Origin of the sequence: Paenibacillus sp. FSL M7-1414 (assembly GCF_038003195.1) — a bacterium.
GTDB lineage: Bacteria > Bacillota > Bacilli > Paenibacillales > Paenibacillaceae > Paenibacillus > Paenibacillus amylolyticus.
Window position 1 is genome coordinate 5248104 of the sequence record NZ_JBBOOS010000001.1, and the last position, 115343, is coordinate 5363446.

General features: G+C 46.4%; 93 protein-coding genes, 1 pseudogene and 2 riboswitches (1 of these 96 only partly in view). Of the genes and pseudogenes, 22 read left to right on the forward strand and 72 right to left on the reverse strand.

The genetic code is table 11. The annotated features are described in order from the left end of the window. Positions 1-128 precede the first annotated feature (128 nt). The 10 genes from MHH92_RS22790 to MHH92_RS22835 form a co-directional block, all read right to left on the reverse strand. Positions 129-1073 carry a GNAT family N-acetyltransferase gene (locus tag MHH92_RS22790; protein WP_340906477.1) on the reverse strand — a complete coding sequence of 315 codons (945 nt, stop codon included), beginning with the start codon at positions 1071-1073 and terminating at the stop codon, positions 129-131. Positions 1074-1111: 38 nt separating this feature from the next. Continuing rightward, complete coding sequence (locus tag MHH92_RS22795) at positions 1112-1348, reverse strand: hypothetical protein (protein ID WP_340906479.1); 237 nt, start codon at positions 1346-1348, stop codon at positions 1112-1114. Continuing rightward, positions 1345-1974: a hypothetical protein gene (locus tag MHH92_RS22800; RefSeq protein ID WP_340906480.1), complete on the reverse strand. Its 630-nt coding sequence runs from the start codon at positions 1972-1974 to the stop codon at positions 1345-1347. The genes MHH92_RS22795 and MHH92_RS22800 overlap by 4 nt, the downstream gene beginning before the upstream one ends. Before the next feature lie 39 nt (positions 1975-2013). Then, positions 2014-2715 (reverse strand): DUF1361 domain-containing protein, encoded by a 702-nt coding sequence (locus tag MHH92_RS22805; protein ID WP_340906482.1) that lies wholly within the window; start codon positions 2713-2715, stop codon positions 2014-2016. A gap of 41 nt (positions 2716-2756) precedes the next feature. After that, complete coding sequence (locus MHH92_RS22810) at positions 2757-3185, reverse strand: GNAT family N-acetyltransferase (RefSeq protein WP_340906483.1); 429 nt, start codon at positions 3183-3185, stop codon at positions 2757-2759. A gap of 17 nt (positions 3186-3202) precedes the next feature. Then, positions 3203-3652, reverse strand: coding sequence for a GNAT family N-acetyltransferase (locus MHH92_RS22815; RefSeq protein ID WP_340907756.1), 450 nt, complete (start codon positions 3650-3652; stop codon positions 3203-3205). Between the two features lie 32 nt (positions 3653-3684). After that, positions 3685-4095, reverse strand: a complete 411-nt coding sequence (locus MHH92_RS22820; RefSeq protein ID WP_340906486.1) for a GNAT family N-acetyltransferase — start codon at positions 4093-4095, stop codon at positions 3685-3687. Between the two features lie 128 nt (positions 4096-4223). Beyond that, positions 4224-5450: an amidohydrolase gene (locus tag MHH92_RS22825; RefSeq protein ID WP_340907758.1), complete on the reverse strand. Its 1227-nt coding sequence runs from the start codon at positions 5448-5450 to the stop codon at positions 4224-4226. A 220-nt stretch (positions 5451-5670) separates the two neighbouring features. Continuing rightward, positions 5671-6225: a methylated-DNA--[protein]-cysteine S-methyltransferase gene (locus tag MHH92_RS22830; RefSeq protein ID WP_047844000.1), complete on the reverse strand. Its 555-nt coding sequence runs from the start codon at positions 6223-6225 to the stop codon at positions 5671-5673. A gap of 42 nt (positions 6226-6267) precedes the next feature. Then, on the reverse strand, positions 6268-6972 hold the full coding sequence (locus tag MHH92_RS22835; protein WP_340906489.1) for a DNA alkylation repair protein: 705 nt from the start codon (positions 6970-6972) through the stop codon (positions 6268-6270). Positions 6973-7162: 190 nt separating this feature from the next. Here MHH92_RS22835 and mgtE point away from each other — a divergent pair, with 190 nt between their 5' ends. After that, positions 7163-8533, forward strand: coding sequence for a magnesium transporter (mgtE, locus tag MHH92_RS22840; protein WP_047844002.1), 1371 nt, complete (start codon positions 7163-7165; stop codon positions 8531-8533). A gap of 69 nt (positions 8534-8602) precedes the next feature. On the opposite strand, the gene mmsB is transcribed toward mgtE, so the two are convergent. The 6 genes from mmsB to MHH92_RS22870 all read right to left on the reverse strand — a co-directional run bounded on the left by mmsB (position 8603) and on the right by MHH92_RS22870 (position 16999). Continuing rightward, entirely contained in the window at positions 8603-9766 is a 1164-nt protein-coding gene (gene mmsB, locus MHH92_RS22845) for a multiple monosaccharide ABC transporter permease (protein ID WP_036674453.1), read from the reverse strand. After that, the gene (gene mmsA / locus MHH92_RS22850) at positions 9735-11300 is read right to left on the reverse strand and encodes a multiple monosaccharide ABC transporter ATP-binding protein (RefSeq protein WP_340906496.1); all 1566 of its coding nucleotides are present in this window, start codon (positions 11298-11300) and stop codon (positions 9735-9737) included. Before mmsA ends, mmsB begins: the two co-directional genes overlap by 32 nt. A 21-nt stretch (positions 11301-11321) precedes the next feature. After that, on the reverse strand, positions 11322-12407 hold the full coding sequence (gene chvE, locus MHH92_RS22855; protein ID WP_036674459.1) for a multiple monosaccharide ABC transporter substrate-binding protein: 1086 nt from the start codon (positions 12405-12407) through the stop codon (positions 11322-11324). 317 nt (positions 12408-12724) lie between these two features. Further along, a complete protein-coding gene (locus MHH92_RS22860) occupies positions 12725-14023 on the reverse strand; it encodes a response regulator transcription factor (protein WP_445744714.1) in 1299 nt (432 codons plus the stop codon). An 8-nt stretch (positions 14024-14031) separates the two neighbouring features. Continuing rightward, positions 14032-15900 carry a cache domain-containing sensor histidine kinase gene (locus MHH92_RS22865; protein ID WP_340907762.1) on the reverse strand — a complete coding sequence of 623 codons (1869 nt, stop codon included), beginning with the start codon at positions 15898-15900 and terminating at the stop codon, positions 14032-14034. Between the two features lie 91 nt (positions 15901-15991). Further along, positions 15992-16999 (reverse strand): substrate-binding domain-containing protein, encoded by a 1008-nt coding sequence (locus MHH92_RS22870; protein ID WP_100529115.1) that lies wholly within the window; start codon positions 16997-16999, stop codon positions 15992-15994. 206 nt (positions 17000-17205) lie between these two features. Between MHH92_RS22870 and MHH92_RS22875 the strand changes: the two genes are divergently transcribed. Beyond that, positions 17206-17787 carry a LysE family translocator gene (locus MHH92_RS22875; RefSeq protein ID WP_036617102.1) on the forward strand — a complete coding sequence of 194 codons (582 nt, stop codon included), beginning with the start codon at positions 17206-17208 and terminating at the stop codon, positions 17785-17787. 19 nt (positions 17788-17806) lie between these two features. After that, entirely contained in the window at positions 17807-18583 is a 777-nt protein-coding gene (locus MHH92_RS22880; RefSeq protein WP_036617099.1) for an AraC family transcriptional regulator, read from the forward strand. 173 nt (positions 18584-18756) lie between these two features. Here MHH92_RS22880 and MHH92_RS22885 read toward each other — a convergent pair whose 3' ends face one another. Then, positions 18757-19329, reverse strand: coding sequence for a hypothetical protein (locus tag MHH92_RS22885; RefSeq protein WP_340906501.1), 573 nt, complete (start codon positions 19327-19329; stop codon positions 18757-18759). A gap of 169 nt (positions 19330-19498) precedes the next feature. Here MHH92_RS22885 and MHH92_RS22890 point away from each other — a divergent pair, with 169 nt between their 5' ends. Continuing rightward, on the forward strand, positions 19499-20167 hold the full coding sequence (locus MHH92_RS22890; RefSeq protein WP_340906503.1) for a phosphatase PAP2 family protein: 669 nt from the start codon (positions 19499-19501) through the stop codon (positions 20165-20167). Positions 20168-20332: 165 nt separating this feature from the next. Here MHH92_RS22890 and MHH92_RS22895 read toward each other — a convergent pair whose 3' ends face one another. Continuing rightward, the gene (locus tag MHH92_RS22895; RefSeq protein ID WP_047844010.1) at positions 20333-21766 is read right to left on the reverse strand and encodes a glycoside hydrolase family 1 protein; all 1434 of its coding nucleotides are present in this window, start codon (positions 21764-21766) and stop codon (positions 20333-20335) included. A gap of 88 nt (positions 21767-21854) precedes the next feature. On the opposite strand from MHH92_RS22895, the gene MHH92_RS22900 reads away from it, so the two are divergent. Further along, positions 21855-22796, forward strand: coding sequence for a helix-turn-helix transcriptional regulator (locus MHH92_RS22900; protein WP_340906505.1), 942 nt, complete (start codon positions 21855-21857; stop codon positions 22794-22796). Positions 22797-22869: 73 nt separating this feature from the next. Next, complete coding sequence (locus MHH92_RS22905; RefSeq protein WP_340906507.1) at positions 22870-23685, forward strand: class I SAM-dependent methyltransferase; 816 nt, start codon at positions 22870-22872, stop codon at positions 23683-23685. Between the two features lie 98 nt (positions 23686-23783). On the opposite strand, the gene MHH92_RS22910 is transcribed toward MHH92_RS22905, so the two are convergent. The 3 genes from MHH92_RS22910 to MHH92_RS22920 all read right to left on the reverse strand — a co-directional run bounded on the left by MHH92_RS22910 (position 23784) and on the right by MHH92_RS22920 (position 26857). Then, the gene (locus MHH92_RS22910; protein WP_340907764.1) at positions 23784-24578 is read right to left on the reverse strand and encodes a hypothetical protein; all 795 of its coding nucleotides are present in this window, start codon (positions 24576-24578) and stop codon (positions 23784-23786) included. A 123-nt stretch (positions 24579-24701) separates the two neighbouring features. Next, positions 24702-25118 carry a hypothetical protein gene (locus MHH92_RS22915; protein ID WP_340906510.1) on the reverse strand — a complete coding sequence of 139 codons (417 nt, stop codon included), beginning with the start codon at positions 25116-25118 and terminating at the stop codon, positions 24702-24704. 458 nt (positions 25119-25576) lie between these two features. Further along, positions 25577-26857 (reverse strand): XRE family transcriptional regulator, encoded by a 1281-nt coding sequence (locus MHH92_RS22920; RefSeq protein ID WP_340906512.1) that lies wholly within the window; start codon positions 26855-26857, stop codon positions 25577-25579. A 203-nt stretch (positions 26858-27060) separates the two neighbouring features. On the opposite strand from MHH92_RS22920, the gene fabV reads away from it, so the two are divergent. Next, positions 27061-28254 carry an enoyl-ACP reductase FabV gene (gene fabV, locus MHH92_RS22925; RefSeq protein ID WP_340906514.1) on the forward strand — a complete coding sequence of 398 codons (1194 nt, stop codon included), beginning with the start codon at positions 27061-27063 and terminating at the stop codon, positions 28252-28254. Between the two features lie 194 nt (positions 28255-28448). On the opposite strand, the gene MHH92_RS22930 is transcribed toward fabV, so the two are convergent. The 3 genes from MHH92_RS22930 to MHH92_RS22940 form a co-directional block, all read right to left on the reverse strand. Next, positions 28449-29696: a DNA glycosylase AlkZ-like family protein gene (locus MHH92_RS22930; protein WP_340906517.1), complete on the reverse strand. Its 1248-nt coding sequence runs from the start codon at positions 29694-29696 to the stop codon at positions 28449-28451. A gap of 49 nt (positions 29697-29745) precedes the next feature. Beyond that, on the reverse strand, positions 29746-29973 hold the full coding sequence (locus MHH92_RS22935) for a hypothetical protein (protein WP_340906518.1): 228 nt from the start codon (positions 29971-29973) through the stop codon (positions 29746-29748). Between the two features lie 220 nt (positions 29974-30193). Then, positions 30194-31312 (reverse strand): NADH-dependent flavin oxidoreductase, encoded by a 1119-nt coding sequence (locus MHH92_RS22940; RefSeq protein ID WP_340906520.1) that lies wholly within the window; start codon positions 31310-31312, stop codon positions 30194-30196. Positions 31313-31535: 223 nt separating this feature from the next. On the opposite strand from MHH92_RS22940, the gene MHH92_RS22945 reads away from it, so the two are divergent. Continuing rightward, entirely contained in the window at positions 31536-32003 is a 468-nt protein-coding gene (locus tag MHH92_RS22945) for a MerR family transcriptional regulator (RefSeq protein ID WP_340906522.1), read from the forward strand. Between the two features lie 157 nt (positions 32004-32160). Here the strand turns inward: MHH92_RS22945 and MHH92_RS22950 are convergent, their stop codons facing one another. Next, the gene (locus MHH92_RS22950; RefSeq protein ID WP_340906525.1) at positions 32161-32757 is read right to left on the reverse strand and encodes a restriction endonuclease; all 597 of its coding nucleotides are present in this window, start codon (positions 32755-32757) and stop codon (positions 32161-32163) included. A 262-nt stretch (positions 32758-33019) separates the two neighbouring features. On the opposite strand from MHH92_RS22950, the gene MHH92_RS22955 reads away from it, so the two are divergent. Together MHH92_RS22955 and MHH92_RS22960 are read left to right on the forward strand one after the other, a co-directional pair. Further along, on the forward strand, positions 33020-34288 hold the full coding sequence (locus MHH92_RS22955) for a hypothetical protein (RefSeq protein ID WP_340906527.1): 1269 nt from the start codon (positions 33020-33022) through the stop codon (positions 34286-34288). A gap of 353 nt (positions 34289-34641) precedes the next feature. Next, complete coding sequence (locus tag MHH92_RS22960) at positions 34642-35454, forward strand: putative RNA methyltransferase (protein ID WP_340907766.1); 813 nt, start codon at positions 34642-34644, stop codon at positions 35452-35454. Between the two features lie 89 nt (positions 35455-35543). Here the strand turns inward: MHH92_RS22960 and msrA are convergent, their stop codons facing one another. The 6 genes from msrA to MHH92_RS22990 all read right to left on the reverse strand — a co-directional run bounded on the left by msrA (position 35544) and on the right by MHH92_RS22990 (position 41679). Then, a complete protein-coding gene (msrA, locus tag MHH92_RS22965) occupies positions 35544-36059 on the reverse strand; it encodes a peptide-methionine (S)-S-oxide reductase MsrA (RefSeq protein ID WP_340906529.1) in 516 nt (171 codons plus the stop codon). Between the two features lie 375 nt (positions 36060-36434). Further along, entirely contained in the window at positions 36435-36692 is a 258-nt protein-coding gene (locus tag MHH92_RS22970; protein ID WP_017686880.1) for a GlsB/YeaQ/YmgE family stress response membrane protein, read from the reverse strand. A 309-nt stretch (positions 36693-37001) separates the two neighbouring features. After that, positions 37002-38306, reverse strand: coding sequence for an ATP-binding protein (locus tag MHH92_RS22975; RefSeq protein ID WP_340906546.1), 1305 nt, complete (start codon positions 38304-38306; stop codon positions 37002-37004). Next, positions 38306-39769, reverse strand: a complete 1464-nt coding sequence (locus tag MHH92_RS22980; RefSeq protein ID WP_076212337.1) for an RtcB family protein — start codon at positions 39767-39769, stop codon at positions 38306-38308. Before MHH92_RS22980 ends, MHH92_RS22975 begins: the two co-directional genes overlap by 1 nt. A 502-nt stretch (positions 39770-40271) precedes the next feature. Next, positions 40272-41090, reverse strand: coding sequence for a TerC family protein (locus MHH92_RS22985; protein WP_036617064.1), 819 nt, complete (start codon positions 41088-41090; stop codon positions 40272-40274). A 277-nt stretch (positions 41091-41367) separates the two neighbouring features. After that, entirely contained in the window at positions 41368-41679 is a 312-nt protein-coding gene (locus MHH92_RS22990; protein ID WP_036617062.1) for a DUF3817 domain-containing protein, read from the reverse strand. 215 nt (positions 41680-41894) lie between these two features. Between MHH92_RS22990 and MHH92_RS22995 the strand changes: the two genes are divergently transcribed. Continuing rightward, complete coding sequence (locus tag MHH92_RS22995) at positions 41895-42998, forward strand: glycosyltransferase family 4 protein (protein WP_036617060.1); 1104 nt, start codon at positions 41895-41897, stop codon at positions 42996-42998. 20 nt (positions 42999-43018) lie between these two features. On the opposite strand, the gene MHH92_RS23000 is transcribed toward MHH92_RS22995, so the two are convergent. From MHH92_RS23000 to MHH92_RS23065, 14 genes are all read right to left on the reverse strand, one after another. After that, positions 43019-43381: an HIRAN domain-containing protein gene (locus MHH92_RS23000; RefSeq protein WP_237176987.1), complete on the reverse strand. Its 363-nt coding sequence runs from the start codon at positions 43379-43381 to the stop codon at positions 43019-43021. A gap of 43 nt (positions 43382-43424) precedes the next feature. Then, positions 43425-44396: a helix-turn-helix transcriptional regulator gene (locus MHH92_RS23005; protein ID WP_047844031.1), complete on the reverse strand. Its 972-nt coding sequence runs from the start codon at positions 44394-44396 to the stop codon at positions 43425-43427. 272 nt (positions 44397-44668) lie between these two features. Continuing rightward, on the reverse strand, positions 44669-45190 hold the full coding sequence (locus MHH92_RS23010) for a hypothetical protein (protein WP_340906553.1): 522 nt from the start codon (positions 45188-45190) through the stop codon (positions 44669-44671). 166 nt (positions 45191-45356) lie between these two features. After that, on the reverse strand, positions 45357-45986 hold the full coding sequence (locus MHH92_RS23015) for a 50S ribosomal protein L25 (RefSeq protein WP_036617054.1): 630 nt from the start codon (positions 45984-45986) through the stop codon (positions 45357-45359). Positions 45987-46266: 280 nt separating this feature from the next. Beyond that, positions 46267-49143: a type I pullulanase gene (gene pulA / locus MHH92_RS23020; protein ID WP_340906555.1), complete on the reverse strand. Its 2877-nt coding sequence runs from the start codon at positions 49141-49143 to the stop codon at positions 46267-46269. 485 nt (positions 49144-49628) lie between these two features. Further along, complete coding sequence (gene pulA, locus MHH92_RS23025; RefSeq protein ID WP_340906557.1) at positions 49629-51677, reverse strand: type I pullulanase; 2049 nt, start codon at positions 51675-51677, stop codon at positions 49629-49631. A gap of 171 nt (positions 51678-51848) precedes the next feature. Further along, positions 51849-55142 (reverse strand): DUF5704 domain-containing protein, encoded by a 3294-nt coding sequence (locus tag MHH92_RS23030; RefSeq protein WP_340906559.1) that lies wholly within the window; start codon positions 55140-55142, stop codon positions 51849-51851. A 396-nt stretch (positions 55143-55538) separates the two neighbouring features. Continuing rightward, positions 55539-56816 (reverse strand): S-layer homology domain-containing protein, encoded by a 1278-nt coding sequence (locus MHH92_RS23035; protein WP_445744683.1) that lies wholly within the window; start codon positions 56814-56816, stop codon positions 55539-55541. Between the two features lie 335 nt (positions 56817-57151). Continuing rightward, on the reverse strand, positions 57152-58663 hold the full coding sequence (locus MHH92_RS23040; RefSeq protein WP_051447457.1) for an extracellular solute-binding protein: 1512 nt from the start codon (positions 58661-58663) through the stop codon (positions 57152-57154). A 219-nt stretch (positions 58664-58882) separates the two neighbouring features. Further along, entirely contained in the window at positions 58883-59995 is a 1113-nt protein-coding gene (locus MHH92_RS23045) for a glycoside hydrolase family 88/105 protein (RefSeq protein WP_340906565.1), read from the reverse strand. Between the two features lie 24 nt (positions 59996-60019). Next, positions 60020-61519, reverse strand: a complete 1500-nt coding sequence (locus MHH92_RS23050; protein WP_340906568.1) for an extracellular solute-binding protein — start codon at positions 61517-61519, stop codon at positions 60020-60022. 61 nt (positions 61520-61580) lie between these two features. Then, the gene (locus MHH92_RS23055; protein ID WP_036617041.1) at positions 61581-62453 is read right to left on the reverse strand and encodes a carbohydrate ABC transporter permease; all 873 of its coding nucleotides are present in this window, start codon (positions 62451-62453) and stop codon (positions 61581-61583) included. 45 nt (positions 62454-62498) lie between these two features. Continuing rightward, positions 62499-63452 (reverse strand): ABC transporter permease, encoded by a 954-nt coding sequence (locus tag MHH92_RS23060; RefSeq protein ID WP_017686861.1) that lies wholly within the window; start codon positions 63450-63452, stop codon positions 62499-62501. A gap of 282 nt (positions 63453-63734) precedes the next feature. Further along, positions 63735-66071 (reverse strand): AraC family transcriptional regulator, encoded by a 2337-nt coding sequence (locus MHH92_RS23065; protein ID WP_253502768.1) that lies wholly within the window; start codon positions 66069-66071, stop codon positions 63735-63737. A gap of 527 nt (positions 66072-66598) precedes the next feature. On the opposite strand from MHH92_RS23065, the gene MHH92_RS23070 reads away from it, so the two are divergent. Both MHH92_RS23070 and MHH92_RS23075 read left to right on the forward strand, forming a co-directional pair. After that, a complete protein-coding gene (locus MHH92_RS23070) occupies positions 66599-68602 on the forward strand; it encodes an endonuclease MutS2 (RefSeq protein WP_340906578.1) in 2004 nt (667 codons plus the stop codon). 138 nt (positions 68603-68740) lie between these two features. Next, on the forward strand, positions 68741-68992 hold the full coding sequence (locus MHH92_RS23075) for a cysteine-rich CWC family protein (protein WP_282320446.1): 252 nt from the start codon (positions 68741-68743) through the stop codon (positions 68990-68992). A gap of 60 nt (positions 68993-69052) precedes the next feature. On the opposite strand, the gene MHH92_RS23080 is transcribed toward MHH92_RS23075, so the two are convergent. The 5 genes from MHH92_RS23080 to gcvH all read right to left on the reverse strand — a co-directional run bounded on the left by MHH92_RS23080 (position 69053) and on the right by gcvH (position 75033). Next, on the reverse strand, positions 69053-70198 hold the full coding sequence (locus tag MHH92_RS23080) for a mannitol-1-phosphate 5-dehydrogenase (protein ID WP_340906581.1): 1146 nt from the start codon (positions 70196-70198) through the stop codon (positions 69053-69055). Beyond that, the gene (locus tag MHH92_RS23085; protein WP_017686856.1) at positions 70195-70629 is read right to left on the reverse strand and encodes a PTS sugar transporter subunit IIA; all 435 of its coding nucleotides are present in this window, start codon (positions 70627-70629) and stop codon (positions 70195-70197) included. The genes MHH92_RS23080 and MHH92_RS23085 overlap by 4 nt, the downstream gene beginning before the upstream one ends. Beyond that, positions 70626-72728, reverse strand: coding sequence for a BglG family transcription antiterminator (locus MHH92_RS23090; RefSeq protein ID WP_340906584.1), 2103 nt, complete (start codon positions 72726-72728; stop codon positions 70626-70628). Before MHH92_RS23090 ends, MHH92_RS23085 begins: the two co-directional genes overlap by 4 nt. 38 nt (positions 72729-72766) lie before the next feature. Then, positions 72767-74221, reverse strand: a complete 1455-nt coding sequence (locus MHH92_RS23095; RefSeq protein WP_340906586.1) for a PTS mannitol transporter subunit IICB — start codon at positions 74219-74221, stop codon at positions 72767-72769. Positions 74222-74640: 419 nt separating this feature from the next. Next, positions 74641-75033 carry a glycine cleavage system protein GcvH gene (gene gcvH, locus MHH92_RS23100; RefSeq protein ID WP_047844042.1) on the reverse strand — a complete coding sequence of 131 codons (393 nt, stop codon included), beginning with the start codon at positions 75031-75033 and terminating at the stop codon, positions 74641-74643. Positions 75034-75376: 343 nt separating this feature from the next. Next, positions 75377-75499, forward strand: a riboswitch (glycine riboswitch). Between the two features lie 3 nt (positions 75500-75502). Next, positions 75503-75603, forward strand: a riboswitch (glycine riboswitch). A gap of 216 nt (positions 75604-75819) precedes the next feature. Between gcvH and gcvT the strand changes: the two genes are divergently transcribed. The 3 genes from gcvT to gcvPB all read left to right on the forward strand — a co-directional run bounded on the left by gcvT (position 75820) and on the right by gcvPB (position 79879). Next, complete coding sequence (gene gcvT / locus MHH92_RS23105) at positions 75820-76956, forward strand: glycine cleavage system aminomethyltransferase GcvT (protein WP_036617019.1); 1137 nt, start codon at positions 75820-75822, stop codon at positions 76954-76956. Further along, positions 76953-78308, forward strand: coding sequence for an aminomethyl-transferring glycine dehydrogenase subunit GcvPA (gcvPA, locus tag MHH92_RS23110; protein ID WP_340387306.1), 1356 nt, complete (start codon positions 76953-76955; stop codon positions 78306-78308). The genes gcvT and gcvPA overlap by 4 nt, the downstream gene beginning before the upstream one ends. 131 nt (positions 78309-78439) lie before the next feature. Continuing rightward, on the forward strand, positions 78440-79879 hold the full coding sequence (gene gcvPB, locus MHH92_RS23115) for an aminomethyl-transferring glycine dehydrogenase subunit GcvPB (RefSeq protein WP_074097008.1): 1440 nt from the start codon (positions 78440-78442) through the stop codon (positions 79877-79879). 237 nt (positions 79880-80116) lie between these two features. On the opposite strand, the gene ptsP is transcribed toward gcvPB, so the two are convergent. The 8 genes from ptsP to MHH92_RS23155 form a co-directional block, all read right to left on the reverse strand. Next, on the reverse strand, positions 80117-81829 hold the full coding sequence (gene ptsP, locus MHH92_RS23120; protein WP_047844045.1) for a phosphoenolpyruvate--protein phosphotransferase: 1713 nt from the start codon (positions 81827-81829) through the stop codon (positions 80117-80119). Further along, positions 81822-82097, reverse strand: a complete 276-nt coding sequence (locus tag MHH92_RS23125) for an HPr family phosphocarrier protein (RefSeq protein ID WP_036617010.1) — start codon at positions 82095-82097, stop codon at positions 81822-81824. The genes ptsP and MHH92_RS23125 overlap by 8 nt, the downstream gene beginning before the upstream one ends. A 77-nt stretch (positions 82098-82174) precedes the next feature. Next, complete coding sequence (gene ptsG, locus MHH92_RS23130; protein WP_036617007.1) at positions 82175-84226, reverse strand: glucose-specific PTS transporter subunit IIBC; 2052 nt, start codon at positions 84224-84226, stop codon at positions 82175-82177. 287 nt (positions 84227-84513) lie between these two features. Continuing rightward, a complete protein-coding gene (glcT, locus tag MHH92_RS23135; protein WP_047844046.1) occupies positions 84514-85368 on the reverse strand; it encodes a glucose PTS transporter transcription antiterminator GlcT in 855 nt (284 codons plus the stop codon). Positions 85369-85508: 140 nt separating this feature from the next. Further along, complete coding sequence (locus MHH92_RS23140; RefSeq protein ID WP_047844047.1) at positions 85509-87059, reverse strand: flotillin family protein; 1551 nt, start codon at positions 87057-87059, stop codon at positions 85509-85511. A 63-nt stretch (positions 87060-87122) separates the two neighbouring features. After that, positions 87123-87659 carry a hypothetical protein gene (locus tag MHH92_RS23145; RefSeq protein ID WP_017686844.1) on the reverse strand — a complete coding sequence of 179 codons (537 nt, stop codon included), beginning with the start codon at positions 87657-87659 and terminating at the stop codon, positions 87123-87125. 278 nt (positions 87660-87937) lie between these two features. Then, positions 87938-89101: an iron-containing alcohol dehydrogenase gene (locus MHH92_RS23150; RefSeq protein ID WP_100529081.1), complete on the reverse strand. Its 1164-nt coding sequence runs from the start codon at positions 89099-89101 to the stop codon at positions 87938-87940. Positions 89102-89193: 92 nt separating this feature from the next. Beyond that, positions 89194-89781 carry an MSMEG_1061 family FMN-dependent PPOX-type flavoprotein gene (locus MHH92_RS23155; RefSeq protein ID WP_340906616.1) on the reverse strand — a complete coding sequence of 196 codons (588 nt, stop codon included), beginning with the start codon at positions 89779-89781 and terminating at the stop codon, positions 89194-89196. 236 nt (positions 89782-90017) lie between these two features. Here MHH92_RS23155 and MHH92_RS23160 point away from each other — a divergent pair, with 236 nt between their 5' ends. Beyond that, the gene (locus MHH92_RS23160) at positions 90018-92042 is read left to right on the forward strand and encodes a leucine-rich repeat protein (RefSeq protein WP_340906619.1); all 2025 of its coding nucleotides are present in this window, start codon (positions 90018-90020) and stop codon (positions 92040-92042) included. A gap of 62 nt (positions 92043-92104) precedes the next feature. On the opposite strand, the gene MHH92_RS23165 is transcribed toward MHH92_RS23160, so the two are convergent. Genes MHH92_RS23165 through MHH92_RS23175 form a run of 3 tightly spaced genes read right to left on the reverse strand, consistent with a single transcriptional unit; the run spans position 92105 to position 95890 of the window. Next, on the reverse strand, positions 92105-93703 hold the full coding sequence (locus MHH92_RS23165) for a UDP-glucose--hexose-1-phosphate uridylyltransferase (RefSeq protein ID WP_340906621.1): 1599 nt from the start codon (positions 93701-93703) through the stop codon (positions 92105-92107). A gap of 14 nt (positions 93704-93717) precedes the next feature. Next, entirely contained in the window at positions 93718-94707 is a 990-nt protein-coding gene (gene galE / locus MHH92_RS23170) for a UDP-glucose 4-epimerase GalE (protein ID WP_017686840.1), read from the reverse strand. A 1-nt stretch (position 94708) separates the two neighbouring features. Continuing rightward, positions 94709-95890, reverse strand: coding sequence for a galactokinase (locus tag MHH92_RS23175; protein WP_340906624.1), 1182 nt, complete (start codon positions 95888-95890; stop codon positions 94709-94711). 153 nt (positions 95891-96043) lie between these two features. On the opposite strand from MHH92_RS23175, the gene MHH92_RS23180 reads away from it, so the two are divergent. After that, positions 96044-97018 (forward strand): AraC family transcriptional regulator, encoded by a 975-nt coding sequence (locus MHH92_RS23180; protein WP_340906625.1) that lies wholly within the window; start codon positions 96044-96046, stop codon positions 97016-97018. An 81-nt stretch (positions 97019-97099) separates the two neighbouring features. On the opposite strand, the gene mgrA is transcribed toward MHH92_RS23180, so the two are convergent. The 6 genes from mgrA to MHH92_RS23210 all read right to left on the reverse strand — a co-directional run bounded on the left by mgrA (position 97100) and on the right by MHH92_RS23210 (position 102383). Further along, positions 97100-98107, reverse strand: coding sequence for an L-glyceraldehyde 3-phosphate reductase (gene mgrA, locus MHH92_RS23185; RefSeq protein WP_036616991.1), 1008 nt, complete (start codon positions 98105-98107; stop codon positions 97100-97102). A 78-nt stretch (positions 98108-98185) separates the two neighbouring features. Then, a complete protein-coding gene (locus MHH92_RS23190) occupies positions 98186-98926 on the reverse strand; it encodes an NAD-dependent protein deacylase (RefSeq protein ID WP_338706879.1) in 741 nt (246 codons plus the stop codon). A gap of 42 nt (positions 98927-98968) precedes the next feature. Further along, positions 98969-99736, reverse strand: coding sequence for an HAD family hydrolase (locus MHH92_RS23195; protein ID WP_340387318.1), 768 nt, complete (start codon positions 99734-99736; stop codon positions 98969-98971). Positions 99737-99805: 69 nt separating this feature from the next. After that, positions 99806-100570, reverse strand: a complete 765-nt coding sequence (locus MHH92_RS23200) for an alpha/beta fold hydrolase (RefSeq protein ID WP_340906631.1) — start codon at positions 100568-100570, stop codon at positions 99806-99808. Between the two features lie 93 nt (positions 100571-100663). Continuing rightward, positions 100664-101329 (reverse strand): bifunctional 2-keto-4-hydroxyglutarate aldolase/2-keto-3-deoxy-6-phosphogluconate aldolase, encoded by a 666-nt coding sequence (locus MHH92_RS23205; RefSeq protein ID WP_017686833.1) that lies wholly within the window; start codon positions 101327-101329, stop codon positions 100664-100666. 88 nt (positions 101330-101417) lie between these two features. Then, the gene (locus tag MHH92_RS23210) at positions 101418-102383 is read right to left on the reverse strand and encodes a sugar kinase (RefSeq protein ID WP_339178769.1); all 966 of its coding nucleotides are present in this window, start codon (positions 102381-102383) and stop codon (positions 101418-101420) included. A 222-nt stretch (positions 102384-102605) separates the two neighbouring features. On the opposite strand from MHH92_RS23210, the gene MHH92_RS23215 reads away from it, so the two are divergent. The 3 genes and pseudogenes from MHH92_RS23215 (at position 102606) to ilvD (ending at position 106015) form a co-directional block, all read left to right on the forward strand. Then, a complete protein-coding gene (locus MHH92_RS23215) occupies positions 102606-103646 on the forward strand; it encodes an acyltransferase family protein (RefSeq protein WP_340906635.1) in 1041 nt (346 codons plus the stop codon). 123 nt (positions 103647-103769) lie between these two features. Next, a pseudogene (locus MHH92_RS23220) lies at positions 103770-104012 on the forward strand (KGG domain-containing protein); the annotation flags it as partial. Between the two features lie 317 nt (positions 104013-104329). Next, the gene (ilvD, locus tag MHH92_RS23225; protein ID WP_036616973.1) at positions 104330-106015 is read left to right on the forward strand and encodes a dihydroxy-acid dehydratase; all 1686 of its coding nucleotides are present in this window, start codon (positions 104330-104332) and stop codon (positions 106013-106015) included. Between the two features lie 85 nt (positions 106016-106100). On the opposite strand, the gene MHH92_RS23230 is transcribed toward ilvD, so the two are convergent. Further along, the gene (locus tag MHH92_RS23230; protein WP_340906637.1) at positions 106101-107504 is read right to left on the reverse strand and encodes a polysaccharide deacetylase family protein; all 1404 of its coding nucleotides are present in this window, start codon (positions 107502-107504) and stop codon (positions 106101-106103) included. 174 nt (positions 107505-107678) lie between these two features. On the opposite strand from MHH92_RS23230, the gene MHH92_RS23235 reads away from it, so the two are divergent. Further along, the gene (locus tag MHH92_RS23235; RefSeq protein ID WP_340906639.1) at positions 107679-108875 is read left to right on the forward strand and encodes an AI-2E family transporter; all 1197 of its coding nucleotides are present in this window, start codon (positions 107679-107681) and stop codon (positions 108873-108875) included. Here MHH92_RS23235 and MHH92_RS23240 read toward each other — a convergent pair. From MHH92_RS23240 to MHH92_RS23255, 4 genes are all read right to left on the reverse strand, one after another. After that, the gene (locus MHH92_RS23240) at positions 108854-110665 is read right to left on the reverse strand and encodes a peptidoglycan D,D-transpeptidase FtsI family protein (protein WP_340906643.1); all 1812 of its coding nucleotides are present in this window, start codon (positions 110663-110665) and stop codon (positions 108854-108856) included. The genes MHH92_RS23235 and MHH92_RS23240 overlap by 22 nt on opposite strands. 122 nt (positions 110666-110787) lie before the next feature. Beyond that, positions 110788-113076 (reverse strand): methyl-accepting chemotaxis protein, encoded by a 2289-nt coding sequence (locus tag MHH92_RS23245; RefSeq protein ID WP_445744684.1) that lies wholly within the window; start codon positions 113074-113076, stop codon positions 110788-110790. Positions 113077-113310: 234 nt separating this feature from the next. Then, positions 113311-114639, reverse strand: coding sequence for a peptidase U32 family protein (locus MHH92_RS23250; RefSeq protein ID WP_100529071.1), 1329 nt, complete (start codon positions 114637-114639; stop codon positions 113311-113313). A gap of 17 nt (positions 114640-114656) precedes the next feature. After that, a protein-coding gene (locus tag MHH92_RS23255; RefSeq protein WP_222215759.1) for a peptidase U32 family protein crosses the window boundary here: on the reverse strand, positions 114657-115343 show its 3' portion. The gene runs 243 nt beyond the window's last position; the window shows 687 of its 930 coding nt (coding positions 244-930); the start codon falls outside the window, past its right edge — the gene reads right to left on this strand; it ends in the stop codon at positions 114657-114659.

The window sequence follows — 115343 nt, forward strand, 5'->3', positions numbered from 1 at the left end:
AAAGTTCATAGGGAAGAAAAGGTTGAATAACTCTTTTCAATAATCAAACCACCCTCTGGAATCAATATCAACCAATACCGCTTGAAGCGCAGGAACATTCCCATGAATATCGGTTAAGATGGCAACCTTCATTGTGATTCATCCTCAGGAATATACATCGTCTGAATCTCCTGCACACCCGGAATAAAGCCCAGATTCAGATACACGGACTCCGCATCATTTCCTTGCATCACATACAATCGTAGAACGGGATACTTACCTTTAAGTTCATTTAATGCTCTCTGTAACATCAGTGTAGCAAGCCCTCTTCCTCTATATGCCGGACGAACACCTATGCTATATACAGCAGCCTGATTATCTTGCAAGCACAAGCGACAATTTGCAATAAGCTGTCCCGTTTCCTTGTCATATACAAGCGTGGACGCTTCGGTCAGAATTTCATTGGTATAATTAGGGTCATCACTTGGTATAAAATCTGCAAGAGTGGTATGTTTTCTTCGTGTAGCTTCAAGACTTCCTGCAAAACTCTCTAGGTCACATTGAGCAATTTCATCTTCATTCACATATTTTCTATTGCCGGTTTCACTTTCAATAATCTCTGGACTTTTCACGGTTACCCTGCTGTCCCATTCGATTTCAAAGTGATCTGTAGGCCGCTGCATCCAGCGACATTTAAACTCCACTGGCCAGAATCCAGCTCTTGCATATAGATCAACTTGGTCTGGAAGAATCTCAAAGGTCAGAATACGTTTGGTGCGATCCGACCACTGTAATAATTTATGCTTCAGAAGCTTCAATACCTCAAAGCACTGCTGGAAAGGCGGGACAAAAAACAAATGATACATCCGGTTAGGCTCCATTCTCACGCCACCTATTTTGCTTTCCCCCTTGTAAATCCAGTACGCACTGATCTTGGAAGAACTGAACTCTTCTTCCCTGAAAAATCCGACATAACGCATATCATAATAAACCGTGCAATATAATCCCCATTCAGCAAAATCAGCTTTGCGAATCGAATATTCATCCGACAGATTATATTGAAGAATATCTGTAGACCACTCAGTTAAACCCATACGTAATTCCTCCTCAGTTTTAATTAAATGGCAAGCAATCAAATCATTTTTCTATACGCCACCCCGTGAACATCAAAATACCAATTTCCCGTTAATTCTTCTCTGTGGATTACATCCGCATTGGTCAGCAAATGGTACGCACCTTCGAGAATTTCCGCCCGATCAGGCTGATCGGTTTCCAATATCAGTTGGTCGATCAATTGCCGCGCGATTCTTTGGTACATATCCATCACAGCCAATAATTCTTCCGTGTTTTCCTGGGTTATCGCCTTCATACCTTCATATCCTTATCCGGGTAGCCAATTTCTTCAATTTCACCTTCGATATCACTTAATTTCAGTTCATCATTTAATTGCTGTAGTAAGACCTCATCGATCGGCTTCATATCAAATACCTGTTCAACCAGTTTGATATCCAACGCTATCTCGTAGTAATCCTGTGCCCAAACATGATAATATTTCGCGCCGCCTACCAAAATCTCTAACAGTTCGTATTCATGATCCCCAAGCTCCGTGCCCGCAGACCACCCTTCCTGATCCGCCACACTCCAGATACAGAACGTCGTCTGATCCATTACAAATGCCGGCTCTACCACAAAAGTATTAAATGCTTCTGGAACGCTTTTTACCACCTCACTTCTATCAACCTTATGCTGAAGTGCATACTCTTTATCAAAGCCTTTAATAATCAGCCCATTCGGACTGAATATTGCAAAATAATGATCTCCTTGCCCATCTCTCATGGATGCCATTTGCTCATTCGTGTCCCACTGGGAATTATACGAGTAATACCTGTACTCCCATTCCGGCATCAAAATGGCATCCAGCATAGCTGCTGCCTTTAGAATCTGTTTGCATTCACTAATGTGAGGAAGTTTATCGATAAAATTAAGATTACCCATCGTGTGATATTGCCTCCTTCACCCTTTCAAATGGAATAATTAGTTGCCCGACCTTGCTGTTAGCAAAGATAAAATAACGTATCCAAAAAGTTGAACCGCAAATACAATGACAACAAACTCAACCATTATGCTGTTCGCTGCATTAAAATCATTCACAAGATCCACAAAGATCTTCCCAGGTCGGGATAATACATCCCACGAATTCCACCGATTAAATCTACCAATGTAAACCCCTATACTGCTCAATAGCAAAATAACACCGACAACCATCATGCTAATGTACTTATTTATTATTTTGCTTAACATGCCGTGGATTTGAATGATTGAACAAGTCGAGAGCAGCAATCCGATGATCGCTACGGAAAACGTCAGAGTGAGTCCATACCAAAAATCAATTTTAACCCAAAATCTAACCTCCCCTTGAGCATCAAAATATCTGAATGAATGCAGAATCTCCGTAAAAAGGTAGGCCGCATTGGGCAGAAAAAAGAGCCATACTCCACACATCAGCCCCATACATATCATGCTCGTTGTGGTTAATTTCTTATTAAATATGTATCTAATGCAGGATGAGATGATGAAGGGTACCCATGCCAGGAACATATCCCAACTTAAAAATCGATACATATTCGTATCTGATTGGGCACGTAAATACATCACAACACCTAGACAACAAAGAGTAGCCACGAGCAAGGTAACGATGAGTCGGACATCTTGAACCGGATGTTTGTTATCTTTCATTTCTTTGCTTCTACTTCCTTTTCCTTGATGAATGTTATAAGTTATAAATACTTTTTAAACGCCTTGCTGGATTCTCCGTTGTACCCCAATTTCGTATAAAAGTGATGTGCTTCGTTTCTGGATGATCCGCTCGTAAGAAACACCTTCACACAATTTTTCTGCACACATACATGCTCTATATGTTTCATCAATTCAGATCCATATCCCTTGCTCTGCACATGTTCCGTAATGATAACCCGCTCAACTACGCCGAATGGTCTATTTTCCACCAAAGCATCCAGACAAATATGTAAATGAGCCGTGCCAATTACCTGATCACCCATTTCATACACAAACAAGAAACTGTTTGGGTTATTCCGAACCTCTTCAATCCGTTCTGCCAGTACTTTTGTGTTTGAGTTGTTTGGCAATAATTCTGTATACAGTCTTTCAATAACCTCTGCATCCCTAGCTTCTGCCTCTCTTATCATCAAGCTTCCCCTCCCTGTTACCTCACTTGATAACTTAAAATGATATCACCGTTGTCCTCGAATTCACCCGTGTCCTGAAATCCGCAACGTTTGTACAGCGCATTTGCCGCAATGTTATGTGGAACATGGGATACCCTGATTTGCTGGCAGTCACTTCTCTCTTGCAACATATGAATCACTTCTTGAATGGCAAGTTTGCCGTAACCCCTCCCCTGGTACTTCTCATCAATCATGAAGCGCAGAATCCAGTAATACCCATCATTGTAGATCTCGTTATCAAATAAAATAAAACCGACCATCTGATCCTCTGCCAAAATGCCGTATGGCTTGGACGTAATTTCCTTCGTTGCATGCATCAATGAATCCGCATTGCTAGCGACCAAATCCAACTGATCTTCCCGTGGTTTAAGGTGGATGCACTCAAGTTCATTTTCTTTGGTTATAGGTTGTAACGTCACTTGCTCCATACCCACACTCCTCTCTCCTTGCAGCTAACTCACTAGATTTTCTTGATCAATATAATCTCCAAAGGTTGTGTATCCAGCAACAGAGCCCCTGCATCAACATACCCCAGCTTTCGATAGAAATGTTGGGCATGTTCGTCTGATTGTGTTGAAGTCATCACTGTATCAAAGCCTTGTTGCTTCATTAAACTTTCCCAGTGATGCACGACTTTTTTGCCATACCCGCCGTTTCGATAGGGTTCATCAATCCAGATCATATTCATAAAGGGAAGGTTGTCCCAAAAGTAACCGTACCTCATCCATCCAACTCTTGATCCCTCGTCCTCGTCCCATAGGATGAATATTTCTTTCTCACTAATCTTCGTTTTCACAAGTGGCTGATGGATATGCCGATCTCTTTCAATGATATAGTCATAGTCAGCTTCCGTTGCATATTCAATCTTCATTCGTAGTGCTCCCTTCATTAACTACGTACATCATAACCCAAAATGTGGTATATGCGAACAGTTCTTTCCTCTTTTTCTCCCATGCCAAAAAACCACGGTTTCCCGTGGCTGCACCCGCTCTATTTTCCTCAATCCGCTGTTGATCCGCTGACCAATTGCCCCTTGTACCATACAGCCTGCCGCGCAGATCGCCGCGCAACAGCTTCCGCTGAACAACTCGCATGCACCAATACAAAACTCGCGGAGTCGCCTACCTTCGGCCAGACCTGTTCCCCTTGTGAATCCAGCGGTGTAATACCGCCTGTTACGAATGCCAAAGATTGAGACAAAGACAATTCGTCACTATATCCGTACAGTTCTGCGAATCGTCCCGCTTTCTCAAGCAGATCCCCATTGCCAAAAGGAGACCAGTGATCCGTCAGGCTGTCTGTGGCCAGCTTCACGTTCACGCCCATACGGTGGAGCATGGGAAGAGGCATCATCGTTCTGCCAATGGGCACCGTGGAAGCAATGCTCATCCCGAGCGAGGCCATTCGCTGCGCCATATCTTCCGCTTCCTGCTGCTCTGCGCGGGCGAACCAGAACGCATGACTCACCGTAACTTTGCCCTGAAGCCCTGCCGCTTCGGTCAGATTTGCGAGTTCCAGCAACGTTTGTTTCCCGGCCTGCCCGCCATCATGCAGATGAATATCGATGCCCGCCTGGTGCTGAACAGCCAGTTCAACCATGGCGTTCAATGATTTCTCGATCTGTTCATCCACCGTATGAGGATCAAGTCCGCCTACATGTGTTGCACCTTCCTTCATCGCTTGGCCCATAAGCTCCACTGAATGGGAACGAAGCAGTCCATGCTGCGGGAAAGCCACGATCTCCGAAGAGATTTTGCCCGAAAATGATTCCAGAGCCTGCCGCGTCGCTTCCAGTCTTTTCAAGCCACTGACGGGTTCAATATTGCAATGACTACGCACATGAGTGGAGCCGTGCCCCTGAATCAAGGTCAGAATACTCTCCGCTTGACGTTTCGCATCTGGTAGCAGCTTGGGTAACAGAACCTTCTCTTCTTCAATACGTTCGAAAATACTGGAGATACGTTTAACGGCTGTCCACGGCCCATCGTAGTAGGTTTTATCCAGATGAATATGTGCCTCCTCGAACGAAGGCAACAGCAGAAGTCCCTTGCCATCTACTTGTGGTAGATCGTTAGATAGCGGGTTGTTTCCTTCCACAATCTCTGCGATCACTCCATCTTTAATCCGCAGATTAGCGGGGCTTGTCCGTGTCCCCGTCACCTGTTCTCCCTCCCGAACATAACCCCGCTCCACAGTCACGTTTGTTAACCAATAAGCCTGCTTCATCATGTCATCCCTCTTTTCTTACCCGGCATTACGTCCCCCGGATACAGATTGATCTATGATCCATGGTACCATACGGTTTCACCGGGCAAAAATACGTAAAACGTTGGTGTTCCATATGCGGAACGTTTGCATTACCCTACCTTAATACATGCAAAAAAACAGACACACTGAAGTGCCTGCCCTGTCCATATCACCTTAATCTTCTATGTTCCCTCTTCAATTAAAAATGAAACCGCGCATGCCCTCCATCGGTCACACCTTCAATCCGTTCGATATCCAGCAGTCTGCGCTTCATCTCCAAACCTCCGCGGAACCCTGTCAGCTTGCGATTAGCCCCGATAATGCGGTGGCATGGTAGCAGAACCGGAATCGGATTAGCCCCATTTGCAGCCCCAACTGCTCGCACAGCTGAAGGTCTTCCAATCGCAGCAGCTATATCACCATAGGTCCGGATTTCACCATAAGGCACACGCCCTAGCTCTCTCCATACCTCCTGTTGGAAGTTCGTTCCGATCAAGTCCAGTGGGATAGCATCTGTATAAGCCATGGGTTCTCCTGCAAAATAGGACTGCAACCAATCCATCATACCTGTTTGTTTCAGAGCATCCTCGTTCTCTTCCAGTTCCACGCCAGGTGCAACTTTCTGTATCCAGCCGTTCCAATCTTCCAATGTTTCGTTTGGCATGACCACTCGGCACAATCCCTGTTCCGTAGCGAGCAGCACCCATGGACGACCGTCCAACTGCATCGTGGTGTACATCAACTTTTTTCTCATTCGTTTATCGCCCTCTCCCCGGTGGAATGCTTAATGCTAGAACTAGGAGGTAATCTGCTTCTTCACCTTACGTTTCATACTGCGGATCATTTGCTTGCTCTCTGGATCCACGCGATAAGATTCCGTGATTTTCTGAAGTGCCTTATTATACGTAAAATCGTCCAGGGTATTATGGTTCAGATAACGCATAGTCACCTCAGGTTGTTTCACATAAGCCATTGAGATGGCCCAAGCCACTGCCATTTTCACATAATACGCCTCGTGCCTAATCTGATCCAATGCGGATAGAACCTGATCGATATATCGCTCATTCAGATAAAAATTCAACAGCATTACCACACCAAACCGGATTTCATATTCCTGATCAGATCTCAGATACGGTTGCAAGAACGCCCACATGGGCTCCGAATGGACCTTCGTATATTTCAGTCCCGCACAGAAGCTGTCACACACCGACCAGTTGTCAATCTTCGGTACAAATGTTTCAATAGCCTTTAACAGCTCGTCCAGATCAGCCTGTACATGTCCAATGACCATCGCTTGCAACATCACTTCTTCAAAATATTCATCCTCTGCCGTTTCCAGATACGTGCGCCAGTCCCCGGCGGCAAGTTGCTTGGCAATTTTTCGTAAGGCTGGCAACCTTACACCAAGTACATTCGTGATGTTGGGAATATGTGCGGCCGAGAATTTTTGATACTCCGGCTCAACCATGCTGAGCAATTGTGTTCTGATATCTACTTCCACTAGCGCATGTCCTCCTCGTCTGTTGCTGTACAACAAGTATATCCTTGAAGCGGCTGTTTGTAAGCCCATATCGAATAGGTGAGCAAGATTACAATATTATTTTTGGCGCTCCCTTTTTCCCTTCGTTGTTTGACTTTCAACCCATTCCGTTTAAAAATATGAAGTTGACCATTCAGAAAGGAGTGTCGATATGAACAGACCTCATACCAAGAAAGATTTCTCCGTGGAGGAGATCACCGAACAACTCGTGCAACATGTACAATCCCGGAACCTTCCCGATTTCTATAAATTGGTGAAAGAACTGCATCCCTACGACCTCTCACTTGTATATAAAAAGTTCCCTGAAGCAGAAACCAATCGGTTTCTGCTCCTGTTCAAACCTGATGCTCTGGCGGATCTCGCCGAGACCTTGAAGCTACACGAACAGATTCAACTGTTTGAACGACTTGGGCCGGAACGAACACTTGAAGTCATGCAGCAGATGGACAAAAGTGATCTGATTCGGTTCATGCACGATTTGCCCGCCAAACGCAGAGAAGAATTGCTGTCCAATATGAATCTGGATCACTCTGCCATTATCCGATCCGTGCTTAATTACCCGCCGGAAACGGCAGGACGCATCATGACAGATCAATATCGGACCCTGCTCGCTCATGAGACAGCCAAGGAAGCCTTACGACAATCACAAGGTACCATGCATATCTCAGCCTCCAGTTATCTCTATGTAACCGATAATGAAGGCAAACTGGTCGGTGTCGTGAGTTATCGATCCCTTGCCTTGGCTGACGATAAGACCCAGGTTGAAGAACTGATGACCCGGCGGGTGATCCATGCAACGGTAGATATGGACCAGGAAGAAGCAGCACAGCTTCTACAGCGTTATGAGTTTATTGCACTTCCGGTGGTGGATGAAAATCACAGGTTATGCGGTATCATTCAGATGGATGATGTCATCGATATTATTATGGATGAAGCCAGTGAAGATTTGGCCAAGATGGGGGGCGGTAGCAAGGATATCGACTTTGATACCAAACCACTCGTGGCCGTCAGACGCAGGCTTCCCTGGCTCATCTTGCTTCTATTGATTGGTCTAATCTCGGGAAGTATTGTGGATTTCTTTGAGGATACACTCAATCAGGTTGTGGCATTGGCATTTTTCATGCCGATGATCGCAGGTATGACCGGTAACACAGGAACGCAGTCTCTGGCTGTTGTGGTACGCGGACTGATCGGACGCAAACTCGACAAAGCCACCGTACTCGCACTGATTGGTCGGGAGATCAAGGTAGGCATAATGATTGGCTTGGTATGTGGATTGCTGATTACTGTCATCGCTTATTTCTGGCAAGGGGACTGGCTGCTGGGTGCCATTATTGGGGTATCTCTGTTCCTCACTCTTGTCATTGGTACACTGACCGGTACATGCATCCCGCTTCTGCTTAGTCGTTTCAAAGTCGACCCGGCTGTTGCCTCTGGCCCGTTAATCACCACATTGAATGATATCTTGTCCCTGTTTATCTATTTTGGCATCGCCACACGTTTCCTCGATGCCTTAATGTAAATAAGTTGGGCATACAGCAAAACAGACCTGATCCTGAGATCAAGGTCTGTTTTTTCATTTTACCAAGTGTTACGCTGATCTTTTATTTTTATTATAGATATCAAACGCTACAGCGAGCAGTAGTACCAATCCCTTAATCCCCTGCTGCCAGTCAATACCGAGACCAATCAGGGACATCCCGTTATTCAGCACACCCATAACCAAACCACCGATGATGGCACCAAATACCGTACCTATGCCCCCTGAAGCGGAAGCACCACCGATGAAGCAGGCCGCAATGGCATCCAGCTCGAAGTTGGTACCTGCTCTTGGCGTAGCCGCATTCAGACGTGCGGCGAAGATCAACCCGGATACCGCGGCAAGTGTACCCATGTTCACGAAAACCCAGAAGGTTACCTTTTTTGTTTTGACCCCAGACAGACCTGCGGCCTTCTCATTACCTCCAAGCGCATACACATGCCGTCCCATGACAGTACGATTCATAACGAAGGAGTACACAACGATCAGGACAAACAGCAGGACCAGGATATTCGGAATACCTGCATAACTTGCGAGTACAAACGTAAACAGATTTGTCACAACAGCCACCACAATCAACTTGAGCAAAAACAGTCCCTGTGACACGACCTCAAATCCATATTTTCGCTGGGAACGGCGTTCCCGCAGTTCATTGACAATGTACCAAACGGTGAGCACAAGACCCACAATGATAGATACCAGACCAAAACCTGAGAATTGAATGTCCGCCAGAAAGCCCGAACTTATTTTCTGGAATCCACCCGGGAAAGGAGAGATCGATTGCCCCTCCAGCACGATCATCGTCAAGCCTCGGAACAGCAGCATACCTGCCAGCGTCACGATAAATGCTGGAATCCGCACATAGGCGATCCAGAAGCCTTGCCATGCACCGATCAAAGCACCAACCAGCAAGGAAGCGATGACTGCAAGCCAAGCCGGAAGCTGCCAATCAACCATCATAATTGCGGCAACGGCACCAACAAAGGCTGCAATGGAACCAACAGACAGGTCAATATGCCCGGTAATGATGACCAGCACCATTCCGATCGCCAGCACCAGAATGTAACTGTTCTGCAAAATCAAATTTGTAATATTAATCGGCTTGAGCAACAGCCCGCCTGTAAGTACCTCGAACAAAAGCATAATCACTACCAGGGCAATAATCATGCCGTATTGACGGATATTATTTTTGAACAGCTTTGTTATCATTTCCATGCTTGCCGCCTCCAGACTTGGTCATATATCTCATCAACGTTTCCTGCGATGCTTGCTCCCGGCTGACTTCACCGGTGATTCGTCCGGCATTCATCACATAGATCCGGTCACACAGGCCAAGAACCTCCGGAAGCTCGGATGAGATTACCAGTACACCCTTGCCTTCAGCAGCAAGCCGATGAATGATCGTATAGATTTCGAATTTCGCTCCCACATCAATACCGCGGGTAGGTTCATCCAGGATAAGAATATCTGGTCCGGCAAAAATCCATTTGCTGAGCACCACTTTTTGCTGGTTGCCTCCACTCAGATTACCGGTCTTCTGCAAAATGCTTGGTGCTTTGATGTTCATGCTTTTCTTCATCTTTTCCGCTACCAGTACTTCTTCACGCTCGTTCACTACCGCGTTTCGCGTCAGCTTGCTCAGACCCGTCAAGGAAATATTGCGCTTGATGTCATCCATCAGAATGAGTCCGTATTCCTTGCGGTCTTCTGTCACATAAGCAAACCCATTCTGAATGGCCTCCGTGACGGTATTGTTGTGGATCGGTTTACCATTCTTAATGAGTTGCCCCGAAATATTCCGGCCATAGGATTTGCCAAAGATACTCATGGCAAGCTCGGTACGCCCAGCGCCCATCAGCCCGGCAATCCCTACAATTTCACCACGTCTGATATTCATATCGATCTGATCCAGTACTTTCCGCTCGGCATGATGTTCGTGATATACCGTCCAGTCTTTTACCTCTAGGATAACTTCACCAATGGTGGCATGACGCTCCGGATAACGGCTGGTGAGATCACGTCCTACCATTCCGCTAATAATCCGGTCCTCCGTCACTTTTTCCTTCTTCATATCCAACGTCTCAATTGTCTTGCCATCCCGTAAAATAGTCACCGAATCGGAAACCTTGGATACCTCATTCAGCTTGTGTGAGATCAGGATACAGGCGATGCCCTGTTTCTTGAATTCCAGCATCAATTGCAGCAGATTTTCACTGTCGTCCTCGTTCAGCGCAGCGGTTGGCTCATCCAAAATAAGCAGCCGCACCTTTTTGGAGAGCGCTTTCGCAATTTCGACCAGTTGCTGCTTGCCTACCCCGATGCTGGATACCAGCGTGTTTGGATTTTCGCTCAGTCCCACCTTCGAGAGCAGTTCTCGTGTACCTACAAAAGTTTCCTTCCAGTTGACAATTCCTCTGCTCGCACGCTCGTTGCCCAGATATATATTTTCCGCGATTGAAAGGTAGGGAATAAGGGCCAACTCCTGATGGATAATGACGATTCCCAGATCCTCGCTCTGCTTAATATCCTTGAACTCACAATTTTTGCCCTGAAATAAAATGTCGCCTTCATACGTGCCATGTGGATATACACCACTCAGTACCTTCATCAACGTAGATTTACCTGCGCCATTTTCACCACATATGGAATGAATTTCGCCTTCACGGACTTTCAGATTGACATTTTCCAGCGCTTTGACGCCAGGAAAGGTTTTGGTGATGTTTTTCATTTCCAGAATGATTCCGGCCATGGGATGTGCTCCTTTCATTTATTATTTCAGTCCGATTTCTTCCTTCGTGTAATACTGTGTACCAACGATATCCTGCTCCACATTTGTACGGTCCACCGAGATGGGATCCAAGAGATACGCCGGAACAACCTCAATTCCATTGTTATATGATGTTTTATCATTAACTTCCGCCTGTTTTCCTTGCAAAATACTATTGGCCATCTCTACCGTCTTCTCCGCTAGCTTCCGTGTATCCTTGAACACCGTCTGCGTCTGTTCCCCGGCCACAATGGACTTGATCGAGGCAAGTTCGGCATCCTGTCCTGTAATAACGGGCAGCGGTTTGTTCGAAGTACCGTAACCAATCCCTTTCAAGGATGAGATGATACCAATACTGATTCCATCATAAGGAGATAATACTGCATCCAGATTATCACCCGAGTAATAGGCACTCAGCAGGTTATCCATCCGTGACTGGGCCAATGCACCGTCCCAGCGCAAGGTTGCAATCTGGGCCATCGTCATCTGCTTGCTGCGTACCACCAGTTTGCCTGAATCGATGTACGGCTTCAGCACAGACATCGCACCGTCGAAGAAGAAATAGGCGTTATTATCATCAGGAGAGCCACCAAACAGCTCAATGTTATAAGGTCCTTTTCCATCCTTGAGTCCAAGCTTTTGTTCGATGTAGGAGGCTTGAAGCACACCCACCTTAAAATTGTCGAACGTGGCGTAATAGGTTAAGTATGGCGTATTGCGAATGAGCCGATCATACGAGATCACTTGTATCCCTTCGTCATGCGCTTTCTTGATTACATCCGTTAATGTGTTGCCATCCACGGACGCGATGACCATCACATCCACACCTTTGGTGATCATGTTTTCAATCTGTGAAATCTGATTCTCGACCACATCCTCAGCATACTGAAGATCGGTTTTGTACCCCTGCTCCTGGAACAGACGGACCATGTTCTCCCCGTCTCCCACCCATCGTTCTGATGATTTGGTCGGCATCGATATACCGACATATCCCTTTTCTTTACTGCCTGGGCCACTCTCTGCCAGATTGCAGGCCGAGAGCATCAAGGTCATCACCAGAAGCCAGATGAGCATTGCTCCTTTTTTCATATGAAGTTCCCCTTTCCTCACGTCATACGGTTCTGAATGAGTCATAAGATAACGCTTACAATGCATGTAGTCCATCCTGTTGCTTGGTGTTCCTGTCTGAGACCAATGGTAGCATTCGAGAAGCCGTAAGGTCTTTGCACGTTTTGAACCTTTTTTATAAAAATTTAACTTTTGATGGAAACACTTAAAGTACAAGTGTGACCCATGAGATACCATTCCAGAGTCAAAAAAAGGACATGCTCCACTTCGCTTCACACGAAGTAGAACACATCCATCTCATTTATCACATGTCTAAGTGAACAACTGTAATACGATATTTAATTCGCAGAAGGATGATAAGCCGTCCCCCCGTTCTTTCGATACTGCACTGGTGAAATGCCCATTGTTTTCTTAAATGCAGTGCTGAAATAATGTTGGGTATCATAACCTACACGCTCAGCTATGGTGTGGATCGGCAGTGTTGTTGAGTCTAATAACTGTATAGCCTTGCGAATGCGAGCATGCGTGACAAGCGTGACAAAGGAATCATTCAGCTCTTTCTTCAGCACACGACTAAGATATACGGCAGATACTTGTAGACGGGAAGCAAGCGATTCCAGGGTCAGTTCCCGCTCGGCATATTCTTCGTGAATAAGCTGTCTTGCCCGGCGAACCAGAGGCGACAACTGCACTTCCCCGAATACCCTTTCACGGCAAAGACGGTACGTATCTGGCGTTTCTTCCAGTGTCCCTGCATGTGTCTCCACATGAGCATGAATGGCAATATTCAGGCAAGAACTAATCTGCTGTTCCAGAAGGGATTCTATTTCTTCTGGGGCTTCCTGCCACAGACACATGCCGATCAAGCCGCTTACGTCCCGAAACAGGACATGTGGCACGTCCCCCAGCAGTTCACTAATTATATTTTCCACTGCAAACAGAAATAACTGACGATCATTCTCTCTCAGTATCGTCTGACGAGCTTCAGCGGCAGGCCAGCGTACGACCCCGATCTGCACAGGTGGGACGGCGGGCAGCCGTAAAAACACAAGTTGCTCCGTCAGATCCCTCCCTTCAGCCTGCCCCTCCAGCCACTCCAGCATAAATCGCTGGCGAAGCAACGGGATATTACGTTCAATCTGATGAGCTGCCTGTTGTACATATGCCGTCCTCTGGTGCTCTTCAGTAAGTCGCTGATGCAATCGCTCAAGTGCAGCATATAATTGTTCTGCTTGCACAGGTTTCAAAATGTAATCCTCTACGCCAAGACGAACCGCCTCCTGCGCATATGCAAATTCATCATGTCCCGAGATGATCAGGTAACGACAGCCCGGGCACTTCTGCTGAAGGGCACGGATTAGTTCGATTCCGTTCAGGAATGGCATATTCATATCAACGAGAACAATATCCACACCCAAGTCAGCCGCCCGTTCCAGCGCTTCCTCGCCATCTTCCGCTTCACCAACAACCTCCATCCCGAGAGTTATCCAGTCAATGGCATCCCGAATCCCCTCACGAATGATCGGTTCATCATCAGCGATGAGCACGCGGTATTTCTTCGCCACATCGCTATCCGGCGTAATCTCCATTACTGTAGTCAATGCGGATGTCTCATCTGTTTCAGTGGAAGTTGTCACGGCCGATTTCATGAATTTTCCCATTCACTCTCCTGCCTCTCTTCGTTATTGAATTGCTTGGTTGGTGGGAGCTCTCGCATCAACGGATGAATGATGGTCACACTCGTTCCTTCACCTTCCTGGCTCTCCAGCACAATACCGTATTCATCGCCAAAGGACAGCCGGAGACGGGCCTGCACATTCAACATTCCATAACTTTTGCCTGTCATCCCAGGCGAAGACGCTTCCAAACTTGCCAACGGAGCTTCGAGCAACTGCTGCATCTCGGCAAGCCGTTCGATGGACATGCCTGCTCCATTATCATGAATGGTCAGCAGCAGTCTGTTATGTTCCAATCTGGCCTCCACCCGAATGTGTCCCGGCCCACGCCTGCCCTTGATTCCATGATAGATTGCATTCTCTATCAGGGGCTGAAGCAGCAGCTTTAACACCAAAAGGTCCCGCAGTTCCTCTGGAATATTCAATGTATACTGAAGACGATCGCGGTATCGTGTCTGCTGAATTTGCAGATAACTGGTCATATGCTCAATCTCGGAATGCAGCGGAATGTAATCCCGTCCTTTACTAAGCCCTATGCGAAATAATCGAGATAACGCACCAACCATGCCGGATACATCTTCTGCACCCTCTTTGCGTGCCATCCAATGAATCGTATCCAAGGTATTGTACAAAAAGTGTGGTTTGATATGCTCCTGCAAACTTCGCATTTCAGCGTCGCGCTTCTGCCGCTCCCGCAATTCATTTAGTGATATCAGTTGTCGAATCTGTGCCAGCATTCGGTTATAACTGTTGCCAAGCATGCCAATCTCATCAGCGCGATCGCTCCAGCGGCCTGGTCTGAGATTGCCAGTCTCCGCCCTTCGCATGTAGGACATGAGTCGGAAAATGGGCTGAGCAATAGAACGGGAGAACCATAAAGAGGCGCTCAGGCCAAACAAACAAACCACAAATACAAAGCTAACCACGTAAAACTGGATTTGGCGTACTTCGGATATCGAGTCTCTTGTGGGAAATACCCCTACCGTTCTCCAACCCGTAAAGGTAGACGACTGATACATGAATAATAACGTTCCACCTTCTGTATCGGCGGTAAACGTTCCACTCTCACCGGAGGGGAACCAGTCTGTGGGAATGTGTTCTATTAGCGGATGCTCCGGCTTGTATACACTTTGACCTTCTGCATCCGTCACCATCACATAACCGGATTTCCCCAAGGTTACATTACGGGCAGCCTGAGAGACGGACCTAAGTTTAAGATCAATCATAATAACGCCCCGCACACGTCCTGACGCTTCATCCGTTATGGAACGCGCAACCGATACAATCTCATCATCCTTGTACCGTACATGTGTCGTGAGATTACGCTCTTTCGGCTGACCCAACACCATGAAGATGCCCGGATTGGCCGAAGCTTTTTGATACCAATTTTCCTGAATCAGGCTCTGTTCCGCTCGGGGATACATCTCGTTGCTAATATAGTCACCACTTGCATTGACGAGAACAATCCCGGCGATTTCAGGATACAATGTTGTGAATCCCTGCAAGGTTTGTTTGATGCCATATAACCGATTTTGCTCCGTTTCGGCATTGGTGTCCATGTTCATCGGTTCGATACCTGCTTCATCATTCAGTGGCATTTTGTCGTTCATAAAAGCATCAATATCCGGGTCAAATGCAATCAGATAGGTCATATTCTGCAAATTCTCCATTTTGCTGTTCAGAGCTTCATTCACTTTGCCAATCAGTTGCATGGTATGCCCTTCAACCTGTCGTTCAACAACCCGCTCCACCGTCCAGTTTACAAGCAACCCAAGCCCTACGGAAGGCACAATGGCGAATAACAGAAAAAGCAACATCAGCTGGTACCGAAGGGGCATATTACGCAAGCGTAAACGCCGAATCCCGTTCCTGAAAGTGGAGAGAATTGCTCTCCTACTCCAAGGCCTTGGACTCTTGAAATACTCCTTGTTATTTGGCATAGTAATCATCCACATCCGAGCGTGTCACCACAGAGATCCCTGTGTCCACCATCACGGGAAGCGGTGCATTTTCACCGGATGAGGATGGGGCAGGAACCGTTAACTGGTGATGCAGATGGAACAGATATTGGAGTGACCAATATCCCATATTCCAGGTTCCCTGTGCAATTGTAGCTGAGATCGTACCGTTCTTGATCATATCCAATGTAGTCTTATTTGTATCAAACGAAATAATCTGCAATGGATGTCTGTCCCCGAGAGTTTGAACAGCTTCCCCCGCTCCTGCCCCTCCGGTAGCTTCAGTCACAAAAATTCCCGCCAGCTCGGGATGTTCCTTCATCATTCTGATTGTTTCGTCTCTGGATACCATCGCATCACCGTGTCCGTCTGCAACTTCAACAATCTGCATGGAAGGGTATCTCTCCTTGATCGTATCGCGGAAACCCTTCGTTCGCTCTTCATGATTTTGTTGCCCAGGCAAGGTTAATACCGCGACCTCTCCCTCACGACCCAGCAGTTCAGCCATTTTATCGGCAGCCATTACACCCGACTTGTAATTATCTGTCCCAAGAAAAGAATAGGCCTGGCTATCGGGTGCATCCGCGTCAAATAATACAACAGGGATATCTGCGTCGATTGCCTTGTTAATCGCTGGAACTAACGATTGAGGATCGATTGCAGATATAGCAATGCCTGCGGGTTTACGAGCGATAGCCTGCTCGATCACCATGGTCTGCTCCTTCGCATCATACCGGGTAGCCCCGCGATATTCTACGGTCACGCCGAGTGCATCCGCGGCATCCTCGAAACCTTTGAGCGGGCTCTTCCAATACTCCAGCCCGGACTGGAATGTAATCATGATATACGTCTCTCCGATATCACCGCGCAGCCCCCGGTCCTCCCAAGAACTGTTTACCTGACTGGTGTATTCAAACCTCAATACATACAACGCAAATGCTGAGATTAGCAAAATGTAAACAAGTAGCATTTTTTTCATTCCGTTCACTTCCTCAAGTCGTCTGATCACCTTGTACATCGTCTAAATTGTAAACGCAATCATTCAAAAAGAAAACCACCCCTTATCTTTTAAAAGCAAGCTCCTGTTGCTAACCGTGTACCTGCTGCAATAATGTACTATATGGTTTCTCCCTTTGGACGTATGATCATGAAACTAAACTACAACCAGAGGAGAGCATCATCCTTATGAATCTTGCATCTTTTTTAATCTACTGCATCGTCGTAACATTTACCCCCGGCCCCAGCAATATCGTAATTCTTTCTTCTACACAGATCGTTGGCGCACGAAAAACAATGCGTTATGTCTGGGGAGCTACGTTGGCATTTGGTCTGCTGCTTACCGCTTCAGCTTTTCTTAATCAGCTTCTTGCGGGAGTGTTACCCGGAATTCTGAAGGTGATGCAGATTGTCGGCGGCCTGTACATGGTGTATCTGGCGTACCAGATCTACAAGATGGGTACCACCGAGGATGCACCGAAACAAGTTACCGGATTCTGGAACGGTTTCATCATGCAATTTGTGAACCCAAAGGTGGTCTTGTTTACTTTCACTGTCATTCCAAGTTATGTATTGCCCTTTTATCAAAGTTCATTCTCATCGTTTCTGTTCGTGGTGCTCATTACATTCATTGGATTTCTGGCCTATTCCAGTTGGGTTGTTTTTGGCACGGTTTTCAGAACGTTGCTGAATCGCCACCAAAAATTACTGAGTATTCTCATGGCACTTTTTTTGTTATACTCAGCCATTATAGTATCCGGATTGATCTAAAGCTTGGGAGGTGTGCTGCATGGAACGGTTTAACTATAAAAAGTCGCAAGACGTGCTGGCACTATCCGCCAGCTTTACTGATTTTGCATACAAAAAACATTGCCATGAAGAGTATGCGGTTGGCGTAACCCTGCGTGGCATTCAACAATATAACCTGGACGGACAATATCAGGCGTCTCACCAAAATGGTGTCATGTTGTTTAACCGTGAACAGTCCCATGATGGAAGCTCCTATGATAAGGCTGGCATTGACTATGTGATGCTGTATTTGAAGCCGGAATTGGTAGAGGAGATTATCGGCAAAAAGGAATTGCGTTTTGGAAGTCCCATCGTCTATGATCCCGAGCTTGCACGTAAGATCCTGATGCTGAACGATGCCGTTCAACTCAGACAGAACGAAGCCGAGTGCAGCGAACGGGTCTTCGATCTGGTTCACCTGCTGGCTCAGAAGGAAATGGACACCAAGCTCTGGTTGCCTCAGGACAACCTGGTCCGCAAAGCCAAGGAAATCATGTTTTGCAGCACTGAAGATGTGCTCAAGCTGGACAACCTGAGCTCCGAATTTGGCATGTCCAAGTTTCAATTTATCCGTGAATTCAAAGCACAAGCAGGCATATCCCCCTACCAGTTTTTCTTAAACTGCAAAGTAGAGCGTGCCCGTCAATCCATCGAAATGCAGAAGGACGTCTATGCTGCTGTTGCCGATTGCGGATTCGTCGATCTGACCCATCTGAATCGACATTTCAAACGGGTATTTGGTGTCACAGCTTATGAATACATGTTGCAGCTGAACTAGTTCCATCGGATCGATAATCTCGACTCCAATTGGATACAATTTTGACGCCACTCCTGAAAATCCCCGTATGAAACGCGGATGTACCTCAACGTTCTTACGGGGATTGACTTGTTTTTCAATCATACAAACCTTTTGTTATACAATCCAACTTTCAATTTTCATCAGACCTGCAATCAGATTCTTTTCTTTCGTTTCCATATCCACACGATTGCCAACGCTGCCAATAAAATGACTCCACCATATAATATGAGTTGGATATATTCACTTCTCCCATCGGTGGTTTCTCCAAAATCTTCTTTACTTACAAGCTTGCCCGCACCCAGCAATTTCAGATCGTCTCCGGCTTGTTCAATTGGAACATTGCGACTGCACAGATTCGTATGAAGCTTATGATCCACTTCATATTGATAAGCATAGATCAGGTAGGATTGATTCTTTTCAAATTGAATGCCACAGGAGTCAGACCCTCCGTCACTCGCGAGGATTTTCATCTTTTTGGCATTAACCCCCTTCCATGCAGTACCTACATCAAAGGTATACTCTCTTAATAAACCATCATGCTTCGACTGTTGAGAATTGCCTTTATTCACCACTTCTCCCGTAAATACTGCTGCGTAGGTCTTCAATCTCTCTTGAACATCATTCTCGACACAACTGCAAGCATACACTCTCTCTCCGGGAAATAGAGCTAACCCAGACGTAACCAACAGTAAGATCAACATGCACATCTCCAAACGTCGTTTCATTCCGACCGCTCCCCTCCTACATTCTCTGCTTGAATAAGCGTTGTTAAGGTTACATATTTTTATTGCTGCTATATTTATTGTAAAATTATAGCACAATACAAATATCGTTATGTCCGACACACGCAAGGACACAACATACGAAATCAACCATCACGGAGGAACTCAACATTTGATACACAACTGGAAAAAGAATATCTCATTCCCGCTGCTCGTTGCGGCGTTGTGCATGATCGCCTTTATAAGCATCGCCTTGTCCATCAGCGACAACCAGATTCATCGATTTGATGATACCTTAATCGGCTGGATTCAGGGGTTGGAATCCCCTGGTATGACACAATTCATGCACCTTTTCACCTGGATCGGCAGCGAAATGCCAGTGGTCTTCATTACCATCATCGCCATGATTGTGTTATACGTTTGCCTGCGACACAAACGCGAACTGCTCTTCCTGGCTTGTGTGATCGCAGGTTCAACCCTGTTAAATGCATTGCTCAAGCTGGTATTCCAGCGTGCCAGACCTACCATTAACCGGATTATCGAAGTGAGCGGCTATAGCTTCCCCAGTGGGCATTCTATGGCAGCATTTAGCCTGTACGGTGGACTGGCCTTTCTAATCTGGAAACATGTACCCACCGTCACCGGACGTGTGCTGATGATTGTTGCCAGCGCCATATTTATACTGACCATTGGTATAAGTCGTATCTACTTGGGGGTGCATTATCCAAGTGATATCGTAGGCGGATACTTCTTGAGTGGTTGCTGGCTGTCCACATGCATATGGTTTTATCGGCGGCATTTGGAGCGCATGTCCCAACTGCAAAGCAGAAGGCTGGCCTAGGCGGCCCGCTATGGAACTACACAAAGAAATACCCGGCTTTCCTTAACTGAAGGATAGCCGGGTATTTTTTATATTCATATATAGTAGTCCTGAACTCGTTCAGGACTACATGGACCGCTTGTCCCATTTAAGGGAACAGGCGGGTCTAGTTATTTTTAAGCCAATTTATAACTCTTCACCATTGGATTCAATGACTTTTTTGTACCAGTGGAAACTCTTCTTCGGTGTTCTGCTCAAGTCTCCGTTACCGTCGTTGTCCTTGTTGACATGAATGAAGCCATAACGCTTCTTCATCTCTCCAGTGGATGCACTAACCAGGTCGATACATCCCCACATGGTGTAGGCAATCAGATCTACGCCGTCAGCTACCGCTTCTTTCATCTGTTCGATGTGACCTTTCAGATAATCAATGCGATAGTCATCCTGAATGGAGCCGTCTTCCTCGACCACATCGACAGCACCCAAGCCATTCTCAACCACCATCAGTGGAATCTGATAACGATCATACAGATGATTCAGCGTGTAACGCAGTCCTTTTGGATCGATCTGCCAACCCCAGTCGGAAGCTTCGAGATATGGATTTTTGATACCGCCCAGCAGATTACCTTCTGCTCTCTCGAGGGACTCATCCGCACTTTCAACCAAAGACATGTAATAACTGAAGGAATAGAAGTCTACGCAGCCTTCACGCAAAGTCTGCTCGTCTCCCGGTTGCATCTCGATCTGGATACCTTCTTCGGCGAAGAAACGTTTGGCGAAACCAGGATACGCTCCACGAACCTGTACATCACCGCAGATCATATTAGAGATTTGGTCTTTCTTCTGTGCAAGCAACATGTCGTCCGGGTTACATGTGTTTGGATAGGTTGTCATGAATGCAACCATACAGCCAATTTTGAAATCAGGGTTGATCTCATGTCCCAGCTTCACTGCTTTGGCACTCGCAACGAATTGGTGATGTAATGCCTGGAAACGAGTCTGTGGATCATCCACTCCGTCGACCAGCGTCTCTTTGCCTTCAAACAGAATACCTGCAGCCATATATGCACCCATCGGCATCGTCAGACAGTTAATTTCGTTGAACGTCAGCCAGTATTTGACCTGATCCTTGTAACGGTTGAAGAGGGTTGTACAATAACGGATATAACAGTCGATGACTTCACGGGAAGCCCAGCCGTTATACTTCTGTGTCAGACCGAATGGCGTTTCATAATGGGAGATCGTTACGAGCGGCTCAATATTGTACTTTTTCAACTCGGCAAAAACATTGTCGTAGAACTGCAATCCCTCTTCGTTTGGCTCCAGATCATAACCGTTTGGATAGATCCGGGACCAGTTGATGGACATGCGGAACATTTTGAAGCCCATCTCTGCCATCATGGCAATATCTTCTTTGTAATGTCCATAAAAATCAACCGCTTCATGGCTCGGATAATACGTGCCCTCTTCCAATACAGGCGTAATCCGGCGTGGGGTCGTGTGGGTTCCCCCTGTCATCATGTCAGACGTGCTCGGCCCTTTGCCACCTTGATTCCATCCACCCTCGAATTGATTGGCAGCCGTAGCGCCACCCCAGTAAAATCCCTCTTTCATTGTCATGATCAGTTCCTCCTTCATATCTCAACAAGACTATATAACCAGTGTACCATCCATACCCTGACACCTATTGTCATGGTATAATCAGAGCATGGAAAATAACCGACTATTTCGAATGTTGCTTTTGTTATTGGAGAAAAAGAAAGCCACTGCACCCGAACTCGCCCGTATGTTCGAGATTTCGGTACGTACGGTGTACCGCGATATCGACCGGCTGAGCGCTGCGGGCATTCCCGTCTATACGACGACCGGCAAGCATGGCGGTATTCATCTTATGGACAACTATGTCATGGACAAGTCCCTGTTGTCTGAAGAAGACCAGAATGAAATTTTGATGGGACTATACAGCATCAGTGCGATCCCCCATCTTAACAGTGCCCATATGCTGCAACGGTTAACCGCCCTTTTTGATCACAAGCTGGATTGGATCGAATTCAATTTCTCGCCATGGGGCAGTATTCCTCTGCAAGAGAGAGAACTGTTCAATCAGGTGAAACAAGCCATATTAACGAATCAATTGATTACGTTTCATTATGTTAATTCGGATGGCGAGAAAAGCATGCCGACTGTGGAGCCACAGAAACTTATATTCAAAAACAGTACGTGGTACTTCAAAGGATATATCCATGATGACCCTGATCGGAAAGAATTCGAGACATTTAAGATGAAACGGATCACCCAGTTGACTTTTTTGGCGAGAAAACACGATCACTCTGTTACTGCCGGATCAAACGACCCTGAATCAGAAGCAGCTCCTATCCTGACTCCTCTTACACTCTCGTTCTCCAGCAATATTGCATACCGAGTGTATGATTTTTTCGAACCCTCCCTCATTAAAAAAGAGCCTGATGGCAGGCTCCGTGTTTCTCTCGAACTGAATGTAGGGGAATGGCTCTACTCCTTCCTGCTGTCGTTTGGTTCCGAGCTGACCGTAATCGAGCCTGTTCATGTTGGACAGGAATTGCTCAGACGTCATATCAAAGCCGTTGAACATTTGCAGAACGTCATGAACAAACTTCCCAACAATGAATGATATAATATAGACCTATACAACATTTGATCACCGCTGACTCTCCGTCATCCATCTGACCAAAGGAGGTTTATCCATGCAAGACATTAGACGCAACAATGTGGAACGTTTCAGAGGTTTTGGTACGTTATACGATCAGAACCGACCAGCTGCTCCCACTGAGGTGGTGGATATTCTAACGACATATCTTGGCAGCACACCGCGTATGGTCGCAGATATAGGCTGTGGCACCGGCTTATCCTCGTGGATCTGGCTTAATGAAGCTGAACGTATCATCGGCTTTGAACCCAGCGATGACATGAGGTCTGTAGCTGAATCCAAGTGGGAATCTGCCGGGAAGCCGGATAACCTGCGGTTTGTGTCCGGCTTGTCTCACGACCTCGGACTACCAGATGGCAGTGTGGATGTGCTGACCTGCTCGCAATCGTTTCACTGGATGGAGCCGCAACCCACACTACGCGAGTTTGCACGTGTACTGCGTACAGGGGGCATATTTGCAGCCTACGATTGCGACTGGCCGCCAATGATAGACTGGCAGTTAGAACAAGCCTATCTGCAGCTGAATAAGGAAGCAGATCAACGAGCAGCCAGTCTGGCTCCCCAGAATAGTCAGGCACACAAATGGAGCAAGGATGGGCATTTGCAGCAGATTCAGCAGTCTGGGCTGTTCCGATATGTTCGGGAAATCGTATTTCATCACCACGAGACATTCACAGCCGATCGATATGTCAATCTCGCCCTGAGCCAAGGCGGCCTGCAAACGGCGTTGAAGCTCGGAGCGGATGATCTATTAACAGCTGCTGAGGAGTTTAGAGCGCTGGCTAATCGTGTATTTGATGGAGAATCCAGAAAAATACTCTTTTCTTATCGCATGCGCCTTGGTATTGTTTAAAAACCGTCCGTTGCTTGCATCTCTCATACATACCAAAATGAAAAGGAGGTCCTACACGTCATAAACATGACCTGTAGGACCTCCTTTTGTCTACATCCTCAAGAGGAGAATAAGTCACTTAATTGTCGCTCCTGTACATTCAATGCCAACACCAATTTTGTTGGGTCTTGTCTTGAATAGATGATATTAATGATATGACCTTGCTGCACCTGGGGCAGCGCAGATGACAAAATTTCTTTTTGCGTTGTCACATTGAAGGTTTCACCGTTCGTCTTTGTTATACTGAGTTTGAGCTGAAGCTTGATCTTATTACTGCCTCCACTCCCAAGTGGAGTGACATCAAGGATCTTGGCCATCGCTTTTTCCCCTGTTCTTGCAATATCCATCATTTCAGGTGATACCCCTTGCTGTACCATCTTTTCATCCAGCAATTGCTGCATATCTTCCTGTGATAATTGCCCCTTCAGATCAAACCCTACCTTGCGCTCATCCTTCACGGAGACCACTAACGGAATGAAACTGCCCGGCTGAAACTGTGCCATGGAGGTCAGCGGAATGACGGCTTTCATCTCGGTATCGTATTTCTCGCGCCCCTTACGCGACACCGTCAGACCCAATCGAACCTCCGGCTGTTCATTAATATACGTCCCCGTCTGTTGTATAGTCTTAATGACCCCAACTGCTGGTAAACCCGTCTTCACTCGACCTACGCCAAAAATATTGCTCAAAATCGCAGGAACAAAGATCAGTGCAAACCCGGCAAAAATCGCCGGAGTGTACCACCATGCCTGCATAATCATAAACGGATCATTCCACAGCTGCTGTGCCAGAAATGGGGAGAACCCTACCCCGAATACAGTTAATACGCCAATGAATCTCAGAAATCCCACCATATGATCCACCCTCTCTTAATCCTTCTCTTAATATCTCTATCAACACCTCGAATAATATATCTATTATTCGTTGTTATACGCATTATTCAAATAGAGTATCACTGTGCTATAACCAAATACCTTCTAGATGGACATTAGCCCCATGTAGATCAACTCGGACGGATTTGCTGGATTTTGACCTAGTCCAACTCGATCACCTATTCGTGGAATCTGCATTTTGGACACCAGTGTCTCTAATGTTCGCTGATACTGGTTGCCATTCGTTTCTGTCACATCCAATACAAGCACAACAATCGGATCAAAGTTGATCAGTTTGCCTGTATCGGTGATTGTCACCACCGTAGCCGTAGCTGTTAAAGGCAGAGAACCACTTGCCGCCAACTGTGCCTGTTTTGCCGAATCCAGACTTTGGTTGATAGCATCCCGATGTTCCTTTGATACAAAACCTTTCATCATCATGCCAGTGAGTCCTTTATTCATCATTTTATCCGCTTTAGCAATCGTATCTTCCTGTTTGTTCTTTTTACCGAACCATCCCATATCAAGCACCTCATTTGTTTTATTTGTTTTTAGAAGTTGTTCAAAAAGTCCACTTTTGATTACGAATCATGCCTAGCGGCATCATCAGCATCGAATATGAAATTCAGCCGAAATGTCCGTTGCTCACGTAGGTCTCCTACGCTCCGCTACTCCATTTCTAGCTTCATTCCATCTTCTCGGTACTGAAAACCAGACTTTTTGAACACGTATTTATAATTAAATTATAAACACCGCGGCTTGTCCTTGAATACCCTTCTGGCGGTATACAAAAAAAACGAAAAATCCGGTATTTGAATGACCGGATAATCGTTTCTTTGGTAAAGTCTTATACTTATTTCACAAAAAAAGATCTGCTTAACCGATCTTCATTTCATGATTGGCAGCTATATTTTGTGGAAAATACGTAGGCAGTAGACAAAATAATGCCTCACTTAGGAAGTTTCATGCTCTTTTCCGCTCTACTTTTTGCGTAACAGATACACCAGCTTCCGATAATACATCGCCGCTTCCTTGTATTTCCGCTGATCCTCGGATACTACGGCCATCCCCTCATATAACGGTTCAAGCCGCATGACATGCTGCGCAGATTCGAAATAAGGCAGACACGCAAGTGCCCGATCCATGAAAACTTCGCGATCTCCATGCGCAAGAGCCAGATGGCTCTGGTAAAAGGTTGCACTCATCTGCTGGTCCTGTGTTGTTGCACATTTTAAGAGTTGATCTACACTCTGCGCGAGCACGCCCCAGTTCTTCCGTGCCAGAGCCACTTCGCATCGATACACACTGACGAGCGGCTGCATCGCGAGCTGAGTTTCTTCCGTTTCCTGCTGCAATAACGATTCAAATCGTTCAATCTCCGTCTGTGCCTGATCCAGTTCACCTGTCATCGTTAGCATGACAATCCGATTGTTGACAATCGCCGTCACCAGATCTCCCTGATTGCCGGCATACACGAGATTTGCCTCCGCCATGGTTAATGCAGAGAGTGCCTCCTGAACCAGCCCCATCGCAAAACAATATCCACTATATGCCACATATAACCCGGACAACCGATGAAACATCCGCTGATCATAGACATGACGCATCGTAAGCTCGAATACCTGTTTTGCCTCTTCATACTGTTTGACCTGGATGTAGGCTTCCATCTTGATATTTTGCACAGACAACCAGAATTCACTGCCAGGAAGCGCCAGCTCACTGAGCCTGGTTGCATGAGTTAGTACATCCACAAAAGCCATTTTGGAGCGATAATATTGTATTTTATAGAATAAAAGTGCCTTGACTAACGGACGTGGCAGATCAATATCGTCTGGACGACCGTATTTCTCCAGGTAAAAATTGAGGTAGGACGTATGTATATACTCATGAGCGGTTGCATCATTTAATTGCTGATAATAGACCGCCTTCATCAAGGCCGTTGTCAGCTCGACGGTCAGCGTGTCATCCCGATCTGCCAGTGCATGCACCGTATCTTCGGATATCGCCGACGCTGGAACAGACATTTGTTCGAAGATAGCCTCTGCCCGTTCGAGTGTTTCCTCGTCCTGAGCCGCAGCCTGTAGAATATAGGAAGGGGATACCCCAAGACGCCCGGCGATGGCTTCTGCCAAGTCCTCAGGTAGCGGATAACGATCCGCCAGGATATTGGCAAAGTGGGCCTGCGTGACCAGACCTTCCACAAGGTCTTTACGGGAGATTTGTTTTCTTTTGCTTAGCAGTTCAATGCGTTCCTTCAGCATGGTATCCCTGTCCTTTCTATCCTAACAAGCGAGTACATTCTATTCACATCATCGCAAAATTAGTGATATAACGCCACCCTTCAAGTGAAATCAAACGAAACGGTTTCCGTTTCCGAGGTAATTGTTTTACAATAAGAAAGTATGTGTAAGAGCATTTTATCGAAATGCTGAAACATGAGCTGAATATGAAAGGATGCAAATAAATGATTATTAAACCAAGAACACGTGGTTTTATTTGTACCACTTCCCATCCTGTAGGTTGCGCTGCGCAAGTGCAGGAACAGATTGATTATGTGAAATCCCAGCCTGAGCTGAAAGGACCGCGTAATGTGCTCGTGATCGGTGCTTCCACTGGATACGGTCTGGCGTCACGCGTTGTTTCTGCCTTTGGAGCTGGAGCGAATACAGTCGGCATTTATCGTCCAAGCAGTTCCACAGAGAAACGCACGGCTTCTGCAGGCTGGTACAATTCCGCTGCATTCGAAAAAGCCGCGGAGGAAGCAGGCCTGAAATCGTACAGCGTTACAGGTGATGCATTTGCAAACGAAACACGAGACAAAGCCGTTGAACTGATTCGCAGTGAACTCGGTCAAGTCGATCTGGTTGTATACAGCGTAGCCTCGGCACGCCGTACCGATCCGAACACGGGTGAAGTATTTAACTCTGTGCTGAAGCCTATCGGACAATCCTACACGAACAAAACGGTGAACTTCCACACAGGCGAAATTAGCTCCGTTACCCTTGAACCGGCAAACGAAGAGGAAATTCGTCAGACGGTAACCGTTATGGGTGGAGACGATTGGGAACTATGGATGGATGCCCTGCAACAAGGCGGCGTGCTTGCCGATGATGCAACAACGATCGCTTTCTCCTACATCGGTCCTGAACTTACGCATGCCATTTATCGTGATGGTTCCATCGGTCAAGCCAAGAATCATCTGGAAGCGACTGCACACAAGCTGAATGATCGTTTGAGTGCCAAAGGTGGACGTGCGTACTTAACTGTAGCCAAGGCGCTGGTGACTCAATCCAGTTCTGCGATTCCAGTCGTGCCGCTGTACATCTCAGCATTGTACAAAGTCATGAAAGAAAAAGGCTTGCATGAAGGATGCATCGAGCAATTGCAACGTCTGTTCGCTGATCGCTTGTATGCGGGAGGAAAAGTTCCAACCGATGCCGAAGGCCGTATTCGCATTGACGATTGGGAGATGAGAGCTGACGTTCAGGAAGAAGTGGCGAAGCTCTGGAATGAGTTGACCACAGAGAACATCTACGATCTGTCTGATCTGGAAGGTTACCGTCGCGAATTCTTCCAGCTGTTTGGTTTTGAAACCGATGGTGTGGATTATGAAGCAGATGTTGATCCCAACGTTGAAATGCCTCATCTGGTGAACTAAAGAAGTTTTGGCGTGGACGTGAACCTAGGTTTTTGTTTTCGTTAGCACTTCTGATGTAATGCTAGAGATATGATATTAAAATCAAATGAAGAAGGAGGGGCCCTCTGGCTCCTCCTTCTTTGTCCTTTTTAGATCCTTTACCCCCTCAACAATTCCAATTTCCGTGTCCATACACTCTTTCATGTATCCCCTAATCAAATCGATTTAAGCAGCTTTTTCAGCTCTTTTGGTACCGTCTTCTCGATAGTAATGGAACGTGCTCCATGCATGGACGCAAAGAATTGAAGCCCCTCCCGAAAATCCGTAATCCATTCTTCCACAGGTGGAGCAGTCTCCTCCATCGATAAAAAACGAACGGTAAGTACTCCAGTTTTGCGATCAAGTCGTGGGTCCATACGTCCAATTAACCGATCACCGTGAAGAATAGGCATGGCATAATAACCGTAGGTTCTTTTCACCTCTGGCGTATAAATCTCCCATTTATAATGAAAATCAAATAAATCAACAATACGTTCTCTTCTCCATAACAGATTGTCCAGCGGCGGCAGGAAACGTACCGGGCCAGACGGATCATAGTGTGGCTCTTCCCTTTCCATGCGTAGCAGCAAATCCTCATCTTCAGCACGAATATAATAAGGCGTGGCCACGTCCTCCACCTTAAGTGGGATCATTCGCCCATCTGACACACGGGCAGCAATATCGGCGCGTCGTTCAGCCGCTGTAGATTTTAACCAACCCAGACGGGGATCACGGGCATCTACGACACGATACGCATGAATGTATTTATCCAGCAGAGCCTGTCTCTGGGCCAACACATCGATGTCTTCTTTTATCGGAAGTCCCTGTTGTTGCAACTCAGATTCGGTAATATGAAAATAACGTTCATTCCCCTGCCTCGCCACCACACGAATCACAGCGGAGTCCAACAGCAGATTCAGAGCAAGTGTGGTATCCTTTGTCTTTGGCACATCCGCACTGTCCCAATAACCACTTACCCTTTCAACAGCACGAAAAGCTCTTGAAGGCAAAGGACCCTCTTCCTTCAAACGCTGTAACACATGCTGCACTGTTTTCTCCAGACCTTGCAAGGACGGAGCCAGACGCTCCCTTAATTGGGCACGCACAGGTTCAAAGAGAGCATAATCCTCGATTGGAATGACACAGGCAGCATTTGCAAAATATTCAAACACCTTGTGATCACTCAGCAGTGTATTTAAGCTGTCAGCAGTATAACCAGGGTCACGAGCCCCCAGCACCAAATGCTGGTTTCCAGTTACAGCAGCCACAGGATCGATCTGCACGCAACCAAGGGAGCGAATTAAACTCAAAACTTGGTCGGGTCCCGAAGGTAAGGAAACTGCGGGCCAACGTCCCAGTAAAGCTTGCGTTTGCAGCAAAAAACGCCGAACGATTTTTTTATTCATGTGCAGCGCTGTTGTCATATGTATAGGTTCTTCCCTTCATTTAGTGTACAAAATTCTATCGTCTTACTTACCCAGCAATCCGCGCCTCACAGACAAAATAAAAAGAAGCACCACCATCCTGGATGATCTGCTTCTTGTGTTTGACCTTTTGCAATTTTTTCTGCTTCGTAGGCATGAGCCGTACATGCTGGGATAACGCACCATAATCTCCGTTAACTCTTCGGCTCTGTTCCGAGCACCATTGACCTGACCGCTCTGCTTTACGTAATGCTTTTTGTGTTTGTGTACGTGCCATAATGGATCACACACTCCTTTGGTTGATATACACTCAATATATCATGTGCAGCTACGCAAGTGAAGGTGAAGCTTTTTTGTTGAAGCGGATAAATAAACTATGTCCCATTTTCCTCAAGAAGAGTGAATAAAACCTGTTGTAATATATAAATTAATACAAAAGTTCTTGAAATCAAAAAAGGCCGCTATTATTAGCGTCCTTTTTTGATCTTTCATCTTCTTTATTGTTCAACTTTAAACCATGGACCTGCATTTTGTATGACACCCCATAGTTTCGCTGGCAACACAAGATCTCTAACGTTAGATGATTTAATCACGTTTTGGATTTCCGCCTCCCTTCCTTGTTGAACTTTTTCAACCCACGCTGGATCGGAGATTAATACACGTCCAATTACCGCTAAAGAGAGTCCTCTCTCCATACTTTCAGAGACATCCTCTGGGCTTTCCAAGGAACCCGCTGCAATTACAAAAATCCGATTGTTGGCATGTTCAACAATCAGCTCAAGATACGTTTTTTTGTTATCTTGGTTATATTTTGGTTTTGACGTAAGGGCTTGTACCAAGGAACCATGAACATAATCAACATTTTCTTCAATCAGTTTATCAATCAGTGCGTAAGTATCTTTCATTCTAAGGGCATCTTGTTGATGTTCCTCTGGGGAAATGCGGTAACCTAAAATAAATGGTTTTGTCGAATATCTCTCAATAGCTTTTTTCACCTCTCGAATAACAGCTATTGGAAAACTCAGACGTTTTTCCAGTGATCCCCCCCATTGGTCTTGACGTTTGTTGAAGAATGGAGATAAAAAGCTTTGAAGTAAAAAACCGTGGGCTCCATGGAGTTCAACACCGTCAAAACCAGCTTCAATTGCACGTCTTGTAGTTTCACCGAACGCATGTATAATTTCCAGAATTTCTTCATGTGTGAGTTCTCTAGGGGATACTGCTTCAGTCAGAGCAACACCGCTCGGACTTACCACGTCACCATTAGGAACTAATTCAGCAATCGCTTTATCTCCAGCATGGAACAATTGAAGAATTGCTGGAGCTCCCCCACTCTTAGCAACATCTGCCAATTTTTTTAGACTAGGGATAAATGAATCATTATATGCGGCGAATTCATGTGTAAATCCAATCCCATTGGGTAGGACATGAGTACAGCCCGTGATAACTAAACCTACACCATTCACTCTTTTTTTATAATATGCAACTTCCTCATCGGAAATCGTGTAATCATCATTACTTGACCATGTCGTCATCGGAGACATAACCACTCTATTCTTTAAGGTAATCCCTTTATTGAATGTAAAAGGTTCAAACAAGTTATTAAATTTACTCATTGTACGTTCTCCTTTGTATTTTGATTTCTAAGTGCTTATTTATGGAACAGATGAAGGTGACCTTATCTCATCCATCCCAATCACAAGTTCTACACAAGAATATCAGGTTAACCTAAGGGGAAGTAAAGTAGGAATTGATACGTAATTTCAAACGATTTTCTTTTAATAATCCTATATGTGATAGAATAACAGTTACAGTAACTGTAACTATGGAGGCGATCAGATGTTTTTTTCAATGAAATATGTGGTGGAGAATTATAATATAACTGCAAAGACACTTCGATTTTATGAAGAACAAGGGATATTACCAAATATTTCGCGCGATGAAAAAGGGAATAGAGTTTATACCGAACAACAAATCGATTGGATTTCTTTTATTCTTTGTCTCAAAGAAACAGGAATGCCGCTTTCTAAAATTAAAGACTACAAGGAATCTTATGAGATGGGGAACTCCACCTATTCAGAAAGAGAGGAAATGTTAAAGAAACATAAAATTGAATTACAAAAGAAAATCGAAGAGAGTTTGAAACATATGGAAGAAATAAATTATAAATTAGCTATGTATGAACTTCAAAAAGATGAGGTTAGGAAAAATCCTAACCACAATTTTAAATGTCACGGTCTTGAGGTGAACATTGTCGATACCCGGGGAGGTGAATCAAATATTCGGAATGCTACAACCAACAGATGAACAAACGGAGCTTTGAAATATCTATCCAGAAAAATAACCAATCGCCTATATTACCTAGCGATTGGTTATAATTGTTTTTAAAACGTAAACCTGACTACATTACTACTTTCGATTATATTTAAAAAATCTACATTAAAGCACAATAACACAATGCAACCTAGCGGGATTGCCGCTTTCGCCGGGACTGCCACGTCTCGATTGGTTCGTGATCATCTTCTTCGATCAGTTCCAATGCTTCTTCCACTCTTCTGGCTTTGAATAACAGAATTAATTCCATCAGGTCTTCCCGGTCCAGCAGCTTCACTCCATTAACCGCTGCAAGCGTCCGACAGGCTTCGGTGTAACGAGTGGACGTTAATACAATGGACCGGTCGGCTTCATAATAACGCATCGATGTATATATCTCCTGCACAGCACTCAACCCTACGGGATGGTTCGCACCATATCGCTTCGCTTGTATCACACTTCGTCTGCCGAGTCTATCAACAAACACCAGATCTGCCCCAAAATCCCGGCTGCTTGTTGTCTTATGCACCTCATCGTAACCGAGCTCTTCGAATAAATGATAGAGATATAATTCAAATTCCGAACCATCCTCCATCTTGTCGATGTCCTTTATTGTGATCTTACGAGGATTGGCTTCACTTCGGATCCGCTGCCCGCGCCCGATAACTCGCCGAATAATCCAGGCCAGCAGCAACAATATGATGATACATCCAATGACCCATAGGGTCACATTTTCACTCCAGTTCATAGCTATTCTCCTTGTTTCATTTCCTATGTTCTATCCAACCTCTTACACAGATATGGCTTGTCACCGCACTAAATATATCAAACTTCTACCTTCATCGAAAGAAGATGAATTCCCTGTAACCGTTATACTTCACCAAACATAGTCATTTCGACAGACCACTGATAAAAGGTTACAGTGCGTTCGGTTGAATTCAGCTTGACTTTAATGGTAAAATTCAACAATCGGTTCTATTTTGAACCGAAGAAGAAAGGTGGTTTATCACTTGCATACATTGACCAAACACAAGTCCAAAACATGGGCTGCCCTCATTCTCAGCGGCATGCTCCTCTTCACCATGAATACAACAGGTTACGCCGCTGCTTCAACCGAATCCATGCCCAAACCGGCGTGGACGTCATCTTCCCTGATGTTATCTGAGGTTAATACAGAGAAAGATGTCCTGATCAAGGGAATCCATGCCGTGCCATCCAAAAATCTTGTATATGTACATGCCTCCCAGCCCGTGACCAAAACAAGCAGCAAAACAACACTCGACTGGCAATTGGACTCTCTCCAAGCATTCGATGTTACGACTGGACAATTGAAGTGGAATACGATATTCCATGAGAAAAGTGGTCCTTATACCACCTACTCTGATTCGGTATATGCCAGCAACGGTACGGCTTATGTGTATATGGAATATTCAGACAAAACCAAAAAATTGTACTCATTCAATACATCCGGAAAAACCAACTGGGTCAAAACGGTGAATTCACCTGCAAGCATATCCCTATTGGATAACGATACGCTGATGGTTGCTTCAAGTCAGGGCATGCAATCAAATGGTTCGGTTCGCTCCGCCATCTCGTTATATGACAAAAAGGGTAAGCTGATTACTGAAAAGACCATCAACGGTAACGTGCTTAAGGCTGACCATGGTCGAATTGTAGTGGATGCCAGTAAACAAACCAAGGTAGGCAACTTCTGGCAGCAAGCTGCTAATCCCAAATTAGAGATCTATGATCGTACGTTGAATCGTCTGTCCTTCTACCAATTCCCTGCCAATGCAAATACATTAGGAGATGGAGGCGGTGAATCGCTGGCCATTCTCGACGATGGTTCCATCATTATGCGCGCCAATTTTGAGAACACCGGTAACCGACTGATGGGCTTTGGCATCGATGGCAAGCTTGCTTGGGGACGTGCCATTGCTGGTGATGCCTACATTCAGACGGCTGGCAACGGTTATACAGTCTTTACAGGGCAGAAGCTGGAACTGTACACGATGAAAGGCAAAGTGACTGAGCGTACGTTCAAGGACGCACAGCCTGCATTGATGCATGTCGACCAGACACAGGATGGTCAGTATCAGCTTGATTTTTCCAAAACAGGATACATTCTTGATCCTCAGACGCTGGAAGATGTGCACATCTTCACGACCAGTGCCTCAGTTCCTTCATTAGAAGGGGTCTCAACCTATGTCGATGATGTCATCTATTCCTTGAACGATGAGACATTGTCCAAATATGTATTAAAGGCTGCTGCAAAATAATGAACGGAGCGCTTCTGTATGACCGTCTAAACGGTTTACAGGGCGCTCTTTTATTTCACATTCGCCTGGCTCCCCTTATTTGTCATTTCTTCTCATCCTGTTATACTAGTAACGTTCTCTTGCTTCACCCTAATCTTGATAGGCAAAAGGGGCTTAACCTTCCTATGATTATTCAGTTCATTCGATACAGATAACTTGGGGCATAGCCATAAACCTCTTTTTTTGAATTTCGTGCAGAGGTTTATTTGTTGTGCCCTTTTCTTCAGTTATCCAAATCTGAATGAATGGGGTGTTATTCCATGTCAGTCCATCGCAGAGAACGTAGCGCTGCGCTTATTAATCCATACATCCATATGTTGAACTGTCCCATCTGTCATAGCCCTATGGCAACCATTAACTCAGGGAGCATTCAATGTGTGTCCAGGCATAGCTTTGATTTTGCAAGACAAGGCTATATCAATTTCATGACACGTTTTTTCAAGGGCAACTATGACAAACGTTTATTTACAGCCAAAAGGAATATCTTATCGGGAACCGGTATTTATGCTCCTTTGACCGAAGTACTACGCAGGTGGATCGCACGTTATTCCGTTGACATCAACTATCCCGTGCATATTCTGGATGCAGGCACAGGAGAGGGAACATTTCTGCAGCAGATTACGCAGAATACTCCAGCCGTTGGCTGGGGCATCGATATTGCCAAAGAAGGCATTGCCATGGCTTCCTCTGCCTACAACCAGCAAATCTGGTTTGTCGGCGATCTGGCATGCAGTCCGTTTGCAGAAGGTCAGCTGGACATCATCCTGAATATATTTTCTCCTTCCAACTATGAAGAGTTTGGACGAATTCTGAAGGATGGGGGATGGATCATCAAAGTCATCCCCCGTGAACAATATTTAATTGAACTGAGAGAAATGCTGTTCCTGAATCGACCTGATCGAGCAGACGGCCGGGAACTTACGCTGGACCGATTCCGCAAACATCATCATCTCATCGCCAGCATTCCGCTGACCTACACGATGCCCGTCACCGAAAACATGCTGGATTCACTCGTTCATATGACACCACTTTCCTGGCATCAGTCGGGATCATCCCTGGCGAGCATTCAAGCCTCCTTGTCGAAGATTACCATTGACGTAGAAATACTGGTGGGAACAATCAGATAACCATTATGGCTGATTTTAGCCGCCATACAGCCAAGAAGCCGGGCGAGTTCCAACTGGAACTTTCCCGGCTTTTCATGTGACCTGATGCATTATTTCCAGTTCTGCTCGATAAATTCGTCCCGTCCGGATAACGCACGGTCTTCCTTATAATGTTTTTCGTTTTTCTTGTGGTAATCCTGATGATAGTCTTCAGCCGGATAGAATATAGCTGCATCCCGAATTTCCGTAACAATCGGTTGATTGAATCGTCCGCTGGCTGCCAGTTCCTGTTTGGACTGTTCAGCAAGCTCACGTTGACGTTCATTATGCACAAAGATTGCCGTACGATACTGTGTCCCCCGATCCTGGAACTGACCTCCGTCATCCGTCGGATCAATCTGCGGCCAGTATAGCTCCAGCAGTCGTTCATAAGGGAATACATTTGGATCAAATGTAATTTCAACCACTTCGACATGACCAGTCTCCCCGGTTTTGACCTGCTCATATGTTGGATTCTCGACGTGACCGCCAGCATAACCCGATATAATGCCATGAATGCCCGGTTGTTCTTCAAACGGTGTAACCATACACCAGAAACATCCACCGGCGAATGTAGCTTTTTCCATTCCGTTCATCCCCTCTTATCTAAACTACCTTTTACACTTACTACTCCGATGACAGAACAACCTTCTGATCGCTGTTATCCCCAGATTTTTTATAATTGCTTTACAAGGAGAAAATCTGGTGTTAAAGGCGAGTGTATGCTTTCGAAGCAGCTTTCTTACAGAAAGCTTTTAGCTCCGCTTCTTCAGGTTATTTCTGTCCTCTACGTTCTCGTGTAAATGTTTAGTCCAATTTATATAGATAGCTTAATACGCTTATCTTTATATATTTTAAAACAACAAGAGGTTGATTGAAAGCCATGGTTATGGCTCTCAATCAACCTCTTCATTGGTAAAACATTTGGCTGACAACTAATTCAAGAAATTATCTTAATTAAGTTACCCGCGACTACGTCCCATCGAACGGAAGATCAAGCTTACGATGGCTACAAGAACGATCGCACCGATCAATGCAGGTACAATGTAGAATCCGCCCATCTCAGGACCCATATCGCCCAAGATTACTCCACCTAACCATCCACCGATAAAACCAGCAATGATGTTACCAATAACACCACCTGGAATGTCACGACCAACGATCAAACCTGCCAACCATCCAATGATACCACCGATAATTAATGACCATAACCAACCCATATCATTCACCTCTAATTAAAGTTTTTGTTGTTGTCTGTCTACTATTAACCGCTACAGAAGCATTTAAACAATTGGCATAAAAATTTTTGCATATTACCTTTTGTCCCCATGCATCTTTCTCTGCAAAACAAGCCTTAGTCAGGTATGGAAACAGATCGCGTTACTTTCCGGCATCTCACCAGCTCAGGGCTGCGTTATGTACCTCCCGAAAGTCATTGTATGTTAGAGCAGACAAGGTTAGTATCACCAATTGAGGTAGGATTATTTATAAAATTGCGTCATATTATAAGATTGATGGGTTAGGTCTGATCAATAAAAGCCTGCACGGCCCTTACCTGGCTGCGCCAGCCAAGTATGTTTGTGGCTCTTGTCCAGCTCGCCACGCATCGACTGAATGACTTTCACAATGTCTGTCTGTCCATTCTGATGCCATTCCAGCGCAGCACTCACATACAACTCACCTAGCTGTGCAAGAGAAAACGTGTCGGTCAAACGAGCTGCTTCTATCGTGCCTTCTTCACCCGCGAAAACGGTGAAGCCTCGTTGGCGCAAGTATTGCAAGCGCAGCGCTTCATCTGGCAACGGAATTTCATAAGCCCGGTCAAACCGTCCAGCACGGTTCATGAGGCCAGGATCTATTTTCTCGGGATAATTCGTTGTTCCAATCAGGAAAATGCCTTCTTTTGACGTAGCTCCATCCAGTGTATTCAGGAAAAAGGAACGGACTTCATCCGGCATCGAATCGATGTCCTCAATGATCAGTACCATCGGTGCCAACCGCTTGGCAGCCTCGAACACTTCACGCACTGATTCACTGTTGGTATACTCCGTAATCTGCCAATACGCAGCAGGGCCCGGGATACTTCCGGCAATGGATTTCACCAACGTGGTCTTACCATTCCCCGGATGCCCATACAATAAAATGCCCCGTTTGTACGGGATATCATAATCTCTGTAAAAAGAACGATCCGCTTCGAAAAACTGATCCAGCGAGCGGAAGATATCCTGCTTGATCTGTGCCGAAAGAACAACATCCTCTCTTCCCACGGAGCGAGTGATGGATTCCACATGGCGATCGCTGCCATTCCGGGCATCGGTGTAGACTGTTACTTTTTTCATATTTTGCTGACGTTCCCGTTCCCGGACACTTCCCAGAAATTGCTTCATCTCCTCATCGCCGACGGCAAAGACAAAGTCTTCACTGTAGATCCCGTTCTCTCGGAAAAATGGAACCCGCACAAGTGCTACGCCCCATTTCGGATAAGCAAATACGTTATTGCGAATGGAGTAATGCACACCATAAGTGGGTATATCTCCATCATCGTCGTAATGCAAGGTCTGAAGCTCCAGATCTTCGAATATACGGGCTACCAACTCCACTTCGTCACTGCCATTTTGCAGATCTTCCCGGAGTAACTCCCAGTATTCATTGTTCGGGTCAGAACTGGCATAAAGCTTGTACTCAACTCCATAGCGCTGAAGGAGCGCCTCACTGATTCCACGAATCAGCCTTGAATAGATGGCGTACCCTTCCACTCGAATTCGGGTATCATGTTGTTCGTCATAGGTATAGATCGCCTGGGTTGGATCTGTTTGTTTTTCGTTTATTGTCATTATTTCGCTCCCTTTACCGCTACAAGCGGTTTGCATTTGGCTACAACTTGAGCCAGGCCTGCGCCGGTAACACTGTCTATAATTTCATCTACATTTTTATAAGCCTGAGGTGATTCATCAATAATGGATTCAAGTGAGCGTTGGTTTACCACGATCTCATCTTCTGTACCCACACCCAGTGCCGTAGCAAAATCTTCCACGCTAATCAATCGTTTTGTTGCCGTCCGTGAACGGATGCGACCCGCACCGTGACATATTGAATAATAATTATCAGCACCCTGCGGCTGACCTACCATGATATATGAAGCAGTTCCCATGGAACCGGGAATAAGCGCCGGATGCCCTGTTGCCAGATAAGGCTTTGGATTGTCCGGATGACCTGCCGGCAACGCACGAGTCGCCCCTTTGCGATGTACAAAAACGGAACCTTGGTCTGCGTGAGATTCCTCCCAGGCATAGTTGTGCATCAGATCGTATAACGTACGAAATTCACATTTGGAGCCAAACACATCCCGGAATGCTTCGCGAATAGCATACGCAATCAGATGACGATTGACAACAGCGTAATTCAATGCAGAATACATCATGTTCACATAATGACGACCTTCCGCATGCTCCAGTGGAGCAAATACCAGTCTGGGATCGGATGTACCCAGGTTAAGCCGCTGCATGACTTTGGCAATCGCTGACGAACTCGTCTGACTTACATAACCACCCCACGCACGAGAGCCGGAATGAATCATGACCACGACCTGTCCATCATACAATCCCCAAGCTTCGGCGATTTCACGATTCTCTTCAGCGATCTCAATCGCCTGGATCTCGGCAAAATGATTCCCCCCACCCAGTGTTCCGAGCTGACGATGCGAACGATGCCATGTCATATCAGGAACGTGGTTTAACACATCCTCATCGTAACTGAACTTGCTGCTTTCCACATGTGTCATCGCGGTTGATTTTTTCGGTGTATAGCTGTCTGGAATATACTTTTTGGGTAAACCATGCAGTCCTTTACGAACAATATGCTCCAGTCTGATATCCGAGTAATGACCTCGCTGGTTCGCCTCCATCGGCAATACTTTCTCAATGGCCTTGACGAGTTTGCGGCGGAGCTTGATGTCTTTCAATTCGTCCTTGTGCAAGTTTGTCATATGCACTCGCATGCCACAGCCGATGTCACTGCCGACGATGGAGGGAGAAACGTATCCGCTCTGCGCATCCCACACAGCTGTCGTTCCAATGCACGTACCTACACCGACGTGTACGTCTGGCGTGTAACTCATATAAGAGATTCCCGGAATCTGCAGATTATTGTTTGCCATCTCGAATACCTTGTAATCGAGTGAGGAGAAGAGCTGTTGCGCCGCATATACGGTTAGGTCGCCTGCAGGCAATTTTACTTCATGCCGGTAGCCACCTGCGATTTCATTTGGATTAGTAAATAAATTAAATTCTGTATTCATAAAAGTGTATTATTCCTTCCTGTACGTTCAGCAAATTCGGTTTGCTGATTCATCTGTAAAATAAAACTAAAAAAAGCCATAGGCTAATCGCCCATGACTTCTACTGAATGACAATAACGGAGAACAGAGCAGCATAAACATGCTGTGTGTCTGTCATCCATCGCTATAATATAAGCGAAGAACGCATATCGATTATAAAACTCGCTAAACGATATGCCTATCCCCTATGTCGACCGTATGAGGCCAATGAAACGATGAGCCGGATATGCTATTGTGTCTACGTTGCGCCCTGTTTGAATCAAATCATAACCAAGCATCATGTCTCTCGGCCTCCCTTCGTTAATGTTAGTCTTATATTAAGGGGACTAGAATTCATGTGTCAACCCTTTTCTTGGAAATTGGACCATGTTACATTTTTCATATGCAAACAAAAACAGGAGATTGTCCTAGGACAATCTCCTGTTTTCCAAATAATAATGATGTTGTTAGCGTAACATGATTATTACAGTCCTGCTTGTTTTTCCAACTCTTCAACCGGATTTTCGTCTTCTTTTTCAGGGACTTTGGAAGACAGGAACCAACCACATACCGCAATGGTGATCAATACAATATAGAATCCGAATTTCCAAATTTTATTTTCCGGGAAATGCTCATCCAGAACACCCAATGAAGGGTGTGCGAGTGTAATAACTGCCAGCTTAACCCCTACCCAACCTACGATTACAAAGGCCGCAACTTCAAGTCCTGGACGGGAATGAAGCAATTTTACAAAGTATGAGGCTGCAAAACGCATGATCACAAGCCCGATGAATCCACCCAGGAAGATAACGATAAACTGTCCACCGTCGAGTCCGCCAATTGGAGGCAATCCACTTGGTGGCAACGCCACGGCCAAAGCAACAGCAGCCAGAATGGAATCAACTGCAAATGCGATATCCGCTACTTCGACCTTGAAAACGGTCATCCAGAAACCGGATTGTTTTTTCGGTTTCTTAGGTGTTGAATCAGCTGCTTCATCTGTTTTATTGCGACTACCCAGTATCTTTTTAACGATGTGGTTAATCGAAATATACAGGAGATACAGGGCACCGATCGCTTGCACCTGCCATACATCGACGAGGAAAGAGATCAGGAACAACGAACCTAAACGGAAAACAAATGCACCCATCAGACCATAGAACAACGCTTTTTTGCGCTTATCTTCAGGCAAGTGTTTAACCATGATTGCGAGTACCAATGCATTATCTGCTGCGAGTAATCCTTCAAGGACCACTAAGACAGCAAGCACCCACCCATATTCTAATAATAATGAAACATCCAAAATTGACTCCTCCTTAATATTCTTATGATGTACAAAAAAAAGGACCTTTACCATCACTGGTAAGGTCCTTTTATATCCACAAAAAGAGACCTTTACCGAGCATGAAAACTTGGTAAAGGTCTCGCTAACAACAAAATTGCTGCCAATAAAGCCGGGGATATGATCCCGAATTGACGACTTTACTGTAAAAGCTACTCCCCTTTAACAGGAATATGTAGTTTTAGTTGGAACGGGTTGTTTAACCTGTACTCATCATATTTCATAACGTTAAATAAAGTCAAGCTTTATTTAGTTGACGATACAACTTACGGAATACGACAACATCGTAGATCATATTCCCCAGTGGAATGAAAGAAACAAAGAACAGAGCAATTGGACGACGCAGACGCCATTTCTGTGAGGTGTACATAGTCACCATAAATAACAAATACATTAAAAACAAAAAACCGTACAGATTCCCAAACCATGTGACAGCCTGCGGCATAACCCCGGCATCTCTCAACGGAAAAGCAACAAACAGTAACAACACGTACGAAATGCCCTGCAACCACAACATTAGCCGGAAGCGCCCCAGCGTAGAATGTAACATTATTTTCCTCCTGCTTTTATACATGTAACGAATTCATTTGTTCCCGTACAGTATATCACAAAAGCTGAATATCTCGCTTGATGCCATGCAGCAGATTATTCCTGCTCGCTTATATGGGTGATTCACCTACCATTTCGCAGGAGCCAAATGCTTTAACTTCTCATAAGATATATGACGAAGATTGTTACAGATGTCGGACAAGGAGGAGCCGGATCATGAAAATAGCTATGGTTGCACCCGAGAAATTGCCTTTGCCCGGTAATGGTTCCGTGGAAATCTGTATCCTGGGCATCGCTCGTGAACTAGCCCAACGCCATCAGGTGACCATTATAAGTCGTCAAATGCAAGGTCTCGCCGCCACAGAACAGATCGATGGGATCACCATTCAACGCGTCCCTGCGTCGAGTCCTGTCATGTACACCAAAGCAGTCATACGTTTGTTATCCCAACAACCCTACGATGTAATTCAAGTGGATAACAGGCCACGAAGTATGGCTACCATCAAACGAGCTTTTCCACGCACTCCCGTTGTACTCTATCTTCACTCATTAACGTTTGCTCAGCCCGGGCCTTCCAAACTCACATTAATGAGAAAAGCTGATTGGATTGCCGTCAACAGTCATTCCCTGCGACAAAGGTTAGGCCGCAGATTTCCGTTGGTAAAACACCGGATGAGTGTTGTTCCATTGGGTGCAGATCTAAGCCGCTTCAGGCCTGTTGAATCCAGCGAAGAACAGATTCATCTGCGTACACAATTTGGAGTAACTAAACCATTCTCTATTCTGTATGTCGGCAGGCTGATCCCTGGAAAAGGTGTAGACGTATTAATTCGTGCGACTGCCCTCCTTCAGCAACAGATGCCTGTTCAACTGATTATTGCAGGCAAAGGACCTCCGTATTACATGCGTAAACTTCGCGAGCTTGCCCATAAACAAAAGGTCCATGTTTCCTTCCGTGGTCAGATAAACCATGAGCATATCGATCAGTTGTATCGGGCAGTGGATTGTCTGGTCTGTCCGTCTCAAGAACATGAAGCTTTTGGCCTGGTTAATGTTGAGGCGATGGCTTCAGGATTACCCGTTATTGCTTCGGATAACGGAGGTATCCGTGAGATTATTGAATCAGGAATCAATGGATACCTTGTCACCGCTTATAAGCGTCCTCAACGTTTCACCTCTTACCTGTACAAACTTGCAAGCAATCCCACTTTTGCCGAGAAGTTAGGAAAGGCTGGCCGAGACAGCGCAAGGGCATATTTCAGTTGGGCAAGAACAGCCATGCATCTGGAAGCGACCTATACCAGGCTCATCCGTAAATGAGCCTTCTTTTGTTACGATGATCAAGCTTTTTCACGAAATTGCCATCCCTTAATCAAAGAATCCATCTGCGGAACAGGAATGTGACTCATCTCAATTAACTCCATAATAACCATATCTCTCATCATGAATCGTACTTTGGCACACGTGAGTTGATGAAATACATCGTAGAATGCCGTCCCGGTCCAACATCCATGAGGTACGACAAGTGGATCATTAACGATATAACCTACGGCTCCGATCGGGGGAATAACAACCTTAATCGCTTGATGATCCAAACGATTATCTGGATCTTTGACAAGATACACGGTATCCCCCACATGTAAAGCCTGTACTCCATGGTAGTGGTCCATCCCATACATAGCTGCGAATAATTTGGTGCTCATATTACCTGCTCCTTTTTCCTGTATTTCTCCATGATTAAAATTTTTACAATGATACATCGGTTTCATAATGTTCCAACCACTCGACAAGTTGCCTGCGTATCTCTCTACGAAACTCACGAGGTTCAAGTACCTCTGCCTCGGGCCCAAATTGATACAACCATTTCAAAAATTCTCTGCTGCTATTCAGTGTCACTTCAAATAACAATCCCCCATCGGACATATTCGTCATTCGCGGGCGAACAAACATTTCTTCTTCTTTTATGTAGGGGGCCACTTTCTCAGAGAATCTTACCTTGAAATGGATATTTTCGTCGCCACGGTCAATAGACCATGTGTTCTTCATATACTGCGTTATGTTGAAATCACCCTTGTCGAAACCGGCATTTGTTCGTGTCACATCCAAAAAACGGCTGATCCGAAACAATCGAACTTTTTGCAGCAAATGGCAGTATCCAATCAAATAAAAACGTTGATCACGTGGAATGAGATAATAGGGATCGATATCCCGGACTGTGATCTCATTTCTTGTCAGCGTATGATATTGAGTACGAATGGTTTGCTGGCTTAGAATGGATTCGATAATGGGAATCAGCAAATTAGGGTCTTTTCCTTCCTCGCGATAAGCTGGCGTGCCCATCCGAATAATTCCCGCAATATTCTCTACAATGTCACTGTTTCTTGATTTTAATTTGGTATGAGCCGACATGACCTTGTCAAACGCTGAATCAAACTCAGCAGGTAACTTGGAGGTATCAACTACGGACGGCAGCATGGAGAAGACCATCGCTTCCTGTTCAGTAAAATCTAATGGATACATCGCAAACTCACCAATAAATCGGTAACCCTTGCCGTATCCTTCATTCATAATCGGGGCGACCCTATCCAAAATCCGGAGATCACGATAAATCGTGCGTACAGTCGTACCGCATTTCAGCGCCAACTCCTTGGCCGAAATTCCAGGATTTGCTTGTATAGCCTGAAGTATACGCAGCAGACGAATTAATTTCTCTGTCATGTAGTTTCTCCCCTTCGATATTTTATCGGCAAGGAAAACTAGTTCCTTTAGTACAGAACTAAATCTTTAGTCCCAATATTATTTTCGCAATTTCACCATTTTTGTATAGTCCAATTGCACTCTTACCCCCTTTTAATATACATTCTCTTACTTGCTTGCGTAAAACATTAACCCAAAAGACCTTAAACCTAAGCCTGAAAGCCTATACAATTTTCTAAAAATAGTACAAAAAAAGCCCTGATCTCCACAAAGAGACAAGGCTTTTCTCGGAATTACTGGTTATGCAACTGTAATAATTGATTCATCACATTTGCCATATGCTCACAGAGTTCAGGAATGTCCCCCATCTGGTCTTCATTCACACTGCGGTCAAAATAAACGTGAGCCGTGACGTTATACATTTTTGGCTGTTCATCAAAGATATACTTGATGTTCTGGCACATCCTCTGCTCAGGCCAGCTCTTCTGTAATATCGGACGAATAACCGGGCACTGCTTCTCAGGATCCTTCACAACCATACTGAACCGTAGCTCCAAGCGGCAACCCGGACTCGCACCAGGCGTCTCCAGGATCTCCGCTGCAAGCTCCTCAAGGGAACTGCTTAATACAACTTCCCCTGTTACTTCCGGGCGATCTCTGAGACAGAATTGTAATGTAAACTCTCTGGACATCACTGCCATCTCCAGCCGATCTTTACGCCCCGTAATCTGAATACGTTCGTCCAGGTTATCCATATCATAGAGATAATTCTCAAACCCGACTTTCAGATTGTCATACACCGTTGGATCAAACATTGAATTAAACCTACTTTCTAACCCTTTAACATGTATTGTAGTACAATCTCATTTTTCATGCGAACGATGTGCCTATTGAACTCTCTTGCTCGGAAAATAAAAAAGCCCAGTCACTAGGACTGGGCTTTGGTTAAGCATGAGATCTGGCAAGATCCCGTAGCTTGGCTTATTCTTCTGTAGCTTTTTCTTCAGTTGCCGGCTCAGCTTCCTCAGCAGAGGCCGTTGGCTCTTCCTCAGCCGCTTGTGGCGGCATGACGGAAGCGATGATGGATTCAGGTGATGTTACGAGTGTCAAACCTTTATCGAGTTTGATATCCGCAGCAGTCAAGCGATCGCCAATATCCAATCCGCTGACATCCACCTCAATGGACGTTGGCAGATCTGCAGGCAATCCTTCTACTTCCAGCTGTGTCTCCTGTGTCTGGAATACACCGCCAGCTTTCGAGCCGGCCGCTGTACCCTGGAAGTCGATCGATACACTTACGCTGATCGGCTTGTTCTTGGAAATTTGCAAAAAGTCTACGTGCAGCAAACGTCCGTTACGCTCTTGCTGATCCTTGATCAGCACCGGAAGCGTTTTACCGCCCTCCACATTCAGGTTGAACATTTCGGAGCGGCCTGTGCGTGCCACTTTCAGCATTTCTTTTTCATCTACATGTATTGAAGCACCTTCAAGTCCCGGGCCGTAAACGACTGCGGGAACTCGTCCGCCTTGTCTTAACAGGCGCAGTGCTGCACCTTTCTTTTCCGTTCTTGGCGTTGCTGTAAGTTGAGCCATTTTTCCGTTGGATTTCATGATTGAACATCCTCCTTCAAGGGATCACTACATTATATTTGTTGGAAAGCACTGAGGCTTATCTCATAGACCATGATGGTCTTTTTTCCTTTGGCCGAATCGTGGGCCATATCTATATTTACCCCAATGATAGAGGATCTCAAACACGAAACAGGACAATTAATTATTTTTTGGCGAGTTATGCGGCTTATAATCAGACCAAAAAAGCAGTCGGAATCTCTTCCAACTGCTGGTTTAACAAGGTTTTGACGAACTACGTTCGACGTTATAAATTAAGAAACTATGCGCTATCACGATCCTCCGTTTTTTCGCTTTCACGAATGATCTGCATCTCGTCTGATCCGCTACGGACAATAATGTGCACATCCCCATCTTCAGGTACAATGTCCACGTAACGGTCTCCGCACGTATCTTTAGCTTCCCATTCGTTCAATCGAATGATCAATCCCAGGTGATGCAGACCCGGAGCAACGCGGAAGCGGGCTTCGGCGGCATTTCCGACTTGTTCCAGCCGTACTGCTCCGTCCTCCATACCTGTGCCCCATACCCAGACATCCCAACCTTCATAATGTTGGTCTTCCCTTTCGTATCGAAGCGTGACGGTTCGCGAAATCTGTTTATGAATCGTCACGGCAAGCGTTGCCCGGATTCCTCCAGCTTCAGCAATAATATGGGTTACTCCAGGTGTCATCGCACGTACGATCCCTGCTGCACTCACCGCTGCAAGTTCTGGATGAGAAGAGCTCCAGCGTATATTGGAATCCTGAAGCGGCTGACCAAATTGATCCAGAACCAAGGCACGGAAGCGACTGATTCGAGTCATGTACATGACAGGTTCACCCACAATTTCAATTCGTTCAGCATGACGATAATCCACTTGTAACATACAGCTTGCCGTTATGTCCCCACAGTGGACTGTAATCGAAGCTTCCCCTCGTTCCAATGCATGGATTGTTCCATCAGGCTGGATCTGAATAATATCCGGATCAGAAGAAGTCCAAGTAACTGGAGCTTTTTCCACCACATTGCCAATACTGTCCCGTACGATCGCTCGTAGTTGAGTGGTCTCCTTCGGACTATATACCTGGCGAGGAAAACTAATCTCCACTGTTGATGGTTCAGCGCCTCCAGCATGCTCTGTGTCATACAGTACCATTAAAGACCATCGTTCTACCTGAACAGTACCACGAACAGTCTCGATCACGTCTGTGCCTGCCTGATGATTATTGACTACAACATGCCAGTCCCCTTCCCCCAGGTCAACATGCTGTTGATGCTCCGTTCCGTTATAGATGACCATAATTTGATTCCAGGTGTCCTGATTCGCACCATTCTGAAGTATAAAGGCAACTACATTGCCATCCGCACGAATAACACGAAGGTGATTTCGTACCTGTTCAGCATCGATCATACGAAAAGCGGGATGTGTTCTCCGCAAATGAATAAGACCACGATAGTAATCAAACACTGGTCTGAACCGTGATTTGTTGGCCCATGTGATGGCGTTCACCGCATCCCCGCTCCGATAACTGTTATGATCACCGGCTTTGGATCTGAGCATCTCATCCCCTGAATGCAGAAACGGAATTCCCTGAGAAGTAAGCAGAATGCCGGAGGACAGTAACGAGCGACGAACCATCTCATGATTCAAAACATCATCTGCATCCACAAACCGATAAGGATCTGCTGCTTTTACCGCGGACTCAGCACTCCCTCCACCCACGGGCTGTCCGTCCTTCCATACGGGAAATCCTAATTCATGTCTAAGGTTCATTGTTGTCGCAATTTTATCCCACAGATTGAGATTGTCATGAGCAGTTACATAATTGACAACTTCAACAGGTGAAGATGTGAAATCATCCAATGCTCCCGCTAATCCCCTAATAAGCTCATATTCCTGTCCTCCGGCACCCGTGACAAACCCTCTGCCACTGCCATCACTATCACCCTTGATTGCACTGCGAAAATGATCATTAAATACAGCAAACCCCTGACCTCGCTGGGTTCCTTTTAATGTTTTACGGTCCAAAGGTGAATCTCCACCCATCCAGGGTTCCCCATAGATCAGAAACGCCGGATCGATCTGTTCCTTCAATTCGCGTGTCAATTCATTCATCGTTTCCGTATCAATCAGGGCCATGAGGTCAAATCGAAATCCGTCCACATGATATTCTTCTGCCCAATATCGGAGAGAATCCAGAATATATTTTCGCACCATTGGACGTTCTGTCGCCAATTCATTGCCTACACCAGAACCATTACTGAGGGTGCCATCCTCCCGATAACGGTAATAATAGCCTGGTACAATCCGTTCAAAAGGACCCTCTTCCACGCTATATGTGTGATTATAGACAACATCAAGTACAACGCGAATGCCTTGTCTGTGCAGCGATTGAACGAGTGATTTGAGCTCCCGAATTCGAACTGCAGGATCACGAGGGTCGGTAGCATACGAACCTTCGGGAACGTTATAATGCTGGGGATCATACCCCCAGTTGTATGGTGCTCTGACATTTGAACCCACTTCTGCCGTAGCAAGTTCATTCACCGTCTGATAATCCGCCACAGGCAGAAGATGTACATGAGTAACTCCCAGTTCGGCAAGATGGTCTACGCCAATACTATTGCCTGCTCTATCCGTCAGACCGGATGCCGTGAATGCCAGATATTTTCCCTTATACGGAATATCTGCATGTGGGTCTGAGGAGAAATCACGGACATGCAACTCATATAACACAGCATCAACAGGACGCAGAAAAGCAGGTTTGACATCCAGGTCCCAATCGACCGGATTGGTGGTCTCCGGATCTATAATAGCCGTTCGTTGCCCATTAGCCGTTACCGCTCTGGCATAAGGATCAACAGCCACTTCAATCTGCTGATTATCATGAATAATTCGGTACATATAATAATGTCCTGCCCAATCGCCGCTGAGCTTCAGACTCCATATTCCGTCCGCATCACGTGTCAAGAAATGTTCCTGCCCATTTTCATGATCTTGTACTTTACCACTATCGTTGTAATGCCCTTCATCGTTAAAAATCAATATATAAACCTGTTGTGCCGTAGGTGCCCACAATTTAAAAGTACTTGCAGCACGAGTATATGTTAAGCCAAGATCGTTGCCTTCGTAACAAAAAGAAGTCCATTCCGGCATCGTTCCCACCGCCTTTATATCCATTGATTTCGTGTTGTCCCGATGTTACGGAGTGGGACGTTGTTTGTCAACCCGGGGTTGTCTGTACTCATCATATCGGTCCAATTTGCGTATTCAATTAGCAATCGCTTTCAAAATATAGGATATGAAAACAAGCGCCATAGATTGACAGCATTTGTACCTGTCCCGACAAAAAAAGTTTGGAATATACGAGAATAAATTGCAGGATGTCATTTGGTTGAGATTAAAATGCACCAACAGGTGCACAGTATAAAAAAAGCTCCAGACATGACGATGTATAGCCCTGCGACCAAGGCATTGGTTTCTGACGCATCAACAAATCCCCCCTTTCTTACGGGAAAGAGGGATTTGTTTTATCTCAATTTATTTGATTAGATTTGATTGGATATCTAGAACGTGGCCTTGTTAGCGATTTTACTAATGGTTTGTTGATACCCTTCAATTCTTGGCAAGCATTCCGTTCATTAGGAATTCGAATACATCACCGTTAGGGATATCGCATTCACATTTACCTTTCCGTCCTGTATGGTGCGTATCGTATCAACGCCTGCTTGTCCTTTTTCTACTATCACATTCCATGTCCCTGTGGGGACAGAGATGTCACGGTTTTCTTTTGCCGCGTTATAGATGACAACAATACGTTCCCAAGGATCGCTGGCTGCTGTACCGTTCAGTTCATAGGCTAGCAGCCCATTGCCTTTTTCTATTAGACGAACATGCTTCTCGATCTCTTCCCGTGTACGAAGCCGAAAGGCTGGATGTTCTCGCCGAAGACGGATCAGCCCACGATAATAGTCAAACACCGGCTTGAACAGCTGCTTTTGCTCCCAATGTATGGCATTGACTACGTCTCCACTCTGGTGGCTGTTGGCGTCCCCATATTTGCTGCGAAGTAGCTCATCTCCAGCAGCGATCAAGGGAATACCCTGGGAGGTTAAAACGATACCATTGGCAAGCAGACAACGCCTAACGGTCTCATTCTCCAGAATGTGTTCTGGATCGATCTGCAGGTAAGGCTTAGCCTTCTCTACGGCCTCTTCCACACTCTGGCATCCACGAATACTTCCATCCTCGTCATAGGTGAGGAAATTCAAGGTATCGTGGATTCCTTGTGTACGTGCAACTTTGTCCCACAGGTTGAGATTATCATGCACGGTTACATAGTTAATCGTCTCGGATGGACCATCCGTAAAATCCTGAATGGCTCCCCGGACCCCAGTCCACAATTCGTCTTCTTTCCCGTCCGCGCCCGTCGCAAATCCCGTACCCATGCCATCGCTGTCTCCCTTGATCACTCCTCGAAAATTATCGTTAAACACAGCAAAACCAGCTCCGCGCTGCGTTCCTTTTAGGGTCATATCATCTCCAAGAGGAGAATCCAGTGCGCCCCATGGTTCACCATATAACAATATGGATGGGGATACTTCGGCGTGCAACTCCGCTGCAAGCTGTTTCATCGTAGTTGTGTCGATCAGACCCATCAGGTCAAATCGAAAACCGTCCACATGGTACTCCTCTGCCCAGTAACGGACCGAGTCGATGATAAACTTGCGAACCATGGTGCGTTCAGTAGCCACCTCATTGCCCGTACCTGAACCATTGCTGTAGGTCCCATCGGCGTTTTGACGATAGTAGTACCCTGGTACAAGTTTTTCAAAAGAGCTGCCTGCCGTATCAAACGTATGATTATATACCACATCCATAATGACACCTATTCCCTTGTTATGAAGGGCAAGCACCATGGATTTGAACTCACGAATTCGTGTCTCCGGATCATCTGCACGTGATGCATAGGAACCTTCCGGTACATTGTAATGGAGCGGATCATATCCCCAGTTATAGTTGGAGGCATCAGACGTATCACCATCCACCCTGGATTCATCCACCGTCGCAAAATCAAATACTGGGAGCAGATGCACATGGGTAATCCCGAGTTCAACCAAATGATCGATCCCCAGTGTGTTGCCCTCCGAATCATGCAGGCCCGTCTCGGTGAAAGCCATGTATTTGCCTTTATTCGTTATACCAGATGATGGGTGAATGGAAAAATCACGTACATGCAGTTCGTACAGGACTGCATCTACAGAACTGGTCAATTCCGGGCGAATATCCTCACTCCATCCCTTCGGATGTGTCTGCTCCAGTCTCACAATTACACCCATTTCTCCATTCATGGTCACTGCTCGGGCGTAGGGATCTACAGCAGTAGTTGAATGTCCATCTTCGAAAGTAGGCTTGTACATGTAACGGTAGCTACTTAAATCACCTTCCAGTTCCATAACCCAGATGCCTTGTTCTTTCTTTTGCATAGGTAGCGCCTGCTGTTTCCGTTGATTGGGCTCTTCCTCCGGGCTCCCCCCTGTCAAAGGTGGATACAGAAGTAGTTCCATCTGAACTGCTAACGGTGACCAGACTTTGAAGCGACAGGCTTGTGCTTCTAATGTGACACCCAGATCTCTTCCTTCGTATGTATCTTCTGAAATCAACATTTCCTGCTTATTCTCTTCAATCATATGTGTGGTTCCCCTCTCGTTGAGAAAATTAATGAATATGGATGGAAAGAATGCTCCTTACCCTTTATACCCGTTCTGCTGCCCAGCCATAATCCGAATTACACAAAAGAAGACAAACGTCATGTAGATTCACATTACGCCTGCCTTCTTTATAAGTAAAACGATATCTCTCTAATGTGGTACCTGGGATTGGAAATCATTACGGCTGGATTGATCGGCATGGTACAAAACCACGTCCCCATCTTGCATCGACCAGCTTCTCCCCTGACCATCTACCGGGTTGTTATCAAAACCTTCCATTTGCCATTGATTCATCAACGGTGCATGAATATATTGCAGATGCGGTGCACTCGTATTGCCACTGCGCAATGTTTCAATATTGAAATTAACCACAATGTAACCGTCCCTCAGAAATACCATTGCCTTCTCATCCAACTGGTTTTGTCTGGAAAGCGACTCGAGATCGGTTCCTTTGGGTACAGCATATACATCTGCTGGCAAGCTATATTCCCCATACCAGCGCTGAATCGCTGCATTCGCCCGATCCACATTAACACTGGAGGGAATATCTGCTTTTGGGCCAATGAGTGTACGGATCTGTGAAGGAAGAATCATCCAGTCATAACGACCTACCCACGTTTTATGATGAGAGGTCTGATCCACGAAACGAACCATATGTTCCGCCATTGTACCCTGATTTCGTTCCTCCGCCGACAGTTCATAGGTATACTGATAACGCGCTGTATCACCTAACTCCGAACCGGGGACATTCCGCAAACGTGAGTTCAGGACAACAAAGCGTTTTTCTAAATCTTGTGCCGATCCAATACGAATGAGTCGTTCCTGTCCTCGATGGTAGTATAAATCCACTCCTTGCCTGGTGGTGCCATCTTTACTCACAAAAGAGAACGTCGGCGTGATTCGGATACCATCCTGTTTCCCAAACATATTACCCTTGGTTTTCAGATCAAACTTGAAATGGTAACCCGTCTTCACTGCAGCATTTCGGAACCCCTGTACCGGATGACTGCCGGGACGAATAGGCAGGACATAGGGAGCCAAATTACCTCGGGCATCTCCGTCTATACTGTTTCCTCCGGTCCAGTAGCTTACACCCGTTGGTTCGGGGCTGCCTATCCGCTTACGGAACACATTCTCCCAGTTGTAGTCTGAAATATCGGTGATGTGAAAATCATATAATCGTCCGATAACGTCTACAGCAACGGTATCTGCTGCGACATGATGAGTCAGATTCGTATTGGCATCCTGTTGTTCTGTGTAGTTTGCAGGTGCATTTTCGGCGATATTTCGAAACTCGATCTGGTAATTCCCTTCATCCACCCATACAGGAAGATAAAAAGGAGTGTCCAACTGATTTACCGGAATATCCACCCATGTCATGGCCGGAATAAACTGACTTCTGGCACTGTTATAGACATCAAATGGGAAACGAACCTGTTTGATCCGGAAATATTTCGCATAATCATGGTTTCCATAACCAGGGTAACTCGCTACATCCAGATGCTGCCCTGAAGTTGGGATGCGTACAATAAACGGACGCTCTAAAATAAGTGCAGCTCTTGTCGGATCAGGCGTGGTCTTCTGGTTATGCGGCTGATCATCTGACACCCAGGCATAGTTCACAACTGGAGTATGTACTGTCACCGAGTTGATGCCCAGAATGGGGAACTTCTGATCCTGACCTCCGTTAACATTACCAGGGAGCAGTCCATACGTAATCTCACCCGTGGTTGGCTGGTTAGCTTTGTTCATCAATGTATTTTTGATCGTCAGCCGGTTCTGGTACAGAACATCGTCTCCGATCATGCCAGGCTGGGAGATACTTCCCGGTTGCGGAGCGGTTTTGGTCACAGGAGCAGGATCCATAATTGTCGCTCCATTAAAGGTTACCTTGTCGTTATTAACGGTGTTCTCTCTAACCTCCGCTTCAGCTTCAGATTGAAACAATGACGTTTCATCTGGCGTAGGCGGTTCATCCGAACCACCAGGAACCCCTTTGATGCCAAGATCAATTTCTCGACATGGCGCAGGTTTCACATGATTGGTAACCGCAGTATCCATAGCCGATTGCAAAGTCGGTGCTGTATATGCATTGGGCATAAGGGTCACGGTGTCACCATAACCGCCTAGCGCATAGTTAGATACCTTGGCCTCATTTAACTTGTATACCTCCAGGTTATCGATCTGCCAATAGCTATATGTCCTTGTTACTTGCATAGTTTTATCCCCGGGCACATCACGTTCTCTGGGCTGAGGAGGTGTCCCTGGATCACCCTCACCACTAGAGGCTCTTCCTGGGATCGTCCAGGTTTTATGATAAACCCTTTTCACTTTAACGGTGTAAGTCACCGTTCCTGTCATGTTAACCCAACGGTGCTGAAACAGATATTCCTTGGCCAAAACATTGGCATAGAGATCTTCCGAAGTTGGAATACCACGGGTAACATCAAACTTCCCAGATCCCCGATCATCTGCCTTCAACACACCTCGAACAGACGGGTCCATAACCGATGCTTCAATAACCGTACCTCTACTCGGTGGACTGATGGTCACAGGGCAAGCGTTAGCAGGGTCACCCCCCGGATCGCCATCATTACCACCTTCTCCATCATCTGTGCAGTCCTTCACCTCAAGCACCTGAGTCCCTTGTTCATCCAGTTGCTGAGCAGAATCAAGAAAATGAGCGCTGATGGTAGTGCTACCCACGATCCCTTTTGTCGTGATTTTGCCATCAGCACCGATCGTTGCCACAGCCGGATTCGAGCTCTGCCACGTCAATTTAGGATGAGCTGTCAGTTTATGAACAGAGCGATCCGGTTTGGTTAGAACTGCTTCCGCCTGTAGTGGTGTTGTATTGGCTTTACAAGCATTTGGCAAATTCACCACGAGTCCTGGCTCAGACGTAACGGTTATGGTGGCTGTATCCGAGATAAGGTATGTACCATTGTTCCAGATTGCACGCACAGTGACCGTGCCCGGACTTTCGGCCGTTAACATCCCTGTTTTCAACTCTATACTCGCAATCGTCTCGTCAGAAGAAAACCATTTGATCTCTGCTTCCCTGCGGGATACGTCAATGCCCTCATTAAAATCTGTTTCGCCATAATGTCTTGTGCTAACTTCGGCTTTCATCTGCTTTGTTTGTCCAATAGTCAAAACCGAATCCGGTGTTACATCGATTTCTTTTTCTTCAACCAGATCACCTTTCCAGATGATATCCATTGGTGTATGGTAGGCTACCACTTGCTTGAGACAACCTTGATTTGTTCTACCACCATTCTCATAATCATCCCACTCAGTTACTTGGTGTGAACCTCCTGTTTTGGTAATGATTTTTACTATAGTACTACCTTCTCTTATAACCGTAGTACCAACCCCAGTATAGAATAACTGCTTATTGCTTGTTTGATAATCTACGCTCTTAATCCGAATGTTTTCAACCATTCGCTGTGTAATTCTTTGGGATTGGAACTCTGGCCAATGTTCAGCAGGCCACCTGGAAAAATCGACTTCGTTAGGTATTTCTTTCTCAGCCGGGAATGGTCTAGAACAAGAATTGCTATTAAGGTTATCCGAGTAAGTTGGTCCATTAGTATGGTCTGCCCTGAAGCTACCATTATCAAGCTGATACCAATAAACACCTGGATTTGCTACCCTTTCTAACGACTCTATTGTATTAGAAACTTCTTGTTTCTTGGGCCCATACGGATCCGAGCCTGCAGCTTCTATAGGCGAAGATAAATTCAAACATAGTATATTAAAAAGAAAAATTAAGATAACAATTAAGGATTTTTTCTCACCATGGACCCACAATAATACTTCACCACCATTTAATACTACTTACATATTTTGAATTTGTAGAACATTTTTACTTTTTTCGTTAAAGATATACGCCCCCCTTTTTCCATCCAAAACGGATGTGACCCAAAATCTCTTCTTCACATCTTTTTTTATCATATCTCTCGAACTTTCCGGAATAGTAACTAAGCCGTTCTTAGAGGTGTGCTTAAGATCCAATCGATTAAACTGTAAAAAACCATTGTATAAGCCTCCATTGAAGGTGATTAAGTTGGATTTATCAATTTTGGATGTAAAAGATATATCTGCAAAAGCCATATAATTACCTTTGAAAAGATGAGTTTCTGGACCAATAAATAATGGTGCATAGATACCTTTTGCTTTACCTTGGGTAACATCCACGACGATATATCTATGGAGTGTAACTACACCAGATTTATTGGATAAATTAATTTCTTCTTTTGATATATCACTAACTTTGACTGAATTCTTAGTGTACCTATAATTACTAATAGTCGTTAAATTCGTACCCGTCGTGCCGACCTCTCTCATCTCATTCAGATCACTGTACTTCCCCGCATCCGTGCCCTCCACATCCATATAACGCAGTAAAATGGCCGATACTTCTGCACGAGTGGTTGAATCCGCGGGTTTTAATGTGCCATCCTGGAATCCACCGACAATACCTGTCCCACGAACAAGGGCAAGATACGGAATCTGCTCAGCACGAATGGTGCCGCGGTTCACTTCCGGTGTGGGGAGCAACGTATTTTTTGTATCGTTAAAAGCATCCTGGAAGCTGGCTCCGGACTTGATCAGTCCATTGGCAATCCATTTCATCATCTCGTAACGTGTCAGTTCCGCATTTGGATTGAACCCTTTGGCATAATCGCCAGCGTTAATGAATCCTTGTCCAACAAGTTGGATAACCGCCGCTTCAGACCAATGTCCCTTGAGATCAGCAAAGGGATTCTGCCCCTCTACCTTCTCCAGTCCAGTCGCACGGGCAAGTATGGTCGCATATTCTCCACGCGTGATTTTGCCATTAGGACGAAACGTTCCATCCTGGTATCCAGAGATCAAGTTTTTTTCATACGCTTTGGCAATCGTTGCTTGAGCCCAGTGGCCCTTGATATCCTTGAACTTGCTAAGGGCAGTGTCACTTGTTCCCGATGCAGCATTCGCTGTTGACGTCAAATGTACGGGGCCAACGGGCAATAGTGTTCCTGCCAATACAGCTGTCGTTAATAACCCGACGATCCAACCGTTCCGTTTTTTCTTCTTCTCGTGTCCTTTAATCTGCTTCTTCAATCTACTCACGCTCCTATGTACCTTAGTATGGGGATGCTTTACTTAGTCAACCTAGTCTTCTCTTCACAACCAAAACCTAAATTTGCCATAATAATCAATATTCTACCATGTCGACCTAGGCTATTGGTATTATTTTTCGTCCATCCCCATCACTTCAAGGCGTGCGCCCCTCCTTCCATAGACCCACTTCATTCGCCTAAAACACAAAAAAAGGCCATGAATCCGCAGATTCATAGCCTTATGCTTTAAGGGTGTGGTCTTTCTTATGATATTGGAAAAATGAACTCACTCATAGAATAAACCATATCATTCCATTTGATCAACCTTTTTTATTTCAGCCAGCTTTATTTCCCGTTCAATTCCTTGTATGATGCTTCCAATTCCGTGATCAATTGATCACCACCAGCTTTTCTCCAGCTTGCGATTTCCTGCTCCCAACCTGCATCATCGATTTTACCCATAATGTACTTGGTCTGGGCATCCCAGATCATCTGATCCAGCTCCTGACCACGCTCGGTATAGATCGCCGAAGACAAGGTGAGTGCCGGATTGGCAATGGCATACTGCTCATTCTCACGCGCCATCTTTGTACCTTTCATACCAATTGGAACATCGACCAGTTCAGGTACATTATAACCTTCAATACTTAACAGATTATCCCGGTATGGCTTCACTTCACGCTGATAAGCGTCAAAATCTTTAAGTTCGGTTTTCCCATCCGCAGTCTTGGTGTAATGCACATCGAGCAACCCACGGAGCTGCAACGCGCTCAATTCCTCATCCATCAATTGATCCAGGAACGTAAGAACCTGCTTCAATTGCTCTTCGTCCGTAACGGATGCCTTCGGGATAACCAGCATTCCGTAGTTCCCTGGTTCCCCGGCGATGCGAATACCATCGGTTCCCTGGAATGGAGCCACATCGATCTCCCCATCTGGAGCGTTAGGCGTAAGCCGCTGCTGAGAGGACTTTCCGTTCTGGGCCACACCATTCAGCTTCATGCCAACCAGGCCCGAATCCATTTTTTTGTCCGCATCAGAAGGGTCCAAGGCAGGGAAATCACTATTAATCAGTCCCTCGCTGAACAGCCGCTTGAAGAGTTTCATCGTATCCACATATTCGGTGGTCAAAAACTCCGGGGTCAGTTTCCCAGCATCATCCACACCCCATTTGTTAACACCGCCAATACTTACAGCGATCCGCGTCAGTGGGGAAGAGACGCCCTCATTATACTTTTTGAAGAGTAGTGCACCGTACGTATCTTCCTTACCATTCCCATCAGGGTCATCTTTACGAATAGAGCGCATCACTTCATACCAGTCATCCAGCGTTTTGGGTATATCCAACTTCAATGTATCGAACCAGTCCTTGCGATATACGATCGCAGTCCGTCCAATATCCCGAAAGTTCGGAATACCGTAAACCTTGCCTTCAATTTTGATATTGTTAAAATAAGCCTCGGATTGGGCAGACAGGTTTTTATAATCCTTCAAGTAAGGTCCCAGTTCCCAGAACAGTCCCGTTTTGGCGGCATTAAATGTGGTCGGTACATAATTCACACGCATAATGGTCGGCATCTCGCCTGAAGCAACCATAACATTCACCTTATCATCAAAAGCAGACTGCGGAATCCACTGTACATTGACATCCGTATTGGTATATTCCTCAATCTTCTTTTCAATCCCGTTCTCCTTGGCCGGTATATCTCCTACCTGCATTAAAGAGATGGAAATGGGAAGTTTACCTTCCCCTGCAGCAGGTGCTTTCTCTCCCCCGCAACCTGCAAGCAATCCAGCGGACATAGCACCAATTACAACGATTCCGCCTAAACGGGACATTGGACCTTTTGGACTCATGAACCATCTCTCCTTTTGGATAAGGTTATGTACATAGACCACTCCGATGACAGAACAACCTTCAGATCGCTGTTATCCCCAGATTTTTTGATTCCCTTTTAAAAAGGGGAAAATCCGGGGATAAGCCTATGCTTCCGATGCAGCTTTCTTTCAGAAAGCTTTTAGGCGAACGCTTCGCTTCCTCAGATTATTTCTGCCCTCTCCGTTCTCATGTACATGTTAGTTGGACTTGTAAAGTTCAATCTCCACTCCCGCCAAAATGAACGGAGCGACCGACTTCGGATCATTGATCCGAATGGACTCAGTCACATAATACTCATAGGACCCGTCGCGATACGGGCTTCCTCCAAGACCGGCTCCGCCGTTACACTGCGTCAGGGACAGCACGCCTTCACGGTCCGTTTGCAGCAGATGCTTCACCAGACCCTGATACCCTTTTTCCGCAACCGCTTTGAACTTGCCACTCAGATATCCTTTACGCACACCTTTGGCCAATGCATAGACAAACATTGAGGTCCCGGAAGCCTCCAGATAGTTCCGCTCACGTCCCGGTTGATCCAACAAATGTGGCCATAGTCCGGTCTGTTGATCCTGCACATGAACAAGTGCGTTTGCTACCCGTTCGAAGATACCCACAATCTGCCCGCGTTGCGGATGATCTACCGGCAGATAATCCAAGGTATCCACAACCGCCATCACATACCAGCCCATCGCCCGACTCCAGACATGTGGTGAACATCCCGTCTCACCCGAACTCCAGCGTTGCTCTTTGCTCTCATCCCAGGCATGGTACAAGAGACCGCTACGCGGATCACGTGTACGTTGCTCCACCAGCAAGAGCTGCAGAGCCGCCTTGTCAAACCACTTCTCTTCACCCGTCACTGCGCCATACTGGGTCAGATACGGAGTAGCCATGTACAATCCATCCAGCCACATCTGGAAAGGGTAAATCTTTTTGTGCCAGAACCCGCCTTCACTCGTATGTGGCTGTCCCTTAAGCTGAGTCATCAGCAACTCCGCAGCTTTGCGATACTTCTCTTCTCCCGTTTTCTCGTGCAACAGGAATAGTGATTTCCCCTGATTGATCTGATCCAGATTATATTCCTCGATTGTATAGGAGCGAATGGAGCCATCTTCCTGAACAAAATGATCCATCAGCTCACGGATGTAGTCAAAATACTTTTGCTCCCCCGTGTGCGTATACAGCTCCTCCAGCGCTTTCAGTAAGCAGCCGTTCTCATAATGCCAAGTGGAATACAGCTCATGGTTGCGATAACTTTCCATGAATTGCTGTGCCATGCGCACCGATGTGAGTTGCAGTGTTTCCTTCATGATCAAGCCTCCGCTTCCGGCTCTTTATTGAGCCTGTTTTTTGTAATCTTCGGCATATTCCTCACGAATCTTGTTTCCACCAGCATTGCCCCAATTCTCGATTTCCTTTTCCCAGCCACTTTGATCGATCTTGCCCATAATGTATTTGGTTTGTGCATCGGCAATCACCTGATCCAGATCCGCCCCACGGTCACCATACGTTGGAGAATATAACGTCAGCGCAGGGTTTGGCACAGCGTGTTCCGCCAGTTCCTTGGCAAGTTCCGTACCTTTTTCACCCAGTTCGGTATCCTTCAATTTTGGTACGTTATACCCTTCGACATAAGGAAGATTATCACGGTAAGGCTTCACTTCACGCTGGAATGCATCGAAGTCACTCATCTCCACCTGATCTTCGCCCACTTTGGTGTAATGTTTGTCTTCCATACCACGCATCAACAGCGTTGCCATCTCAGGGTCCATCAGTTTATCCAGGAAGGAGAGCAGGTTTTTGAGTTCTTCTTCCGATTTCACCGTTGATTTAGGGAATGCCAGAATCCCGGAATTACCCGTCTGTCCTGCAACACGGTCTCCGTTCGCTCCAAGCAAACCAGCGATATCTACCACACCATCCGGATTGTTTTTGGACAGACGCTCTTGCTGACTTTTTCCGTTCTGAGCAACACCAACACGGATCCCCACAACACCGGAATCATACTTTTTCTCCGCTTCCGTAGAGTCGAATACAGCAAAATCCTGGTTCAGCAGTTTCTCATCGTACAAACGTTTCAGCAGATCCAGCACCTGCATATATTCCGGTGTCATGAATTCCGGCGTGAAGCTGCCATCATCTTCGACCTTCCACTTGTTAGGTGCACCAAAACTTACGCCAAGGCGCGTCGTGAAGGAATATTGATCCTCATTATATTTTTTGAAAAGCATCAGTCCAAACGTATTATCCTGACCATCTCCATCCGGATCGGAGGTTGCCAGTGTTTTAATCGTTTCATACCATTCATCCGGTGTGGCTGGCACCTTGAGATTGAGCTTCTCGAACCAGTCTTTGCGATAGATCACTGTAGCCCGCGCAATATCAGAGAAAACAGGAACCCCGTAGATTTTGCCCTCTACCTTGATGTTGTCAAAAAAACGCTCGTTCTGTGCCGACAGATTTTTGTAGTCTTTCAGCAAAGGCCCCACTTCCCAGAACACGTCATTACGCATCGCGCTGGTCACCGTTGGGTTATATTGCACCTTCACAATTTTTGGCATATCACTTGAAGCGATCATCACGTTGATTTTGTCATTATAGGCCGAAGCCGGAATCCACTGGATATCCAGTTTGGTATTGGTATACGCTTCAATCTTTTGCTGAACTTCATTGCCTTTGCTTGGCACATCACCCACCTGTGCAATGGCTATGGACACATTTTGTACGCCGCCCTCGGCAGCCTGACCCTCGTCTGATCCGCATCCTGCCAGCAAACCTGTCACCAGTGCCAGTGTGCTTAAGACAGCTACGGCTTTCTTTTTTGTTGCTTTCATAACATGAAAACCTCCCTTTTTTATGCAGTCATAGTGAACTGACTTTGAACCATGTGCCGACTCAACCTTTCACCGAACCCAGCATCACTCCTTTTGCAAAGTGCTTTTGCAGGAATGGATATACCAGCATAATCGGGATCGTGGAGAACACGATAACGGCCATGCGAATGGTAAGCGGCTGGATCTCGGTCTCTTCGATACTCGTGTCTCCGATTCGGCTCTGTGCCAGAATGACAATCTCACGTAGCCAGACTTGGACAGGCCACTTCTCACTATCGTTGATATAGATAACAGCGCTGAAGAAACTGTTCCAGTGGGCCACCGCGTAAAAGAGTGAAAATGTCGCCATGGCTGGCATGGACAACGGCAGTACAATCCGGAACAATACGCTGACATCGTTACATCCATCAATTTTGGCTGCATCCTCCAGTTCATCGGGAATGGCCTGGAAGAAGTTTTTCAGTACGATCAAGTTAAATGCACTAATAGCGGTAGGCAGCATCAGCGACCATAACGTATCCGTCAGATGCAAAGATTTCACGACAAAGTATGTTGGAATCATCCCGCCACTGAAGAGCATTGTGAACAATACACCGAGCAAAATGGGCTGGCGTCCACGCAAATATCTTCTAGAGAGCGGATACGCCATAAGTGATGTAAACAGCAGGTTAATGAAGGTACCGATCACGGTAATATAGACCGATACACCCAGACTGCGAATCAAAGTATCTGTAGAGAAAATGTAACGGTACGCAGCCAGAGAGAACTCTTTTGGAAAAAGAATGAATCCTCCCTTAGCCACTTCATGCGGACTGGTAAACGAGACAGCCAAAATATAAATGAACGGGATGACCGTCACGATTCCAATCAACAGCAGCAATCCATGATTGAGAAAATCAAAGATCCGGTTGCCCCACGTTTTATCCTGTTGCATCTTAATGTTCACTCCTGTCTGGTGAAGAACGTCTACACCCGAGGGTTAGTAGACGCCTTCCTCCCCGAATTTTTTGGCCAGCGTATTGGCACCAAGAACAAGCGCCAGCCCGACAACCGATTTGAACAACCCGACAGCAGCGCTGTAACTGTACTGTGCCTGGGTAAGACCCTTCGTGTACACGTAGGTATCAAATACCTCGCCCACATCCCGGTTTGTCGGAGTTAGCATCAGGAAGATCTGTTCAAAGCCTGTATCCAGGAAATTTCCCAGACGCAGAATGAGCAAAATGACGATGGTACTGCGAATGGCCGGCAACGTAATGTGCCAGGTTTGGCGCCACCGATTGGCACCATCAATCCGTGCAGCTTCATAGAGCTGTGTATCCACACCGGAAAGCGCCGCCAGGAAGATAATTGTGCCCCAACCAACTTCTTTCCAGATGGATTGTCCAACAATCATCGTTCGGAACCAACCTGGTTCAAGCAGGAACGCCACTTTTTGTCCAGTCAGGTTATAGAGCAATTCATTAATCGCACCACCCTCAGTTGTGAACAGCATGTAGAACACACCGACAACAACAACCCAGGAAACAAAGTGTGGAACATAAACAAGAGTTTGTACAAATCGTTTGAAGCGTTCACGGCGAACTTCATTCATCATGAGTGCCAGTACAATTGGCAGTGGGAAAAAGAACACAATGTTATAAATGGCAAGTAAAAACGTATTCCGAAATAATGTCCAGAACTGCGGTTCTCCGAAGAAACGCTGGAAATGTTTGAACCCTACCCAGTCACTTCCCAAGATGCCCTTGTAAGGCGTGTAATCCTGAAAAGCCATCGTGATGCCATACATGGGTATGTATTTGAAAATAACAAAGTAAAGCACACCCGGTATTAACATGATATACAGCCACCGGTTTTTGATAATGTCCCTCCACAGCAGGTTTTTGTCACTGCGGGTAGCGGGCCGTGTTCGAGCCGCCGTTTCGGCTTTCATATTGTCTTCCTCCCCACATTGGAAACGATTACAAAATATCACTTCCTGAATTCATGTCTTCATTGTGGAGGATAAACGAATGACTGGCTATCGTCTCGTTTTAGCCTTTTGTTTTTCCTTATGTAGCAAGGGTTTAGCTCATTTATATCACAGAGTTCAAAGGCGCAATGAACTGCTTTCAACCTCTATATTCCTGTCTTAACTTCATAGAGAAAAGTGGTCTTCTTCCTTCATCCAAACATAAAAAAGCCTGCCTGCCATGGCGGGCAGAGCAGGTTTGTTTTATCGCTGCTGCTCCCGGTACTTGCCGGGGGTGGTTCCTGTGATTTTGCGAAATGTACGGATAAATGCGGTTGGGTTGGTATAGTTTAATTTCTCGGCAATCTCCGATATTTTAAGATTTGTTGTTTGCAGCCATGTCTTTGCTTTTTCCATACGATACTCTGCGAGATATTCCGTAAAATTGACTCCAGCTTCCTTCTTGAATACCCGACTTAGGTAAACAGGGTGAAAATTAAGCTCAGCGGCACAGGCTTCCAGCGACAATTCACGATCATAACGTTCCTCGATCAAACGAATCATACGTCTCGCAATATTCATGTATTGGGATTCTTCCTGCTCTCGCCAGAAACGAATGACGGGCAGGAACAGCCGCTTGCGGAACCAATTGGTCATTTCGTCCAATGTGGACAACTTCAGCAAATGTGACATGGATGCTTTTTCACCCAGTACTTCGGCTACATCCCCGCCTTGCTCCTGCACAAGCTGATATACACGAGACAATAACTGAACCATAATGACGGGGTATTCACTGAAATGAAGCTTTTTGTCTGCAAGCAGTCCCAAATATTGCTTAAAGTAGGTGTCCGTCTTCTCTTCATCTCCTTGCTTGAGCGCAGACGCGAGCTGATCCTCGATCATACGTAACTGGGTATACAACGCGGCCTCCATCTGACCACGTGGCTGAATATCCTCGTAATGCAAAATAATACGGCTGCCCAGACTGACCCGGCCCTGCAGAGCCTCGCGGCTCTCTTGAACCGCTCTTGGCGTATCTCCGATACAAGCGTAAGAACGACTGATGCCAATACTTACGGGCAGATTCAGGTAGGTCACGACACGTTCGCGAATCCAGTCTGCCTGAGTATGCATCCATTCCTTCAGTTTCACCTCATCCGTCAGTTCGGAGGCAAGTACGGTGACCTGAGCATCATCCAGCATGACCGGGGTGAACCGAACTGCCGAAGGAAGGAGCTCACCTACCATATTGTTGACAGCAAACAGCAGCAGATCGCGATCCTGTTCCTCATATCGGGTCCCTTCCAAGGTATCGATCTGGAGCATGAGTACACCAAGACTCGCCCACCCTGTCGGGAAATCGTACAATTCTCCCTGATATCTGAAATCTTCTTCCGAGATTTTACCTGTCAGCAGTTTGGTCATAAAAAACTCCTGGAGGTGCACATGCTGCCCCTTCATCTGCTCACGCATCGTTTTCTCCGAGCTGAACAAGGTTGACAATTGCTCCTCAATATAGATAAATTCATCCTGTCGGCGTCCTGACGGAGCAACTGGGGAATCCAACCCCTTCGTAAATTGCAGCAGTCTGGAGATCGGTGAGTACATCCGCCGACTGCCGTATATGGCGAACAATCCCGTTACACATAACATGACCAGTGTAGCGATACCGGTAACCAATGCAATTTTCTGTGACTGGGCCGTAATCTGTCCAAGAGATACAACGGACACGTATAACCAGCCATTGAGCGGAGATTGCCTATAGCTAACCGCCACTTGATTACCTTCCACCTCCGCACTGAAGAAACCCTCTGGCTGGCCCGTCGTTTGCACCATTTCCTGAATTTCCTTATTCAGCCCGTCATATTTCCCGCCTTGCTGCATATCGTTCAGAAAATACTTCTGCTCCCGATCCAGAACGTACATATCTCCAGAATTCGTATTTCGGCTCAAGTAGGTACTCAGTTCCGTATCGGCGATATCAATTACAAGAAATCCCTTTGGTTTCACATTGGTTGGTATCATCGGGATTTTGAATACCATACTGACCACATTATCCGATGATATAAGAGCAGGTGCCTGTTCGGGTGTTAGTTCACCCATACCTGCTGACACAGGTACACTTTCTTTGGCTGAACTGGCATTCTGAGTGACCCAGAACAGGCTGTTGGTATAACTTAGGTAGGAGCCAATTCGGTCTCGAATGCTGAAATCATCCAATTTGCCAAAAGAACGCATCGAAACGACCCAATCTTCATCCAGATTGACCAGATAGGCTTGGTCAATGTTCGTAACCGCTTGCAAGTTGTTAAAACCTGAGGTCAGATCACGAATCTCTTGGAATTCGCTGCTGTCTAGTGGTTTCTTCATCGCTTGTAGTACCAAGGGCGAATTAACATACTGGATGGATGATAATTGCAGGCTGCGCAGAACTTGTTCCACCCTCATTTGGGTCTGATGCAATATCTGAAGATTGCTCTCACGCACTTTCTGTTCAATGTCACGTGATGCAATCGTATACGAGACCGAACCAATAACAATGACCGGAAGGGCTCCGAGGATCAGGGTAAAACAGAGCAAACGCAGTAAATACTTCGGCAAGAAGAGCATCCTCCTTTATACGTATGTTTATTAAAATAAATCGCTTTCATTGGATTAATTTACTATTGTTATTTTAAAACCCATTCTTATTCAAGTCCACTCATTTATTCTAAAGGTTGACTTCAAACCAATTTCCAGTTTATATTGGTTGCATATTCCTCAATCAAAGGAGAGATTTTTAATGTCGGTGAATGTTCTTAACTAACCAAGTTTAATATTCAGGAGTTTGGCCTTTCATTGCGCTTGTGCCCGTATGGCATACGTGTATTTCATGATGCGCCAGATCCCTGTACTTAGTTAAGAACAGCGGATATCATAAATCGCCTCCGGGATTGTAATTGTCCGGGTCTATTTCCGCGCTGTGTTCAGCGCGGATTTTTTAATATAGACCTGTAATGGACTTTGCTTTCCCATACGTTTAGGGCGGAGAATGACGTTTGTTCATTCTCCGCCCTTTTTGCGTTTTCCAGGAATATGTTTCAGCGCGTCAACTGAAACCCCAATTCAAATTCAAGGAGAGATTACGCATGAATGAGAACACATTAAACAGTTTGGGCTATCCACAAATTCAAAAAAACGTTGCAGACTGCGCCCTGTCTTATCTGGGCAAACGTTATGCCAGAGAACTAAAACCGATGGCAGATGCTCACCTTATTCAGATTCGCCTGGAAGAAACAGCAGAAGCGGCTGCGTTGATTCGCTTCGGGGCCAGCATCCCCCTCCCTTCACTCGACGGAATGGAAACCATTATGGATCTGCTTGGCACCGGTTATCTATTCAGTGAACGTGATTTCAGTCATCTCGCGCAGTTCCTGCGGAGCTGTGCACAACTCATGAAATACATGGAGGGTAAATCTGGGGCCGCTCCCACCGTCAGTCGTTATGCAGCATCCATGATTCTGATCGAACCTTTGCTGAGTGAGATCGAGCGCTGCATCCATAGTGGACGCATTCGGGATCAAGCGAGCAAGGAACTGATTCGAATCCGCAAAAAAATGACCGTGAATGAGGAACGTATGAAACGAAAGCTTGATTCGCTGGTGAGCAAACATCGCTCCATTATGCAGGAGCATGTCATCAGCCAACGAGGAGGAAGAACGGTTCTGCCCATTAAGAAAGAGTTCCGTAAACAGGTGAAAGGCAGTGTGCTGGATGAATCCGGGAGCGGGCAAACCGTATATATCGAACCCGTTGAGTTAGTAAGTCTGCAGATGGAATTGGCTGCTTTACAAGCGGAGGAGTCCCGAGAGGAGATGAGAATTCTCGGTGATTTAACCTCCCTGGCCGAATCATATAACCGTGAAATCGCTCTGAACACCGAAACGGTAGGTGTAATGGACTTCCTGTTTGCCAAAGCCAAATATGCGGCCACCATGGATGGGCGTACCGTTCGAGTCAATACACAAGGCCAAATCAGCCTTCAACGTGCACGTCATCCGTTCATGGGTTCTTCCATGGTTCCCCTTGATTTTGCCATCGGCAGAACATACTCGTCGCTCATTATTACGGGCCCGAATACCGGTGGTAAAACGGTCGCGCTCAAAACACTTGGTTTGTTAACCCTGATGATGCAATCCGGTTTGCTTATTCCGGTAGAGGAAGGTGGCGAGATGGCTGTTTATAACGAGGTAGCGGTTGATATTGGTGACGGACAGAGTATGGAACAAGCACTCAGTACATTCTCTGCACATATTCGCAATATGATTGGCATACTGGAACAGGCCAATACGTCGACTCTGGTGCTCATTGATGAGATGGCTTCCGGCACAGATCCCGGTGAAGGTGTCGGATTGTCCATCGCCATGCTGGAGGAACTTCACAGCCGCGGAGCAACCGTTGTGGCGACAACACACTTTGGTGAAATCAAACATTTTGCAGCTGCCACGCCAGGATTCGAAAATGCCCGTATGGAATTTGACACCGTTTCTCTCAAGCCGCTGTATCGATTGCGTATCGGAGAAGCTGGTGAAAGTTACGCCTATTCCATTGCATTGAAGCTGGGCATGCCACAGCGAATTATAGAGCGCTCCAAGTCCCTGTCCGATCAAAGTATTTCGAGAGATCGTACATTAGGATTCACGTCACCTCCTTCGGAAACTAAGGCCCTGACGCCTGCTCGTTCTGGTACAGAATCAGTCAGCCCAGCAGAGTTATCCAGAAAGAACCAGTCGAAACAGTCAAAGGATCCAATCCGTCTCAACAAAAAGACAACAACCAGAGAGTCGGATTCTCCTGCTCCTGCCAAAACTTTTCGCAAAGGAGATCGGGTGTATGCGGCCTATCTTAATCAGTCGGGCATCGTCTGTGATGTCGAGGATAGCCGTGGAAATATCGGGGTCATGCTGCGAGGACGCAAAGTCAAAATCCATAAGAAACGCCTGACTCTGCATATATCTGCCAATGAGCTTTATCCAGGTGACGATTATGATTTGGACATTGTGCTGGAAACAAAGGAAAATCGTAAGAAACGTAAATTGATGGGACGCAAACATGTGGAAGGCCTACAGATCGAATTACCGCCTGAAGAATAGCCGATGGGAGAAACAGATGTGGTGAAATGGAAGTCATATATACACAGTAAAATTCATAATCACCAACACATTTCTGTTATACTGGGACCAGTATGTTCAACTTCAGCTCGTAGCTATTCACAGGGAGGGAAGAACCCAATGTCTGCGGAACAAGACAATCAAGAGCGCAGCAATATCGATGTTCTTATCTGCCCATTATGCGGGGAAGCTAATCGATGTTCCTATGCCGCAGGACATCCCCATTCGGAATGCTGGTGTAACCGGGCTACTTTCCCCGAAGGTGTATTTGACCGCATTCCGGCAGAGCAGCGCCGAAAATCGTGCATATGTCAACGCTGTTTGGATGACTATGCCGATAAACACCAACCAAAAGAAGAGCCACACAGTTAACGACTGTATGGCTCTTCTTCATTATGCATCATCTATACTATTAGCTGGCTAACACTACTCTTACATTTGGTTATACTGGGCAACAGCCTGTTCAAGCACCGGATGTTGCTCATCCATGGACGTATAATGGTGGAGGGCAGCTGTAATCCCCTTCTCGCGGATCATATCCTGCAGTTCAACTGCTTCCGGATCATCGGAGACATCGAACTTGCAGGCTGCTGCCATGCCCATAGCCAGATAAGTTGTTTCGCTTCCATCCGCATAGGCCTGAAGGGCCGGACGAACCAGACGATCATTTGGAGACAACTTGCGTAGCGGAGAACGACCAACACGAGTAACCTCATCGGTAAGGTACGGGTTGACAAACCGTCCCAATATTTTGAAAATATACTGCTCATGTTCTTCCGGGTTGAATGCAAAACGCTTCACTAGAACTTTTCCAGTTTCCTGCAAAGCACCGTATACAATCGATTTCACCTTCTCGTCGGCAATAGCCTTCTGAATCGTGTCATACCCGTGCACATTACCGATATATGCTGCAACGCAGTGTCCTGTATTAACAGTGAACAGCTTCCGTTCGATATACGGCTCCAGATCATCGACATATACAATGCCCTCAACCGGTTTGAATGCAGGAGCCATCTGGGAACGATCTACCACCCACTCGTAAAAAGGCTCCACCTGTACATGCAACGGATCTTCATGATGCTGAATAGGCACTATCCGGTCTACGGCTGAATCTGGAAAATAAACGTACTGATCTGCAAGGGAACGCACTTCTTCATTGAGCAGAGCATATACATGCTCTTTCAATTGCGTACTGGCTCCAATGGCGTTCTCGCAAGCAATAATGTGAAGCGTGTTTTGAACCGGACCGGAATTCAATCTTTTCTCAAGTCCCTTCGCAATACCTGGTGCAATATGTTTCAGCACGCCTACGCCCACTGCGGTTGTAATCAGATCAGCTTCCACAACGGTTTGGGCAACCGTCTCCAGCTGGGTCCCATCGATTGCATTTACGCCTCTAACGGTCTCTTGATCCTTGCTCTCGTTAGCCAGTTCCACTGTATACTGTCCCCGTTGCTGAAGAGCGGTTACCAAGGTCTGATTCACGTCGGAGAAAACCACCTCATACCCTGCGCGGGACAGAATCAAGCCGATAAACCCGCGTCCAATGTTACCTGCGCCAAAGTGTAGGACCTTCATAGCTCCATTTCACTTTCCAGAATAGCGATTACTTCTTCGGCTGTTTTCGCCAGACGCAGGGCCTCCATATTCTCATCCTCAGCACAGATCACGGCGATGCTAGTCAAGATCTCCATATGTTCCCCGCCTTGAGCCGCGATACCAATGACCATATAAGCCTTTTCTTCGCCAAAATCAACACCTTGAGGATACTGAATGACAGAGATACCTGTGGATAAAATGAAAGCTTTGGATTCCTTTGTACCATGCGGAATAGCCAAGCCGTTCCCTACATAGGTCGAAACAATCTCTTCTCGTTCAATCATCTTCTCAATGTAATCAGCGGTAATATGTCCCGCATCCTTCAGAATCTGCCCTGCCATACGAATCGCTTCATATTTGTCCTGAGCCGTCGCATTCATGATGACTTTATCTGTTGTTAACATACTCATAATGGTTGACCTCCAATTTCGGTTTTACTGCGATAAAATCCAACAAGTTCCTGGGACAGGTAATGAATGAGTTCATCCCTGATTCCCTTTTCCAGCAATGTAATCATTTCTTCCTGTAATAACAGTGCGCTGATCTCACTGAGAACCTCCAGGCTTTCCTTGGATAATTCTCTGGGACCGAGCATCAAGAGGACATGGGTAACTCCTGTCGGATCATCCGGCGTACGAAGGAGTGGCTCAGTGAGTTGAAACAAGCTAATGGACGGCCTGTAGATCCCCTCACTGCGTGTATGAAACAGCGCAAGTCTTGTGCCGGGAATCTTCTGACTCCCCACTGCCTCACGTGCCTCCAACCGTTTCGCGACCTCCTCCGGTTCCTTCAATACACCAGATCCATGGAGTACGTTGCACATCGCATACACCGTTTTATAGAATCCGATATCCTGGTTATCCAGCGGGTACACCTGAAACTTGCCAATAATTCGGACGATTTCAACTAAAATAGCTTCCATTCCGTCAGGGTCCGAGTAACGACCTGTTGTCTGAACCTCTATTTCACGGGGCTTATTATGCTGTCGTTGTAATGTTGTTGTTCGGATAAAATGACGCAGACGTTCGCTCTCTTCTGCCGTAAGCAGTGGACTCACTTTGTAATACTGATGCTCATCCATCGGCAGATCAACAGTGGATAACACCAGATCATATTCATCTGTAGGTATCCGGGCAGCTTCATACCAAGACACGCTGTCCATGATCCGAATCTCGGGAATCTCCTTGGACAGTCGGCTGGAGAGCATACGTGATGATCCGATTCCGCTTGTACACACGATGATTGCCCTGATCTCACGTTTCAGTGCACGTAACCTCTCGATGGAAGCGCCAAAATGCATGACCAGGAAACCAATTTCTTCATCCGGAACTTCTGTGCCTGGCCAAGCTTGATGCACGGATTGTTTGACCTCTTCGAAGAGAGAATCATAATCCTTGCGAATCTGCTGCAGTAGCGGATTACGAATCATCTGTTGCCCTTCAATTCGCTCCATGACAGGTTGCATATGACCAAGCAGACCTTCACGAAGCAAACGATCCTCATGAAAGGCGTAATGTGTTCTCGCCTGCATCTGATCAATCAGTGAATGTACCCTGTCCAGTAAAATCAAATCGTCTATTGGCAACAGCCGCGAAGAATGAATCCGCTGCTCTGTCTCAACTAATAGTCTGTGAAAATAAGCTTGCTCATCTTGGGAGAATGTCAGCCCCAGCTGGGTCGATAACACACCACACAAGCGGGAAGCCATATAAGGCGGAACCTTCATCTCATCCTGCTCTGCGACTTCATCTCCCTTGTTCTCCAGGGGAGGTATACGGCCAATGCCAAAGCCTTTACGAATACGTACAACCGCTACGGATAATTGAATCAGCAACTTCATGTATTGGCGTTCCGGGATGTTCTCCAGCCATTCGATGTCTGGTTGCCATAATGCATTTTCGACCGTAAGCACATCACCGTGTCCAATCATATCCAACAATTTTTGGTTTACGATGGAGCCTCCCTGTTCTGGCTGTCTTCCGAATAGGTCCGACTCATCCAAAAATTCGAGAGCAAGTGCAGCTATGGCTGTGCGATGAATCGTCTCACTTCCGTTAATCTTGACGCCATATCCACGTCTGCGAACCAGCTTTAGTCCCGCCTGACGAATCCGTGACTCCAGATCGTCCAGATCAGTGGTTACGGTGGATACGGTCACTTTCAGATCCGAAGCCAAGGCGAGTAACTTTACAGGCTCCGGTTCATCCAGCAGGATGCAAAGCATGAAGAGCTTACGCTCTTCTGGCGTAAAATCTACATATTCTTTACCCTCTAGTTGCTGGCGCAATACAGCCAGATCATCGGAACCGGCATCGATTCGGATACCGGTTCCTGATTTTTTTTCCAGCTTCATGCCCAAAGGTTCAAGCCATTGTTCAATCATTTGCAGCTCCCGGTGAACCGTTCGGGTACTGACCTTTACTTCAACGGCGATTTCGCCGGCAGTGACTTCATGTGGATGCTCCAGCAGGAACTCCACGATTTCACGTTGTCTTTTGGTAATACTCATATCTCAGCCTCCGGCTCAGGGAAAACAAATGCGTGCAATTACTTCAGACGTTCAACGAGCGCATCGTATTCCGGGCTTTTTAGGAAGTTGTCGATGGATATATGTTCTGCGTTCGGCGCAACGGAGCGGGCACGATCGGTCAATACTTGTTGTGTGATCACCACGTCTGCATCCGGCGGGATATCACTGATAGCCGTATTGGTCACCGTAACGTCAATCCCCTCTGCCTTCATCTTCTTGCGTAGAATGGAAGCACCCATGGCACTTGACCCCATGCCTGCATCACAGGAGAAGACAATTTTCTTCACGTCTGTTTTGAAGGTAGAAGAAGCCATATCTGCGGCTCTGTCTGCTTCACTTTGATTAGCCGTAATACCAGCGTTTGGCAGGGTTCCTTGACTCTTCATGTCTTTCATCCGACTGGATGCGGACTCCAGATCTTCGTCCTTTTGTTTACCCGTTTTCAGCAACACTGCTGCAACCAGGAAAGAAACGACGGCTGCTACAAGCACCCCTGCGAACATCGGCAGGTATCCACCTTTTGGTGTTAAGAAGAAATACGCGATAATACTACCCGGTGATGGTGCTGAAACAAGTCCTGCTCCGGTGAGCATGAATGTTAATGTACCTGCGACGCCACCCGCAATTGCGGCAAGAATCAGAATCGGTCTCATCAGAATGTAAGGGAAGTAGATCTCATGAATTCCCCCGAAGAAATGAATGATTACGGCACCCGGTGCAGAAGATTTAGCCATTCCGCGTCCGAAGAAACAGTAAGCAAGTAAGATACCAAGTCCCGGACCCGGGTTTGATTCAAGCATGTATAATACGGATTTCCCTAATTCTCTCGCTTGATCTGTTGCAATCGGTGTCAGAATCCCGTGGTTGATTGCATTGTTCAGGAACAATACTTTACCTGGTTCGATGATTAGGTTGACCAGCGGCAGCAAACCAAGATTCATTAACCCTTGTACCCCGGCAGATAATACTTTGCTAATCGCTTCTACAGCAGGTCCGATGCCCAGTAGCGCAAAAATCCCCAAGATTCCGCCAATAATACCGGCTGAGAAGTTGTTAACCAGCATTTCAAATCCGGCTCTAATTTTACCTTCAATGGATTTATCGAACTTTTTGATAATCCATGCTGCCAGTGGTCCGGCAATCATGGCACCGAGGAACATCGGGATATCACTACCCACGATGACCCCGATGGTCATAATGGCACCCACGACACCACCACGCTGACCATGCACCATCGTACCTCCGGTGTAACCAATTAACAGTGGCAGCAAATATTTGATCATCGGATCAACTAGCTGTGCAAGCGTCTCGTTAGGGAACCAGCCTGTTGGAATGAACAGAGCCGTAATTAATCCCCAGGCGATGAACGCTCCCATATTTGGCATGACCATACCACTCAGGAATCGGCCAAAACGCTGAACACCTACCCGTAGCCCACCTTTGGAATTGGACGATTGGTCCAAATTACTCATTGTATTATCCTCCTTGGATCAAGTGATTATGATTTATGAAAGGGGTATCATTTCTCCCCTGCTGTAATCCTAAGCGAGAATGCTCTCCTGTTCAATGAAATGAAAGCGTACTTTCGTCATGAACAATGATGACAACATTAGGTTATGTAATCGTTTTACTTGATGCATAATGGCTGAACCCATTGGTACACAAGGATTTTCTTGCCTATGACTTTTGTCATTTCCAGAATCATTTTCTAAACTATAGCTTGGTCCAATCAGGTGATTTACATCCACAATCTGCTTCATTCCACATTCAAAACCATTCTTGGAAAGCACAAAAAACCTGTGCAAGCATCCGGCTCACACAGGTCGAAACAATATGAAGCTCATATCATTTAATTATAAAATATATGTTAATAAGTACAAGTTCGTTGATACTATTCTTCCGTATGTTTCCGATACGCGTCTGCATTCATCAATGTAGACAATGCTGCTGTCAGATCTCCCTCAACACGGATCTCAATCATCCAGCCTTCCTCGTAAGGAGAGCTGTTCACAAGTTCAGGTGAGTCCTGCAACGAATCATTCACCGCAATGATTGAACCAGTGACGGGAGAGAACAAGTCCGACACCGTTTTGACCGATTCGATCGTTCCAATGCTGTCCTCTGCTTTTACATTGGTTTCAAGGTCAGGCAATTCCACAAACACAATGTCACCCAGCTGATGCTGCGCGAACTCGGTAATGCCAATACGTACAGTATCCTCCCCTACGGTTTGCACCCATTCGTGCTCTTCACTGTACAGGAAATCACTTTTCAATTCGCTCATCGATATCCGCCTCGCTTTTCATTAATGAGTACATGCGTTCTTTGACCTTAACCTTTTTCCCAGAACATAGCGTATGATATTTTTGAATCAAATGTCAAGATACCTCACAATTTATTTGCTGAACACCTCTAAATCCTGTAACCGGATTACACTCTTTCTTCATATACTGGTGAATATTAGAATAGTAAGCGTAGTCTTTTTAAATATACGAACAATAACATAAAAAATAAAATAAATATTCGGTTTTAAATCATTATCTATGATATCGTTCTTGACATCGGTAGTGGATTCACGTTTTAATGAAAGGAGTAAATGTGTTTATTGGACTATGTTATACCCGCGGATGAATGTAAAGGGAGAGATTACCCGTGACACCCGATTCGGGATGTACATGAGGTAACGCCGAAGGAGTAAACCACCGATAAGCGGAGGTGAATCTCTCAGGCAAAAGGACTTTTACGGGACGCAACTCTGGAGAGCATCTATTCGCCCTGTGCGGGCGTTATGATCACCCAAGGGGAAACCTGCTGCACAACGCAGCGGGGTAACTCTCAGGTACAAGGGACAGAGCCTTAGAATACAGCGTGCTACTTGGCATGCCGATTCTTTGGCCTGTCCTTTTCCTTTTTCCCAAAAAACGAAAAACAGGATGTAGAATGGCGCTGCCATAGCTGCCTTACCATACTTATGTGATGAAAATATCTAGCTGAAAATTTAAAAATACCCTGGTTCATTGATCCACGATTGTATATCCGGCCGGCTGACGGCCCATGACGAGGTGATTTGATGTCTGATTTGCTTAGAACACCACTCTTCCCACTATATCAGCAATATGAAGGCGTACGGTGCATTGATTTTGGAGGCTGGGAGCTTCCCGTACAATTTAGCGGAATCCAGAAAGAACATGAAGCGGTACGCGAGCGTGCTGGACTGTTTGATGTATCCCATATGGGCGAATTCACTGTACAGGGTGAGCAGGCTGAAGTTTTTTTGCAACAAATGATGACTAATGATGTGACCACGCTGGTTCCCGGTCAAGCCCAGTACACCCTGATGTGTTATCCAGATGGCGGTGTGGTGGATGATCTGCTCGTGTATAAGCTGGAAGATCAGCATTATATGCTTGTGGTTAACGCCTCCAACATCGACAAGGATTGGGCGTGGCTGCAAGAGCACTTGATCCCCGGCGTAAGCATGACCAATGATTCGGAGCAGACGGCGCTACTCGCCTTGCAAGGTCCACTGGCTGTAGACATTATCGGGAAAGTTACAGATACGGATGTAAGCTCGATTGAACCGTTTCGTTTTGTGCAGGATGCTGAAGTATGTGGAGTAAAATTACTGTTGTCCCGTACCGGTTATACCGGTGAAGATGGCTTTGAGCTATATGTTCCTGCAGATCAGGCCGCTGTGGTCTGGAATGGGTTAATGCAAGCCGGTGAAGGTCACGGACTTGTACCGACAGGCCTCGGTGCTCGGGATACACTGCGCTTTGAAGCAAAGCTCCCTCTGTATGGACAGGAATTGTCGGCAACTATCTCTCCGCTTGAGGCTGGTGTTGGCATGTTTGTGAAGCTGAATGCCGGACCTTTTATCGGACACGAAGCCTTGTTACAGCAAAAAACTGACGGGCCCGCCCGCAAACTGGTCGGCATCGAAGTGTTGGAGCGCGGTATTCCCCGCCCCCACTATCCGATTTACGCCGAAGGCGTACAGATTGGTGAAGTGACAACAGGCACGCAATCACCTACATTGAAGCGTAATCTGGGGCTTGCCCTCATCGACAGCAAATACGCTGCGCTGGGAACCCCGCTTGAGATTGAGATCCGCGGCAAGAAACTAAAAGCCGAGGTCGTGAAGACCCCTTTTCATAAACGGACACGTACGTCGAAGACACCTACTCAAGGAGCTGATCAAGCATGAGCAAGCACCGTTACATTCCCATGACTGAACAAGATCAGAGCGCCATGCTCGCAACCATCGGTGTGGATACGCTGGAGGATCTGTTTCAGGACATTCCAAAAGAGATTCGTTATCAGGGCGAGCTGCCCGTATCCTCCAAACTTGATGAATATGCGCTGACACGTCACATGTCCAAACAAGCTGGCGCCAACGCCAATTTCGAAACACACGCCAGCTTCCTCGGCGCTGGCATATATGATCATCATGTTCCTTCCGTCATCAATCATGTCATTTCCCGTTCCGAGTTTTACACTGCCTACACACCTTATCAGCCTGAGATCAGCCAAGGTGAACTACAGGCCATTTTCGAATTTCAATCCTACATCTGTGAATTAACCGGTATGGCTGTAGCCAATGCCAGCATGTATGACGGCGCAACGGCTTTTGCGGAAGCCGGTAATCTGGCCGCAGCGGCAACTCGTCGCAAACAGCTCATCGTATCCCGTACCGTTCATCCGGAAGCCCGTCAGGTATTGCAGGCATATGCGCACGGACTCCGTCTGGAGATTGTCGAGATTGGCTATAAGGATGGCGTCACTGACTGGGATGCCCTGCAAACCGCCATATCAGACGATACCGCTGCTGTCATGATCCAGAGTCCGAACTTCTTTGGTGCCGTGGAAAATGTGAAGCAGGCTGCCGACCTCGTGCATGCGCACAAGGGCCTGCTCGTTGTAAGTGCCAACCCGCTATCGCTGGGTCTGCTGGAAGCCCCAGGCAAGCTGGGTGCCGACATCGTTGTAGGTGATGCGCAGCCCCTCGGCATCGCCGCTTCACTCGGCGGTCCGACATGCGGATATTTCGCAGTATCCCAGCCTCATATGCGCCGAATTCCTGGCCGAATTGTAGGCCAAACAACCGATCGCAATGGCAAGCGTGGTTTTGTACTGACATTGCAAGCACGTGAACAGCACATCCGACGCGAAAAGGCGACATCCAACATCTGTTCCAACCAGGCTTTGCTTGCACTCAGCGCATCTGTATATATGTCCATCATGGGTAAACAAGGAATGATTGATGTCGCGGATCTGAATTTGCAAAAGAGTCATTACACCCTCAATACATTAACTGCGATTTCTGGAGTTAGCCTTACTTTTAATGCACCAACATTTAATGAGTTTGTTATTAAGCTTCCTGAAGGAACCGACGTGGATACTCTTCAGTTGAAACTGCTGGATGCGGGCTTTATTGGTGGTTACGAACTCGGACGTGATTACCCGGAGCTTGCCGGACATATGCTGATTGCTGTTACCGAACGGCGCACTAAGGAAGAGATTGACGAATTCGCACGAGCATTGGAGGGATCGCTGTGACTCAGGAAACGACGACGACAACATCGGTACAAGGACAATCGGAAACAGGTACCTCTGTCTCCACTTCGGTTCAACCTGAGAAGGATACAACATTTAGTGCACAGACCTTATCTCCTGCTTCGGAACAATCATTGATTTTTGAACTCAGCAGCCCTGGACGTGTCGCTTATTCCTTGCCAGAATGTGACGTTCCTCGTCAGGCTGCCGATACGTTGATTCCCCGGGAAATGCTCCGTTCGGAAGCAGCAGCACTGCCGGAAGTGTTTGAGGTCGATGTTATTCGACACTATACCGCTCTGTCCCGCCGCAACTTCGGCGTAGATAACGGATTCTATCCACTGGGCTCTTGTACGATGAAATACAATCCGAAGATCAATGAGGATGTTGCCCGTTATAATGGATTCGCCAAAATCCATCCGTACCAGCATGAATCCAGCATTCAAGGTGCACTAGAACTGTTATATACGTTGCAAAACGACCTTGCAGGTCTGACAGGTATGGACGCTGTGACCTTGCAACCAGCAGCTGGTGCCCATGGAGAATGGACTGGACTTATGATGATTCGTGCCTACCACGAAGGTCGTGGCGAACAACGTACCAAAGTCATCGTGCCCGATTCTTCGCATGGTACCAACCCGGCAAGTGCAACCGTTGCAGGATTTGAAACTGTGACGATTCCATCCCGCGCAGACGGACTGGTCGATCTGGACGCACTCCGTGCAGCAGTCGGTTCGGATACGGCAGCATTGATGCTGACAAACCCGAATACACTTGGTCTGTTTGAGAAAGACATTCAGGAGATTGCATCCATCGTACACCAGGCTGGTGGCTTGTTGTATTACGACGGAGCCAACTCCAATGCCATTATGGGCATTACCCGTCCGGGTGATATGGGCTTTGACGTGGTGCATCTGAACTTGCACAAAACGATGAGTACGCCACATGGCGGTGGTGGACCTGGCGCCGGACCAGTCGGTGTGAAGAGTCGTTTAGTTCCGTTCCTGCCTAAGCCCATGGTTATCAAAAATGATGATGGTATGTATGCATTCGATCGTGAAGGCGATCAATCCATTGGCCGGGTGAAAGCCTACTACGGTAACTTCGGTATATTGGTACGTGCCTATGCCTACATTCGCACCTATGGACCGGAAGGCTTGCGCCGTGTCTCTGAATGTGCGGTACTGAATGCTAATTATATGATGGCCCGCCTCGCACCATACTACGAGATTCCGTATCCGGGTGTATGCAAACATGAATTTGTCATGTCTGGTCGGGGTTTGAAGCAATACGGTGTGCGCACACTTGATGTTGCCAAGCGATTGCTTGATTTTGGATATCACCCGCCTACGGTGTACTTCCCGCTCAACGTGGAGGAATGCATCATGATCGAACCGACAGAAACCGAGAGCAAAGAAACGCTGGATGGCTTCATTGATACGATGATACGGATTGCCAAAGAAGCGGAAGAGACACCTGAATTGGTACTGAACGCACCTTACGGAACACCGGTCACTCGTCTGGATGAAACCACCGCCGCTCGCAAACCTGTACTGAACTGCGCGTGCAGTTAAGCACTAAGTGTATTACTAATCATGCTCTTGCTGATGTTAACTACACCAGTAAGAGCATTTTTTTGGCTAGACATTACAGGACCTTTCTCCTCCTACTCCCCTTCTAATTCCTATACGTTCGAGCAACAAAAAAAGCCAGTACCCGCTGTAACAGCGGATACCGGCAAAATCGCTGCATCAATGCAGCTCATTATCGGAAAAAGAAAAACCTCAAATCCGGAGGAAACCCCGGCAAAATTACGCTTGAATGCTTTGAACCAATTCAACAACTTGTTCAGCCGTTTGCATATCCAGAGCTTTAGCAGCCAGTTCCTGCATATCCGCACGGGACAGCTTGGTGATCTGACTACGAGCTGGCAGAATGGAGGTTGCGCTCATGCTGAACTCATCCAATCCAAGACCAAGCAGCAATGGAATTGCTGTTTCGTCTCCTGCCATCTCACCACACATGCCAACCCATTTGCCTTCACGATGCGCTGCATCGATAACCATTTTAACCAAACGCAAAATGGCTGGGTTGTAAGGCTGGTACAGATAAGCCACTCGTTCGTTCATGCGGTCAGCAGCCATCGTGTATTGAATCAGATCGTTCGTTCCGATACTGAAGAAATCCACTTCTTTGGCAAATTGATCCGCCAGAACTGCAGTCGAAGGAATTTCGACCATGATTCCGAGTTGAATGCTGTCAGAAACAGCAATACCTTCAGCAACCAGCTTCTCTTTCTCTTCGAGCAAGACAGCTTTTGCTTCACGGAATTCACCGAGTGTTGCGATCATTGGGAACATGACACGCAGGTTTCCATGTACGCTTGCACGCAGCAATGCACGCAATTGTGTACGGAAGATATCCAGACGGTCCAAACACAGACGAACTGCGCGGAAGCCGAGGAATGGATTCATTTCTTTTGGCAGATCCAGGTATGGAAGCTCTTTGTCTCCACCGATGTCGAGTGTACGAACAACGACAGGTTTGCCTTCCATTTTTTCCAGTACCGCTTTGTAAGCATTATACTGAATGTCTTCGGAAGGAAGCTTGTCTCTGCCCATGTACAAGAACTCGGTACGGTACAGGCCTACAGCCTCGCCGCCGTTTTCCAGAACACCCGTTACGTCATTTGGTGTACCAATGTTGGCTGCAAGTTCAACATGAACGTTGTCCACCGTTACCGTTGGCTCATCACGAAGTTTTCTCCACTCTGCACGTTGTGCATCATACTGTTCCTGTTTGGCACGGTATTCAGCAATAACTTCATCAGTAGGGTTAACTAGTACGTGACCATCCAGACCGTCAACAATAATCATATCGCCTTGTTTCGCTTGAGCCAAGATGTCCTTGGTTCCAACAACAGCCGGAATCTCAAGAGAGCGAGCCATAATTGCCGAGTGAGAAGTACGTCCACCAATGTTGGTTGCAAAACCTTTAACAAATTGGCGGTTCAATTGAGCCGTGTCGGAAGGTGTTAGATCCTCCGCAAGCACAATCACTTCTTCATTGATCTCAGCCGGACTCATGAAGTCGATACCAAGCAAGTGATTTAGCACACGTTTGGTAACGTCACGCATATCTGCAGCACGTTCCTGCAGGTAAGCACTCTTCATGTTCTCAAACATGGAGATAAATTGCGATGCCGTTTCGTTCAAAGCAAATTCTGCATTGATCATGTCATCCGCAATTCTAGCTTTAACCGGATCAATTAGTTCCGGGTCATTCAGAATGAGCAAATGCGAAGCAAAAATCTCTGCTTTTTTCTCGCCAAGCTCTTGTAAAGTGCGCTCTTTGATCGCCTCAAGCTCAGCCTGGGATTTACCCAGAGCTGAGTCGAGTTTCGCGATCTCTGCGTCAACGTCGTTAATTTGGCGTTTTTCTACAGAGTAGTCAGGATGCTCCAAGATAAACGCCTTGGCGATAGCAATACCCGCCGAAGCCGCGATCCCGGAAACATTAAGCATTAATTTCGCCCAACCCTTCGTTAACCATAACGTCAGTCAAAGCTTGAAGAGCTTCAGCTTCGCCTTCGCCTTCAACGATGATGCTGATAGTGTCGCCTTGTTCCAATCCGAGGGAAAGAACACCCAGGATGGATTTCAAAGTTACTTTTTTACCGTTAGCTTCTGCAAAGGATTCTGCACCTTTGAATTTGTTTGCTGTATTAACCAGGGCTGTCGCCGGACGTGCGTGGATACCATCTTCGTCTGTAATTCTGAATGTTTGTTGCATTACAATCATCTCACTTTCAGTAGTTTGGTTTAGGCATTGCATATATTTACACTTGCTTGCCATCGTCGTAACACTTCTTATTTTATCTCAATGATTGGCTGTTCGCCAACTTTCAGCACTCCACTCTTCTTCAGAGTTACTGTGGAGCCCTCTGGCAGGTTAGTGAAAATAACTGGTGAAATGATCGAAGGAGCATTTGCTTTGACATACTCCAGATCCACTTCCATAATCGGCTGACCTGCCGATACCAGATCACCTTCCTGTACCAGTACGTTAAAGCCTTGACCTTTCAACTTCACCGTATTAACACCTATATGAACAAGCACTTCCTTACCACCATCGGACATGATGCCCACGGCATGTTTGCTTGGAAATACATTAAACACTTTACCATACACAGGAGAAGTTATCGTACCATCATGTGGCAAAATTGCGAATCCATCACCTGTCATTTTCTCAGCAAAGACCGGATCAGGTACGTTTGTAATGTCCAGCAATTCACCATTGACTGGCATGACGATATCCTCAGCAACGATGCGCTCGCCCTGCTCACCTTGTGCCTTCTCCTCTTCAGGAGTTGGTTTGGCAGCTGCTGGCGTTGGTGCTGGAGTTCGTCCTGCAATAATATCCTGCATCTGAGATTTGATTGTGTCGGAACGTGTTCCGAAGATGGCTTGAACATTATTACCCACTTCAAGTACACCAGATGCACCCAATTGTTTCAAACGATCTTTTTTCACATTGGATTTCTCATTAACTTCAATCCGCAAACGAGTAATACAAGCGTCTAGATGTTTGATATTTTCCTTGCCACCGAAAGCTTCAAGAATATTATGTGGCAGGTCATCCGTTGAACCAGAGCCTCCGCCAGATTCGGTTTCAGGCGTTGCATCTTCACGTCCTGGTGTTTTGAGATTGAATTTGCGAATGATAAACCGGAAACCGAAGTAATAGATCACCGCAAGAACCAATCCGACAATAATAACGTCCCACCAAGGTGTACGGTTCGGAATAATCCCGAAGATCAGGAAGTCAATGAACCCACCGGAGAAGGTCATACCGATCTTTACACCCAGAATTTGCATGGTCATGAAAGACAAACCTGCAAAGATACAGTGTACTGCAAACAGGATTGGTGCTACAAACAGGAACGAGAACTCAAGTGGCTCTGTAATCCCTGTCAGGAACGAGGTTAGCGCAGCTGAACCCATGATCCCTGCAACATACTTTTTGTGCTCCGGTCTTGCTTCATGGTACATCGCAAGTGCCGCTGCTGGCAAACCGAACATCATGAACGGGAATTTACCAACTTGGAATGTTCCTGCTGTGAGAGCAACGCCATCACGTAACTGGCTGAAGAAAATTTTCTGATCCCCACGAATAACATCTCCGGCTTTATTCACATACTCACCAAACTCAAACCAGAATGGGGAGTAGAAAATGTGATGCAAACCGAACGGAATCAATGACCGTTCCACAACTCCAAAGATGAACGCCGACAAGGTCGGACTTGTATCTACCATGAAGTGAGACACAGCATTCAGTCCATTTTGAATCGGAGGCCAGATAATCACAAGAAGCAACCCGATTACAAGGGATACTACCGATGTGATAATCGGTACAAATCGTTTACCTGCAAAGAAACCGAGGTAAGACGGCAGTTCGATTTTGAAAAATCGATTGTAACACAGCGCGGCGGCAATACCTATGATAATACCTCCGAACACGCCTGTACTTAATGTTGGGATACCCAAGATGCTGGCATAACCCGGTACTTCACCGATCATGGCCGGAGTAACACCTACCGCAGATCCTAATGTAACATTCATGACCAGGTAACCGATGATCGCTGCAAGACCTGCAACGCCTTCGCCACCGGCCAATCCGACGGCTACACCGACGGCGAACAGCAATGCCAGATTATCAAATACGATCTGACCTGCGTTCATCATAATTGTTGCGATCGAGTTCACCCAAGGGGTGTCGAGCGCCGTTACATATTGCAAGAAATCTGGATTAACCAACATGTTACCGATTCCGAGCAGCAAACCTGCCGCAGGTAGAATGGCTACAGGCAGCATGAGAGCTTTACCTACTCTTTGCAATACACCAAAAAGCTTTTTGAACATCGCGTCGTTTCTCCCTTTCGTCTAATTTATATGTTGTGATGCAAGCAAGGGAACACAAAAAAAGGCATGAATTAATAAAGTAAACTGTGCCAACCTTGGGGTATAGCATACCCTGTACAAGGAAAGAACAATCACACTTTAATTAACTCATGCCTGATCGAGTCAGTAACACGTCGCTTATGTTTATTCAGTTGCTTGATTACGGAAACCATTGTAGCACCAGTTCTAATCTATTGCAAGCCTTTACACCAAAAAAATAAATTCCGCATTCCATCACTGGAATGATCTCACTTATTCTCTTCTTCCTTCCGCTGATTCAGCCTTTGCAGATGAATGGTCAGATAACCTACTTCCGCAGGATAAACCGGCAGTTTCAGTCTTTTCTCCATTACTTTGGTCAGTTTCCATGCAAGCGAGTACATTTCGGGATACTCCAACTTAAGCAGGGAATCCAACTTATGAAGTTCTTCCACTTTGTCTCCACGGCGAACACGCTCAAGGGCGAACCGAAGATGAGTCAGCAAACGAGAGTAATCAAGCGATTCCGTTTCAAACGAATAATCGAGTTGATCAGACACCAGGTTCACCAAATCAGTGATCAATTGCGAATGTTCACGTACCTGGGATATATTTTGATTGGTCATTGCGCTATAGATATGGAGGGCAACAAAACCAATTTCATCCATCCCCAGATCTACACCCATTTTCTCTTTGATCAGACGAACAGCGTATTCTCCCATTCGATATTCTTCAGGATAAATCTCGCGGGTTTCATATAAAAATGGATTTTGTATGATAATGCCCTGCTCCTTGCGTTTTAACGCGAAAGAAATGTGATCGGTTAATGCAATATGGATATGTTCATTCAGAGGAACGTCCGTACGCTCTGCAATATACGTAATAACTTCGTTAATAATTTCGATCAGTGCTTCATCCACCTGTGGAAGAAGCTGTTTGTACTGCTCTTGCTCCTGCTGGTTTTTCAAAATGAACATTTTCTCCACAGCCATCAATGGAATGTGATCACTCGGTTTTCGGTTAAAGCCAATGCCTTTACCAATAACAACGACTTCCCCGTGTTCTGGATGCTGTGCAATGATTACATTATTATTTAGCGCTTTATCTACATGCAAGCTGCTCATTGTTTGCACCTCTTTTTCACACCATCTTACGAACGAAAAGACACCCGGAGCGGGCAAACCGCGCCGGACGTCTCGCTTAAAAAGTAACAAAAATTCGCCTTAAGGTCAATAGAGCAACCATGCAAGATTCGAAGTGCTTCTTACTCGTCAACTCCAGCTCTTTCCACAATCTTGTCGATTATAGAAGGAGTTGTAACAGCCTCGCTCTGTTGAATGGCAACTGGCGCAGGTGTTTTAGACTTCGTAAGGCCTTTAATCAGCTGCTCTACATCGATGCCGGATACACTTTTGAGCATCTCTGGAGCGGTCGCCATAAGTTCAGTAACATAGTTACTCACTCGTGCCGCACCTTCACCTTTACCTGTATCTACCACCGTCAGTTTATCAATGGATGCAATTGGCTCTGCAATTTTGCCAGCCAGTTCAGGCAGCATTTTGACAATGATATCGAGTACAGCTGCTTCGCCAAACTTCTGGAACGCTTCGGCCAGTTTTTCTTTTGCTTCTGCTTCTGCAAGACCACGCAAACGAATAACTTCTGCATCTGCTGTACCTTTGGCAAGTTCCGCATCCGCCATGGCCTGACCTTCAAGTCGCTTCTGCTCAGCTGTTGCTTTGGCATGTGTTTCGATGGAATACTGTACTGCATCGGCTTCACGCATTCTTTTGGCTTTATCCGCTTCGGCAGCCTGCTCTACCGCATAACGATCCGCTTCTGCCTTTTTCTTCACTTCGGCATCGTATTGCTTCTCACGTACGACGATTTCTTTTTCCTGGAGGTCAATCTCACGTTCTTTACGAACGAGTTCAACCTTCATTTCTTCTTCCACCACGGTCTGTCTCGCACGAGCTTCATGGATATGGTACGCCTGGTCGGCTTCCGCTTTGGCTGTATCCTGATCCCGCTTAAACGTGGCTACTTTCAGTTCTTTCTCTTTGGCTGCCTCAGCGATATTGGTATCACGCAGCAACTCTGCTTTTTGACCCTGCTCTTCCGCATTGGCCTTCTGAATACGTGCATCACGCATCGCTTCCGCTTCAGCTATCTCGGCATCACGCTTCACAGCAGCAATTCTCGGTTTACCGAGAGCATCCAAGTAGCCCTGTTTATCACGAACATCCTTGATGGTAAATGAGACAATTTGAAGGCCCATTTTCTTCAGATCTCTAGCTGCTACGCCTTGAACCTCTTGCGCAAACCGATCCCGGTTCCGGTATACTTCTTCCACCGTCATTGTACCGAGGATGGCCCGCAAATGCCCCTCCAGTACCTCCTGTGCTTCGCTTCTCAGCGCTTCTACAGGTTTACCGATGAATTGCTCAGCTGCCGTAGCAACGTCTTCTACAGCGCCTCCAACCTTGATAATAGCTACACCGTCAGCAATAACCGGAACCCCTTGCTCCGTGTATACTTCAGGTGTGGAGACATCCAGCTTGTGGGACAATAAGGAGATAAACTCAGATTGCTGGAATACCGGCAGGATAAATGCACCGCCACCACGAACAATCTTAATTTTTCGGCCAGAATCATCATCGGAGATATTTTTACTACCCAAGAATGATCCCGTAACGATCATCGCTTCATCCGGTCCAACCGTTTTGTATCTCGCCCAGAAAGCCAGACCTAAAATTAGAATGACACCGACTACAACTATAGGAATCAACAAAACATCCCAATTCAAATTTTCCATTCCACATCTCTCCCCTTATTCATTCATGATGAGTGCTTAATCTACTTAGTTGATAAGAATACTTTATAAATCTTTAAGTACATTTTCATCCCATTCCGACACACGCAGTACACCATCTACAACATCCACCACAACAACACGGGCTCCCGCCGCAATGGGGAGGTGTTCAAAACTGGATGCCGTTTGAATCGTACTACCGGATGCAAAACGAATCATTACTTCGCCAAAACCTTTTTCCGGCACCGGAATGGTAATTTCCCCAATTTTCCCAGATAACTCTTTCATTGAAAATGCAATCGAGACATCGCTGTTACGCATCGGTTTGATATATGCGAAGAATACCAGCATGGCTGCAGCAATACCTATAAGCAGGGATAATATTAGACCCGACATCGCACTTAATGAACTATAACGTGTTAGCATAATGCCTGCCCCACCGAAGGTTGTAATGGAGCCAGCTAACACAACGGGTTTGAAAAAATCAAGACCTGGCATTTCGAAGGCTCCGTCCAGCAAGCCGTCAATCAAGTCACCCAGCACAAGGCTGACAACCGCAAATATTGCTCCTCCGATCAGACACCCCCAATAAATTGTCTCCATCCCCTGTTCCTCCTCTCTCTGCTGCAAATTCATCCTAACTGAGCATTCCACATGTAAATAAATACGTAGCTAACATCAAAATGTTTCAAAATCTTTCCTCAAATGTATTCCGAACCCGATAATGGGTATTATCACGACATTCTGTTCCTCTTGCTCCATGTTCCTCCATCATTCACGTGTACAGCCCGAATACATGAAATAACCGCAAGCCCCCATGAAGGAGACTTGCGGTTATTGGACAACAGGATGTGTCCGTTCACTTGTCAGTGATTATAGAATTACAGAGAAGCCTTGTAGATGGATACAACATCTTCCCGTTGCAGTTTCTTGAAATTACCGAATGGGCCAAACAGCATCGCTTTGTCTGCCATTACGTCGATCTGGCTATCATCGATATCGTAATCAGCCAAGCGGTTAGGGGCACCAATGGATGTCCAGAATTTGCTGAGCGCATCGATACCTTCTTCGGCAATCTGTCTGTCCGACTTGCCTTCAGGGTTCACTTCAAATACATTAATTGCCAGACGTTTGAATCGATCCACATTCACGTCCAGGTTATGTTTCATCCAGTGTGGGAACAAGATTGCAAGTCCACCGCCGTGTGGGATATCATACACGGCGGATACCGCATGTTCAATATTATGTGTTGCCCAGTCGCCTGCGAGACCCATATTCAGCACGCCATTCAGTGCCATTGTTCCGCAATACAAAATCGTTTCGCGCAGTTCATAGTTCTCCAGGTCTTCAACCAGACGAGGCGCTGCTTCCATGACAGTACGCAGAATCGTCTCACAGAAACCGAGTTGAACCGGTGTATTGGCATCCAGATGGAAGTAATGCTCCAATACGTGGGACATCATATCCACCATGCCGTATACCGTTTGGTCCAGTGGAACAGTGTATGTATTCACTGGATCCAGGATAGAGAATGCAGGGAATGAGTATGCGCTACCCCAGCCCAATTTTTCTTGTGTATCCTGATTCGTAATAACCGAACCGGAGTTCATCTCCGAACCAGTTGCCGCCATGGTCAATACGGTACCGAGTGGAAGAGCGTCCTGTGCAACGGCTTTGCGCTGAGCAAAATCCCACATATCGCCATCATATTTGGCACCTACAGCAATAGCTTTGGAGCAGTCCAGTACACTGCCGCCACCTACAGCGAGGATCAGGTCGATGTTATTTGTTTTACAGAGGTCTACCCCTTTATGCACCGTAGAAAGACGTGGGTTAGGTTCCACACCTGCCAGTTCAGTCACTTCTGCTCCAGCTTCCGTAAGCAAACCGATCACTTGATCGTACAGACCACTGCGTTTGATACTGCCGCCACCATATACAAGCAGAACCCGTTTACCGTATTTCGGCACTTCTGTCTTTAATGCTTCCAGTTGTCCTTTGCCGAAAATCAGCCGGGTTGGATTATAGAATTGGAAAGATCTCATATCTATTGTCGCCTCCAATGGAGTTTAGAATTTTTGTGCAACTCCAATTATAGTACCCTGTTTATAGAAAAACAAATCGATAGTCACTCACTTTATAACAACCCGTTAATCTCCAAATGAGCTCGAAACATCTCGCTTGATGAAGGCAAATTCTCAGCATCTACCCATGTTTCTGAGGCCCATAATCCAGCCTGTTTAAATGCCCGCGGACAATGGATAAAACACTCTTCCACATCTACAATGACAGCCGCACCTATGGTTTTACCACTCCAGCCCATACTGGCGATGAATTCCTCATCCTTGGTAATGGATGCTGTGCCATTAATACGCAGCACTTCATTCATACCCGGAATCAAAAAGAGCATACCAATACCAGGGTTCGACAACATGTTCAACAACGAGTCTATCCGCCGATTGCCTGGGCGTTCGGGATAAACGAGCCGATATGTATCATAGACTTTCACAAATCCTGCTCCATCACCCCGAGGTGACACATCACTTTTTCCATCACGATCGGAGGTGGAGAGGAAAAATAATGGTGACATGGATATAAAGTTCTGAACATGTGAATCCACAAATGAGATTGCCTTGTTACGCACATGTTCATGCGGTTCCCCCACCATGCCTTGCAGTTCCTCTGCATCTGTTATCAATGGAATATTCAATGCCTTCTTTTCCAATTATTCGTCCCCGTTTCTTCATTGATAATGTCTTCAATGGCTTTCCACCATTATACATGCGGGAACTGACATCTTCCATTTCTGAAAACGAATATGAGTGCCGTCATTGAAAATACCGCGACTCCATGTGCCCTCGGCTCACCTATTGAAGATTCAGTATTGTTAATCTCATCTAACAGTTGTACTGTAACCAAAAGGACTTCAAAATTCTTAAAATAAATAAGGAGGTTAGTGGATTGAAAAAAGCAAGCATCTTCGTCTTTGCTCTGCTAATGTTCCTCGTACCCTGGGGACAGATGGTTATGTATGCTGAGCCGAATAAAGAAGAGGATTTCATAACAAGCACCAACGCTCATGGAATCACAATAAACGACTATGTGGGCACTTCGAAAGATGTCATTATTCCCGAAACCATTGGCGGTCAACCAGTTACTTCTATTGGTGAAAAAGCATTTTACAGCGATCATTTGACTTCTGTAGTTATTCCGCATACCGTCTCCACTATTGGAGAAAGGGCATTTGAAATCAATCAATTGACCTCTGTCATTATTCCAGAGACTGTCACGACTATTGGAGACTTGGCATTTGCATACAACCTGCTGACCTCTGTCGTCATTCCGGATAGTGTATCCACGATTGGGAACTCCACATTCACTAACAACCAACTGGCCTCTGTCGTTATTCCCGAGACTGTTATGTCGATCGGAGATAGCGCATTTACAAACAATAAACTGACTACTGTCATTATTCCAGAGAATGTCTCCACGATTGGGAACTGGGCTTTTGCATCTAACCAGCTGACTTCTATTGTTATTCCAAATCGTGTCTCTTCCATTGGACATGCTACATTTACAGACAATCAACTGACTTCTGTCGTCATTCCGGATAGTGTCTCCTCTATCGGGGCGATGGCATTTGCGGACAATCGGCTGGCGACTGTCTTCATTCCAGCTAGCGTGTCGTCTATTGGTTTCTCAGCGTTTCATGGCAACTCATCCCTTATTATTACTGGTTTTGATCCTTCAGAGGCTCAAGATTTCGCTTACTGGGATGACATTCCCTTTCAAAAACTGAATGTGGTCGTCTCCTTTGACTCCATTGGAGGGAACCCGGTTGCAGTCACTCAAGCCACTTATGGGCAAACCATTGTACCTCCCACTCAGCCTACCAAGGACGAGTTTTTGTTTGAAGGCTGGTACATGGATTCGGTATACTCCCTTCCCTGGGATTTTGCCAGAGATACCGTGACTGAGGACATCACGCTGTACGCCAAGTGGACGAGTTCAGTGACAACTGCGTCCAAATATACGAATAAGGAAGATCCCATTTCCGCTTTGACCGTCTCTTTTGACTCTCAAGGCGGAAGCCCCGTTTCCTCTGCTATTGCTAAGAATAATCAAGCAATTGCGCCTCCCACTCAGCCCAGCAAAAGCGGGTTTTCATTTGATGGATGGTACATAGACTCGGCATTATCTCTTCCCTGGAATTTTGACCGAGATACCGTAACTCTGGACATAACGCTATATGCCAAATGGGTAAAGACTAATAGCTCTGAAAACCATGGTGGTAGTTCTTCTTTCTGGACCAGTAGCTCTATTACGGCCGCATCATCCCAGGAACCTTATACAGGAACGGAACTTAAAACCGAACCTAAACTTAAAGTTGAACCTAAACCTAAAGAACCAACAACACCTTTGACCCCAGTTGTGTTCAGTGATATTTCAACCCATTGGGCACGCTTGATGATTGAAAGTATCGCTGCACGTGGTCTGATAACGGGATATCCCGATGCCACATTCAGGCCTAATCAGCCAATCTTGCGTAAACACATGGCTCGTATAATCAACGGAGCGTTTGAGCTACCGATAATCCGAAAGGCTGCTCCCTTTGAAGATGTAGAGCCCACACATCCCTACTTTGAAGCTATATCCCAACTACAGGAGGTTGGCCTTATTGATGGATTCCATATTTCGAACGGCTTAAATGATTTCTTCCATCCGGATGCTGTACTTACACGGGCTGAGGCAGCAAAAATTCTGGTACTCGCGCTGGACCTGCCGCTGATCCAAACGAGTTCTTTTGAGGATGTCCCCTCCTCCCACTGGGCTCACGACTACATAGCCACACTGGCCCAGACTCGAATGGTTGTGGGATATCACGGACAGTTCAGGCCGGATGACTCCCTAACCCGAGCAGAGCTAGCTGCCCTGATCTATCGTTCAATTCCAACAGAACAAACGACTGGCTCACAACTCCGTTAAAAATCATATTCAGAAAAACACCAGCCCTTGTATTATGGGCTGGTGTTCATCGTTATACATGTCTATTCAGTGTATCCCATGCTGCTTACAAAACGACGGAAAGCCTGGCGTCCTGCTTCATCATATTTGTAGACCCCTGCATGTTCCAGAATCTCGGCGAATTTCAAGCCAACTTCCTCTTGTACAATGGCAACGGCTTGTTCTTTGTCCAGTTTAGGACCAAACCGTTCAATCAATTCTTCCGCCCAGCCCAGATGTTTGTTCAACACATGATCAGAAGCTTTGGCGGCTTCAGCAAGTTTGGCATCTCCAGCGAGGATATCCGCGATACTGTCCAGTTCTTCTTTCAAACGACCTGGCAGGATGGCAAGCCCCATCACTTCGATCAGACCAATGTTTTCTTTCTTCAGATGGTGCATTTCACGGTGCGGATGGAAAATGCCTTCTGGATGCACATCATTCGTGCGGTTGTTACGCAAGACAAGATCCATCTCATAACCACCATCTGCACTACGACGAACGATTGGTGTTACCGTATTGTGTGGTACTTGTTCCCCGTCCACTTCACTAAACGCTTCGATATCCACAGTTGAATCACTGTAGACCTTCCACGCTTCATATACGGCGTTACCCGCTTCAAGCAACTCTGCAGGATCGTGTGAAGCCAGACGCATTACGGACATTGGCCATTTCACGAGACTCAATGTAAGTCCAGGTGCATCCGCATGGCGGAAGACTGCCTCTGGCTGTGCATTTTGAATGGCGAACGTATGACGTCCACCCTGGAAATGGTCATGTGTCAGGATAGAACCGCCCACGATCGGCAAATCCGCGTTAGATCCGATAAAGTAATGCGGGTACTCCCCAACAAAGGCAAGCAGTCTGCGCAGCGTATCCTTTGTCAGTTTCATCGGCACATGATCATGATGGAAAATGATGCAGTGCTCGTTGTAGTACACATACGGCGAGTATTGGAACAACCAAGGCTCGTTGTTAAGCTCCAACGGAATAACTCTCAGATTCTGGCGAGCCGGGTGATTCACCCGACCAGCGTAACCTACATTTTCACGACACAGCTGGCATTTTGGATATACCGGTGGCGGAAGCAATTTCGCCATGGCAATTTCCTTTGGACTTTTCTCCGGTTTTGACAGGTTGATAGTAATCTCCATGTCTCCATAGGCCGTGTCCTGTGTCCAGTAGACGTTCTTCGAGATCCGATCCATACGGATATAGTTGGAGTTAATCGACAAGTCATAGAATTGAGATGTGGCTGCCTCAATGCCTTCCGTCTGCTCCGTGTGGCGGAAGGCGCGTACCACTTCAGATGGGCGTGCCATCAGATGACCCATGATTTTGGCATCCAGCAAATCACGGAATGTATCACTATTTTCAGGAATGAGTCCAATGGAAAATCCATAATCGATCAACGTATCCAGCATAGCCTGTGGGCCATCGGGCACATTCGTGTCCAACTCGCCGGCATAAGGCTCTGAGAATCCGAATTGTTCCAGCAAGAGGTTGCGGCTATAATCCCAATCCGCTTCCTCGATTAATTGTTTCTGCAAGGCAAATGCAACCAGACGTTCAATGGCATGCAGTGCTTCCTGCTGCTCCGGTGTCCGCTCTGTGGCACCTGCTGCAATATGAGTCTGTGACATAAGGTGTTCGCCTCCTAGTTTTTTCCATAGCCGTCAGGACGTGATTGGTGCCAGCTCCAAGCGCTTTGAATGACATCTTCCAGATTGGTCCATTTTGGATTCCAACCCAGGACAGATCTTGCTTTTGCAGATGAAGCTACCAGCACAGCCGGATCACCTGCACGACGTGGCTCCTGTACAACCGGGATATCCAGGCCAGTCACTTTTTTAGCTGTTTCGATCACTTGTTTTACCGAGAATCCTGTACCGTTACCAAGATTGAACACATTACTGTTCTCACCTTTACGAAGATAATCTACTGCACGCAGATGTGCATCAGCCAAGTCGCTCACGTGGATATAGTCACGGATACATGTGCCATCTTCTGTTGCATAGTCGTCACCAAACACGGCGATGTGCGGGCGTTGTTTCAATGCTGTTTGCAGTACAAGTGGAATCAGGTGACTCTCTGGTTGGTGATCTTCACCAATTTTGCCGCTGTCATGAGCACCAGCTGCATTGAAGTAACGTAAGGAAACGTATTTGATATCCTGAACTTTATCGAACCATGACATCATGCGTTCCATCATCAGCTTTGTTTCGCCGTATACGTTGGTTGGTTCTGTACGATCACTCTCTTCGATTGGCACTTTCTCAGGCTCACCGTAGGTAGCTGCTGTAGAGGAGAAGACGATGCGGCGTACGTTCGCTGCATTCATCGCTTCCAACAGACAGAGTGTACCAAACACGTTGTTGTCATAATATTTAACCGGGTCTTTCATACTCTCGCCTACGAGTGAGTTGGCTGCAAAGTGAATGACTGCATCGATTGAATTCTCAGCGAACAGCTTCGCCAGAATTTCTTTGTCACGAAGATCCCCTTCATACAACTTACCGCCGAGCAACGCTTCACGATGCCCTGTCTGCAAGTTATCCAGTACAACAACCTCTTCCCCACGTTCCAACAATGCTGCTACCGTATGAGATCCAATATACCCTGCTCCACCTGTCACCAAAATTGCCATTTTACTTCGCCTCCTTCAATTCTTTGACACCATCACCTACACCGCATACATAGAAATCACCTTTGAGACGGGTACGCGCTTCATATGCAGCGCCCACTTCACTTACAAAACGCTCGACATCATTCTCATGCACAAGTGATACGGTACAACCGCCAAATCCTGCGCCAGTCATCCGAGCACCAAGCGTGCCTGGAATCCGCTGAGCTTCTTCAACCATAACATCCAGCTCATCACAGCTTACTTCGTACAAGTCACGAAGCGATTCATGAGAAGCGTTCATCAGCTTACCGAAGGTTTCCAGATCGTTACCCTGCAATGCTTCGACTGATGCGAGAACACGTGCGTTCTCTTCCACGACATGCTGCGCACGCTGCCTTACTTTCTCATCCTTGATCTGATCTTGTAGTGTTACGAACTGCTCTGGCGTCAATTGAGCCAGATAATTCAGTGCAGGCAGCTGTTCCTTCAAGATGGCAAGTGCCTGCTCGCATTGGGAGCGACGTTCATTGTAAGCCGAATCCACCAGCCCGCGGCGTTTGTTTGTGTTACCGATGACCAATTTGTAGGAGCCTGTACGGAAAGGAACCTTTTCGTACTCCAGTGTGTCACACATCAGCAGAATCGCGTGATCCTGAGCACCGTTTGCGACAGCGAACTGATCCATGATCCCACAGTTGACACCGACAAACTCATTCTCTGCCTTTTGCGACAGAAGCGCCAGTTGAACTGTATCAATATCCGCTACGCCCTCCAAAGACTGAATCGCGAATCCGGTGAGTACCTCCAGAGATGCAGATGATGAAAGTCCTGCCCCGTTCGGAATCTCCCCGTGGTACAGGAAGTCGTAGCCTTTTGTTACATTCACACCTTTGCCTTGCAGTTCAACCATGACACCAACAGGATAGTCGGTCCATTCTCCGGTTTTTTCCTTACCGATGGAGGAAGTGTCTAGTCCCCCTTCATAAGACATGTTCGTGGAAGCCAGTTGCAACTTGTTGTCCTGACGCTCACGAATGATCAATGTTGTTCCGAATTCAAGTGCTGCCGGAAGCACGTATCCACCGTTATAGTCAATGTGCTCACCGATCAGATTCACACGCCCAGGGGCATGAAATACACGGATGTCCGCTCCACTCTCTCCGTACTTCTCAATAAACTTTTGTTTCAATTCAGTTACGTTCACTGCTGGTGCACCTCGCCTCGTTGTTGTGGTTTTCTTAATGTTATTATATAAGAAAGCGGTGCCTCTTGTAATGCAACCATGTGTGTTTCATATGGATAAATGTGACCTTAAGGCGTATAATGATCGGAGCATCCCGGAAAGAAGGAAACGACCATGTCAGATCAATCCAACCCCAAGAAAGAATCCCTTGCATCTTCTAACGAAAAAATACAGGAATCACCTTCCGGTAAAAGCGGAGCACTCAGTTATTCGGTTGCCTCCAATCCGGTCTATTATGAACAAGGCGCACTGCATGTCCTGTTTGCCGGGGCAAGCCAGACCCTTCCGGGTCACGCCCTCGGTCCTAAATTGTTTGATTATTATCTGCTGCATTATGTAGAAAAAGGAGCGGGTACGTTCCGTACCGAATTGCACACCTACGAGTTATCCGCAGGTGATTGTTTCCTCATTCATCCCGGGCAACTGATAAGCTACCAATCCCATGCCCGCAACCCATGGCAATATCGCTGGATTGCCTTCACAGGCAGCCAGGCTGCCCAGCATGCCGAGGAGGCTGGATTCCGCCCGGAGAAGTCCGTTTTTCATGCTGGACCATCCTGTGGAATATCCGATTGGCTATCCGTGATGCAGGATGCTTTTGCCGAGCGCAAAGAAAGCTCCCATTTCACATCACTGGGTACGTTATATATGATTCTAGCCGAAGCACAGAATCACCTTTCGCAGGGTCAAACCTTAATTCCCGGTGAATCCTCCATCCGACGTACGGTGAAACAGATGATTCAATATATGTCTACTCAATATGCCTATCCTGTCTCCATTGAACAAATGTCAGCGAGTCTTGGATACAATCGTGCGTATCTATCTCGTATTTTCAAACAGGAAACCGGTCTTTCACCAGTCACCTATCTGCTAAAACTACGGATCGACAAGTCGCGCCAACTCCTGAGAGAACGCCCGGATCTGTCCATCGAACAGGTATCTGCATCGGTTGGACTGCCAGACGCGCTATATTTCTCCAAACAGTTCAAACGATTTCACGGTGAAGCGCCCAGCTTGTATCGAGAGAAAATACTGTCCCGACCACTACATCAGGGGTTGCAGCAGAATGCTCAACAAATCAAACGGTGAGCAACATAACGGACGGAACCACGTACGACAAAAAAAGGTGCATTCCGCCATTATGGCTAAGATGCACCTTTTACACTTTATTTATTTGTCATCAGGCTCCGGAGACAGGATGGATTCAATCCGTTCCAATTCCTCTGTAGAGAAATCCAGCTGACTGAGCGCAGCCACATTCTCTTCAATCTGGGAAGGACGACTTGCGCCAATCAGCGCGGAAGTTACCCTGCCATTACGCAGCACCCATGAGAGTGAAAATTGGGCCAAACTCTGACCACGGGCTGCTGCAATCTGGTTCAGCGCACGCACTTTGCGGAGCGTCTCTGGAGAGATGTTGTTTTCATTCAGGAATACCGACGGTCCTTTGGCACGTGAGTCTTCCGGGATACCATTCAAGTATTTGTTCGTGAGCACACCTTGTGCCAATGGACAGAATGCAATACTGCCTGTTCCATACTCATCCAGCACGTCCTGCAAACCATCTTCAATCCAGCGGTCCAGCAGCGAGTATTTCGGTTGATGGATTAACAGGGGCGTACCCAGACCTTTCAGAATTTCGGCAGCCTGTCTCGTCTGCTCTGCGGGATAGTTGGAGATCCCTACATAAAGGGCTTTGCCCGAGCGAACAATATGATCCAGTGCCATCATCGTTTCTTCCAAAGGTGTTTCGGGATCATAACGATGTGAATAGAAAATATCCACATAATCCAGGCCCATACGCTTCAAGCTCTGATTCAGACTGGATACCAGATTTTTGCGTGAACCCCACTCGCCATACGGCCCGGGCCACATATAATACCCCGCTTTGGTGGAGATCACCAGTTCATCCCGATAAGGTTTCAGATCCTGGGCCAGTACCTGTCCAAATAACTGCTCTGCCGAACCTGCCGGTGGGCCATAATTGTTGGCAAGATCAAAATGTGTAATACCCAGATCAAATGATCGGGTAATCATATTACGGCCATTCTCAGCATTATTGATACCGCCAAAATTATGCCACAGCCCCAGTGAAATCGCTGGCAGTTTCAAACCTGAACGTCCAACGCGGTTATATTTCATCGTTTCATAGCGAGTATCGCTTGCTACGTAGACCATTATGAATCCCTTCTTTCCCCAGGTTCCGCCTCTTGTATCCGGTCTATGCCGGAGAATGCGGTTATTCAGTCCATATGTTCAACCAAGAAGCTGGTCCACAATATTCATTACCTCACCAATCGGCTCTGTAATCAGCAAATCAGCCCTGCTGTCGTAAGCGGTAGGTGTAGCGTTGAGCAGAACGGTATGTTTTCCCTGAAAATACGTAATTAACTGGGCCGCCGGATATACCGTCAGTGACGTGCCTCCCACGAGTAACAGATCTGCAGAAGACAGTGCATCAATGGAACGATACAATGTCGTCTGATCCAGCTCCTCTTCGTACAGCACCACATCCGGTTTGATCACACCACCACATGTGGTACAGCGAGGCACGGTATCTTTGGACTGTATAATATCATTTAGCGTATAAAACTGCTTGCAATCCATGCAGGCATTACGATGAATTGAACCGTGAAGTTCAAAAACATTGCTGCTACCTGCCTTCTGATGTAGTCCGTCGATATTTTGCGTGATCACTGCCTGAAGTTTTTCCGCCTGCTCCAGACGGGCCAATAGTCGATGACACCCATTCGGTTCAGCATCTGGATGAAGCATTTTGCCACGATAAAAATCATAAAAAATATCGGCATGTTGATCAAAAAAATGTCGGCTTAACAACTCTTCCGGTGGATAAGGCGAATGCTGCTCCGTCTGATACAGACCCGCAGCGGAGCGGAAGTCGGGAATCCCGCTTTCCGTTGAAGTCCCGGCCCCTCCGAAAAAAACAATCCGGGAGCTCTCCTGAATCCAGGCAGCCAGTTGTTCTGTTGCGTTCATCCTCTCTCCTCCTTTTATATCGTTCAATCAGGTCAGGGTGACTTATAAAATAACGCTTATCTCATTATAATGACGAATAATGGCATGGGCATCAACCAGGTGAGATCCTTGATCTAACTGCGGACAGTAACCCAGGGTATAGGATACCTCTGCGTGCCGCCCCATCTGCATATCCCCATTGCTGTCTCCAACTACAACGGCCTCCGCAGGATCGATATGTAATTCACGGCAAGCCAAGAGTGCTGCTTCTCTATCCGGTTTGCCCTGGGTCACCCGATCACAGCCCACAATGGATGTGAAAAAGGAACGAATCCCCATCCAATCCAGATGTGTTTCTGCTGCCGCTGTACTATCTGAAGTGACGACTGCCAGTGGTATGTCTGCAGCCCTGCATTTCTGCAAGAAATCCAGCAATCCTGACATTGGTTCAGCGGATTTGCGCTCTCTTACCGATCTCATGGCTACACTTGAAAATTGGCGTATCGTTGTGATCGCTTCATTCCATGGTATGCCTGCTGCATATAGCTGCCCAGCAAGCAATCCCGTGCACTCATCCACAGTCGCAATGGCAAGTGGGCCTTGCGGATCATATCCAACAATATGACCTTGCGGATTATGGGTAGTGCCCAGAACATGCTCCCGTTCAACTGTAAATGAAGCTCCGAGTTCATTCATACGTGATTGCAACTGATCCAGTAATGCCTCTGCCCACGGCCCCCATAGCTGAAGGAATTCCAGCAGTGTTCCATCTTTATCGAACAGGATCCCTTTACATGGGATCTGCGCTCCATTCACTTGAAGCATGGTCATCCATATCACCTCCATCAAGTTATGCTATTAATGCATACAGCCCTTAATGCAGAATAATTAAATCAAAACCTACTTGATGGTACTTAACCAAGCCAGCACCGTCTTGACCGTCTGATTCAGCTGTTCTTCTCCACTCACTTCCGGCTCGCCATCTCCTTTTTGATGACCATAATCACCGAACTGGGCGTGGTTTCCACCTTCAATGGTGTAATATACCGTGTCTTCTGGAAGATACATCCGTCCACTCTGATACTTCGTAGCATTCACGACTTCATCTTTAGTACCCAGAATAGATAAAGCAGGTATTCCAAGTGACTTTACGCTTCCTTTTTCATCCGGGTAAGATGCCAAGAAGAATATCCCGTGAAGTGCATCTGGATGTGCGGCTACATAACGTGCAGCCATGGACCCGCCGAGAGAGTGTCCACCCATAACAAATTGTTCGTCTGGATAGGCGGCCAGAATCTCATCTGCCAAGTTTGGCTTAAGCACTGCCAGGTTAACCGGCATCTTGGCAATTATGGTGTGATGACCCGCAGCTGCCAGCTCATGCGCAAGTGGTGCATAACTTTCCGGTTTCACCAGCCCACCAGGGTAGAAAAGCACACTTTTCCCAATCGGTTTATCTGGCACAAAATCTATCCAGTTCTCTTGTTCACTCACCGTCACCCGATTGGCTGTTTCCATAGCTGTTTGAGCTGTTTCCTGTGGACCGTATGGTGTGAATAATTTCCACGCAACAAATCCACATCCAATGACAATGAGCGCCAGAAGTACGAGCAGGAATTTCCCGATGCCCCTCTTCTTGCGCCCTGTATTATACCGATTTCTCAACGTTAATCACCTTTCTTCACTTCCGCAGGTGCCGCGGCTCACAGAATTGGGAGCCTTTGTTTATCAGGCTCCCCTTCTACGAATTGAAAAATATTATTCAGCCTTGGCCTTGCGGTAAGCATCCATATATTGTTCCGCTTTGCGACGGACATGACTCAGGTCACCCGTCTTCACAGCTTCCGATGTCAAGTCGGAGCCGATCCCTACAGCCACTGCTCCACCCTTGATCCAATCTCCCAGATTAGACAAGGATACCCCGCCAGTTGGCATAAAATTCGCCTGCGGCATAGGGCCCTTCATCGTTTTGATAATCGAAGGATCATACAGATTACCCGGGAACAACTTCACAATGTCCACACCGAGTTCCAATGCGCGTTGAACATCAGCAATCGTCATCACACCCGGCAGAATCGGAATTCGATACAGGTTGCAGATCTGAACCGTATCCGGGTTCAGGGAAGGTCCGACTACAAACTCGGCACCAGACATGATAGCCGCTCTTGCCGTTTGCGGTTCAAGCACCGTTCCCGCACCAATAATCGCGAATTTCTCTGGATCTTGTGTGTTCCAATGGTATACACGGCTTAATTTTTCAATGGCTTTGAGTGCACTGGGTACTGTCATCGTAATCTCGATAACTTTAATGCCACCCGCAATCGCTTGCTCGGCCATGGCAATGACTTGATCAGCAGAATCTGCACGCAGAACTGCCACAACCCCATTGTCCGTAATCTTTTGCAACAGCTGAAGCTTCTTCATTTCATTCTCTCCCTTGTCAATGTGGTGGTTGTGTATACAAGCCTTACATTTAAGAACGAAGATGAGCCATATATGATTTCAGCAGCGACTAACGCTCAACATGAGCAACGTTGTTCAGCTTGGCCTCGACCTGCCCCCACGTCGGGAGCGCCTCCCAATCGCCAACAGCCTGTATAACCATGGAACCGGTCAAATTGCCGAGACGGGTTGCTTCCTGCGGGGAGTATCCTTTTAATATACCCGATAAAAATCCCGCGCAGAATCCGTCTCCTGCTCCTACCGTATCCAGAACATTATCCGCCTTAAAGTACGGAACTTCAGTTAGGGTACCATTCGCCAATACGTAGGTCAAATCAGGGCCACCCTTCACGATGCACACAGCATTCATGGCAGATAAACGCTCAAGTACTTTTTGATCATTTTCTTCGTTATATAGAAGTTTCATCTCGTCCAGACCCGGTAAAAAGTAGTCCGCCAGTTCAGCTAAACGCAGTATAACCGGACGGGCCTCATCCGCAGACCATAGTTTGAGACGCAGATTTGGATCAAAGCTTACTTTCACCCCTGCCTGTTTGGCAATATGTATGGCAGCCTCTACCGTAGCAAGTCCGGACGGGCTTATCGCTGCCGTTATACCCGTAACGTGCAATATCTTCGCCCCGGCAATATAGTCAGGATCCAGATCATCAGGTGTGATCGCACTTGCAGCAGATAGCTTCCTATAATAATGCACCGAGGCTTTCCCGGAAGCGTTCTCACGAATCATCAAACCAGTGGGCTCGTGATCACTCAACCTTACCCTGGATACATCTACGCCTTCACCGCGAATGGCTTTCAGAATCATACTGCCGATAGGATCATTGCCCAAGCGTCCAAACCAACCACTGGTATGCCCCAGGCGGGATACGCCAATAGCCAGATTGCTCTCAGCACCCCCGAAAGACTTGTCCAGTGTGGCTGCATATTCCAGCCCTCTTGTATCCTTGGCAGTCAGCAGACCCATACTCTCCCCAAACGTAATAATTTCCGGGCTTGGATAGGGACTCGTTGACATGATTTCTTCCCTCCTTATAGTTACATTCCCTCATCTTCTTTTTCTATTGTCATCCTCTATGCAACCGTTGTCAATCCCGTTGCGTTCATTTTGTTGTCACAGCTTTGAGAAAAGATAACGCTTACTAATGTGAATTAAATCACAATAGATAATGCACATCCATATTACCCTTATTACAGATGCAAATGACCTGGCAACCAGGGTCTATAAGGGGGCTACACCATGAAAAATCAGACACTGATCCGGGATGATCAGGAATCTTTCTTTTACAATCTGCGCTTTATGCTTATCGTCTGTGTCCTTGCTGGTAATGCACTTGAACCACTCATTACACGTTTTGCAGGAGCGGAAGCTCTGTTCCTGTGGATATATACGTTTCACATGCCACTCTTTGTATGGGTAACAGGGTATTTTGCGACACACTCACTCCAGGGTGAATCTGGGCGAAATGTCATGAAGCAGATTGCACTACAGTATGTACTGTTTCAGTCCTTATACGCATTGATGGACTTTACCGTATTCCACACACCCCATATGCGGCTATCCTTCTTTGCACCTTACTTGCTTTTATGGTTTCTCGCGAGTCATTTCTGTTGGCGACTGTTGCTTCGTCTGACGATTTCCTGGAAACCGATATATCGGCTGATTGGATCGATTGCGCTCGGTATAATTGCCGGGTATTTGCCCATCGACGGGTTCTGGCTCAGCTTCAGCCGTACGTTTGTATTTCTGCCGTTCTTTGTCATCGGTTATGACTATGGAGCAACCATCCGTTCACGTTTATTATCCGGTTGGGGGCGAAAAACCGCAGCCATCCTCTCTGCTGCACTGTTGGTATGGATCGGGTATGGGGGTTTGAATATTTCAACCGGATGGTTACTCGGCAGCATGACGTACGCCGAATTGGGTCACCACGAATGGTATGCCGGCATCTTCCGACTTGGAGTCTACCTATTGGAGATCGCATCGGCAGCACTGTTCTTGGCCTGGGTACCTTCCTTGACTTCCAGACTGACGGACCTTGGACGACGCACACTCTATGTATTTCTGCTGCATGGGTTTCTCGTTCGTCTCGCGATCTGGTCCGGAGTCTACAGTTATATGGGAAGCTCGGCGTATATTCCAGTCATACTTGTCATCGCCGTACTCTTCGCAGTCACACTGGCTCTGCCGGCTGTACGCCACACGTTCAAACCCTTAATTGAACCGGATATATCCCGCTTTTCTTTCAATCGTCATGAGGTGTTTAAACGGTCGGCCTAATGCTCTGACGGATCTCTTCACCATCGATTCTATCCTAGTGAATTGTTTCAGGCTGGAAATAAGGTGGTAAATTAGGGATACGCGCTACAAAAAACAACTTATCGTTGTAAGGAGTGATTTGTAATGGCACGTCAACAGACGTCAGAACACAAGATGAGCCGTGAGGAAGCTGGCAGATTAGGTGGCAAAGCGACTTCCAAGAACCATGACCGAAGCTTCTACCAGATGATTGGAAAAAAAGGTGGAGAAGCGACTTCAGATGCCCATGACACTGACTTTTACAAGCAGATTGGTCGCAAGGGCGGCGAAGCAACCTCCGAAACTCATAATAAGGAATTCTATCGTGAGATTGGACGCAAAGGCGGAAGCAACTAATTAATTCCGCTCGCCACATCGAAACATGATCATAGCTTTCCCGTAAATCAAGAAGTCTAATTCCATGAAAATGGTTTGAGGCTTCTTTCTATTGATTGTAGAAATATGACGACGGTTGTGATAGACTCAATAGAAAAACCGGGTGTTCACGGGTTTAAAGCAGCAAAGAATTTCACAAACTACGGGGAGCTCGACACCGGCATGCCGGTCCTTTTTTTTAGAGTACGGATGAAATTAAACGACAGATGCACTGCCATTTACTTTTCCATTCATGTTGCTCAATATTATATATTTGGGGGGAATACACCATGTCAGCCAAGAAGATGCGTTCCGATATGATCAAAAAAGGTTTTGACCGTGCACCACACCGGAGTTTGCTCCGCGCAGCGGGCGTTAAAGAAGAGGATTTCGGCAAGCCGTTTATTGCCGTATGTAACTCATACATCGATATCGTGCCCGGCCACGTCCACCTTCAGGAATTCGGTAAAATTGTAAAGGATGCTATTCGTGAAGCCGGTGGCGTTCCATTCGAATTCAACACCATCGGAGTAGATGATGGTATTGCCATGGGACACATTGGTATGCGTTACTCGCTGCCAAGCCGTGACATTATCGCGGATTCCGTGGAAACCGTTGTATCTGCACACTGGTTCGACGGCATGGTATGTATCCCGAACTGTGACAAAATCACACCAGGCATGATGATGGGTGCGCTTCGCGTAAACATCCCTACCCTGTTCGTAAGTGGTGGACCAATGAAAGCTGGTCGTGACAGCAATGGTAAAGCTCTTTCCCTGACTTCCGTATTTGAAGGTGTAGGTGCTTACCAAGCAGGTAAAATCGATGATAAGAGCTTGCTTGAACTTGAACAGTTCGGCTGTCCAACATGTGGATCATGTTCCGGTATGTTTACGGCAAACTCCATGAACTGTCTGGCAGAAGCGATGGGACTGGCTATGCCAGGTAACGGAACCATCCTTGCCGTTGCTCCTGAGCGTCGTGAGTTTGTTAAACAATCCGCTACCCAATTGATGGAACTCATCAAAATGGACTTGAAACCACGTGATATCGTAACTGTAGAAGCGATCGATAATGCGTTTGCACTGGATATGGCGATGGGCGGATCTACGAATACAGTACTGCACACGCTGGCACTGGCTCATGAAGCAGGTATCGAGTATCCAATCGAACGTATTAATGAAGTAGCGAACCGCGTTCCGCATCTGGCGAAACTTGCGCCTGCTTCCGATCTTCACATCGAAGACGTTCACAATGCAGGCGGCGTAAGCGCAGTGCTGAACGAATTGCTCAAGAAACCAGGCGCAATTCATGGAGATTGCATTACGGTAACAGGTAAAACGATCCGTGAGAACGTTGAAGGAAAAGAAATTCAGGATACAAATGTCATTCATCACCTGGATAACCCGCATTCCGAAAAAGGCGGCCTGGCTGTATTGTTTGGTAACCTTGCACCACAAGGCGCTATCATCAAAGTTGGTGCAGTTGATGCTTCGGTTGGCGGATACCACAAAGGTCCTGCCATCTGCTTTGACTCCCAGGAGCAAGCGCTTGAAGGTATTGCTAACGGCAAAGTAAAAGAAGGACATGTTGTTGTTATCCGTTATGAAGGACCAAAAGGCGGACCAGGTATGCCTGAGATGCTGGCTCCTACTTCCCAGATCGTAGGTATGGGATTGGGTGCCAAAGTTGGTCTGATCACCGATGGACGCTTCTCTGGAGCATCCCGCGGAATCAGTATCGGACATATCTCTCCGGAAGCAGCTGAGGGTGGTCCAATCGCCTTTGTTGAAGAAGGAGACATCATCGAGCTGGATCTGAACAACCGTATCATCGAATTGCACATCAGTGACGAAGAGTTTGAACGTCGTCGCGCAGGTTGGAAAGGCTTTGAACCAAAAGTAAAAACTGGTTACCTGGCTCGTTATTCCAAACTGGTTACGAACGCAAGCAACGGTGGCGTACTGAGTATCTAATTCACTAATAAATAAAGGGTTGCTCTTCTGCCAAATCTGGCGAAGGGCAACCCTTTTCTTTTGCTGGTAGGTGTGATCAGTCCGTTTAGTTCCGCTCTGGCAGTATCTCTTGTTCAATTAACAACGATTCATCTCTGGATTCTTCTACCGTTGCTGCTACCTGCATCGTATGTTGACCGTAACGTTCCAATAATAGATCCAGCGGCATGGCAATCATCTTGGGTACCAGTTGTTCATTACGCTGTTTCAAACGTTTGGTTCCTGCCGGGTGGATTACACTTAACAGCAGCTTCAAGTATACTTTGGATGCAGCACTGAACGGTCCAGGAGGCAAGTCTTGTATGGTAAATCCGAATTTTTCTGGGCCTCTGTTAATCATGCTCACACCGTATATCGCCTTGGCAGAGCGTAACTCAGGTTCGAGTGCCACCATGCGTGCCAGATCCGGCAATTGCTGTTCCATCGTCCGAATCATGCGAATAGCCAAATGCATACTGGAACGTGATGTCACTCCAAGTTCAAACAACTTCTGATTGTCAAAATGTAGCTCTATTACCGGATCTCCATTTTGAATGACATGGCCATCATTCATCTCCACTCGTGCTCCGTGATATACACGTGATCTGAAGTGCAGCATTGGGTCCTCTGGCGAAGCCGTCCGTAGATGATATACCCAGTGGAACAACTTCTCCCAGCCCAGCCATAAGGCAACAACGATTCGTTTCCATAGCTTCAGTGGTGTCTGTAATTGCGTTTTGTTCTGAGATTCGCTCACTATGATACCTCCCATCAACGTATCAACGCGTACGCTTTGCAGGCCTAGCCGTTCAGCTTCCTGTAATACGACTTCCAGCGCCTGAAGCATCTGCTCCGGCGCGTGTGCATCAGCACCAAGGGTCGTTCCTCGATCATGCAGCAGCATGACCTCTCCGCCTCTCAGTTCCTTCAGCATCCGTTCGGTCAATCTCTGGGCACCTACTCGGCTTCTCCAGTCTTCAAACATGGAAGACCACAGTACAATCTTTCGTTCTTTCTTGCTGAAAAAATCAAACAAATTCATAATCCCCCACGGTGGACGATAATAACAAGTCTTCACGCCGGTTACTTCATGAATAATCTGATCTGTTCGCTGAATCTGATCGCGAACGGTACGTGGCCGCATGAGCCAGTTCGTCTTGTGAATATAATTATGAATGCCAATAAGATGACCTTCCTCATGTATGCGCTGTATGAGTTCAGGATGACTCGCTGCATGTTCTCCAACGACAAAAAATGTGGCTTTTGCCTGATGCTGACGAAGCAGATCGAGCAGTCTTGGCGTATAATGTGGATCTGGCCCATCGTCAAACGTTAACGCAAATTGTGTATCACTTCTTCCCCGTCGAAATACACGAAAACCAAAAAGCCTACTGATCAAACTTGGAATAAAGGCGTAAAAAGATGAAAGATACAATAACCACAGTAAAATACTATGAAGTATCGTTGTCATGTTGCAAGCTCCCCACTTCTCCTGCTGAATTACGGTGCACTATGGCACTATCTAAAATAAACCGCCTTTAATTTTATCATAGTTCAGACTTTTCTTGAATCCTGTTTTCCCAAAAAGATAGCTATCGTGTACAATAAATACAATCTAATTATTGCCATCAAAGGAGCCATGTCCATGCTACCGCTTTACAAAAAATACGGGCGAACTGTCTTTGACATCGCATTGCTCGTATTAACCGTGTATGTGATCATGTACGGTTTCAGTCAATTATACCATGTGGCTGCACCGGTCTTTCTATCATTCATTGTGTATTGGATGATTGAACCGCTGGCCAAATTTTTACATCGCAAAGGATTGCCCAAGACGCTTGGAGCCGCCATCTCCGTCTTGTTGTTTCTTGCATTGATTGTCGCTGCCTTTTTTGGGGTAGGCCTGATTATCATTTCACAAATTTCCAATCTTCAAGATAATTTTCCCGTATACATTGAAATGATACAACGTGAATTCACCAATCTGGTGTTATTCATTCAGGACAAGTCAGACGCTCTCCCTGATGGAGTTATGGAAAAAGCGAATGATTATTTTGCAACGCTGACCGGGTTCCTGTCCAAATGGGTAACTAGCGGAGCGCAATTCGTCGTAGGTTTCCTCAGTTCATTCTCTTCGTTTATTACGAACTTCGGAATTGCGATTATTCTGGCATTTTTCCTCAGTATCGAGATTGAATCCTGGCGCAAGTTCGCCCGTGCGAAAACGCCCAAAACATTAAAGTTAGCTATTGAATTCATGCGTAATCACGTGTTCAAGACAATCCGCTCGTATCTGAAGGCACAGATGATCATGATGCTCATTACGTTTGTATTGATTTATGCAGGTTTGTTGATTTTGGGAACCTCTAATGCCTTTACCATCGCAGCAGTCTGTGCGGTTTTTGATCTGGTACCATTGCTTGGCGTTCCTGTTGTATTTATTCCATGGATCGTCTACTTATTCATTATTGGCAATAGTAGTCTGGCGATTGGCCTGATTGTGATTCTGGCAGTAACGATGCTGACACGGCAGTTGCTGGAACCGAAAATATCGGGTAACTCGATTGGTGTATCTTCGGCGTACTTGATGCTTTCGTTTATGCTGATCTCCCTTTCGATCTTTGGCCTGGCTGGCGTAGTGTTATCTCCAGTGCTTCTGATCCTTCTGAAAGAATTGTTACAACAAGGATACTTGCAAAAGTGGATTCACCTGCCAAAAGATGAATTTGAGTCCTCTCCATTAGTCATGGACCCACCCGTTAATAAGGCCTCATCGAATTCTGCCGAATCTACTGTACAACGTCCCGTTCCTGCGAAGGATCATGAGGACTCCGCCAAATAGTCCATCACCTTCCTGAAGAGAGCCGTCGCCTGATGTTGGCTGTCAGGAGAGACATTTTGAACAAGAACAGCAACAGCATATTGGGGTTGTTCTACCGGTCCATAACCAATGAACCATTGATTGTTGCGCTTCTCTCCATGTTTCTGTACCTGAGCTGTACCTGATTTCCCTGCAACATGCCACCGTGCACGCTGCAGGGATTTTCCTGTTCCCTCACGGACTACCTTATTCATCCAGGATAACAGTTTATGCGCTGTTACGGGAGCAATCTGTCCTGATGCTGAAGGTGAATCATGCAAGGGCATCTCCAGCATGGTGCCACCATCCGCATATCGGATGCGCTTAACGAGACGTGGGGCACTAACCTTTCCATCATGTAACAGTGTAACGATCAGATTGGCAGCTTGCAGCGGTGTGACCAAGACATCTCGCTGACCAATTGCTGTCTGTATTTTTGCACCTTCATCAGCAGAAGAAACAGCCTCTGTTCTCACAAGCCCGTGATCCTCATGATCAAAGTGTCGTAACACAGGCATTCCTGCCATCTGCTTCCCTTCCCAGCCAATCGGACGCGCGAGTCCCAGACGATCAGCCGTGTTCTCCAGTTGTTCCATACTCAGCCTGCGCGCCGTTTCTGCGAATACGATGTTGCAAGACTCAGCGAATCCTTGCTCCAGATTCAAGTCTCCATGACCATGCTCCTTCCAGCAAGACAACCCATATCTTCCGTACTCACCACCACAATGGAATTCTTCTCCGTTAGAAACGGCATGATGCTCCAAAGCAGCAGCCGCAGTGACAATTTTGAAAATGGAACCCGGTACGGCTCCCTGTACTGCACGATTCCCCCAGGCCGATTCTTTAGGGTCCACATGTTGTGGCTGATAGAAAGGACGGGAGATCATGGCGCGAACATCTGCGTTAGCGGCATCTAACACAACAATGGCCCCTTCTTGTAATCCAGATTCTTGCGTCAACTCCTCCAACCCACGCTGTAACTCAGCATCCACAGTGGTTTCTACACGTAAAGGATAATGGCTATTGGCTGGTGCAATGACGTGCGGCTGAATACCAGGGATAATCTCCCCACCACCCGAGACCATGCGTGATACAAGCGTAGGGCCAATTCCCCTTAACAGCGGTTCAAGTGTCCTCTCCAGTCCAGCTGCTCCTGCTTTCATGGCAAATGGCTGTTTCACTTCATCCTGATGCCCAGTTAGAACTTTGGAGGACTCAGGCTGTTCAGCCAGATATCCCATCCACTGCATTCCTGTATGCCCATGAAGATACCTTGTCATCATCGGATAGATGCCAGCTCCTTGCAGGTGCAAACTACGTAGGCGCTCCACCTGGGCAACGGTCAAATGAACAGGCTGATGTGTACCTGCTGTCCAAAAATGAGGTATACTTTCCTGTTTCCATTCCTTCTTCAATTGATCCGGATCGGTATGTAATATAGCTGCCAACTTTATCATCTCGGAGCCTTCTAATGCCCCATCCTTGCGTAATTTCTCTAATGGACTTGCCTTTGGAAAAAGAACCAGTCCCCATTGCAGCTTACCGGTCAACGCCTCACCCTTGTAATCCGTAAATTGTCCCCGCCCCGGGTCAAGTATCACCCCGCGTTCACGCTGCAATACAGACATTTCACGTACCGTTCGGTGAAATCCAGGCATCGTCTGATTCACCTGAACGATCTGAACCCATCCCAATCGTAATATAAGCAATCCAAAGACAAGAGTTAGAAGAATACAAGTTATATAGATTCGCCGTTTCGCAAGGAGATGCATCCCAATCTCACCTTTTGTCGTTTTGACATATTATTGCTGATATGGCTTGGAATTATCCGGTAAACAAAAAGAAAGCCTGTCCCATGTGCGGGACAGGTTCTCCTCATTTCAACCTTGGCTTGTTACACCGTAAAGCGTGACAAGGTTTCTTTCAGTTCAGTAGAAACATTCTCCAGTTTGCCAGACAGATTGACCAGCTGGTTACTGATATTTTGCTGTTCACTGCTCAAGGAAGCTACTTCTTGGGACGTTGCAGAAGATTCTTCAGCTACAGCGCTGACATTGCTCATGGCTTCAGACAACGTACCTTGAGATTTGTTCAAATCTCCAATAGAACCTGTCACCATGCCCAGACGTTCCACAAAGGCACCCATCTGTTCCTGTACGGAAGCAAAGATGACGTTGGTGTCTTTAACCGCATCCATCTGTTCTTTGAATAACGGATAGGCTGCCGACAAAGCATCCACGGTCTCATTCATTTCAGTCATGATTTTGTCTGTAATCTCTCCAACCATCTCAATGGATTGTCTGGATTGAGCCGCGAGCTGACGAACCTCATCAGCAACCACCATGAATCCGCGTCCGGCTGCACCGGCACGTGCTGCTTCAATGGTTGCATTCAAGGAAAGGATATTTGTCTGTTTCGTTATGTTTTGCAGCACTTCAAGCACTTTCAGAACAGAGGAAGTGCTCTCTTTCAGCGAATCAACCTTATTCATCAGTGCACCAATCATTTCTTCTGTCTTCTGGGTTTTGGTCATCAACTGATTCAGATGTTGTGTTCCTGTCTGACTGGACTTCTCTACATGACGAGCAGAATCACCCATCTGTTCATTAGCAGCGATTACACTCTGCATCTGACGAGAGATATTGTCAGTTAATTCATTGCCACGTTCCGCTTCGGTTGCCAAACTGCCTGCACCGCCTGCGATCTCTTCTGTAGCTACAGCAATCTCCGAAGCAGACACAGCCGTTTTCTTGGATGCACTGCTCAGCTCAGTGGCCGTATCCAATACTTCCTGTGCAGAACGATTGGTTTGTTCAACCAGCTTAGTGATCTGCTCCATCATCAGATTGAAGGCGGTCGAGAGCTGACCAATTTCATCTTGGGAGCTATATGGTGTACGAACTTTAAGATTACCTTTCGCACCTTCCTGCATCAGGTCTTTCAATTTGCCGAGTGGACGAGCGATCATACGCACCATCCAGATCCCGATCAATACTGCAATCCCCGCATCAATTAGCGCCATCCACAGGGTCAGAGTCAGAATGCCTTTTGCGTCCTGAACCAAAACAGAGGTAGGTATCATACCAACCAGTTTCCAACTGGATGTATCCATCGTACTGTATACAGCCAGCATTTCCGTAGATTTGCCATCTACCGTATACTCCGTATTTGTACTACCTGCTGGTTCGGTCAACTCTTTGACAAATGCAAGCTCTGTTTCTTGTCCTGTACGATCCGAGATGGAGGATGCAACCACTTTATTATCCGGAGCAATTAGTTGAAGAATAGCTCCTGGCCCAAGATCAAGCGATTTCAATTGTTCCTCCAAAACTTCCAGTTTCAGTTCAATAACCAGAACATACGACTGAGTCGTCCCCTGCAAGTTTTTCATGGAACGTGCAATTTTAAACGTTGGCGTTGAGCCATCTTCTTTGACCTCTGTTGGAAGCCAGCGATAACCGCCCGCCTCAATTAACTCACTGTACCATGCTTCCTGGCGAATGCTGCCCATGGATGAACTGTTGCTGCCGGTACCCATAATGGACTTTGTATCGTCCGTAGGTACCAAATAAATCGCTTCCATAGATTTATTTGTAAATGCAACATTGGACAGTTGCTTGTTGATTGAACTTGAGTTCACGAATGTATCATACGCAGTCAAATTCGTATCTGACATTTTTTGTAGCAAGGACTGCATTTCCGGATCAAAGAAAATCTGTGTGGATGTATCCACAAATCTCTCCAAAATAATGTCCATTTTTTGTTTGGTCTGATCAATGGTCTCCTGATTGGCACGCGAGGCATTTTTCTCTATCGTACCTTTCGCCTTCGAATAGGATAATAGACCTAAACTTACTACAAAAATCATAATTCCCGCAAAAAAGATTAAAAACAGTTTAACCCCTACGGATTTAACCGGATTTGCCTTCTTAATCTGTTGGAAAGAAGACCCTCCAAGGTTTTTCCAATCCCGGTTTTTAAATTGTTTCTTCACCCAATCAGTCTTGATCCAGCCCAGCTTCAATTTACTACGGTCAAACTTAAGTAATTTTTTCCCATTCCCTGTAATTTTACTTTTACCTACTTTTTCTTTCTTCACTTTCTGAACCTGCTCAGGGTTAACCTGCTCGGATTTTATCACTTGCTCCCCACTGTCTTTCTGCTTCTTTTGAACCATTCCCATTCACCTGCCAGTTATTTACTTGTTGGATTTTTCTTTCTCTCCCCTATAAATATGTAGTATTCGACAGCTTTCTTCGTTCCCCTTTCACTTTCCAGAAATATTTTACAACTTTATTCCTATTTTTCTATAAAAAAAAGACCCCCATCTGCCGATAAACGGAGGTCCCCATGTAAATTTCATAACACTATGTTGTTAAATCATAATACAATATTGACACATTGTAGGTATTTGAGCCTACTTCTTTTTTCTCATCATATCGAAGTACGAAACCGGTTGATCTACCTTCATTTTAATCAGTTGCAACGGGTGACGAGCAGCATCTAGAACATTGCCTTCTTCATCCTGTATTTCACCGACGACCTGTTTGAAAAAGTGACCTCCCGGACCGAAAAATTCGATTTCCTGTCCTGGTTTGAAGTGATTGCGCTGTTGAATGGTTGCCATTCCTGTTTCAGCATCATACCCCATGACCAATCCAGCAAAGTCAAAAGGTACGGCCTTTTCTTCCGGTTCATAGATATGATCTTCATGGTCTGGTGTATCATAGAAAAATCCGGTATTCAGCGGGCGATTCGCCGCTTTGTTCATTTCTTCAACCCATTCAGGTTTCAGAACATAATTTTCCGGGTCTGCCATATAGGCGTCAATGGCTTGACGGTATACGTTAACCACGGTTGCCACGTAGTGGATCGATTTCATACGTCCTTCGATCTTGAAACTGTCCACACCCACATCAATCAACTCGGGAATATGGCCAATCATGCACAGATCCTTTGATCCCATGGAGAATGAATTATCCTGTTCCTCGAACAGGGGAAGCTGGTTCTCACCCAGTTTGAATGGTGCAGGTGCCTTCATCTGCATGTCCTCTTCGCTGACCCACACCGTATCTTCTCTCGCATCCTCGAACAGATCATACTTCCAGCGACAAGATTGGCAACAGCCGCCCCGGTTGGAGTCCCGATCCGTAAAATGGTTGGAGAGAACGCAACGTCCGGAATACGAGGAACACATCGCCCCATGAATAAAGGCTTCAATTTCGATATCCACATTGGCCTTGATTTCTTCAATCTCTTCAAAGCTGGTCTCACGTCCGAGAACAACACGTGGAAGTCCTTCATCTTTCCAGAACTTCACGGCTTGCCAGTTGAGTGTGGATTGTTGAGTACTTAGATGTACCTCAAGGCCTGGCACAGCACGAAGCGCTACTTCAATAATAGCCGGATCAGCTACGATGATCGCAGAGATTCCCGCATTATAGAGGTTTTGCAGGTACGTTTCGATACCCTCAACATCCTCATTATGTGCATAGATGTTCGTCGCTACGAACACTTTGGCTCCATACTTTTTGGCAAACTCCACACCTTCACGCATCTCTTCAAAGCTGAAGTTATCCGCGTTGGAACGCAGTCCATAGGCTTGTCCACCGATATATACGGCATCTGCACCGTAATGGATTGCAAATTTCAGTTTTTCCAGATTACCCGCCGGAGCTAGCAACTCCGGTTTGTCCAGACGGTTACGTTTCCCCGAGAACTTCCGCTGTACCGCCACTGTTTCCATTCTGTTCACCTCGTCTATTAATACACTTGTTCTTTATAGAAAAATCCAAACGACAATTCACGTTCAGGGTCCTGTAACTTCCGCACCTCAGCGAGCCACTCTTCAGAGAACGCATATGCATCAGCATCGGCTATATAACTGTCAATCGCTGTCCGATATGCACGTACAACAGCTTCATTGTAGGTGAGTGATTTTAACATACCTTCAATTTTGAAACTGTGCACACCCGCCTCCATCAACAGATGAAGATCTTCGAGGATACATATATCCTCTGAGCTCATAATGTGTGTACCGTTAATGTCCTCGTAGATCGGGAATTTCTCATCCCGACGTTCAGCCTCGATCAGGAACAATCCCCGTTCTTTGCCCAGATGTCCCTCAACCGGCCGCCCTTGATGAGCCATGTAACTTTGTACCAGACTGCGCTTGGAATGATAAATATTCGTCATACCATGCACCTGAACCTGAGCTTCCACCTTCAGAAAAGGGACCATTTCCGTCAACTCGTCCATATTCAACTCACGGGCAAGCACAACACGACTAGCTCCCTTGGTTCCCCAATAGTTGGCCGTCGCATAGTTCGTTGAAGTCATCTCCGCATTCCAGTGCAACTTCACATGTGGCGCGTATTCCTTCATGGTAGCCAGCACGGATGGATCATTAAACTCCACACCATCAATACCGATTCTGCCAAGTGCTTGAAC

Coding starts and splice junctions, on each gene's coding strand:
- MHH92_RS22790 (WP_340906477.1), bottom strand. CDS start 1,073: ATGGGTTTAACTGAGTGGTCTACAGATATTCTTCAATATAATCTGTCG.
- MHH92_RS22795 (WP_340906479.1), bottom strand. CDS start 1,348: ATGAAGGCGATAACCCAGGAAAACACGGAAGAATTATTGGCTGTGATG.
- MHH92_RS22800 (WP_340906480.1), bottom strand. CDS start 1,974: ATGGGTAATCTTAATTTTATCGATAAACTTCCTCACATTAGTGAATGC.
- MHH92_RS22805 (WP_340906482.1), bottom strand. CDS start 2,715: ATGAAAGATAACAAACATCCGGTTCAAGATGTCCGACTCATCGTTACC.
- MHH92_RS22810 (WP_340906483.1), bottom strand. CDS start 3,185: ATGATAAGAGAGGCAGAAGCTAGGGATGCAGAGGTTATTGAAAGACTG.
- MHH92_RS22815 (WP_340907756.1), bottom strand. CDS start 3,652: ATGGAGCAAGTGACGTTACAACCTATAACCAAAGAAAATGAACTTGAG.
- MHH92_RS22820 (WP_340906486.1), bottom strand. CDS start 4,095: ATGAAGATTGAATATGCAACGGAAGCTGACTATGACTATATCATTGAA.
- MHH92_RS22825 (WP_340907758.1), bottom strand. CDS start 5,450: ATGAAGCAGGCTTATTGGTTAACAAACGTGACTGTGGAGCGGGGTTAT.
- MHH92_RS22830 (WP_047844000.1), bottom strand. CDS start 6,225: ATGAGAAAAAAGTTGATGTACACCACGATGCAGTTGGACGGTCGTCCA.
- mgtE (WP_047844002.1), top strand. CDS start 7,163: ATGAACAGACCTCATACCAAGAAAGATTTCTCCGTGGAGGAGATCACC.
- mmsB (WP_036674453.1), bottom strand. CDS start 9,766: ATGGAAATGATAACAAAGCTGTTCAAAAATAATATCCGTCAATACGGC.
- mmsA (WP_340906496.1), bottom strand. CDS start 11,300: ATGGCCGGAATCATTCTGGAAATGAAAAACATCACCAAAACCTTTCCT.
- chvE (WP_036674459.1), bottom strand. CDS start 12,407: ATGAAAAAAGGAGCAATGCTCATCTGGCTTCTGGTGATGACCTTGATG.
- MHH92_RS22865 (WP_340907762.1), bottom strand. CDS start 15,900: ATGCCCCTTCGGTACCAGCTGATGTTGCTTTTTCTGTTATTCGCCATT.
- MHH92_RS22870 (WP_100529115.1), bottom strand. CDS start 16,999: ATGAAAAAAATGCTACTTGTTTACATTTTGCTAATCTCAGCATTTGCG.
- MHH92_RS22875 (WP_036617102.1), top strand. CDS start 17,206: ATGAATCTTGCATCTTTTTTAATCTACTGCATCGTCGTAACATTTACC.
- MHH92_RS22880 (WP_036617099.1), top strand. CDS start 17,807: ATGGAACGGTTTAACTATAAAAAGTCGCAAGACGTGCTGGCACTATCC.
- MHH92_RS22885 (WP_340906501.1), bottom strand. CDS start 19,329: ATGAAACGACGTTTGGAGATGTGCATGTTGATCTTACTGTTGGTTACG.
- MHH92_RS22895 (WP_047844010.1), bottom strand. CDS start 21,766: ATGACAATGAAAGAGGGATTTTACTGGGGTGGCGCTACGGCTGCCAAT.
- MHH92_RS22900 (WP_340906505.1), top strand. CDS start 21,855: ATGGAAAATAACCGACTATTTCGAATGTTGCTTTTGTTATTGGAGAAA.
- MHH92_RS22905 (WP_340906507.1), top strand. CDS start 22,870: ATGCAAGACATTAGACGCAACAATGTGGAACGTTTCAGAGGTTTTGGT.
- MHH92_RS22910 (WP_340907764.1), bottom strand. CDS start 24,578: ATGGTGGGATTTCTGAGATTCATTGGCGTATTAACTGTATTCGGGGTA.
- MHH92_RS22915 (WP_340906510.1), bottom strand. CDS start 25,118: ATGGGATGGTTCGGTAAAAAGAACAAACAGGAAGATACGATTGCTAAA.
- MHH92_RS22920 (WP_340906512.1), bottom strand. CDS start 26,857: ATGCTGAAGGAACGCATTGAACTGCTAAGCAAAAGAAAACAAATCTCC.
- fabV (WP_340906514.1), top strand. CDS start 27,061: ATGATTATTAAACCAAGAACACGTGGTTTTATTTGTACCACTTCCCAT.
- MHH92_RS22930 (WP_340906517.1), bottom strand. CDS start 29,696: ATGACAACAGCGCTGCACATGAATAAAAAAATCGTTCGGCGTTTTTTG.
- MHH92_RS22935 (WP_340906518.1), bottom strand. CDS start 29,973: ATGGCACGTACACAAACACAAAAAGCATTACGTAAAGCAGAGCGGTCA.
- MHH92_RS22940 (WP_340906520.1), bottom strand. CDS start 31,312: ATGAGTAAATTTAATAACTTGTTTGAACCTTTTACATTCAATAAAGGG.
- MHH92_RS22945 (WP_340906522.1), top strand. CDS start 31,536: ATGTTTTTTTCAATGAAATATGTGGTGGAGAATTATAATATAACTGCA.
- MHH92_RS22950 (WP_340906525.1), bottom strand. CDS start 32,757: ATGAACTGGAGTGAAAATGTGACCCTATGGGTCATTGGATGTATCATC.
- MHH92_RS22960 (WP_340907766.1), top strand. CDS start 34,642: ATGTTGAACTGTCCCATCTGTCATAGCCCTATGGCAACCATTAACTCA.
- msrA (WP_340906529.1), bottom strand. CDS start 36,059: ATGGAAAAAGCTACATTCGCCGGTGGATGTTTCTGGTGTATGGTTACA.
- MHH92_RS22970 (WP_017686880.1), bottom strand. CDS start 36,692: ATGGGTTGGTTATGGTCATTAATTATCGGTGGTATCATTGGATGGTTG.
- MHH92_RS22975 (WP_340906546.1), bottom strand. CDS start 38,306: ATGACAATAAACGAAAAACAAACAGATCCAACCCAGGCGATCTATACC.
- MHH92_RS22980 (WP_076212337.1), bottom strand. CDS start 39,769: ATGAATACAGAATTTAATTTATTTACTAATCCAAATGAAATCGCAGGT.
- MHH92_RS22990 (WP_036617062.1), bottom strand. CDS start 41,679: ATGTTACATTCTACGCTGGGGCGCTTCCGGCTAATGTTGTGGTTGCAG.
- MHH92_RS22995 (WP_036617060.1), top strand. CDS start 41,895: ATGAAAATAGCTATGGTTGCACCCGAGAAATTGCCTTTGCCCGGTAAT.
- MHH92_RS23000 (WP_237176987.1), bottom strand. CDS start 43,381: ATGAGCACCAAATTATTCGCAGCTATGTATGGGATGGACCACTACCAT.
- MHH92_RS23005 (WP_047844031.1), bottom strand. CDS start 44,396: ATGACAGAGAAATTAATTCGTCTGCTGCGTATACTTCAGGCTATACAA.
- MHH92_RS23010 (WP_340906553.1), bottom strand. CDS start 45,190: ATGTTTGATCCAACGGTGTATGACAATCTGAAAGTCGGGTTTGAGAAT.
- MHH92_RS23015 (WP_036617054.1), bottom strand. CDS start 45,986: ATGAAATCCAACGGAAAAATGGCTCAACTTACAGCAACGCCAAGAACG.
- pulA (WP_340906555.1), bottom strand. CDS start 49,143: ATGCCGGAATGGACTTCTTTTTGTTACGAAGGCAACGATCTTGGCTTA.
- pulA (WP_340906557.1), bottom strand. CDS start 51,677: ATGATTGAAGAGAATAAGCAGGAAATGTTGATTTCAGAAGATACATAC.
- MHH92_RS23030 (WP_340906559.1), bottom strand. CDS start 55,142: ATGGTTGAAAACATTCGGATTAAGAGCGTAGATTATCAAACAAGCAAT.
- MHH92_RS23040 (WP_051447457.1), bottom strand. CDS start 58,663: ATGAGTCCAAAAGGTCCAATGTCCCGTTTAGGCGGAATCGTTGTAATT.
- MHH92_RS23045 (WP_340906565.1), bottom strand. CDS start 59,995: ATGAAGGAAACACTGCAACTCACATCGGTGCGCATGGCACAGCAATTC.
- MHH92_RS23050 (WP_340906568.1), bottom strand. CDS start 61,519: ATGAAAGCAACAAAAAAGAAAGCCGTAGCTGTCTTAAGCACACTGGCA.
- MHH92_RS23055 (WP_036617041.1), bottom strand. CDS start 62,453: ATGCAACAGGATAAAACGTGGGGCAACCGGATCTTTGATTTTCTCAAT.
- MHH92_RS23060 (WP_017686861.1), bottom strand. CDS start 63,452: ATGAAAGCCGAAACGGCGGCTCGAACACGGCCCGCTACCCGCAGTGAC.
- MHH92_RS23070 (WP_340906578.1), top strand. CDS start 66,599: ATGAATGAGAACACATTAAACAGTTTGGGCTATCCACAAATTCAAAAA.
- MHH92_RS23075 (WP_282320446.1), top strand. CDS start 68,741: ATGTCTGCGGAACAAGACAATCAAGAGCGCAGCAATATCGATGTTCTT.
- MHH92_RS23080 (WP_340906581.1), bottom strand. CDS start 70,198: ATGAAGGTCCTACACTTTGGCGCAGGTAACATTGGACGCGGGTTTATC.
- MHH92_RS23085 (WP_017686856.1), bottom strand. CDS start 70,629: ATGAGTATGTTAACAACAGATAAAGTCATCATGAATGCGACGGCTCAG.
- MHH92_RS23090 (WP_340906584.1), bottom strand. CDS start 72,728: ATGAGTATTACCAAAAGACAACGTGAAATCGTGGAGTTCCTGCTGGAG.
- MHH92_RS23095 (WP_340906586.1), bottom strand. CDS start 74,221: ATGAGTAATTTGGACCAATCGTCCAATTCCAAAGGTGGGCTACGGGTA.
- gcvH (WP_047844042.1), bottom strand. CDS start 75,033: ATGAGCGAATTGAAAAGTGATTTCCTGTACAGTGAAGAGCACGAATGG.
- gcvT (WP_036617019.1), top strand. CDS start 75,820: ATGTCTGATTTGCTTAGAACACCACTCTTCCCACTATATCAGCAATAT.
- gcvPA (WP_340387306.1), top strand. CDS start 76,953: ATGAGCAAGCACCGTTACATTCCCATGACTGAACAAGATCAGAGCGCC.
- ptsP (WP_047844045.1), bottom strand. CDS start 81,829: ATGCTTAATGTTTCCGGGATCGCGGCTTCGGCGGGTATTGCTATCGCC.
- MHH92_RS23125 (WP_036617010.1), bottom strand. CDS start 82,097: ATGCAACAAACATTCAGAATTACAGACGAAGATGGTATCCACGCACGT.
- ptsG (WP_036617007.1), bottom strand. CDS start 84,226: ATGTTCAAAAAGCTTTTTGGTGTATTGCAAAGAGTAGGTAAAGCTCTC.
- glcT (WP_047844046.1), bottom strand. CDS start 85,368: ATGAGCAGCTTGCATGTAGATAAAGCGCTAAATAATAATGTAATCATT.
- MHH92_RS23140 (WP_047844047.1), bottom strand. CDS start 87,059: ATGGAAAATTTGAATTGGGATGTTTTGTTGATTCCTATAGTTGTAGTC.
- MHH92_RS23145 (WP_017686844.1), bottom strand. CDS start 87,659: ATGGAGACAATTTATTGGGGGTGTCTGATCGGAGGAGCAATATTTGCG.
- MHH92_RS23150 (WP_100529081.1), bottom strand. CDS start 89,101: ATGAGATCTTTCCAATTCTATAATCCAACCCGGCTGATTTTCGGCAAA.
- MHH92_RS23165 (WP_340906621.1), bottom strand. CDS start 93,703: ATGTCACAGACTCATATTGCAGCAGGTGCCACAGAGCGGACACCGGAG.
- galE (WP_017686840.1), bottom strand. CDS start 94,707: ATGGCAATTTTGGTGACAGGTGGAGCAGGGTATATTGGATCTCATACG.
- MHH92_RS23180 (WP_340906625.1), top strand. CDS start 96,044: ATGTCAGATCAATCCAACCCCAAGAAAGAATCCCTTGCATCTTCTAAC.
- mgrA (WP_036616991.1), bottom strand. CDS start 98,107: ATGGTCTACGTAGCAAGCGATACTCGCTATGAAACGATGAAATATAAC.
- MHH92_RS23190 (WP_338706879.1), bottom strand. CDS start 98,926: ATGAACGCAACAGAACAACTGGCTGCCTGGATTCAGGAGAGCTCCCGG.
- MHH92_RS23195 (WP_340387318.1), bottom strand. CDS start 99,736: ATGACCATGCTTCAAGTGAATGGAGCGCAGATCCCATGTAAAGGGATC.
- MHH92_RS23205 (WP_017686833.1), bottom strand. CDS start 101,329: ATGAAGAAGCTTCAGCTGTTGCAAAAGATTACGGACAATGGGGTTGTG.
- MHH92_RS23210 (WP_339178769.1), bottom strand. CDS start 102,383: ATGTCAACGAGTCCCTATCCAAGCCCGGAAATTATTACGTTTGGGGAG.
- MHH92_RS23215 (WP_340906635.1), top strand. CDS start 102,606: ATGAAAAATCAGACACTGATCCGGGATGATCAGGAATCTTTCTTTTAC.
- ilvD (WP_036616973.1), top strand. CDS start 104,330: ATGTCAGCCAAGAAGATGCGTTCCGATATGATCAAAAAAGGTTTTGAC.
- MHH92_RS23230 (WP_340906637.1), bottom strand. CDS start 107,504: ATGACAACGATACTTCATAGTATTTTACTGTGGTTATTGTATCTTTCA.
- MHH92_RS23235 (WP_340906639.1), top strand. CDS start 107,679: ATGCTACCGCTTTACAAAAAATACGGGCGAACTGTCTTTGACATCGCA.
- MHH92_RS23240 (WP_340906643.1), bottom strand. CDS start 110,665: ATGCATCTCCTTGCGAAACGGCGAATCTATATAACTTGTATTCTTCTA.
- MHH92_RS23245 (WP_445744684.1), bottom strand. CDS start 113,076: ATGGGAATGGTTCAAAAGAAGCAGAAAGACAGTGGGGAGCAAGTGATA.
- MHH92_RS23250 (WP_100529071.1), bottom strand. CDS start 114,639: ATGGAAACAGTGGCGGTACAGCGGAAGTTCTCGGGGAAACGTAACCGT.